The following is an 87,125-nucleotide window of genomic DNA, read 5'->3' on the forward strand; positions in this document are numbered from 1 at the left end:
CTCCGAAGGGGAGGTTCCAGGTGGCCAGGTCGAGTTCCCCGCCGGCCGGAGTGGTCACGGCCAGGTCTGCCGTGCTGATGCTCGGCGCTGCTCCGTCGGTGTTTCCGGCGGCGCAGCCGCTGAGGGCAACGGCCAGAACGCCGACGATAACGACTGTTCTTTTTTTCATGGTGATGCTCCTACTGATCAACAACGCTGTGGCGTGCAAGGGCTTTTATGAGAACCTAACTGACCAAAACGTTTTGGGCTAGCTTTTGTGCAAAACGTTTTGCTATCGGAAATATGACGGTAACGTGCAGGTATGAACTCGTTGCCGGAACGGAGGCGCGTCACCATCCACGATGTGGCGCGCGAAGCCGGGGTCTCGATCACCACGGTGTCGCACTCCCTCAACGGTAAGGGAGCCGTCGCCGCGGCCACCCGTCAGCGCGTTTTCGATGTCGCTGAACGCCTCGGTTACAGCGCGGACGCCATCGCCCGCGGGCTGCAAAGTAACCGGCTCGGGGTGCTCGGCCTGGTCATTCGACCGCTCGACACCCTCGACTCCTACCAGCCGGCCGGGGTCGACTACTTCGTACGTTTCGCCGGTGCCGCCGCGGTCGAAGCCCTCGACCGCGGGTTCGGGCTCATGCTCGTGCGCGACCCCACCACCAAAAACGTGCCCGGCATCGCCCTGGCCGTCGACGGCTTCATCATTTCCGACCCCCTCGGCAACGATCCCGTGATCGAGCTTTTACAGCGCAACGGAATTCCGCTCGTGACGGTCGGCCGGGACGTGGAGCGCGCCGACTTCACCGATTGGCTCGGCCTCGGCACCGACGCAGACACCCGCGCGGTGCTCAACCACCTCACCGAGCACGGCGCCCGGCGCGTCGCCCTCGTCGTCGGCACCGACACCAACGCCTGGAACGCCGACAGCGAGAGCACCTACCGGGCCTGGGCCGCCGAGCGCGGCCAGGCCGCTGCGGTCTACCAGCAGGACGAAACCGCCGGCGAACCCGGCGGGGAAGCGATCGCTGAGCGGATGCTCGCCGCGGCCGGCGACACGGCCGGCGAGCAGAGCCTGCCCGACGCGGTGTACTGCCTGACCGGGCGGCACGCGGCGGGTCTGCAGCGCCGGCTCCAGCGAGCCGGCTACGAGGTTCCGGCCGACGTCATGATCGTGGCCGGCTCCGATTCCGAGCAGACCCGCAACAGCACCCCGCCGATCACCTCGATCGACCTCACGCCCGAAATCACAGCGAAGGCCGCGGTCGATTTTCTGCTGCGACGCATCGACGGCGATACCCGCAGCAGTCCGCCGATGATCGAGAATGTGCTTAGACCCCGGCAGTCCACGAACCGCACGTCGGTCGCGTAGCCGCGGACTGGGCGCCAACCCGCAGTTGCCTGAGCATCCGCTGAACTAAGGCTGGCCTCCTCGCAGAGGGCGCGCAGGCCGGTCAGACTGAAGGACATGACTCTTACCCAGCTCCAGAAGGCCGAACTCCTGCTCTCGCTGCACGTGCCCGGCGAGCCCCTCATCGTCACCAACGTGTGGGATGCCATTACCGCCAAGATCGTGGCCGATGCGCCCGGCGTGAAGGCCCTCGCCACCGCGAGCCACTCCATCTCGAACGTGCGCGGCCTGCCAGACGGCGAAGGCCTCTCGCTCGACGAGGCCATCCTCGCCGCCACGATCATCGCCCGCGCCGTCGACCTGCCGGTCTCTGCCGACTTCGAGAAGGGCTACGCACCGGATGTTGCCGGCGTGACCCGCAACGCGCGTCGCCTGATCGAGGAATCCGGCATCGTCGGCATCAACATCGAGGACTCGGTCGGCGCCGACAAGGCTCCGCAGTTCGACATCGAGACCGCCGCCGCCCGCGTGGCCGCCGCGAGAGCCGGCGCCGAGCAGAGCGGCATTCCCGTCGTCATCAACGCCCGCGTCGACACCCTGGCCGGCGGCGGCGACTGGGACGAAGCCGTCGCCCGCGCCAACGCCTACCTCGGCGCCGGCGCTGACGTCATCTTCTTCCTCGGCCTGACCGACGAGGACAAGGTGGCCCGCGCGATCGAGCAGGTCAACGGCAAAATATCGGTGATCGGTGCGCCCGGACTCGTTCCGCTGAAGCGCCTCGCCGAACTCGGCATCAGCCGGGTCAGTTTCGGCCCGGGCACCCTCGGCCTCACCCTCGCAGCACTGCAGGCCGCGGCCACGAACCTCACCGCCCTCGGCGACTACCCGGCCGACCTCGGGTTCAAGTTCACCCTCTAAGCCGCCCAGACACCGAGGCCATCAGCATCCGTTTCTCAGCGGATGCGGGTGGCCTCATTGTGTTCGACGAGTTGCCAGGTCGCGCCCTCATCGGCGGAGACCCACCCCTCCCACTTGTAGCTGTCGGGGGTGATGGCGGTGAAATTCCAGCGGATCGGGCGGCCGTCCGTGCGGGTGCCCTCCTGCCGAACTCCATGCCGGTATGGGGTGGCCACAAGCTGGCAGTATTCGCCCAGCGCCGGGGCGAAGTAGCTCACGCGCCAGGCTCCGGCGAACGGGTCGTAGACGCGCACGGTAGTGGCGACGGTTTCAAATCCAGACGGATGTGTCGTGCTCGCAACGACTTCGACGTCTTGCACGGCCCGACCGTCGAGGATGAATTCGACCATCCAGACGAAGTCACGTTCGATCCACTCTCCGGTGGTCTCGTCGAGGCGGGTACCCTTGGCGGCCCAGGATCCGACCATCTGGCCGAAGCGGTGCATGCGCCCGGGATACTCCGGCGTGGGGCCGTGCGCGATCAGCGCCTCGTCGAATCGGGTGGGCATGGAGGTCATACTCCGATTTTACCCGACGCGAGGTTACGTTCGACGTATTACGTTTGCTCGGCCCGCGGGCATCCGCTGGTGTTGGAAGGCTGCGTCAGCGGTCGATGACCGTGCGGTGAAAGTTTTGGAACGAGCGCGACGCCGTCGGGCCGCGCTGGCCCTGGTAGCGGGAGCCGTATTCGCTCGAGCCGTAGGGCTTCTCGGCCGGGGAGCTGAGCTGAAAGAAGCACAGCTGGCCAATCTTCATTCCGGGCCAGAGCTTGATCGGCAGCGTCGCAACGTTGCTGAGCTCGAGCGTGACATGGCCCGAAAAGCCGGGGTCGATGAACCCGGCCGTGGAGTGGGTCAGCAGACCGAGACGTCCGAGCGAGCTCTTGCCCTCGAGCCGGGCGGCAATGTCATCTGGCAGGGTCACCTGCTCGTAGGTGGCGCCGAGCACGAATTCGCCCGGGTGCAGAATGAACGGCTCGTCGGGCTTGGTCTCGATCAGGCGGGTCAGCTCTGGCTGGTCCTCGGCCGGATCGATGTAGGCGTACTTGTGGTTGTCGAACAGCCGAAACAGGCGGTCGAGGCGCACATCAATGCTCGATGGCTGGATCATTGCGGGGTCGAGCGGCTCCAAACCGATTCGTCCAGCGTCGAGTTCAGCCTTGATATCGCGATCTGAGAGCAGCACGGTGCCAGCCTAGCCGCGCCGGGTTGATATGCTGGCACCGTTCCGATTGTTGTTCACTCACGGTCGGGCGCGCGGATGTAGTTCAATGGTAGAACTTCAGCTTCCCAAGCTGATAGCGCGGGTTCGATTCCCGTCATCCGCTCCCTATAAGCACCGTCACGTTCTCAGTGGACAACTTCGTGTGGTGCAACCGGACTGTGACCACCCAAAGTTGTCCAGTCAGCGACGAGGTTGGTCGGCACCCACGTCGTGCCGAAGGTACGCCCCGAGCGTCGTCACCAGGCCACCTCGCCGGCCCGAAAACGACAGGCCGGGCATGGGCGTTCGAGTACCCAGCTCCAGTCAGACGTGTCAGGAACGATAGGCATGGTTTCATGGTGATGCCCGCACTTCGCGGCGCTGCGGGCTCATCGTCAGGGTGCGCCCGCTAGCGTGGAATAAATCAAGGAGACAGATGACGGTACTCATTGCCGGATGCGGCGACCTCGGCACCGAGGTTGGCCTGCGGTTCGCGCTGCTGGGGCACACTGTGGTCGGGCTGCGGCGCAACGCACGCCTGCTCCCCCCAGAAATCACCGGCCAATCCATCGACCTGAGCGTCGAGAAGCCCGCCATCCCGCCAGACACCGAGTTCGTGGTCGTCGCGATCTCGGCCGTCAGCCCCACGGCCCTGGCGTATCGCGCCGCCTACCTAGATGGCCTGCGCAACCTGCTCGACGCGCTCGATGAGGCGCAGGTCACGCCGCGCCGCGTGCTGCTGGTCTCGTCGACGGCGGTCTACGACGTCAACGACGGCAGCCGGGTCGACGAGCAGACGCCGGCGAATCCGAGACCGGGCACCGATTCAATCGTGCTTGATGCCGAACGGATGCTCCACTCCAGACTCCCCGCCGCCACCGTTCTGCGCCTGGCCGGCATTTACGGCCCCGGCCGTGAACGCCTGATCGCTCAGGTACGCGCGGGTGCCGGGCTCTCCGCCCAGTCACGCCACACCAACCGCATCCACCGGGACGACGCAGCCGCCGCGATCGTTCACCTGCTGCTGCGTTCTGAGCAACCAGCGCCGCTCTATCTCGGCGTCGACAATGAGCCAGTGCGCAGTGACGAGGTGCTGACCTTTCTCGCCGCCGAGCTCGGCCTGCCCGAGCCGGCGCTGAACGAGTCGGCGCTGAACGAGTCGGACCAGCCGACGCGCACCCGCGAAAGCCAAAGGGGCGGCGACAAGCTACTGAGCAACCAGCTTCTACGCGATACCGGCTTCATCTTCAGCTACCCCACCTACCGGGAAGGCTACCGGGCCATGCTGGCCGGGCGCGGAATCCGCCACCCCTAACGGTGGCTCAGGCGGTCATACCCAGGCGGTCATACTCAGGCGGTCAAGCTGAGATCGGCATCCGATCCTACGGTCAACGCCATCGCGGAGAGCATGGCGCCCAGCCGTGCTTGGTCCTCCGGGCTCACGTCGCGCACGGAGTGAGCGATGAGCGCCTCGAAGTCGTCGTAGATTTTCTGCGTGATCTGCTCCGCCGCCGGTGTCAAGGTCAAGAGCAGACTGCGTCGATCGTGCGGGTGAGCCACCCGAACCAGCAGTTGCAAGGCCACGAGTCGATTCGAGATCGCGGTCACTGCACCGGTCGTCATTTCCATCGATTCCGCGAGCAATTTCGGGGTAATACTGCCCGTTTCCGCGACGCGGGCAATGGCGCGCAGCTCACTCCCGGTCAGACCGCTCTCGGTCGCGACCCGGTTTCGATTGCGATCCATGGCGCGCAGAAAAACTAAAGCGGATGCCGACAAGGCGTCCAGGGTGCGTCCGGAACTGTCCCGACCATACATGCGTTCTCCTGACCTCTGGTCTGTTGGTTTCGCCCAACTTCAGGCGCGCAAAATAGCCCGTGAGGGCATTCTGTTCTGTCAGTGTAGCGGCTAGATCAATTTGTAAGTTTCTTAACTATTAAATAGTTTACTGTTTGAAGTAAATCCCGTATATTGAAGCTCGCGCTGCCGAGCAGCGCGCCGCGCGGAGTCCGCGGTGGCAACGAAGCCCCCGCACGCTCCCACCCGGCAGCGCGCTCACGAACCTGTCACAACGAAATGGACCATGCAATGCAGAGCTACCGGTTGACGATCAATGACGACTGGTTTTACCTGTCGGCCGAGTACAACATTGCCGGCCTCAAGTCGGCCCTGTCCGCCGCAGTGCACAGCGGCGGAGGCTTCGTCGACGTCGTCAGCTCCATGCGGGCGCACGTCTCCCTGCTGATCACGGCCCACTCCATGGTCAAGATTGAAACGATCAATGCCGTCGACCTCCCCGATATCAACGACGCAACCCCGGTGACCGGCCCGCAGTACCTGGACGACGACTACTGGCTGGACTGAAGCCCGCAAGTCGAATCGTTGGCCGGAGGCTATTGACGGTGCATCGGCAGCTGGGTAAATTCACGCGAACGGCTTAGTCCGCGCCACATCCAGGCCAACCTGAAAGGCAGTTCTCATGAGTTTCCTCGGATTTCTCCTGCTCGGTCTCATCGCCGGAGCCATCGCGAAGGCGATCCTGCCCGGTCGCCAGGGCGGGGGCTGGCTTATCACCCTGCTGCTCGGGGTTGTCGGTGCCTTCCTCGGTGGCTGGCTCGGCGGGCTCCTGTTCAATGTCAGTCTGGAGGAGTTCTTCTCACTGACTACCTGGGCCCTCGCTATCGTCGGATCGCTGATCGTGCTGCTTATCTACGGCGCGGTCACTAACCGTCGCAAGGCCTGACCCGTCTCGGCACACAGCGCGTCACCCAATTCGGGTGGCGCGCTGTTTTTGCGCACCGATCCCCTTAAACGGGGAGATCAGGGCCACAATTAGTACCAATCCGAAGCGGATGGAGCTCCGAACAAATAGCAACCACGGGTTAGCCGTGAATCACCTAGGAGGCACCTGAAATGCGCACATCACCCAATCGCCTGATCGCCACCGTCTTCGGCGCGGTCTATGTTCTCGTCGGATTACTCGGCTTCGCCGTCACCGGCAGTGTCGGCTTCATCGCCACCGAGGGCGGATTACTTCTCGGCATCTTCGAGGTCAACCCGCTGCACAACATCGCGCACCTCTTGATCGGAGCGGCCCTGCTCATCGCCGGACTCTCCAACGCCATGGCAGCCAAGGCCACCAACAGCACGATCGGTGCCGTGTACCTGCTCCTCGGAATCGTCGGATTCTTCATCGCGAGCACCTCGCTGAACATCCTGGCGCTCAACACCGCCGACCACTTCCTGCACCTCGCCAGCGCCATCGTGCTTCTCGGTGTCGGCCTCACCGCAGACAAAACGGTTCACAGCAAAGCCAACGCCTAACACCGCACCGCTTCACTCCATCCCTTCGCGCACCAAGTCAATAGGAGCATCATGTCCCCGGTCGTTCGCACCTGGCTCGGCTTCGCCGCTTTCGGCGCCGCCCTGATCCATCTGGCCGTGGGTGTGACCGCTCCATTGCCCCTGTCGGTTCTGCTGGTCGGGTTCGGCATTGCCGAACTCGGCTGGGGAATCGCCACCCTCGCTGCTGGCCGGGTGCTGGTGCCCCGGATCATCGTGGGCGCGGCGCTCATCCCGGTCGTCATCTGGGGTACCACCGCCGTGCTCGGCAGTGGCCTCGGGGTGACCAGTGGCCAAACCGGCCTGCCGCTCTACCCGATGTCCGTCGCTTCACTCTTCAACGTATTCCTGGCCGCTACGGTAGCCATCGCACTGCGCCGCTCACCGACCGGGCCCCCTACGCCCGCGACCCCCAGCAGTGAAACGCGACGTGTTTCCGCAGCAGGCGCTGCCACACCCAGCGGCTGGCGTTTTCTTACCGGTCTCGTCGTCGGAGGCTTTCTGCTCTCGGCGCTCACCACCCCGGCCCTCGCCGCCACGGAGGTCGGCTCCCATGCCGTGCCCCATGGTTCACCCGGAGTGACCGAACCGACCATCCCCGACTCCGGCGGCCACGGAGCACACTAGAGTCCCTCGCAGAGCCCACCAGCGCACGACAGCACGGGTCAGGCGGGCAGCCCGGTTTCGGGGTCGGTTGGCTCCTGGCCCGACGTGTCAAGCCCCGCCAGGTTAGCCACCGGCGGCACCACCTCGATGTTCATGAACCGTTTGACGTTCTCGTCGACGATTATGTCGCTCGGTCGCAGTGGCCTGGTCAGGTACAGGCCATTGAGGCTGGTCAGCCGGCTCAGCGCAACGTACGTCTGACCGGGGCTGAATACCCGTGCTCCCAGGTCGACAATCGCCCGCTCGTAGGTCGCACCCTGCGACTTGTGAATGGTGACCGCCCAGGCCAACCGCAGCGGAAATTGCGTGAATTCCGCCACGACATCCCGGCTCAGCTTCTTGGTCGCGGCGTTGTAGGTGTACTTGTACTTCTCCCACACCGTCGGCTCAACCTCGTGCACGTCACCGTCGATGTCGACGAACACCGTCGAGTTGACCTTGGTGACCGTGCCGATACTGCCATTCACCCAGCGCGGCCCGCCATCGAGCGGGGAGTCGTTGCGCAAAAACATCACCTGTGCTCCCACCTTGAGCTCGAGCACCTCGTCGGCCGGAAACTGCTTGCCGCCGAAATCCCCGGTGATATCGGCCTTCGCGGTGAGCGATTTGCCCGACAGCTTCTTCAAAGCGGATGCGTTGATGCGGTTTACCGCATCATTGCGCGTCGCGAGGGTGATCACGCCCTCACTCGGCGGGGTTCGCATCCCCGCACCGTTGAGCGCACCACCGATCTCGGCGGTGACCTGGCCATGGCGCACGGCATTGAGCATGAGCTTGAAATCGTTGTCCCGCTGGCGGTGAATCTCGGTGAGCTCGAAGATGCGCAGCTCGGCATCCCGCCAGACCTTGGCGTCGAAGAACCACATCGACCGATAGTGGTCGGCGAAATAGGCGCGCTCGTCGGGGCCGCCGGGCACCGGGGCCAGCTGGTACGGGTCGCCGAACAGCACGATCTGCACCCCGCCGAACACCTCGAACGGGCGTTGGCGGGCCTGCCGCAAACTGCGGTCGATCGCGTCCATCAGGTCGGCGTTGACCATCGAGACTTCGTCGATCACGAGGGTGTCGATGGTATTGAGGAGCTTGCGCACCTGGTCGTTCTGGTCGATCGGGCTGTCGGCGATGACTCCGATCGGCAGGCGAAAGAGCGAGTGAATAGTCTGGCCACCCACGTTGAGCGCAGCGACACCGGTGGGTGCCGCAATCACGATCTGCTTGCTGGTGTTCCAGGACAGATGGTTCAGCAGCGTCGATTTACCCGTTCCGGCCCGACCGGTGACGAACACGTTCTGCTTGGTTCCCTCGATTGCCGCGAAGACCAGCGCCTGTTCACGGCTGAGCGGAATCTCGGACACGGCACACTTTCTCTGGCAGGCTCATGCTGCGCGGGGGACATACCACTGTAACGTCCCGTGGGCCCACAGCGAGCACTGGATCGGGCACTGGCCGCAGGTCCGACCCGCCCCCCGTACAATATTTATGTGACCACCCCGGCCGAAAACCAGCGGGCGAGCGGGCGCCGCGGCAGAATGCTCCGGGCCGTCCTCGCCCTCGTGGTGGTCGCTGCCCTCCTCGCGGCCGGTCTCGTGGGAACCATCACCGCCCTCAATCGCACGGTGTACAGCGCCGGCGGATTTGTGGAACAGTACCTCGACGCCCTCGCCCGCGGCGATACCGTCGGAGCCCTCGCGCTCGGTGGGGTCATGCCTTCGGCTGCGGAACTGACCGCGGCGCAACTGACCGTCGAATTGCCGGAGACGCTGCTGCGCGCATCCGTTTTGAGCGGTCTGAGCGATATCGAGTTGAAGAGTGACACGCCCAGCAATGCGGCCGGCGATGACACGCACCGGGTCGTCTTCGACTTTGATTTAAACGGCACAGCATCGAGCATGGCATTCACGGTCGAGCGGGCCGGAACCTTCGCCGGCGTCTTCAACGCCTGGACGTTTGCCGTCAGCCCGCTTGCTGTGCTGCAGGTGTCGGTGCTGCACGAACGCACCTTCACGGTCAACGGCCTCACGCTCGATACCCGCGCCCACGCGGCAGCGGATGCGCCAGCCACCTTCTCTTCCGGCGCCGCGTACCTCGCCTTCGCCCCGAACCGCTACACCATTGAACACTCCTCAGCCATGCTGACCGCGGAGAAGACGAGCGTGCGCGTGACGGCATCCGGGGCCACCGCGGTCGAGATCGACGCCCTGCCTAACAAAAAGATGATTGCGCAGGTGCAGTCAGAACTGAACAAGTTCCTCGACGGCTGTGCCACCCAGACCGTGCTGCAACCGACCAGCTGTCCGTGGGGTATCACGATCGATGACCGCATCGAGGGCGCCCCGGCCTGGTCGATCACCGGTTACCCCGCGGTTGAACTCACCGCCGGCGAGCGGTCCTTCGAGATGGTGGCGACGGCCGGACAGGCCCACATCGTGGTCGAGGTGCAATCCCTGTTCGACGGCGACATCAGTACCCGCGACGAAGACGTGCCGTTCACCATGGGGCTCAGCGTCATCGTGCAGCCCAGCGGCGCCCTGGCCATCCAGCTGCACTAGCCGCGCGGACTTTGCGCGTCGCGCTCGGTGATCCGGGCCAGGTTGGTATTGTAGGCGATCAGCTCGGCGTCTTCGTTGCGATCGGCCTTGCGATCCAGCCTTCTCGTGACCTTGGTGTCGTCGCGGCTCCACTGAATCGCCACGACAACGGCCAGCACAAAGGTCGGCAGCTCGCCAATACCCCAGGCGACGCCGCCGCCCATCTGCTGGTCGGCGATGGCGGAGAGACCCCAGGTGCGGCCCATCGCGCCGTACCAGTCGGCCAGGAGTAGCCCGGTGCCGCTCATCAGGGCGAGGCCGAAGAAGGCGTGGAAAGCCATCGTCACCAGCAGCAGCAGCAGTCGGAAGGCATGCGGCAGGCGGTACGGCACCGGGTCGATGCCGATCAGGGATTGCACGAACAGGTAGCCGGTGATCAGGAAGTGCACGATCATCCATTGGTGGCCGATGTGGTCGGTCGTCGCCCAGCTGAAAATGGACGTGTAGTAGAACACCCAGAGTGAGACGCCGAAGAGTAGGGCAGCGACGATCGGGTTGGCGACGATGCCGGCGAAGCGCGAGTGCACGGCGGTGAGAATCCATTCGCGCGCCCCACGGCTGCCGTCGTGGCGCTTGGCGATGGCGCGAGCTGCCAGCGTCACCGGGGCTCCCGGAACGAGCATCAGGGGCACGAGCATAGTCAGCAACATGTGCATGAGCATGTGGGTGGAGAACAGGTACTTCTCGTACACGTTCACTCCACCGTTGGTGATGTAGAACAGGGTGAGGATGCCCAGAACCCAGAGCACGCTGCGATAGATCGGCCAGGAGTCGCCGCGGCGGTGCAGCCGCCAGACGCCGGCTAGGTAGAAGAAGATGCCGAAAGCGCAGAACAGAATCCAGGCGAGGTCGAAGCTCCACTCGGTGAAATAGCGGGAGAAGGTCAGCTCCGGCGGCAGGAGTTCGCCGGTGAGAATCTGGGCCGGTGTCGACTGCGGAATCTCGGTGGCGACAACCTGTTCGACCGGTGTCGCCGTGCGAGCGAGGGCGGCGGCTACGCCCGAGGCGAGCCCCATGAAACCGAGTTCGGTCACCACGAGCCACCAGAACCAGCGACCGTGCGTCGAGTCGGTCCGCTGCATCCGCTTGATGAAGAACCGGCGTTGCAGAATGCCGAAGCCGCCGAGGGCGACGAGAGCGGCGACCTTCACGAGCACAAGCAAGCCGTACGGGCTGAACAGGTTGTCCCAGCTGCCGATGCGCAGTTCGGCGCTGACATAGCCGGAGGCGGCCACCACGACGAAGGAAACCAGGGCGAGGGAGGAATAGCGTGCAATCACCGAGCGGATGCGTTCGCCGTCGAGCTGGGTGCGCAGCACGATAATGGTCAGCAGGCCGCCGAGCCAGATCGCCGCGAAGACAAGGTGCAGGCCGAGGGCGGTGATCGCGGCGTTGTGGCCGGCAGCGCCCGCCGAGTGGCCCTGCTGGGCCATGGGTAGCAGCGAGAGCAGCGCCAGCACGGTGACGAAGATCAGGGCGGTCTGGTTGCGCACGGCGAAGCAGAGCACGGTCACGCCGGCGGCGATCAGCGTGGTCGCGAGCCAGGCCTGGCCGAGGTCGATCTGGCTGAAGAACTGTCCGACCGTGGCGCTGAACTGATCGCTGAAGCCGAAGGGAACGTTGGTGACCTGGAGAAAGGTCAGAAAGCCGGTGACAGCGGATGCGACGGCGAACAGTGCGGCCGAGGCTGCGGCGAAGTCGAGGGCGGTGCCGAACTCGCGTTCCCGGGGGCTGAGGGCGAAAAGCGTGAGCACGAGGGCACCGATCGTTCCGGCCGCGCTGATGTTGACAATGACCTTGGCGAGGGGAAGTCCCCAACGCACCACCGGCCCGGGGTCGGCCAGCAGTTGGGCCGAAGCTCCGCCGCCATAGGCGAGGGCAACAAGGGTGGACAATACAGCGACCAGCAGCAGGGCTGCCGGTCCGAGAACGCGGACGAGACGGGGCACCCGGCCAGCTTATTCGCCCAGCCCTGGGCATCCGTCTCGCCTGAGGCCGGTGCCCGGTGCCGGCGCGCGCCGAGCCGAGCGTTTTGGCCCGTTTGCGGGCCTTTTTCGAGGAGAAATTCACGTCTCGACTCGGCCCTAGATCGACATCGGATGCCCGGGGACGCCAAAGGGGGCGCCGACCGTGGTCGACGCCCCCTTTCAGTACTGAAAGCTACTTCGCGGCAGCCTTGAGCTTGCTTCCGGCGGTCAGCTTGACGCGGTGGCCGGCAGCGATGGCGATTTCTGCACCGGTCTGCGGGTTGCGGCCGGTGCGAGCAGCGGTTGCGGTGCGCTCGACGCCCAACCATCCCGGGATGGTGACCTTGCCGTCAGCGGCAACGGTCTCGGCCAGGGCTGCAAAGAATGCATTCAGAACGCCGTCAACGGCGGCCTGGCTCTGTCCGGAGTCAGCGGCAACCTTGGCAACGAGCTCGGTCTTGTTCAGCGACTTGTCAGCCATTGAGTGTCCTCCTCGGACCTTCGTCTGTATAAACAGCGATATTCGTAATACGGATGCTCCTCGAGAGAGAAACCCCGCTGGTCGGTTCGACCGAGTTGAAATCTAGCATTGATCCGCCAAAATCCCCGGATTTACGGCGATTTTCGACCATTTCAGGGCAGTTTCACCCGCTCAGGCACCCGATTTCGCTCTCCGCGAAAAGGTCGTGAACAACAAAACGGGATGTCGACCGAAGTCGACATCCCGTTTTGATGTTTCAGAAGCCGGCGAAACCGGCTACCAACTGCTTACCAGCGCAGGAGTTACCAGCTGGACTTGGTGATGCCGGGCAGCTCGCCGCGGTGCGCCATGTCGCGAAAACGAACACGCGAGATGCCGAACTTGGAGAGGTGGCCACGGGGACGACCGTCAACGGCGTCACGGTTGCGCAGGCGCACCGGGCTCGCGTTGCGCGGCAGCTTCTGCAGGCCCTTGCGAGCGGCTTCACGCGACTCGTCGGTGCCGGCAGGGTCAACCAGGGCCTTCTTGAGCTCAAGGCGCTTGACGGCGTAACGCTCGACGATGACCTTGCGCTGGTTGTTCTTGGCAATCATGCTCTTCTTCGCCATGTTTAGCGCTCCTCACGGAAGTCAACGTGCTTACGGATGACCGGGTCGTACTTCTTGAGTACCAGACGGTCGGGGTCGTTACGGCGGTTCTTCTTGGTCACATAGGTGTAACCGGTTCCAGCCGTGGAACGAAGCTTGATGATCGGACGTACGTCATGAGCCTTAGCCATTAGATCTTCACCCCACGAGCGAGAACGTCCTTGACGACGCTCTCGATACCACGAGCATCAATAACCTTGATGCCCTTTGCGGACAAGGTCAACGTGACCTTGCGACGAAGCGACGGCACGTAGTACGTCTTCTTCTGAACGTTCGGGTCGAAACGACGCTTGGTGCGTCGGTGCGAGTGCGAAATATTGTGTCCGAAGCCGGGAACAGCTCCAGTCACCTGGCATACAGATGCCATGGTTTCCTCCATTACCGAAGAGCGAATGCTCTTCCCAAGATCCCTTGTCGACGGGCAGAACCACATCGGCCCGGAGCTAACTCAAGGCCGGGGGAGAATCGCCCGCAATGTACGCACACAGGCGTAGCAGCTCTCAACGCTACTAGATCCGCGCGCCTCCCGCAAACTCTCCTGGCCGCGAGAGCGGGTGAACGGTTACTTCAGCGAGCACGAAGCAACCGTTCACCCGCTTTCGCGCAACTTGTTAAGCGGATGCTGCGGCTGCTGCTTGACTCGTCGCCGTGGCAGTGCAGGCGGCGCAGAGACCGAAAACGTCCACGACGTGGGCGGCGGCGGTGAAACCATTCTTGGCGGCGACGTCTTTCGCCCAGGTTTCCACGGCATCCGCTTCGATCTCGACCGTGAGCCCGCAATTGCGGCAGATCAGGTGGTGGTGATGATCATTGGTGCTGCACGCGCGATACAGGCTTTCGCCCTCCGGTGACTGCAGGGAGTCGGCGTCACCCTTGACCGCGAGGTCGGCGAGGGCGCGGTAGACCGTGGCGAGGCCGATTGGGGATCCGGTCGCGTGCAGGGCGGAGTGCAGCGCCTGGGCGCTGACGAAGCCGTCGTTAGCATCGAGGGCGCCTCGAACGGCCTCACGTTGCCAGGTGTTTCGCTTCATGACTTCAACCGTAGCGATGTTCGCGCGGGCTGGCGCGCATCTGTTTCTTGGGGCACCCGCGCGGTACCGACCAATCGCCGAGCGACCAGGGCGAGCAGAAAGAACGCCGCCGCGGTGAGGGCGATGCTGGGGCCGGCGGCCACATCGAGCGAGCGAGAGAGCAGCACGCCGATCACGCCGGACACCGCGCCGAGCACGGGGGCAATCACGAACATCTGCGAGGTCGTGCGCGAGACCAGGCGGGCCGCGGCGGCGGGGGCGGCGATCAGGGCGATGGCGAGGATTGCTCCGACGGCCGGCATCGCGGTCACGACCGTGGCCGTGATGAGCACCAGGGTCAGCAATTCGATCGGCCATTCTCGATAGCCCGCTGCGCGAAAACCGTTCACGTCGAAGGTCGAAAACATGATCTGCTTGCCCAAAACCACGATGGTCAGCACTGCGAATGCCAGCACGATGGTGACGAGGGTCACATCTCTGGTGGTCACCGTGAGAATCGAGCCGACCAGATAGGAGTCGACCTTGACCGGCAACGAGGGATTGAGTCCCTGCAGCAGAACACCGAGCGCGAATCCGGCGGTGAGCAGAATGCCCGATGCGACCTGATTTCCCTGTCGCTTGACGCGTCCGATCATGGTCATGATCCCCACAATGAGCACGCTAGCCACTGCGGCGCCGAGCGGGATGCTCACGCCCAGGATCGCGGCGCCGACCGCTCCCGGAAAGGTCGCGTGGGTGAGGGCTTGGGCGAAGAAGGTGCGCTGGCGCAGTACCACGAGGGTCCCGACGAGGCCACTGAGCGCGCCGATCAGCAGCGCGGCGAGGAGCGCCTGCTCGAAGTAGCCCATCAGCGCAGCACCGCGCCCGCCGTGCGACGAGGGCCGCCGATCCGGTCGATCCCGAGCCGAGCGACCAGGGCCAGCACGTAGCCGCCGACGAGTACGAGCACGACGGTGGCGCCGCTCGGCAGGTCGACACCGCGGTTCACCGAGGCTTCGTAGCCGAGCGCGAGGCCCAGCCAGGCGGCCAGAATCGCGAAACTGGCGGCGACCAGAAAGAGCAGCCAGAGGCGACGGGTCACCAGACGAGCGACCGCGCCCGGCACGATCAGCACGGCAAGCACGAGCAGGTTGCCGACCGCGCTACTGGCGGCCACCACGACCAGGGCGATGGCGACGTTGAGCAGAATGTCGAGGACGAGCGGGCGGTATCCGGCCGCAGCGGTGCCCTCGAGGTCAAAGGCGCGAAAGACCTGCTCCTTGAGCGTGAACCCCACGATAATCAGCGCAATCAGGCAGACCACGACGGTCTGATTGACCTCGGCCGTACTGACGGTCAACAGACGCCCGAACAGCAGCGCGTCGAGCTGGCCGACGTAATTTGTTTCCCGTGAAACCACGATGATTCCCACGCTGAACATGGCCGTGAAGACGATCGCGATCGCGGCGTCCGAGGTCACCGCGCGTTTGACGATCACCGTGAGCACGACGGCGGCGATGAGGGCCGCCACCAGTGCTCCGACAAAGAGTCCGTCACGACCACCCCAGACGAATCCGATCGCCACCCCGGGGAAGACGGCGTGGGTGAGTCCGTCGCTGATGAATTCGAGTCCGCGCAAGTTGACGAGTACGCCGACGAGGCCGGCGACGAGGCTCAGCACGACGAGCACGAGCAACGCCCGAGCCATGAATGGCAGGTCGAACGCGGTGATCAGCACGGTATTCATTACCGGCGTGACGGCATCCACTCAGTGCCCCCCGTGGCCGGGAACCACGATGGTGTGCTCGTCCATTTCGACGCCGACCGAGCCGAACGCCTGCTGCACGTTAGCGAGGGTCAGCACCGTATCGCGCGGCCCGAACGCCACCTGGGCGCCGTTGAGCAGCAGCACGCTTTCGCACACGGCGCGGGCCAGGTCGAGGTCGTGGGTGGATACCAGCACGGCGACCCCCTGCAGCTTGAGCCGCTTTACCGTTTCGATGAGGGCATCGCGGTTCACCTGGTCGAGTCCGTTGAAGGGCTCATCGAGCAGAAGCAAACGCGGGGCGGATGCGACGGCTCGCGCCAGCAGACCGCGCTGCTGTTGCCCGCCCGACAGCTCCCCGAACCGAGTCTTGGCTCGATTACTGAGTCCGACGGTCTCCAGCGCCTCGGCGACAGCCTGCCGATCAGCCTTGGCCGGCATGCGCCACCAGCCGAGCGAGCGGTAGCGGCCCATCATGACGACTTGCTCGAGCGAGACCGGAAAGTGTGGGTCGAGCTGGTCGGTCTGGGGTACGTAGCCAATGTAGCCGGCGGGGGCTGGCCACTGGCCGATCACCTCGACCGTGCCGTCCGTGCGGGTGATGAGTCCGAGAATGCCCTTGAGCAGGGTGGACTTGCCCGAGCCGTTCGGGCCGATCAGGGCAACGGCCTGACCCGGCAACACGGTGAAATCAATGCCGGTGAGCGCAGGCTCTGCGCCGTAGGCAAACGACGCTGCCGCCACTCGAAGAGCGGCGGCAGCGTCCGATGTTGGTGTTTCTTGAGAAGTGTTCTCGATCACGTGTTAACTATTGCAGTTCGGCGGGCAAAGCAGAGGGTGTGACGCCCCACGATTCGAGCATCAGCGTTGAATTGTGCAGCTGCGCCTTGATGTAGGTGTCGCCGGCGCTACCGTCGGGGCCGAGCGAGTCGACGTAGAGGGCGTCGTCACCGGAGTAGACGGTGACGCCGGCTTCGGTGGCGATCGTCTCGGCGGTTTTCGGACTGAGTGACGCCTCGGAGAACACGGCCGTCACACCGGTGGCCGTGATCGCCGCGACCAGTGAATCGATCTCGGCGGCGCTCGGCTCGGCGTTGTCGTCGAAGCTCGGAATCACCGATCCGACGTAGTCGATGTGGTAGGCCGCGGTGAAGTAGCCGAGGGCGTCATGGTTGCTCACGAGCAGGCGGTCGCTTTCCGGCACGGTCTCCACGTTGGTGCGGATCCAGTCGTCGAGCGCACTGAGCTGGGCGGAATACGCTGCGGCGTTGGCCTCAAAGTCCGCGGCGTTATCGCTGTCGGCAGCCACGAGGCCGTCGGTGATCGTCTGCACGATGGTCTCGGCGTTGTGCACGTCGGTCCAGATGTGTGGGTCTCCACCGTCGTGGGCGTCTTCGGCCTCGCCGGCGTGGGCATCCGCTTCTTCGTCAGCGTGGTCATCCTCCTCGGCGACTTCTTCGGAGTGATCTTCGCCGGCCCCAACCTCGGAGATGGTGATGCCCTCGTCGGCGTCGATCGTGACACCGTCGAAGCCCGACGCGGCGATGGCGTCGTCGAGCCACTCCTCGAGTCCGACACCGTTGATGACGAGCACGTCGGCGGCGCCGAGCGCGGTCAGGTCGGCCGCGGACGGGTCATAGCTATGGGCGCTCTGGTTGGGCTGGATCAACTGCGTGAGGTCGACGCCGCTGGCGTCACCGATCACATTGCGGGCGAAGTCGGCGACCTGGGTGGTCGTGGCGACGACCTTGAGTCCAGCGTCCGCGCTGTCGGCGCTGGCGGTCGTGCCGGCCGAGCACCCCGAAAGGGCGAGTGCGGCGGACGCAAGGAGTGCGGGAACGGCGAAATATCTCTTGTGCATGCTTCGAGATTAGCGCTGTTGATAATGATTGTCAAAACCATTAACCGTGTGCGCACACACCCGCTGACCGCGCTACTGGTCGGTGATGAGGTCGGGCGCAGGCACGCCCGCGGGCCGCACCGGCAGCTGCGACCCCGTGCCGCAGCGTGTCGGCCCCGTACAGTCTGCGAGCACCGACCGCCGTCATCCTGCCCTCCTCGCCTGCTTCACCAGAGGTCTATCACGATTGGGGCGCCACAACTGAGGACATTTCGAGAAGACTGGGCCAAATTTGACCGTGAGTTCTGACGAAAATCTCCACAGTTGCGTACGACGTTCTATTCCAGCAAGAGTGCCGGTTCTTCCATGATGCTCGCGACGTCGGCGAGAAAACGGCTCGCGACGTCGCCATCGACGACCCGGTGGTCGAAGCTCGCACCGATCGTGGTCACGTACCGCACCCGTACCTCGCCATCGACGACCCACGGCTTCTGCTTGATCGTGCCGAGGGCCACGATTCCCGCCTCCGGGGAGTTGAGAATGGGGGTGCCGGTGTCCATGCCGAACACGCCGATATTGGTGATCGTGATCGTGCCGTTGCTCATCTCGGCCGGGCTGGTCTTGCCGTCGCGCGCGGTCATGGTGAGCTTCTCGAGCGCCGCAGCGAGTTCGAGCAGGCTCATATCCTGCGCTTCCTTGATGTTGGGCACGATCAGCCCGCGCGGGGTCGCCGCGGCAATGCCGAGGTTGACGTAGTGCCGCACGATGATTTCCTCATCGGTGAAGGTGGAGTTCACCGTTGGATTGCGGCGCACCGCCCAGATCATGGCCTTGGCCATGATCAGCAACGGCGAGACGCGAATGCCGGCGAAGTCGGTCGAGGCCTTGAGTCGCTTGACGAATTCCATCGTGCGGGTGGCATCCACGTCGACGAACAGGCTCACATGCGGTGCGGTGAAAGCGCTCTTCACCATGGCCTGGGCGATGGCTTTGCGAACGCCCTTCACCGGAATGTGCTCGTCGCGATCGACCGGCCATTCCGGCGTCTGGATGTTGCGGAACACACTGGCCTGGGTCGCCCCGCGCAGCACGTCTTCCCGGGTCACGTCACCCACCGGGCCGGTCGCTTCGACGAGGGCGAGGTCGACGCCGAGGTCTTTGGCGAGCTTACGAATCGGCGGCTTGGCCATGACCGGGCCGACGGATGCCGCGCGCCGGGTCGGTTCCAGCGGCTCGGCCCGCGGGCGCACCGCGGGTTCGGGCGCCAGCGTCTCGTGGGCGACACTCGAGCCGCTGTGCCGACGCCGCCGGGTGGGCATCGTCGCCGCAGCGCCGCGGCCGACGAGAAGCGGTTCGGGCGCCTCATCGCTAATGCTGCTGCTGGTGTCCGTTGTGAGCGTGGTCGTGTCGGCGCTGTCAGTGTCGGACGTCTGCGCAGCGGATGCACCGGCATTCGCTGCCAAACCGGCCGCCGGCCGGTCTGCACTCGCGTCGGTGTTCGGCCCGCTATCGGAATGTATCGTGATGATCAACGTACCCACGTCGACCGTCGTGCCCGCCGCGACCAGAATTTCACCGACGACGCCCACGAACGGAGACGGCAGCTCGACCAGGGATTTGGCCGTTTCGATCTCGACCAGCACCTGGTTGATCGTCACGGTATCGCCGGGGGCGACCTTCCATTCCACGATTTCGGCCTCAGTCAGGCCTTCGCCGACATCGGGGAGGGTGAATTTCGACACGCTCATAAGGTGCCTTTCTTGAAGTTCATCAGTGCTAATTAGTAAGCGAGAGCGCGGTCCACGGCTTCGAGCACCCGGTCGGGACTCGGCAGAAAGTGCGTCTCGACCGCCGCCGGCGGGAAGGGGGTGTCGAAGCCGGAGACGCGCAGCACGGGCGCTTCGAGCGTATAGAACGCCCGCTCGGCGACCGTGGCGGCGATCTCGCTGCCGACACTGACAAAGCCGGGGGCTTCCTGGGTGACCACGAGGTGACCGGTCTTCTGCACGGAGTTCAGAATCGGTCCGTAATCGATCGGGGAGATCGAGCGCAGGTCGATCACCTCCAGGCTGATGCCCTCGGCTGCGGCCAATTCGGCGGCCTGCAGCAGCACGCTCACCATGGCGCCGTGGCCGACGACGGTCACGTCGGTCCCGGCCCGCACCACGCGGCTGGCGTGCAGCGGCGTTCCGCTCTGCTCGAACCGCACCTCGCCCTTGGGCCAGTAGCGGCTCTTCGGCTCGAAGAAAATGACCGGATCGTCACTCGCGATAGCTTCCTGCATCATCCAGTAGGCATCGTGCGGGTTCGACGGGCTCACCACGCGCAGGCCGGGGGTGTGCGCGAAGTACGCCTCCGGGCTTTCCTGGTGGTGCTCGATCGAGCCGATGTGTCCACCGTAGGGAATGCGAATCACGACGGGCATGATCAGGCCGCCCTCGTGGCGGTTGCGCATACGCGCCAGCTGGCTGGTGATCTGGTCGAACCCGGGAAAGACGAATCCGTCGAACTGGATCTCACAGACCGGACGAAACCCGCGCATGGCCAGGCCGATGGCCGTGCCGATGATTCCGGACTCGGCGAGCGGGGTATCGAGCACGCGCTTGTCGCCGAATTCAGCGATCAGCCCCTCGGTGACCCGAAAGACGCCGCCGAGCGGGCCGATGTCCTCGCCCATCAGCAGCACCTTGGGATCGTCCAGCATCGCCCGGCGCAGCCCGGCGTTCAGGGCCTTCGTCATCGGCAGTGAAGCGGATGCCACACTCGTGTCAATTACAGCGGTCATCAGTTCTTACCCTCGTCGAAAGACGCTTCGTAGCGTTCCAGCCAGGCCTTCTGCTCGGCCACGAGCGGATGCGGTTCGGCATACACGTTGTCAAAGATCACCGATTGCTCCGGGCCGGTGATCTCCAGCGCCCGCTTGCGGGTGTCGGCAGCGAAGTCGGCCGCTTCTTCATCGACGGCGTCGAGGAACTCCTGCTCGATCCCCCGGCCCTGCAGATAGCTGCGAAAGCGCACGATCGGGTCGCGGGCCACCCAGTAGGCAAGTTCGTCCGGATCGCGGTACTTGGTGGGGTCGTCGGCGGTGGTGTGCGCGCCGACCCGGTAGGTGAGTGCCTCGATCAGTGACGGGCCGTGGCCGGCGCGGGCGTCATCCATCGACTTCGCGGTGACGGCGAAGCTCGCGAGCACATCGTTGCCGTCGATCTGGGTGCCGGGCATGCCGAAGCCACCGGCGCGCAGGTAGAGCGGAGTGCGCGACTGCCGGGCGACGGGTACCGAGATGGCCCAGTGGTTGTTCTGCAGAAAAAACACCTGCGGGGTCTGGTAGCTGGCCGCGAAGACCAGCGCCTCGTTGGCGTCGCCCTGCGAGGAGGCACCGTCGCCGTAGTAGACGATGACAGCCTGGTCGGTCTCCGGGTTGCCGGTCGCGGTCGACCCATCCAGTTGCATGCCCATGGCATAGCCGGTGGAATGCAGCGTCTGCGAGGCCAGCACGAGGGTATAGAGGTGAAAGTTTCCGTGTTCTTCCGGCACCCAGCCGCCGAGGGTCACGCCGCGCAGCATCCGCAGAATATCAACGACGTCGAGGCCGCGGATCATGCCGACGACGTGCTCGCGGTAGGAGGGAAAGACGTGGTCCTGGGGCCTTGTGGCGTAGGCCGACCCGACCTGGGCGGCCTCCTGGCCGTGGCTCGGAACCCAGAGGGCAAGCTGGCCCTGGCGCTGTAGGTTGGCCGCTTCGGTATCGAACTTTCGCACCACGACCATGTCACGGTAGAAGCGGCGGTGGTCCGCCTCACTGAGGCGATCGAGGTAGGGCAGAAATTCCTCGGCGGCGGCATTGGGTTCGAACGTGCCGTTCGGGGAGATCATGCGTACGCAGGTCTCGGCCCCATCGAGGCCGAAGGCTGCTGACGTGGGCGCTGCTGTCATGGGCACAGTCGCATCGTTTCGGGTGGCTGACACCGTACTAACCTATCTTTCGTGCCGGGTGACCGGCGGGAAGGGCGTCGACAAGATCCGCGCTCATTAATAGGAGTGTCGCCACAGCCTGCTCCTCACCGATCGACACCCGAATGCCCTCCGGCACGAAGGGGCGCACGATAAGGCCGGCCTCACCGAGAGCCTCGGCCACGCTCGCGGTTTCGGCACCCGTGGGCAGCCAAAGAAAGTTGCCCTGCGGCTGGGGAATGTTCCAGCCCTGCTGGGTGAGTGCCGTCCAGGTTGCATCGCGACGCGCAGCAATGGTTCGAACCCGGTCAAGCAGTTCCTTTTCGGCGTCGAGCGAGGCGATCGCTGCCGCGGCTGCTGGCGCGGTGACCGAGAGCGGGATGGCGGTCGCGCGGGCGGCGTTCAGAATATCCACCGGCCCGAGGGCATAGCCGATGCGCAGTCCGGCCAGGCCGTAAGCCTTGGAGAAGGTGCGCAGCACGACCAGATTCGGGTAGCGGGCCAGGAGCGGCGGGCCGGTCACGGCATCCGCTTCGGTGACGAACTCGATATATGCCTCATCGAGAATGACCAGCAGATCGGTCGGGACAACGGCCATGAAGGCCTCGAATTCGTCCTTGGTGACGATGGTGCCGGTGGGGTTGTTGGGCGAGCAGACGATGACGACCCGGGTCGCCTCGCCGATCGCGGCGGCCATTTCGGGTAGATCATGACCGTGATCGGCGCGGTTGGGCACGCGCACGCTGGTCGCACCCGCGACGGTGACGAGCGAGGGGTAGGCCTCGAACGACCGCCAGGAGTAGAGCACTTCATCGCCAGGGCCGGCGGCAGCGAGAATCAGCTGGGCCAGCAGGGCCACCGAACCCGAACCGACGTGCACCTGATCGACATCGATGCTGTACTTGGCAGCGAGGCGTTCGCACAGGGCCAGCGCCGAGGCATCCGGGTAGCGATTGAACGCCGTTTCGGCGGCGACCGCCGCCACGACCCCCGGTAGCGGGTCAAAGGGGTTCTCGTTGCTGGAGAGCTTGAAGTCACTGGCGTCAGCCGGTTTGCCCTGCTTATAGGCCGGGAGTGCGATGATCTCCGGGCGCAGGCGGACGGAGGGTCGGTCGGAGAGGCTCACTCGTGGAGTCTACGCCCGCATATATTCGCAATGGCGAATGAATGATTGCCCGCCTTTCGACCGCGCGGCCCGGGCGCCGCACCCGACGGCGCTTCCCGGTGAGATAGTAGGGACATGGCCAGATTCTTGATCAAGTTGATCGTCAACGCGGTGGCCCTGTGGCTCACCGCCCTGCTCGTCACCGGTGTGCACGTCATTCCGTACGCACCCGACTCGGGTGCGAGCGTAATCACCTACCTGCTCATCGCGCTCATCTTCGGGTTCGTGAACACCGTCGTCGGCGGCGTCGTGCGGGTCGTCGCATTTCCGCTGTACATTCTCACGCTCGGACTGTTCGCGCTCATCGTCAACGGCCTGCTGCTGCTACTCGTCGCCTGGTTCTCCGGTTTTCTGGGTTTTGGCCTCGTTGTCGATGGCTTCTGGTGGGGCGTGGTCGGTGCCCTGGTACTCGGAATCATCTCCTGGCTGCTCGGTCTGATCGTGCGCCCGGTCACCGACCGCAACTGAGCCGCGCCGTCACTTCGGCGCTGGCCCGGCCGGCAAGCGGATGCCGCGCCACAAGACGGCCTCGCCCTCCGCGCTCCCGACAATGCCGGTCACCGTGTCCTGAAAATTTTGCAGGTTCTCTTCTGGGGAGGCGTCGATGAGTTGCGCCGTCTCGCGGTAGCGATCAAGGTGGTGGGCCGGCACGTTCTCCCCAACCGGAGGTTCGGTCGTCGCGAAGACCTCGCGACGCACGGTGAGGCGATCCTCCGAGTCGATCAGGCATGACCCACCAAGAGCCGTCACCACGTCATCGCTGTGCTCAACGGTGAGCGTCGCGACACCGGACGGCACCGGAACACACGTTTCCGGCGCCCCAAAAGTGGCCACCGCCTGCACGTTGAACGCCTCAGAGGCAGCTACCTGCGTGGCGACGATGCCACCCTGCGAATGACCGGCCACGACTACTGGATCACCGGGTTCAATGCCGGCGGCCTGCATCGCCTCCATCACCGCCCGAAAGGACCCCGCGTTTTCCTCGGCAATCGCAGACACGTTCGAGGCGAGGTCGAAGGGCTCGTTCGTGGCGACCGGATCCCAGTCGACCGTCCCACCGATGTACACGGCCCAGGACGTTTGCTCGCCGTCACCATATTTCTCGATGCGAATCTGCGCCCCGCCCTTGGCGGCTTTGGGAATTCGCGCGGCCACGTCACTCACCCCGGTGGGTGGCTTCAATTTTGCCAAAACACGGACCCGCCGCACCCTCACCGCACCTTCCCGCAACAGCCCGCCACTTCGCGCTACGGCGAGCACGGCGACAGCGGTGCTCGAGATGCCCGTCACACCCAGGCCGGTGTCTCCGAGAATCAGGTCAACTCCAAGAGGCACTCCCAGCGCGCCCAGAGCGACGTCATCGAGCGAAGAGACGAGCAGCTTGGCCATCAGGACCGTTTGCGGGTCCGTGATAACCCGTTGGTCGAGAACAAACCCGTATCCCGTCTCGCGCTTCACGAGCCCCGCCATCGCCCAGACGACCAATCCCAGAGCAGGCAGAGAGGTTGCCATTACTCCCAGGACCAGTGGAGTGGCTCCGAGCAGGAGCATCAGCCTGATAATCGTCCCGACATCATGCCCCACTTTCGCGCTCCCCAGTACGGCCAGTTGCAGGGCGCTGCGCTCAGCCCAGCCGTACCGTTCCGCGGCAGCCACCAGGGACTCGGCCAGGTCGCCGCTGCGCTGCTCCAGTTCGCCGAGCGTCCCACTGGCCCAAAGCAGGGGTATCCCGGCGTCCCCCGGCGTCCATTTCATGGCCCCGCCGGCGGAGTCGAGTTGCCGGATACTGTCCACCCTGACGCGAAAGTCCTCGGCCTGGGCTTGGGCATACCGCAGCATCTCGGCCTCGGCCAGTACGACATCCGTTGACACGATTGTGGTTCCGCCCACGGACACTGTCAGTTCGCTTCCACCCACACCAACGTCGTACTCGCTCATTGCTCCGACTCCAGCTGCCAAATGTTCTGCCTTAACTGGTCCTGCGCTTCGTCCAGAAAGTTCACGACCAGGCCCAGGTCGTGAACAATCTCTGCGACCCGCTGGCGGTAGGCACGCTTCGCGGCCGACTGCCAGAATTCGCTCTCGTCCCCCCGGCGTAACCGTCCCTGTAAATCCACGACATCGGCGGTGAGGGCCTGCACCCGCAGCCGTTGAGCGCGAAACACGGAAAGCTGATCGGTGCTCCCCGATGCGATGAGTCCAGCCAGATCATCCATGGCACCTCCCCGACAGGACCGATCGTCGCAGAATCGCCGGCCACCGGGCCTCCCCGCGACGATTCTGTAAACAGACTCCGGATACTGGGCATGTGCAGGAGCCGAATCTGCTCCACAATGGGACACATGTCTTTCGCGTCACTCACCCCCGACGAGTCGACGCCATTCCGCATCATTTTCGTCTGCACCGGCAACATCTGCCGATCGCCCATGGCCGAGGTCGTGCTGCGTGATCTGATCACGAAGCTCGGCCTGGGGCGACTGATCGCGACCAGCTCGGCCGGCACCGGAGACTGGCATGTGGGTGAGCAGGCCGACGGTCGCACGATTACCGCGCTGGCCAAGCGGGGTTATGACGGCAGCCACCACCGGGCTCGCCAATTCGATCCGCTCTGGTTCGCCGACCACGACCTGGTCGTCGTACTCGACCGCGGCCAGGAGCGCATCCTGCGGAACTGGGCGCTGGCTGATCGCGATCGCGCCAAGGTGCGCCTGCTGCTGAGTTTTGACGCCGAGCAGGCCGCCCTGTGCGACGTGCCAGACCCCTACTATTCCGACGATGCGTTGTTTGACTCGGTATTGGGCATGATTGAGAGTGCCAACCACGCACTTTTGAAACAACTTGCACCCGCAATTCGACAGGGAGTCCAATGAGTCACCTACCCGTACAGGTTCTAAGCCCGCTTGACGGCCGCTACCGATCCGCCGTTTCCGATCTGGGCGAGTACCTGTCCGAGGCCGGCCTCAACCGCGCCCGGGTGCGCGTGGAGGTCGAGTGGCTGATCACCCTCACCGACCGCAGCCTGTTCGGCTCGGCCCCGCTGACCGCCGAGCAGAAGCTCGACCTGCGAGCCCTGGTGACGAATTTCGGGCAGGCCGAGATCGATGAGCTGGCCGAGCTCGAGGCAACCACCCGGCACGACGTGAAGGCTGTCGAATACCTCGTCCGTCGCCGCCTCGGCACGCTCGGCCTCGCCCACATCAGCGAGCTCACCCACTTCGCGGCGACCAGCGAGGACATTAACAACCTCTCCTACGCCCTCACCGTGCGTGATGCGGTGCAGACGGTCTGGCTGCCCAAGCTTCGCCTGGTCATCGACGCGCTGCGCAGCCGTGCTCTCGAATTTCGAGCGGATGCGATGCTGGCCCGCACCCACGGGCAGCCCGCGACGCCGACCACCATGGGCAAGGAACTCGCCGTGTTCGTCTATCGACTCGAGCGCATCGTGGCCCAGATCGACGCCGGCGACTACCTCGGCAAGTTCAGCGGCGCCACCGGCACCTTCGCCGCCCACGTCGCCGCCGAACCGTCGGTGGACTGGCCCGCCGTCTCCCGCGAGTTCGTCGAGGGCCTCGGCCTCGGCTGGAACCCGCTCACCACTCAGATCGAGTCGCACGACTGGCAGGCCGAGCTGTACTCCCGCGCCTCCCACGCCAATCGCATCCTGCACAACCTGGCCACGGATATCTGGACCTACATCTCGATCGGCTACTTCCGCCAGATTCCGCAGGCCGGAGCCACCGGATCCTCCACCATGCCGCACAAGATCAACCCGATCCGGTTCGAGAACGCAGAGGCCAACCTCGAATTGTCGTGCGCCATTCTCGACTCGCTCGCCGCGACGCTGGTGACCAGCCGGCTGCAGCGCGACCTCACCGATTCCACCACCCAGCGCAACATCGGCGTCGGTTTCGGGCACTCGCTGCTCGCCCTCGACAACATTCTGCGCGGACTCGGCGAGATCGACATCGACCGCGCCCTGCTCGAGCGCGACCTCGACTCCAACTGGGAGATTCTCGGTGAAGCGATCCAGACCGTGATTCGCGCCGAGGTCTCGGCCGGACGATCCTCGATCGAAGACCCCTACGCCCTGCTCAAGGAGCTGACCCGCGGCAAGCGCATCACCAGCATTGATCTGGCCGCCTTTGTCTCAGCCCTCGATATCGGCCCGGCCGCGAAGACTCGCCTGCTCCACCTCACCCCGGCCGGCTATGTCGGCCTCGCCGACTCCCTGATCGACTTTCTGCGCTAGGAAGTCCTGATCGGTCAAACGGCGCACGTTGCGGATTGCTCCGGACGTGCGCCGTTTCATCACCGACCGGGGTAGACGATGACCTTCATCTGGCCGGGCTGGCGACCGGCATTGAGGGCCTGCTCAGCGTCGGCAAGCGCAAAGGTGCTCGTGACCAGCACATCGAGGTCGACGGCGCCGCTCTCGACCAGCTGAATGCCGAGCGGCCAGGTGTTGGTGTAGCGAAAGACGCCGCTCAGCCAGATCTCCCGGTTCTGAATCCAGGAGACGGGCAATTCGACGGTGTCGTTGCCCATCCCGACGAGGATGGCCCGGCCACCCGGTCGCACCGCCAGAATTCCGGCCTGCACCGCCGCCGCAACTCCGGAGGCGTCGATGAACGCATCCACTTCCAGGCCTTCGACCGAGTCGACCCTGGGGTCGAGGGCGATGGTGGCCCCGTGCTCGAGGGCGAAGGCGCGACGGTCATCCGCGATATCCGTGATGTAAATTTTTGTGGCACCGAACGCGCGTGCAGTCTGCGCCAGGATGACGCCGATCGGGCCGGCGCCAGCTATGAGCACCGAGCTTCCCGGGAGAATGTCGGCGCGTTTGCAGGCCCAGATCCCGACCGAGAGTGGTTCGATCAGCGCGGCGGCCTCGTCGGAGATGCTGTCCGGAATTGCATAAGCAAAGTCCGTTTGAATCGCCACGTACTCGCAGAACGCCCCGTCGATCGGCGGCGTCGCAAAAAACTCGATGTCGGGACAGAGGTTGTAACGGCCGGCCTTGCATTGCTCGCAGCTGCGGCACGGCCGCTGCGGTTCGACGGCCACACGCTGCCCGATGCGAGCGGGGTCGACCCCCGAGCCGACCGCGGTGATGCGTCCGGACAACTCATGACCGAGAATAAGCGGATGCTCGACCACATACGGCCCAATTCGGCCGTGCTGGTAGTAATGCACATCGCTCCCGCAAACACCGACCGCGGCAACCTGCACAAGAACTTGGTCGTGTTCGAGGTCGGGAACGGGCACCGTGTCGACGGTGACCTCTCCGGCGGCGCGCAGCAAGGAGGCTTTCATCATGGTCACTGGGGGTTTTTTCGGTAAGAGTGTCGTGGCTGAGGCATCCGTCATGAGCGGTCCTCGATGGACAGGTACGACATGACGGTAGCGTGCGCGCCCTTCTCAAGGAGCGAATCCAACGCCGCCAGGTAGGCGGCGGCGAATCGCTCGTTGTCGGCGAGATTTCCGAACAGTTTCTCATTACGCACGAAGGCGAGCCGGTCGCTCCGCTGAGTCTGCGCGATGGCCACAAGCTCGGCACTCAGGGGGTCGACGACCGTGATCGGCTCGCCCTGTTCGTCGATGCCTTCGGCATACCGCGCCCAACTGGCGACGATAGCGGCCGAGCACTCGATCTCGCCACCGCTGGCGAGCTGATCGTGAATGACCGGCACGAGCCATTTGGGGATACGGTCGGATGACTCGGCGCAGAGCCGGGCGAGAGTGTCGCGCACCTCGGGGTTGGAGAACCGCGCGATCAGCGTGGCCTTGTAGTCGTCGAGGTCGATTCCGGGCACCGGTTTGAGCGTGGGTGTGCCCTCTCGGTCCATGTAGCGTTGGACGAATCTGCGGAGGGCGTCATCGGCCATGGCCTCGTGGGCATAGCGGTGGCCGCTGAGATAGCCGAAGTAGCACAGGGCCTGATGGCTGGCGTTGAGCAGCCGCAGCTTCATGTACTCGTAGGGCGTGACGTCCTCGACCAGCTGCACACCAGCCTGCTCGAGCGGCGGACGACCGAGACCGAAGTCGTCTTCTACGACCCACTGAAAGAACGGTTCGCAGACCACGGGCCAGCCGTCGTGCAGCCCGGTGAGGGCAGCAGCTTCGATGATGTCGTCGGCCGAGGTGACGGGGGTGATGCGGTCGACCATCGCGTTGGGAAAGTGCACGTTGTGCAACATCCACTCGCCGAACTCGGCGTCCTTCTGCACAGCGAAGGCCGAGAACATGCGTTTCGCCATGTCGCCATTGCCCTGAATATTGTCACAGGACTGCACCGTGAATGGCTCGAGCCCGCGTTCGCGTCGGCGACGGAGGGCCTCTGTGACATAGCCGAAGACGGTCATCGGCACGGCCCCGTCGACCAGGTCCGCGATGACTCCAGGGTGGGTCTGGTCGAATTCGCCGGTCACCCGGTCGAAGTTGTAGCCGCCCTCCGTGATCGTGAGCGACACGATACGGATAGCAGGGCTCGCCATTTTCTCGAGCACGGCCTCCGGATCGTCGGGCGCGAACAGGTACTCGACCATGCTGCCGATGATCGACGACTCGCGGTGGCCGTCCGGGTGTTTGAGGGTGACCGTGTAGAGGCAGTCCTGCTGGTCGAGCACTTCCTTCATTCTGCGGTCGCCCTCGAGCAGTCCGACCCCGCAAATCGCCCAGTCCTGGGCGAGGCCGGCGTTCATGAGCTCATCGAGGGCGACGGCCTGGTGGGCGCGGTGAAAGCCGCCGACACCGAAGTGCATGATTCCAGCAGTGAGGGTCGAGCGGTCGTAGCTGGGCCGGGCGACACCGGACTTGAGGTTGCCGAGTGTCGCCGTGCACAGTGTGGGCTGCGTCATCTACTTCACCGCTCCCATGGCGAGTCCGCGTACGAGCTGCTTTTGGGCAACCCAGCCGGCGATGATGACTGGAAGTACGGCGATGGTTGACGCGGCGGAGAGCACCGCAAGGAACTGGCCACGACCGTCGACAAAGCTCGCCAGAAACGGCGGCGTCGTGCGAGCGATCGAGGTCGTGAGCAGCGTGGCGAGAAAGTACTCATTCCAGGCGAAGATGAAGCAGATCAGCGCGACGGCCGCGATGCCGGGCAGCAGAATCGGCAACACCACCCGGATCAGTTCGGTGCGCAGGTTTGCCCCGTCGATCTGGGCGGCTTCGACGATCTCGCGCGGAACCTCGTTGAAGAACGACCGCATCATCCACACAGCGATCGGAAGGTTCATCGCCGCGTAGAGCAGGCCGATGGCGGTGATGTTGTCGAGGGCGCCGAGGGCCTTGAGAATGAAGAACACCGGCAGGATCGACGCCGCAGCCGGCAGGAAGCGCGTGGAGATGAAGAAGAACAACACGTCCTGCACGCGCTTGATCGGGCGGATGCTGAGCCCATAGGCCGCGGGGATGGCGAGGAGCAGCACGATCGCCGTCGACGAGATGCTCGCGGTGAGGGAGTTGAGCAGGTAGGTTCCCATGCCGCGGTCGAAGACGAGCTGGTACTGGTCGAAACTCAACGCGGTGAAGAGGGTCGGCGGGATAGAGGCCGCTGCGCCCTCGGTCTTGAAACTGGTGAAGACCATCCAGGCGATCGGAAAGAAGAACATCAGCACCAGAACCCACGTCATTGTCGTGATCAGGGTGCCCTTGAGTGTGCGCATCAGCGTTCACTTCCGTTCATGAATACTTTGAAAAGGGTGCGGAGAGCGATGGTGGCGACGGCGATCGTGACGATGACCGTGACGACCCCGAAGGCGGCGGCCTGCCCGACGTCGAGTCCGATAAACGCCCGCTCATAGAGCAGATAGGAGAGGGTCTTGGTGCCGCCCGTTCCTTTGGTCATGATCGCGATCGGGTCGAAGGCCTGCAGCAACATGATCGACCCGAGCAGGGTAGCGATTTCAATGTACTGGCGCAGGTGTGGCAGCGTCATCCACTGGAAGGTGCGGAACGGACCGGCACCGTCGACGGACGCGGCCTCGAGCACTTCCCGGCTCTGGCTCTGCAGCCCGGCGAGCAAGATGAGCATCATGAACGGCGTGTACTGCCAGGTCAGCATCATGATGATGGTGAGCGCCGGAAAGTCGGTGTTCCAGGCGATCGAGGGCAGACCGATGAAGTTGAGTCCAACGTTGACCATGCCGACGTTGACGTCGAGCATCGACCACTTCCAGATGAGCGCCGCGGCGGCCGGCATCACCAGGAACGGCGTGATCATGAGGGTGCGTGCGAGGCCCTGACCCATGAACTTGCGGTCGAGCAACACGGCAAAGAACAAACCGAAAACCAGCGACAGCACCACGGACGAGCCCGTAATGACGACGGTTGCCATCAGTGAAGGGAAGAAGTCGGGGCCGGTGAAGACGACCGCGTAGTTCTGAAAGCCGGCGAACGCGATCTCGGCCGGGCGAAGTTGATTCCAGTTCAGGAACGAGAAGTAGATCGTGACCAGAAACGGAATTTGGGTCAGTACGATCGAAAAGAAGAGTGCCGGCAACACGAGTGCCCGTGACGCGCGAGCCTTCTTGCGCAGGGAGAGTGCGGCGGCGTGCGATCTTTTTGCCGAGGGCTGTGCCGGCGCCGGAGGCGGGGCTGTCGTCAGGGTTGTCATTGCTTCTTCCTCATCGTTTCGGTGCCGTCGGGGGCCGTTCGACCGACCCCCGACAGCACGTACCTGGTGCCGTGCTACTTCTGCTTGTCGCCCGCGGTCTGGGCGATGACCTGGCCCTTATCCAGGGCCTCCTCCACGGTGGTCCGTCCGGCGATGGCATCAGCCACCAGCTGGGCGACCTGGTTTCCCACGTCCTGGAATTCTGGAATCGTCACGTACTGGATTCCGACCCACGGCTGCGGGTTGAGTCCTGGCTGCTCCGGATTGACCGCATTCATGACGTCGAGCGTGATCGGGGCGAAGGCGGCAGCGGCTTCCTTGTATTCGGGGATCGAGTAGGTCGACGTGCGCGCTCCCGGGGGAACCCGGGTCCAGCCGAGGGTCGTTCCGACCAGCTGCTGGTACTCCTTGCTCGTGGCCCACTTGACGAAGGTGGTCGCGGCTTCGGCGTTCTTCGTGGTCTTGGGAACAGCGAGGTTCCAGGACCAGAGCCAGCCCGATTCTTCTGTCTTGTAGACGGGAGCGTGGGTGTAGCCCATTTTGCCGGCAACGGCCGAAGTCTCGGGGTCCTCGAGGATCGACGCGGCTACCGATGCGTCGTACCACATGGCGACCTTGCCGGACTGGAGCTGGTTGAGGCACTCGGTGAAGCTGTTCGACACGGGGTCGGGCTCGCCAGCCGCCGCGAGCAGGTCGACGTAGAAGTTCACGCCCTCGACGAACTCGGGCGAGTTCACCTGCGCGTTCCAGTCTTCGTCGTACCACGCGCCACCGAAGGTCTGCACGACGGTGGTCAGCGGTGCGAACAGGTCGCCCCAACCGGGCTTGCCGCGCAGGCAGATGCCCGCAACGTCCGGTGTGTTGAGCGCTTTGGCTGCCGTCGCGACTTCCTGCCAGGTGGGGTGGTCGCTGATCGTGATTCCGGCCGCGTCGGTCATTTCCTTGTTGTACATCAGGATCGACGATTCACCGTAGAAGGGAACGGCATACTGCTTGCCGTCGACGGTGAGTGCGGTGCGTACCGCCGGCAGGGTGTCGTCGACGTCGTAGGTGGGATCGTCGGCGAGGGCCGAGGTGAGGTCGGTGAGCCAGCCCTGGGCGCCCCACTGCGGTACCTCGTAGGCCCCGACCGTGACGATGTCGTACTGGCCGGCCCCGGAGGCCACGTCGGCGGTGACGGCGGCCCGCAAGTCGCCCTCTTCCATCTGCACGAAGTTGATGTTGATGCCGGGGTTGTCCTCTTCGAACGTTCCCTTGAGCTGTTCCATGTCCTTCATCTGCGGGTTGTTCACCGTGGCGAGGGTGAGGGTGACGTCTCCCGACGCCGCTCCGCCCCCGCCGGCACCGGTACAGCCCGTGAGCGCGAAGGCGGTCACGATGAGCCCCGCCCCCAGCGTGATCGCACGTTTCTTTCCAAGCATTGGAACTCCTTTGTCGTCGTTGCTCTTGCTGTGTGCGGGGGCGGGTGGGTAGAAATCCACCGCTCCGTCCGGAGCGTTCCCGCCGTCATCCGATTCTTGAAGTTACCCGCATTCGCTCGCGCCCTCCTAGTCCGCGCAGAGTACGATTCTGATACTTTCTTTCCAACGGATGCTGCGGCTACCCTGTATGAAAGGCATCCGCTTGACTGGTCGGATCGGAGTTGTGATGAAAGCGTTACCCACGGACGAAACGCGACCCGTCGCCATGGCGGCCCGGTTCCTCGAACGACCCGCGACGCGCGAGGTGATCCGACACCTGCCGAGCGAATCTTTTCGCTGGCTGGAGCACGATTACCCGAGCGAAATCGCGCGCTGGAACTACCACCCCGAGTACGAACTACACCTGATTCGGCACGGCACGGGCAGCTACATCATTGGCGACCAGGTCGGCCCGTTTGGGCCCGGTCAGGTGGCGCTCATCGGGCCGGGGGTTCCGCACGATTGGATGAGCGACCTGCAGACCGACGAGGTGGTCTACAACCGCGACGTCGTGCTGCAGTTCACCGGCGAATGGTTCGAAAGGTGCGCGAGCACGTTGCCCGAACTCAATCCGGTGCGGGCGCTCCTGGAGTCCTCGGGCCGGGGCATTATCTTCACCGGGTCGACGGCAGCGCGTGCGGCCGCCGAGCTCGAACTCATTGGAACCGCGCAGGGCGCCCGCAAGGTCTCGCACGTGTTCGCCGTGCTGGCGACCCTCGCGGAAGCACCGGTCGACGAGAAGGCCTTTGTCGCCCGGGAGTGGTTCTCCACGGCCGGGCAGGGCGACGGCAGACTCGCCGTCGAAGCTGGGCTGGCCTACATCTTCGACAACCTGTCAACCCGCATTCGCATGTCCGACGCCGCCCGGCTGGCCCACATGTCGGAGCCGACGTTTTCAAAGTACTTCAAGACGTCGAGCGGGCTGACCTTCAGCGCCATGGTGAAGAAGTTGCGCATCGCGAATGCCTGCCGATTGCTGGCCCAGACCGACGACCCGATCGCCTCGGTGTCTCTCGGAGTTGGCTATTCCAACCTGGCCAACTTCAATCGACAGTTCCACACCGAGGTGGGAATGACTCCGAGCCGCTATCGGCGACTGGATGCCACTGAACGCCCGACAGGACAGACCCCCAGTCTCGACCTCAAGACCCGGCGACCACCGTCGGTGCTCGAGTCCGCGGCGGGCATCCCGGTCTAGGACTGTTTGGCTGGGCGTGCCTCGTTACGCGCCAGCGCGCGGTCAGTGGCCGTTCTGCTCATCAAGGTCGGTCTGCTCCGACGCGTTCGGCTTCATGCCGAGCACGAGCATCGCAATCACCACGAGAGCCACGATGAAGGTCACGCCGAAAGCGATCGCCGAAAGTATCAGGTCGCGGGTGGTCAATAGAATCGTGCCGGCGATGAACAGGCCCATCAGGCCGGAAATACCGAGCAGTTCGGCTGGTTTCAGCCGATCGGACCGGCTCGGCTGGTGCGCGGGATTGGGCATACCGGGAGTCTTCTTGGCCATTTTTTTTCTGGGGACGCGTTTTGATGTCACAGGGAATCCGAATCGTTGGGGACGGGAACGCCGCGGCGCTGCCGCGGGGAATCCCACTTGAGGGAGAGCCCGGCAATGGGCAGGAAAACTGCGAGAAAGACCAGGTAGGCCCCGAACAGCCCGACCGACACGACGGGGTTGGGCGGAAGCAGGAGGAACAGCAGCGCGAGGATGGCGGTACCGATGCCGGTGAACAGCCAGTCCTTCGCGGGTAGTGCTCGCTTGCGCACGCGAATACCTGCGTAGATCTCCAGGAACCCCGTGACGGCTCCCCAGACGCTCACCACGAACAGGAAAAACCCGTGCCCGCCGGCGTGAAAGGCGAGGGCCACTCCGCCGGCGACCATGCTCACGATGCCATTGATCAGGAACAGGCTGCGGTCGGTAGCGACGGTCAGGGTGCGGGGTCCCGACAGAATGAGCCAGAGTCCGCTCGCGAGGGCGAATACGCCGAACATGATCACACCGAACTCGGCGGAGTGATCGCCATTGAAGGTAATGATCGCGGCCGGAATCAACGCGATCAGGGCGCGCCCGAAGGGCACGCGCCAGTACCCGGGACCGACGTTTGATGGCGCCTGGACTTTCGCCACGCACGACCTCTTTCGTTGCACAATTTTGTCCCCCTCAGTCTACGCGGCGAGGTGGCCGCGGGGCTGCGAGCGTGCTGCGTGCGGGGGTGCGTGGGGGAGGCTACCCGCCGGCGACCATGTCGGCGAACCGGGAGTAGTGGCCGTGGAAGGCGACCGTGACGGTACGGGTGGGGCCGTTACGGTGTTTGGCCACGATGAGGTCGGCCTCGCCGGCTCGCGGGTTGTCTTTCTCGTACGCGCTCTCGCGGTGCAGCAGGATGACCATGTCGGCGTCCTGCTCGAGCGAACCCGATTCTCGAAGGTCGGAGATGGCCGGCATCTTGTCGGCGCGCTGCTCCGGACCACGGTTGAGCTGGGACAGCGCGATCACGGGAACCTGCAGTTCTTTGGCGAGCAGCTTGAGCGCGCGCGAGAATTCACTGACCTCCTGCTGACGTGATTCGACCTTCTTACCGCTCGTCATGAGCTGCAGGTAGTCAATGATGACCATCTTGAGCCCCACCCGTTGCTTGAGACGGCGACACTTGGCCCGAATCTCGACCAGGGTCATGTTCGGGCTGTCGTCAATGTACAGCGGCGCATCGTTGATGCGACCACGGGTGGACGCGATCGTGGTCCAGTCGCGGGCCTCGACAGTTCCCTTGCGCATGCTCTGCAGGGGAACGGATGCCTCGGCTGCGAGCAGACGCATTGCAATTTCACTGCGCCCCATTTCAAGGGAGAAGAAGATGCTGGGCATGTTGTTGTGGATCGAAGCCGAGCGCGCGAAGTCGAGCGCGAGGGTGGACTTTCCCAGTGCCGGACGGGCCGCGACGATGATGAGCTGGCCGCCGTGGAATCCATTGGTGAGTTCGTCGAGGTCAGCGAAGCCGGTTGGTACGCCGCTCATCTGGCCGTCTTTGAGCTTGGCCGCCTCGATTTCCTCGATGGCGGCGGTCACGGCATCCGTCAGTGGAACGTAGTCTTCGGTTTCGGTGCCGCCGGTGACCGAGTAGATTTCGGCCTGGGCGGTGTTGACGAGGTCGAGCACCTCGCCCTCGCCGGCGTAGCCCATTTGGGCAATGCGGGTACCAGCCTCGACCAGGCGGCGCAGCAGGGCACGCTCAGCCACGATCGTGGAGTAGAAGCCGGCATTGGCCGCCGTGGGCACGAGGCTTGTGAGGGTGTGCAGGTAGTCGGCACCACCGGCCCGCGACAGCTCTCCGAGTTTGGTGAGCTCGTCGGTGACCGTGATGACGTCGGTGGGCTCACCCTGCGCGTAGAGCGAGAGAATGGCATCGAAGATGATCTCGTGCTTGGGAATGTAGAAGTCCCCGCCGCGCACGGTCTCGACGACATCGGCAACGGCGTCTTTACTGAGCATCATGCCACCGAGGGCGCTCTGCTCGGCCAGCAGGTCGTGTGGCAGGGCACGCTCCGACTTCCAGGCTTCAGCGGGCCGCTCACCTCGATTTTGGTCGACTGCGCCGCCGCGGGCTGACGAAGCGTACTCGTTTGACGCTGGCTGGTTGGCCAGGCCCAGGTGAGCGATCGACACTCGGTACCTCTTTCTTCGTGCACTTCGGAGAATCCGTGTGCTTTCAGGTGTATCAGGACCCACCGACACGGACCACGATGCACCAGCTGGAGCTGGAAACCGGCACTGCATCACCCTAGGTAGGTAGCAGCGCCCCCACAAACCCCCTTGTGGATAACTCTGTGGATAATCTGCGCGAAACGCCGTACGGATTGTGCAGAACCTGTGCACTCAGTTGTGGATAAATAGTTGACCTGAGGCGCATAAATAGCTCTGATCAGGAACTTCGTTGATTATTAAGGCTGTGAATAAAGTAGCCTCAACCAACCGTTGAACCTTGACGAGACGAATGCTCACCTGTGCACAAAAGTGTTGCGTCTACCCCGACAAAATGGCTCTTAACGCCACATAGCGGAGGGTTCCTTTCGGAACCCTCCGCTATGGGAGAGGCAAACGTGCCGGTAACTCGCGGAACCGGCCGTGACCTTACTTGGCTGCGACGACCACCAGGGTGATCGTGGCGCTGAGCTCGTCGCGAAGACGAACCGTTGCCGTGTGCTCACCGGTCAGCTTGATCGCGGTGAGTTCAATCTTGCGCTTGTCGACCGCGCCGAGACCGGCGGCTGCAACGGCGTTAGCCACATCCGTGGTCTTGACCGAACCGAACAGACGTCCGCCGGCGCCGGCCTTGACGACCAGGGTGACCTTGGTGTTCTCAAGCTTGACCTTGAGCGCCTCGGCCTCTTCGAAGGTGGCGTGCTCGCGCGCTGCGCGGGCTGCCTTGATCTGCTCGATCTGCTTCTCGCCACCGCGGGTCCACGCCACAGCGAAGCCCTTGGGAACGAGGTAGTTACGAGCAAACCCGTTCTTGACGTCTACGACGTCGCCGGGTGCACCGAGGCCGGAGACCTCATGCGTCAGAATCAATTTCGACATTTGGTTTCCTTACCGGCCTGAGCCTGCGTAGGGCAGCAAAGCCATTTCGCGGGCGTTCTTGACGGCACGGGCGATGAGGCGCTGTTCCTGAACGGAAACGCCTGTAATGCGGCGGGCGCGGATCTTTCCGCGCTCGGAGATGAACTTGCGCAGGGTGGGGACATCTTTGTAATCAATGACACCAACCCGAATCGACTTCGCGGGAGCGGCGTTCTTGCCACCCTTTGCTCCGCGAAGGGGCTTGCGGCGGTCGCCGCTCGACTTTCCAGCCATGATTTCCTTACTTTCTAAAAAAAGACGTTAGCTCCGCGCGAGGCGAGGCTTAGAAGGGGGTCTCGTCGCTGAAGTTGCCTGGGCTGTTCCAAACGTCCCCACCGGAGGCTGCGGGCGACGCAGTCTTGGCGGGTGCGCTGGGAGCCCACGGCTCATCATTGCCCTGGCCACCGGCAGCGGGAGCGCTGCTACGGGGGCCGGACGACTGCGCGCGTGTGAGGGAAGCGGTGGCGTAGCGCAGCGAAGGACCAATTTCGTCGATCTCGAGCTCCATGCTCGTGCGCTTTTCACCTTCCTTCGTCTCATACGAACGCTGCTTGAGACGACCGGAAGCGATGACACGCGAACCCTTGGTCAGTGAACCTGCCACGTGCTCGGCGAATTCACGCCAAACGCTCGCACGCAGGAACAGCGCGTCGCCATCTTTCCACTCGTTGGCCGCACGATCGAACGTACGCGGAGTGGAAGCGATGGTGAAGTTGGCAACCGCCAGCCCGTTCTGCGTGTAACGCAGTTCCGGATCGCTGGTGAGGTTGCCCACCACGGTGATTACGGTCTCGCCAGCCATGGGCTACTTGTCGCTTGCCTTGTCGGCAGCAGCGGCCGGAGCCGGAGCGGCCTTGGCAGCAGCAGGCTTAGCGCCAGCAACCTTCGCGGCCGGAACCGCGGTGGAGGCGGCAGCAACTGGAGCAGCAGCGGCCGGAGCCTCTGCCACAACGGCCTCGGCAACGACCGGCGCGGTATCAACCTTCGGGGCAGCGGCAACCTTGGCGGCCGGTGCTGCGGCAGCTGCAGCAGCAGCGTCAGCCTTGGCAGCGATGACCTTCGGGTTGGCAGCCTTGCGGGCAGCCTTCTCGGCGGCCAGCTTGCTCGCGACGACGACCTGGGCGATGCCCTCTTCGGCGCGGAGCACCTTGGTGCGCATGACGGCCTCGGACAGCTTCAGCTGGCGGTCGAGCTCGACCGTGGCTGAGGCGTTCGCGGTGAAGTCGACAACGGCGTAAATGCCTTCGGTCTTCTTGTTGATCTCGTAAGCGAGACGACGACGACCCCAGACATCAACCTTGTCAATGGTTCCGCCATCGTTGCGAACAACGTTGAGGAACTTGTCAAGGCTGGGAGCTACGGTGCGCTCATCGATCTCGGGATCGAGGATAACCATAAGTTCGTACTGATGCATGACTAACCCACCTCCTTCGGACTAAAACGGCTGCAGACTTTCTGCAACAGGAGGGTTGTGCATGTGCTGCCGGCGCTGGTCCGGGGAATCCGGCACGCAGGCAACCTGCCCAGACTACCGGATGTGGGCAGCTTTTGCCACTGCGCTCCTACCGGTTCCGCCCTGCCCACCACTCCTGCAGCCGGCGGGTGGCTTCCGCGTCGCCCAGCGGACCGTCGTCGAGTCGCTGTTCGAGCAGATACCGGTAGGCCTCGCCGACCTCACGCCCCGGCTTCAGTCCGAGCACGGCCATGATCTGCTCGCCGTCGAGGTCGGGGCGCACGGCACCGAGCTCTTCCTTCTCGTTGAGCTCGGCAATGCGGTGTTCCAGGTCGTCGTACGCGAAGCCGAGCCGGTCGGCCTTGCGCCGATTGCGTGTCGTCACGTCGGCCCTGGTCAGAATATGCAACCGCTCCAGCTGGTCACCGGCATCGCGAACATAGCGGCGAACGGCGGAGTCGGTCCAGGCGCCCTCGGTATACCCGAAGAACCGGAGGTGCAGCTCGATTAGCCGGGACACCGCGTTGATCGTTTCATTGTCGAAGCGCAGGGCGCGCAGCCGCTTCTTGGCCAGCTTCGACCCGACCACGTCGTGGTGGTAGAAGCTGACGACCCCGCCCGGTTCAAGTTTGCGGGTGGCCGGCTTGCCAATGTCGTGCAGCAAAGCTGCGAGCCGCACGATCAGGTCGGGTGCCTCCAGGTTGCCGCGGGATTTCTCGTAACCCATCGCCTGCTCGAGTACCGTCAGCGTGTGCTGATAGACGTCTTTATGGTGGTGGTGTTCGTCGATCTCCAACTGCAGGCCGGGAATCTCCGGCAGCACGATCTCGGCCAGTCCCGATTCCATCAGCACCTCGATGCCGGCGCGCGGGTCCGCTGATACGAGCATCTTCGAGAGCTCGTCGCCGATGCGCTCGGCCGACACGATACGGATGCTGTCGCACATCTTTTCCATCGCGAGTGCCGTGTCCAGATCCAGCGTGAAACCCAGCTGGCCGGTGAATCGGGCCGCGCGCAGCATCCGTAATGGATCGTCTCCGAAGGAGACCTCCGGGGTGCTCGGGGTGCGCAGGCGCCCGGCCAGCAGGTCGTCGATGCCACCGGACGGGTCGACCAGGGTCAGCTGCGGCAGGCGCAGCGCCATGGCATTGACCGTGAAGTCCCGGCGGAGCAGGTCGGGTTCGAGGCTCGTACCGAAGACCACGTCGGGTTTGCGGGTGGTCCCGTCGTAGCTGTCGGCGCGATAGGTGGTGATTTCCACGGTTTCACCGGCCAAGCTCGCTCCGATCGTGCCGTAGGCCCGACCGATGTCCCACTGTGCCTCGGAGAGTGGTTTGACGAGCGCGAGAATCTGATCCGGCGTCGCATCCGTCGTGAAGTCCAAATCATGCACTGGCCGATCGAGGAACGCATCTCGCACCGGACCGCCGACCAGGGCCAGCTCATGGCCGGCCGCCGCAAATGCGTTCGCCAGACGGGAAACCGTGGGAGAGGCAGCCAGGTCGCCCAGTCGTGCGAGGGCTGCCGCGACGCTCTGCATATGCCCATATTAGTTGCCAGCGCGCGGCGCGAAGACGCGGTGCAGGTGGCTTCCGGCTGGCACGCCGTAGAATCCCCCTATGGTGGCCGAGTCAGATTCCGCGCATCGGCCCGCGCTCCCGGCTGCCGCACGCACTGCCGTGCGCCCGGCCCAGCGCACCCGCAGAGCAGGGCGCTTGCGGCCGACGGCGGGGTTACTGGTGGGCATCCTCACCCTGGCCGCGCTGATTCTGACGCCAGTCAATGGGCTCTCTGCAGCCCAGGCCCAGGCTCCACGGACGGCGGTCGAAACCGCCACGACCGCCGCCGATTCGGTCGGGATCACCATATCCGGCACGAATTCCTCCGAGCTGTCGCCCGGCCAGGATCTGCTCCTGACGGTTGCCGTGCAGAACAATACCGATGCGGCGATTCCGATCGGCCGGGTCGATGTGTACCTCGCCGACCTCGCCCTCACGACCCGAGCGGCCCTCGAGTCCTGGCTCCGCCCGGACGCTGACGCCAATTCGGGCGATCAAATGCTGAGCGTGCCGACTACGCAAGCTATTCCGGCCGGGGCGAACACGAATCTGTCGATCACCGTTCCCGCTGCCTCCCTCGGCTTGACCGACCAGAACGCCTGGGGGGCGCGCGGTGTCGCGGCCATTCTCACGGTCGATGATGTCGTTCGCTCCGAGGGCCGGGGAACTTTTGTCTGGTCACCGGGCAGCGCCACCACCCCGGTCAGGCTGGCGTCGATCATGCCGATCACGACCCCGGAGAGCGCGACCGGCCTGATTACCGCCAAGGCGCTCGAGTCCTATACGAGTTCGGTCGGCCTGCTCTCACGCCAGCTCGATTCCGTGATCGACCTGCCAACGATGGCTATCGCCATCGACCCGCAGATCATCGCGTCCATTCGAGTTCTGGGCAGCAAAGCTCCCGCGTCCGCGGTGGCCTGGCTCGATCGCCTTGCCACGGCCAGCAACGACATTTTCCCGCTGGGCTACGCCGACGCCGATATCTCCCTGCAGGCCCAGGCCGGTGCGTCCACCCTGCGCGCACCGACGTCCTTCGCGCAGGCCATCGATCCGAGTTTGTTCGTTGTCCCCTCGAACACTCCCGTTCCCGACACGACCAGCGACGTGCCGAGCGTCACCTCCCGCACATCCATTCAGACCACGCCGTCACCGACTCCGACGCCCGGCCCGACGGTGACGCCGGGCGAGACGGTCATTCCTACAACCAGTGACCTACTGGCCTGGAACTACACCAGCACGACGATCGGCTGGCCCAGCGCAGGCCAGGTCGCCAGCACCGACCTCGACGTGTTCGCCGCGAGTGGGCTGACCACCACCATCCTCTCCAGTGGAAATGTGGAGCAGTCCGACGTCTTCACCCCGAACACCGCGGTTACCCTCCCCACCGGGCTCGGCCTGGTCAGCGACAGCGCGCTGTCCTCGGCCATTCGTGCTGCCGCCGATGCCACGACCGACCATGACTGGCGGGTCAGCATGTCGGAAGCCGCCTCGCTGCTGGCAATCGTTTCGGCCGAGAACCCGAACTCGGCGCGCACGCTGCTGGCCACGTTTGATCGCAGCAGTCCGACCCCCGCCAACCGGGTCGGGCAAACCATGGCCGCCATGGCCGGTCTTTCCTGGGCGGATGCCGTCTCCCTTCAGGCGGCGCAGGAGTCCACTCCGGCCTCCACCGTGACGTTCCAGGACAAGGCAATCGACTCCGGCAGGGTCACGCTGGCCCGTTCCCTGCTCGACCGTGAGGGCGCGGTCGCTGACTTTGCCACGATCCTGGCCGATCCGATCGTGGTGACCGCCCCCCAGCGCCTCGACCTGCTGGCACTACTGGATACCTCGTGGAACGTGCAGTCCTCGGCCTGGGCTGACCATGTCGCGGCCAGTCTGGCGTCATCCTTCGACCTCATGCATGCCGTCACCGTGACCACGCGCGGGCCGATCATCGTCGTCGGTAGCCAGGTCGACCTCCGCATCACCCTCAACAACGCCCTGGAACAGGCCGTGACCGTGCGCACCGAGGTCGTACCGTCGAATGGGCGCCTCGTTGTGGGCGACACACTCGAGACGACTATCCAGCCCAACTCCGCGCAGGCGGTGTCCGTGCCGTTGAGTGCTGCGGTCGGAAACGGTGACGTCGTTCTTCGGGTCACCCTGTTCACCCTGAACGGCACCCCCCTCGGCCAGCCCGCTCCCATCGACGTCACCGTGCGCGCCGACTGGGAAGGCGTCGGCGCGAGCATTTTTGCGATCCTGGTCGTGGGTTTCTTCGGATTCGGTATTTGGCGCAATATCATCAGCCGTCGCCGGGAACACTCCGCCGAGGCATCCGCTGGTGAAAATGCGGCGGGGCAGCTGACGGTGACCCCCGATGTCTGACACCCCGACCAGCACGGGCGGCAGCATCGGCCGGGCCAGCGCCTTCCTGGCCTCCGGCACGATCGTGTCGCGCCTTCTCGGCTTCGTCAAGCTCATCGTGCTGGCCGGCATGATCGGCCAGCTCGGCGATAGCGCCGATGCGTTCGCGCTGGCCAATCAGCTGCCCAACACCGTCTACGTCATCGTCGCCGGCGGAATCCTCACGGCTGTTCTGGTGCCGCAGATCGTGCGTGCCAGCCAGCACCGCGACGGCGGTACGGCCTACATCAACAAGCTCCTCACCCTTGCCCTGTCGATTCTCGCGGTGACGACGATCCTCGGCACGCTGTTCGCGCCGGCCATCACCGGATTCATTGGCATTAACCTGCCGGCCGACCAAAAGAACCTCGCCATCGCCTTCGCCTACTGGTGCCTGCCGCAAATGTTTTTTTATGGCCTGTACACGTTGCTCGGCGAGGTGCTCAACGCGCGCAGAATGTTCGGACCGTTCACCTGGGTTCCGGTGCTCAACAACGTCGTGGCGATCGCGGGCCTGTTGGTGTTCGGCGCCATGTACGGTGCCGATGCCGCCGGCAACCGAGCGGCCGGTGAATTCACCCCGGCCATGATCGCGGTCCTGGCCGGCAGCGCCACCCTCGGCGTGATCGTGCAGGCCGTGGTGTTGTTCTACTTCTGGAAGCGCATCGGCCTTCGCTATCGCCCCGACTTTCACTTTCGCGGCGTCGGCCTCGGAGCCGCCGGCAAAATGGCCACCTGGACCTTCGGCATGCTGCTGCTGACCACCATCGCCGGGATCGTCGAGACGCAGGTCGTTTCGCTCGCCACCGGTGAGGCGTCCATTGCGGTGCTCGCCACCGCCTGGCTCATCTTCATGTTGCCGCACTCGGTGATCACCGTCTCCGTCGCCACCGCCTATTTCACCCGCATGAGCGAGCATGCTGCGCTGGAAAAGTTCGATCTGGTCAGAACGGATGCGTCCTCCGCGATCCGAGGCACCACCCTGATCATCGTGCTCGCGACGGCCGTGATCGCCGTGTGCGCGTATCCGTTCGCCGCGGTATTCGTGGCACCGTTCGAACAGGTCCAGGGCATCGGAAACGTCATCATCGCCTTCATTCTCGGACTGATCGCATTCTGCATCCTGTTTGTGCTGCAGCGCACCTTCTACGCCCTCGGGGACACCCGTACGCCGTTCTTCTTCACTCTGTTCCAGGTGGTGCTGATTGTGCTCGGGGTCGCGGGCTGCGCGGGGCTGCCGGTGGAGTGGATCGCGGTCGGGATCGCCCTGGTCATCACCGTGTCCGGCGTGCTCCAGTGCCTGCTGGCCGCCGTACTGCTGCGGCGCCGCCTGGGCGGCATCGACGGCCGACGCATCGTGCGCAGCCTGGTGAAGTACCTCGCCGCGGCGATCATTCCGGTCGGCCTGGGAATCACACTGTTGTTCATTCTCGGCGGAAACGTCGAGGACGGTTTTGCCGTCGCGTCCCGACTGACCGCCATCCTCTCCATGCTCCTCATCGGGCTCGTCATGGCCGCGGCGTACTTCGGCCTGCTCCTGGTCATGCGCAGCGCCGAGCTGACGGCCTTTCTCGCGCCCCTGCAGCGACGCCTGGGCCGGTAAGGCCTTCGGTCCGGACACACGGCTCAGCGCTCCCGTGAGCGCCTCAGGATAGTCTTCCGCCAGCTGAACACCGCCTCCCAAGCTGGGAGGGCGTGGAATAGCATCCGATTAGGATGTGTTGTATCGAAATGTGAGGCGGGATATCGCCCGTCTCGCCCCCCCACTGCAAGGAGCGTGCGCGTGCGTCAGATCATCATCATCGGTTCAGGACCGGCCGGTTATACCGCGGCGATCTATGCTGCCAGAGCCAACCTCAAACCGCTTCTGATCGCCAGCTCCGTTGAGGCCGGCGGCGAATTGATGAACACGACCGATGTTGAAAACTTCCCGGGTTTCCCGGAGGGCGTGCAGGGCCCCGATTTGATGACCAAGATGCAGGAACAGGCCGAACGGTTCGGCACCGAGGTCGTCTACGACGACGTCGAGTCGGTCGACCTGTCCGGCCCGATCAAGACGGTCACCCTCGGCAATGGCGATGTTGAACAGGCGCTCACGGTCATTTTCGCTACCGGTTCCGCCTACCGCAAGCTCGGCCTCAGCGACGAAGAGCGTCTGTCCGGCCGCGGCGTCTCCTGGTGTGCCACCTGCGACGGCTTCTTCTTCAAGGGCAAGGAAATCGCCGTCATCGGCGGCGGCGACTCGGCCATGGAAGAAGCAACGTTCCTGACCCGGTTCGCCTCCAAGGTGCACGTCATCCACCGCAAGGGCGAGTTGCGCGCCTCCAAGATCATGCAGGAGCGTGCCTTCGCCAACGACAAGATCGAGTTCATCTGGAACTCCGAAGTCGTCGGCATCACGGGTGCAGAGGCCGTCGATGGCCTGACCCTGCGCGATACCGTCTCCGGTACCGAGACCAGCCTCCCGGTCGGCGGCGTGTTCGTGGCGATCGGCAACGACCCGCGCACCCACCTCGTGCACAAGCAGCTTGACCTCACCCCCGAGGGCACCATCGCCGTCGCAGGCCGGTCGTCACTGACCAGCCAGCCGGGCGTGTTCGCGGCCGGTGATGTCATCGACTCCAGCTACCGGCAGGCCATCACCGCAGCCGGCTCCGGCTGCGCGGCCGCTCTCGATGCCGAGCACTACCTCAGCACACTTTCCCAGAACCTGCTGGCCTCGGCCAGCGAACCCGAGCTCGTTTAATTTACCCAAGAAGGAGATACACATGACTGCACGCGCTGTAACAGAGGCCAACTTCGACCAGGAAGTCATTAACAACGAGAAGACCGTGCTGGTGGACTTCTGGGCCGAGTGGTGTGGCCCCTGCCGCGCCGTCAGCCCGATCCTCGACCAGATCGCGGCCGAGAACTCGGACAAGATCGACATCGTCAAGCTCAACGTCGACGAGCACCCGGCCCTGGCCGCCAAGTACCAGATCACCTCCATCCCCGCGATGAAGGTCTTCCAGAAGGGCGAGGTGGTCAAGACCGTCATCGGCGCCAAGCCGAAGCCACAGCTGGAGAAGGACCTGGCCGATTACCTGGTCTAACTGATCCATTGCACTACCCGACCCGCCCGGTTTCGACCGGGCGGGTTTTTTTGTGCCCGGTGCCACCCCATACGATGAAGTGAACAGCAGAACGGATGTGACGTGACAAATCAGGGTTCCACTGACGTCAGCGCTGTGCAGTCAAGGACTGTACAGGCCGGAAACAACCTCGACCCGTGGTACCACCACTACGCCGAACGAGCCGCGGGCCTGAAGGCCTCCGAAGTCCGCGCTCTCTTCGCCGTGGCCTCCCGCCCCGAAGTGGTGTCGTTGGCCGGCGGCATGCCGTACGTTGCGGCACTGCCCGAGGACCTCGTCATCAACGCCATGGACCGGGTCATGCGCGAGAAGGGTGCCACAGCCTTACAATATGGCTCTGGTCAGGGAATTCCCTTACTGCGCGAGCAGATTCTCGACGTCATGGCGCTCGAAGGAATCAAGGCCAACGCCGATGATATCGTCGTGACAACCGGCTCCCAGCACGCCCTCGAACTGGTCAGCAAACTATTTCTCGACCCCGGCGATGTCGTCATCTCCGAGGGCCCGAGCTACGTCACCGCCATGGTGATCTTCAAGTCTTACCAGGCCGAGGTCGACCACGTTCCGATGGACGAAAACGGCCTCATCCCGGCCGCGCTGATCGAACACATCGCTGCCCTCAAGGCTGCCGGGCGCACGATCAAGTTTTTGTACACGATCCCAAGCTTTCACAACCCGGCCGGAGTCACCCTCAGCTGGGAACGCCGTCTGGAAATTCTCGAGATCTGTCGGTCGAACAACATCCTGGTCCTCGAGGACAATCCATACGGCCTGCTCTATTTCGACAAACCAGCCCCGGATGCGATCCGCTCGCTCGAGCGCGACGGCGTCGTCTACCTGGGTACCTTCTCGAAAACCCTCGCCCCGGGCTTCCGGGTCGGCTGGGCGCTCGCCCCACACGCGATCCGCGAGAAACTCGTGCTCGCCAACGAAGCCGCCGTGCTCTCTCCCAGCTCGTTCACGCAGATGGTCATCTCGGAATACCTCTCCACGGCCGATTGGAAGGGACAGATCAACACCTTCCGCGGCGTGTACCACGAGCGCAAGAACGCCATGCTCTCGGCGCTCGACGAGTACCTTCCCGACCTCACCTGGACCGACCCCACCGGCGGCTTCTACGTCTGGGTCACCCTGCCCGAACAGCTCGATTCGAAAGCCATGCTGCCCCGCGCGGTGAAGGAACTCGTGGCCTACACGCCCGGAACAGCCTTCTACGGCAACGGTGATGGTCGCCAGAACATGCGGCTTGCCTTCTGTTATCCCACGCCGGACAACATTCGGGTGGGTATCCGTCGTCTCGCCACGGTGATTCGCGGCGAACTCGACCTGCTCGACACTTTCGCCGGAACGGGCGCGCTCGGCGCAGCACCCGACCGGCCCGGAGCCAGGAATCAGCGCTTCGCTGGCCCGCCGGCCAATATCTCCTAAATTCGCCACCTTACCCGTATTCACCTAGGAAAAGTCCTGATCATGAGCGAATTCATCCCCCTGAACATCACCATCCTGGCCGGTGGCATCTCGCACGAGCGCGACGTTTCGCTCCGCTCGGGCCGGAGGGTAGCGGATGCCCTCACCGACGAAGGTCACACGGTGACGGTGCTCGACCCCGGTGCCAACCTGCTCACGACCCTCACCGAACAAGCTCCCGACCTCATCTGGCCTACCCTGCATGGCGCCACCGGCGAGGATGGCGCCCTGCTCTCCCTGCTCGAAACAACCGGGATCCCTTTTCTCGGCTCCCGCGGCCCGGCCGCAGCCCTCGCCTGGAACAAGACCACCGCCAAAGAACTCGTGCTGCGCGCCGGCTTTGCCACTCCCCCGGCCATAGCGCTCTCGACCGAGACCTTTCGGGATCTCGGCGCCACGAGCGTTCTCGAGCATCTGGTCAGCGCGATCGGCCTGCCCCTGGTCGTGAAACCAGCACAGGGCGGCTCCTCGCAGGGCGTCACGATCGTGCGCACGCCCGCAGATCTGCCCCGCGCCATGGTCGACGCGTACACCTACGCCGATACCGCCCTGGTCGAGGCATACGTGGACGGCACCGAGGTCACCGTGGCTGTGATCGAGTCCGGCGACGGCCCCACCGCACTGCCCATCGTGGAAATCGTGCCCGTCGACGGCGTTTACAGCTTTGAGGCACGCTACAACGCAGGCGAAACGGACTTCTATACCCCCGCTCGCCTCGCCGACGCGGTCTCGGCAGCCGTCTCCGACACCGCAGTGGCAATTCACACCCTGCTCGGCCTGCGCCACCTGAGCCGAGTCGACCTCATCGTCGACGCAGCGGGCACCCCCTGGTTCCTCGAGGCCAATGTTTTCCCCGGTCTGACCGAGACATCTCTGGTGCCCCAAGCCATCGAGGCCGCCAAGCAGACCCTTGGCGCCACCTACTCGACCCTGGCCACCCACGCCCGGGCCTCCCAATAACCTCTCTCTTTTGGGTTTCACGTGAAACATCGCGGCAGCACCTTCCCCAGATCATTTAGCTGAGGGCGATGGCGGTCTCGGAAGGCTCGACCGACGGGTTGGGCATTCGTGTACCTTCAGTCTGCCCAGCCTGCGGGACCAAGGCCACGCTCCCGTGCAACCACCGTTGATCGAGCTTACCGAGATCGCCAGGCAGCAGCCTGACCGCACCTACCGAATTCCGGGACACACACCCACGCGACACGAGCGGCATCGGGCATGTTTCACGTGAAACTCCATTGACCACCTTGGCGCAGGTTCAGTCACCGAAAGTGCAGTCGGAATCAGGTCATGCGCGGGGTGCGAGTCTTCGGTGTTTGCGGCAAGTCACCGCACGCTTTTCGCGAAGACTCCCCGCAGGGGCTGAATGTTTCAGCTGAGGAGCTCGTTAACCTACACCCCAGACCAGAACGACTTTCATCGCAAAATACCTTTGCACAGGCAGTACGTGGCGTGGCGTGGCGTGGCAGTGTTTCACGTGAAACACCCCAACGGGATTCCCGCAAACACCTCGCGCGGTGGCGATGGCGGCAAAACCGACCAACGGAATGGGTACGTTTCACGTGAAACGTAGGCACGAGCTAGCTGGCGCTGAAGCCAGGCTCTCCCAAAACGGTCAGAATGCGATTTAGATCACCGATTGTCGCGAAATCTACTGTGATCTGGCCTTTTCGTGCGCCCAGATTGATCTTGACCCGGGTGTCGAGACGATCTCCGAGGTGTTCGGCGATCTCATCGAGGTGTCCCTGGCGCCGTCCAGGCAACGCCTTCACAACAACTTTCTTGGGACCAGCGGACGCTGCTGCCTCCGCCGCACGAACCGAAAGGTCCTCTTCGACAATCTTGTCGGCCAGGCGCAGCATGCCGGCCGGGTCCCCGACCGACAGAATGGCGCGAGCGTGACCCGCCGATAGCACCCCCGCTGCGACACGCAACTGAACCGGTTCCGGTAGTTTGAGCAGTCGCAAAGTGTTGGTGATCTGCGGACGCGAGCGCCCGATCCGGCTCGCCAGTTCTTCCTGGGTAATGCCAAAATCCGCGAGCAACTGCTGATAAGCGGATGCTTCCTCGAGCGGATTCAGCTGCGCACGGTGCAGGTTCTCCAGGAGTGCGTCGCGCAGCATGTCCACGTCGGCAGTGTCGCGAACGACGGCCGGGATAATGTCCAGCCCAACTTCCTTGGTGGCGCGCAACCGGCGCTCACCCATGACGAGTTCATACTTGCCGGGCTCGTCGGGCAACGGGCGCACCACAATGGGCTGCAGCACCCCGACTTCGCGAATACTGTGCACGAGTTCGGCGAGGTCATCCTCATCGAATATGGTGCGCGGCTGGGCCCGGTTCGGAACGATATCCTGCGGGTTGAGGTGCGCGAGGCGCGCTCCAGGCACGGGAACCAGCGCGGGGGAGGCATCCGCTTCAACGGTCACGGCGCGGGGAAAGAAGACGTCGACCGGGCGCGGAGCCGAAGCGTCATCCTGCACCGGAATGAGTGCACCAATACCGCGGCCAAGCCCGGTTCTCTTTGCCATCAGTATTGCTCTCTCTTGTGGGGCTTTTCGTTCGATTGGGGCTGATCTGCGGTTCTCGGTGCCCCCCGATGGGCCATTTCTGCTGCTGCTTCGAGATAGGAGAGCGATCCTGCCGAGTTCAGGTCGTAGCTGACGACGCTCTGACCGTAGCTCGGGGCCTCAGAAACCCGCACAGAGCGCGGAATTGCCGTATTAAGGACCTCTTTGGGGAAGTGATCGCGCACTTCCTTGGCTACCTGGGTCGCCAGATTGGTACGGCTGTCGTACATGGTCAGGAGAATCGTCGACACGACCAGATCCGGGTTGAGGTGTTTCTCGATCAGCTGGATGTTTTTGAGCAGCTGGCTCAGCCCCTCGAGCGCGTAGTACTCACACTGAATGGGAATGAGCACTTCTCGCGCCGCGACAAACGCATTGATCGTCAGCAGTCCCAGGGACGGCGGGCAGTCAATGAAGACATAGTCGTACGGCTCGGTCATTTCGGCGAGGTAGAGGTCGAGAGCACGACGCAGGCGCTGTTCGCGCGCAACCAGGGAGACCAGTTCAATCTCGGCACCGGCCAGGTGAATCGTGGCCGGAACGCAGAACAGAGCACCGAATTCGGGGCTCTTCTGCACGACCTCGATCATGGGCATGTCGTTAATGATGACGTCGTAAACGCTGGGCGTTTCGGCTCGGTGCTCAACACCAAGGGCGGTTGAAGCATTTCCCTGCGGGTCGAGATCGATGACCAACACCCGGGCTCCCTGACGCGCGAGGGCCGCGGCAAGGTTGACAGCGGTCGTGGTCTTGCCAACCCCGCCCTTCTGATTGGAGATGGTCAGGACCCGGGTTTTCTCGGGCTTGGGCAGTTCGCCGGCAGCAATGACCTGGCGCCGGCGGGTCAGCTCAGCAATTTCGCGGGCGAGTGGCGGTGCAGCGTCGATCCCGGCCGCCTTGGCAGCGCGCTGATCTTCAGCAGGATGTTTCACGTGAAACCTTTACGTTCGACGGTTGATGAGCCACCCGAAAGGGACCCCCGAACACCAATTCTTTCGGCATTCGGGACTAGTCCACTGTAGCCCGGATGACCCGGGTTACCTCCGGCAGCACGCCAGCACCGAGGGTAATGACCTCGACATCGCGCAGGCCGTACTTGCGAATGGCCTTCGCTGCGGCCTCAATTTCGCGCTGGGCGCCCTCGCCCTTCATGAGGATGAGCTCCCCGCCTGAGCGAACCAGGGGAGCGGTCAATGGGATCAGCTTACCGAGAGCGCTCACGGCTCGTGCCGTGACCTGGTCAAGCGGATGCTTCAGGCGCGCTTCCTCCGCGCGCGCACGCACTACAGTGACATTCTTCAAGCCGAGCACCGCCACCTGGTCGTTCAGCCAGGCGACTCGCCGTTCCATCGGTTCGATCAGAACGAAGTTCACGTCGGGGCGAGCGATGGCCAGAACGAGGCCGGGGAGGCCGGACCCGGAGCCCACGTCGCCCACGAGGCCGGGGCGCAGCAAGGGTGCTACGATCGCGCAATTAAGAATGTGACGCGACCACAACCGGGGGAGTTCCAGCGGGCCGATCAAGCCCAAGATTTCGCCCTGATCAGCCAAATTACCCGTAAAGGCTCGGATCAGGTCGAGTTGGGCTCCGAACAATTTCGCAGCCTCCGCCGGTTCCTTCTCGAGTTCAAAGAGCTCAGGATCGGAAGTTGCCGGTGTGAGGGGTTCGGGCACGCGCGGTCCCGGTGTGGCTGACTCCGACATAACGGCCGGAAACTACGCTGCGGTAATGACGGTATGGCGATCGCGGCCCTCGCCGGACGACTCGGATCGGTATCCGCTCGCCGACACGATGTCGTGCACGAGTTTGCGCTCGTAAGAGGACATGGCCGGCAGGTCGGCCTCGGTCGCGCCGGCTTCGATGCGGGCAATGGCACGGGCAACGAGCGCCGCCAGCTCAGCTTCACGAGCCTCGCGAGATCCGCCGATGTCGAGAATGAGACGGGAGAATGATCCCGTCTTGTTCTGCACCGCGAGGCGGGTCAGCTCCTGCAGCGCGTTGACTGTTTCTGGCTTGGACAACACCCGCAGGTTGTCCGCGTCGGATGCCTTGACCGAGAGGTAGGCCCGACCATTCCGAGCATCAATGTCGATGTCTCCATCGAGGTCGCAGATATCAAGGAATTCCTCGATATAGTCCGCAGCGATGTCGCCCTCACGTTCGAGTTGATCGGTCGTGAGGGGAGTCTCGATGCTCGCGACGGAACCCGTTTCTGGAACGTCGAGGGACGGATCCGTTGCAGCAATACCACTGGGGAGCGCCGCGCTGTCGCCTTCGACAGCAGCGTACGCCGTGATATCGACCTCAGCGCTGTTGACCTCGGTCAGGTCGATCTTTTCCGTCACGGTGATCTCCACTACTTTTTCGGGCCGGTTTGCTTCTTAGCGCGGGCCTTGCCGACCGGCTGCTGACGCTGTACCGGCTTGGCAGGCTCCTCAACCACAATGATGTCACCATCGGTCGCGATGAGCTTGCCCTTGCGGGCCATGCGCTCTTCGCGAGCCTTGGCGGCCTCACTGCCGGGCGTCGGCATGTTTCGGATCACCAGGAACTGCTGAATCATGGTCCAGAAGTTGGAGGTGAGCCAGTAGAACATGACGCCGAGCGGGAACGCGACACCGGAGAAGGCGAAGACGAGAGGGAGCAGGTAGAGCATGATGCGCTGCTGCTTGAACATGGGGCTCGCCTTGGTTTCCGGCGACATGTTCTTGGAGACGATCTGCAGCTGGGTGATGAACTGCGACGCGGTCATCAGCACGACCATGGTGGCCGCGATGATCATGACGGTGCCGTTGAAGGGGTCACCCGCCGTCCACAGCGACCACTGGGAGGCGAATGTGTCGTGCAGGGGTGCATTTCCAAAGAGAGTGGCATTGCCGAAGCTCTCGGCGAGGCTCTGATTGAGCGGTCCAACGCCGGCCTTGGCACGCTGGGCGTCGTTGAGCACCGAGAACAGTGCGAAGAAGATTGGCATCTGCAGCAACAGCGGCAGGCAGGAGCTCAGCGGGTTGGTACCCGTCTTCTTGTACATGGCCATGGTCTCGCGGGACATTGCCTCACGCGAGAACTGGTCCTTCTTGCCCTTGTACTTGTCCTGGATCTTCTTCAGTTGTGGGGCGACCTCGAGCATCTTGCGCTGGCTCTTGATCTGCCGCACGAAAATGGGGATGAGGGCGGCACGCACCACCAGAACGAGGCCGACGATGGACAGCACCCACGTGAAACCGTCGTCGTAGCCCAGTCCCGCGATTCCGATCTGGGAAAACAGCCAGTGGAAGGCTACGAGCAGCAGCTCGACCACCCATTTCAGAGGCCAGAGGATCGTACCTATGAGGTCCATACTGTGGGTTAGCCCTTTCCGTGGCTGGGTGCAACGACAAAACCGAACGACGTCAAACGAAAGCGACGCGTGCTTTTGAGAGGTACATCATCGATGCCGCCTCCAGACCACGGATGACAATGGCCCAGTCTCCGTGCAGCGAGGACGCTTCCCCACGCTAGTCCGTGTTCCTGAACGGCCCCCAGTGCGTAGGCCGAGCAAGACGGGTAAAACCGGCACACATCCCCGTAGAGGGGAGAAATCACGGCGCGATACACGCGAAGAATCAGCACACCCACATTGCGCGGAAGCAGAATAATCGTCGCGAGTACGGGGTTCATCGGCCCGGGCTGCTTTTTCGCATTGGGACGGGGCGAGACAGGGAACGTTGAACCTCGTCGTGCAGCGTCTGCCACGCGGCATCGCGCGCCGTCGGCAAAGCGCGGATGACGACATCCGTTCCCGGCGTCACCGCGGGGAGCAGCTCGAACGTGACCGCCTTGAGGCGGCGGCGAACGAGATTGCGCCTCACGGCGTCACCCACATTCTTAGCAACGATGAATCCGAAGCGAACCGGGTCGACAGCATCCGTTTGAGCGGATCCGGGTCGAGCGTCACTTTTGCGTATGTACAAAACGGTGTGCGCACCAACGATCCGCACACCGCGCCGAACGACGCCCTGGTAATCACTGCCGCTCGTGATGCGATTTACGTGAGCGAGCACGAGAACCTGGCGACCACGAGAACTTACGCGGAGAGTTCGGTGCGACCCTTGCGACGGCGAGCACCGAGAATGGCGCGGCCCGCACGGGTGCGCATGCGCAGGCGGAAGCCGTGCACCTTGGCGCGACGGCGGTTGTTCGGCTGGAAGGTTCTCTTGCTCATAGTTCAATCTCCACGTATTTGAATCACCGCTGGCCAATTTCCCCTCGGCCAGAACAGCGGCGCGCACAGAAGTTGGAAGCCCGCGGGATGGGGTCAACTGATTAAAACTACGGCCTCGGTAACGTCTGGTCAAACTCAGCGCCCGAATCGAGTGATTCTCCACAATAATGACACCAACGCAGAAACCGAACGGTCGGGCGCAGGAACTGCAAAATTAGCCTCCACGACCGGGATTGACTACCGTAAAGACAAGTTATCCACAGGCTGGTGCTCTAAACCTGAGAATTCGACCGGTTTTATACACAAGCGGTGGATAACTTTGATCCAGTCCTGACGAACGTACCGGTACCACCCGAACGAAGGCGCGCCGGCCGTCACAGTTGAACAGAGTTATCCCGAACCACACAGATTGTAGGAACCATGGCAGACGTTGAAGCGCCGATAGCCGAAACCTGGCGGTCCGTTCTGACCTCCCTGGAGTCCGACGCCACGATTACGCCCATGCTCTACGGCTTTCTCAGTCTGGTCGAGCCGAAAGGTATCGCCGCTGGCACCTTCTATCTTGAGGTACCCAACGAGTTCACGGCCAGCATGCTCAATCAGCGGATGCGGGTTCCCCTGCTCACCGCAATGGGTCAGCTCGACGAGGCCACCGCGGTGTCGACGTTCTACGTCGTCGTGAATCCCGAACTCGAGCAGGAGTCGTTGCGCCCGGTTCAGCAGACAATGACCCCGCCCGACGTTATTACGCCGGCACCGCCGCAATCGGTCTTCGAGAGTGCCGCGCCAGCGGGGCCGCACGAGACGCGACTCAACCCCAAATACAGTTTTGACAACTTCGTCATCGGGCAATCCAACCGCTTCGCTCACGCGGCCGCTGTTGCGGTGGCCGAAGCGCCGGCCAAGGCCTACAACCCGCTCTTCATCTACGGATCGTCCGGGCTGGGCAAGACCCACCTTTTGCACGCGATCGGTCACTACGCCATGAGCCTGTATCCGGGCATCCGGGTACGTTATGTCAGTTCCGAAGAGTTCACCAACGATTTCATCAATTCCATCGCCAACAACCGTGGCTCAGCTTTTCAGGCTCGGTACCGCAATATCGACATTTTGATGATTGACGACATCCAATTTCTGCAGAACAAGGCGGAGACCCAGGAAGCCTTCTTCCATACTTTCAACACCCTGCACGACCACAACAAGCAGGTGGTCATCACGAGTGACCTGCCGCCGAAACACCTCACCGGTTTTGAAGACCGAATGCGCAGCCGCTTCGAGTGGGGTTTGATAACGGATGTCCAGGCTCCCGACCTCGAGACCCGCATCGCCATTCTGCGCAAAAAGGCCCAGAGCGAGAAGCTGCAGGTGCCCCACGACATTCTGGAGTTCATGGCGTCGAAGGTTTCGTCCAACATTCGCGAACTGGAGGGAACACTGATTCGGGTCACTGCCTTCGCAAGTCTGAACAAGACTCCGGTCGATATGGACCTCGTTCAAACGGTGTTGAAGGACCTCATTACATTGGACGAAGACAACGTCATTGCTCCGGTCGACATCATCACCAACACGGCTAATTATTTCAAGCTCTCGGTCGATGACCTGTACGGGTCGAGTCGCTCGCAGGCCATCGCCACGGCCCGCCAAATCGCCATGTATCTGTGTCGTGAGCTCACGAATCTGTCGCTGCCCAAGATTGGGCAGCTGTTCGGCAATCGGGACCATACGACAGTGATGTACGCCAATAAGAAGATCAGTGAGCTCATGAAGGAGCGACGGTCGATTTACAATCAGGTCACTGAACTGACCAATCGCATCAAGCAGGATCACCGGTACAAGTAAGCGCCAACGGTAAAATTTTCAGCCCCTCACGGCAAGCTCAACTGAGTTTGACCCGGAGGGGCTGAATTTTTTTTAGTTTTCACACCTGTGGATAACCCTGTGGAATTAACTCACACAACCGGTCGTCGCCTGTAGAAACTCGGGGCTTCCCTGTAGAAACTTGTAATTACCAAGAGTTGCGCTTGCGCAAACGAATGACAAACTTCCACAGGTCGCCCACAAGTTACAAACGTGTAGTTCTCAGTGCCTCAGCCGTTTTCACAGAGTTATCCACAGTTTCCACAACGGTTAAGAAGATTAACAAAAATTCTTTAACCAGATCTAGCCGACAACCTTGACTGCCGAAGCCACCGATGGGCCCCGGTACCGAACCGGACGGTGAAGCCAGCTAGCATTGAGGCCCACCCATCCGCTTTCGCAACGCTAAGGAATGACATCGTGAGATTTCAGGCAAATCGGGATGTCTTCAGCGAAGCAGTTTCCTTCGCCGTAAAACTTCTACCCCAGCGAACGACCCTGCCAATCCTCAGCGGTGTGCTCATCGAAGCCACAGCAACGGGCCTGATCCTCTCGTCCTTCGACTACGAAGTCTCCGCCCAGACCGAGATCATCGCCGAAGTTGAAGAAACCGGCAAAATACTCGTCTCCGGACGTCTTCTGGCCGAAATCGCCAGCCGCCTGCCCAACGCGCCAGTACGTTTTTCCACGGAAAATTCCCGGATCAAGGTCAGTTGTGGTTCGGCGAGCTTCACCCTGCTGTCTATGCCGGTTGAGGAATACCCCAGCATTCCGCAGGTGAGCACCCAGTCCGGTCTGGTGCCCGCCGAAGAATTTGCCGCCGCAGTAGCCCAGGTGGCCGTCGCCGCTTCCCGTGATGATGTCACGCCCGTCATCACGGGCGTGCAGCTGGAAATAACCGAAAACAGCCTGAGCCTCGTTGCCACCGACCGTTACCGTGTGGCCGTTCGCGAAATCGACTGGGACCACGGAAGCAACACCACCGAGGGAACGATTACTGCCCTGGTGCCGGCGCGAACCCTGCAGGAAGTCGGCAAGACCTTCGGCCACAGCGGAACCATTTCGGTGTCGATAACCAACAATGACGACCGCGAACTGATCGCCTTCACCGCCAACAAGAAAACCGTCACATCACTGCTGATCAAAGGCAACTTTCCTCCGGTGCGTCGGTTGTTCCCCGAAACGGTCGACAACTACGCGGTCATGAACACAGCCGACCTGATCGAGGCAACGCGTCGCGTGCAGCTCGTGCTTGAGCGTGAAGCAGCCCTGCGTTTCACCTTCGCCGCTGACGGAGTCACCCTGGAAGCGGTCGGTTCAGAACAGGCCCAGGCCTCGGAGACCATCGACGCGATTCTCTCCGGTACCGAGACGATCGTGTCGCTCAAGCCGCAGTTCCTCCTCGACGGACTCAGCGCAGTGCACTCGGAATTCGTGCGCATCTCATTCACGAAGACGGAAAACCCGAATAAGCCCGGTCCCGTTCTGATTACCAGCCAGACGTCGCGCGAGCAGGCCGGAGCGGACAGCTACAAGTATCTGCTCCAGCCCAACCTGCTGCTGCGTTAACGACGGTGCGGGTCACCCACCTTTCGCTCACCGACTTTCGCAACTACGCGACGGCCGAGGTGTCATTCAACGCCGGGCCTAACCTCATCGTCGGACGCAATGGTCAGGGAAAAACGAACCTGGTCGAAGCCCTCGGTTTTCTCAGTACGCTCGGCTCGCATCGGGTCTCGACCGATAAGGCCATGATTCGGGCCGGGCAGGACGCCGGAATCATTCGGGCGCGACTCGAGTACAACGGTCGTGACATCTTGGCCGAGGTACAGCTCAACCGCACCGGACAAAATCGAGCGCAGGTCAATCGCTCGGTGATCAAGACCCGTGACCTGCCCCGCTATTTCTCCAGTGTCGTGTTCGCCCCGGAGGACCTGGCGCTCGTGCGCGGAGATCCCTCTGGTCGGCGTAAGTTTCTCGATCAACTTTTGGTGCTGCGGACCCCGCGGCTGGCCGCGGTTCTCAGCGATTACGACCGCGTGCTCAAGCAGCGCAATACCCTGCTCAAGTCGGCGCGCTCTTCCGGTCTCCGCGGAAATCAGCTGTCCACCCTCGATATCTGGGACGAACGACTCGTCGAGTTCGGATCAGAAATTATCGACGAGCGGGCCAAACTCGTGCATCTGCTCGGAGATCCTTTGCGCGCGGCCTATCGGGCCGTTGTGAATGAAGACCATGGGCCTTCCTTGGTGGCAAATTTGAGCATTCTTGGCGCCGATGAAGACGTCGACGGGGTTGCGCTCGGCGGCAGCGGCTCGGCGGCCGGACCGGGTTCGGTGGAATCCTCCACCACTGAGATCTTTCGTACCGCCATGGTGGGACTACGCAAACGTGAACTCGAACGCGGTATAACCCTCGCTGGCCCGCACCGGGATGACCTCGTCTTCATGCTCAACGAGCTGCCGGCCAAGGGCTACGCGAGTCATGGGGAATCGTGGTCTTTCGCGCTGTCGCTGAAATTGGCATCCGCTCAGCTATTACGCCAGGATTCAGCGAGCGGGGATCCAGTGCTGATTCTCGACGACGTATTCGCAGAACTGGATTTGGACCGCCGAGCCCGACTGGCCGCGGCGATCGGGTCTTTTGAGCAGGTTCTGATCACGGCCGCCGTACTGGAAGACGTTCCCCAGTCGCTGGTGGCGCACACCATCCACATTCACGCCGGCGCGGTCATCGATGGCTGACCAGAATGTTCCACGTGAAACGCCAGAGGGCAGTGATTCACTGGAATCCAATGCCAGTGAAGCCAGCCAGGTTTACCTACGATTCAAGAGTATCTTCGGCGATCCGAACGCACGCCGTACCCGCGGACGCAAGCGCATCGCCCCGGCCGCCGGCTCGAGTGTGCCCTTTGGAATTGGACGCGATCCGCGTGGCCTCGGCGACACCATCAACTCGCTCACCATGCAACTCGGCTGGAATTCACCACTGGCTCAATCGGAACTGCTTGCTTCCTGGATACTGCTGGCCGGTGAAGAAACCGCCAACCATTCCACACCGGCGGGCATCGATGACGGCGTACTCACGGTTCACTGCGAGTCGACTGCCTGGGCGACACAGCTACGTCTGATGCGGAACGTCATCATGGAACACATCGCGACCCGCTACCCAGATGCCGGCATCCAATCGATTCGTTTCCAGGGGCCCAACGCCCCATCCTGGAAAAAGGGTCCCAGATCAATTCCAGGGCGTGGTCCACGCGATACCTACGGGTGATCCAGCAAATAAGGTCACCCCCTTGAACAAAAGGCGTCAAACGGCGATTGTGGCCGCTTGGTCTCGCCTCATTTGGTAGACTGAATGGTCGCCCGTGCGATGGTCAGGAGCCTATTTTCAGATGACAGTTGAACCGACGCCCGAACGCACGTCCCCAGATATATCCCCAATAGTGGCGGAGCGGGAGCCGGAGCACGAATACGGTGCAGACGATATCCAGGTCCTCGAGGGGCTGGAAGCCGTTCGAAAGCGGCCCGGCATGTATATCGGATCCACCGGACCGCGCGGACTGCACCACCTGGTCTACGAGATCGTTGACAACTCCGTCGACGAAGCCCTGGCGGGGCACTGCGACACGATTGATATTCGCATTCTGGCCGACGGCGCTATTCGCGTCGAAGACAACGGTCGCGGAATCCCCGTCGACATTCACAAGGCAGAGGGCCGTTCGACCGTTGAGGTCGTCCTGACGGTGCTGCACGCCGGTGGAAAGTTCGGCGGCGGCGGGTATTCCGTTTCCGGTGGACTGCACGGAGTCGGTAGCTCCGTGGTGAACGCCCTGTCGAGCCGCCTCGAGGTCGAGGTTCGTCGCCAGGGATTCATTTGGCGCCAGAGTTTCGCCAACGGTGTCCCCAACGCTCCCCTGGAACGGGGCGAAGCGAACGACGAAACCGGCACCACCATTACCTTCTGGCCGAGCGCTGAGACCTTCGAGACGATCGATTTCGATTACGAAACGTTGCGCGCTCGTTTTCAGCAGATGGGTTTTTTGAACAAGGGCCTGCGTCTCACCCTCACCGACGAGCGTGAAGCCCACCGCACTGACGACGGCACGGTCGTCACTAACACCTTCAAGTACGATCAGGGACTCGTCGACTACGTCGAGTACCTCAACCGTGCAAAAAAGGCTGACCTCGTCAACGAAGAGATCATCTCGTTCGAGTGGGAAGACCACGAACGCAAGATGGCGCTGGAAGTGGCCATGCAATGGACCACGGCCTACACCGAGAGCGTGCACACCTACGCGAATACGATCAACACCCACGAGGGCGGCACCCACGAAGAGGGTTTCCGCGCCGCGCTGACCACACTCGTGAACAAGTACGCCCGCGAAAAGGGCATCCTGAAAGACAAGGATGACAACCTCACCGGCGATGACGTGCGTGAAGGACTGACCGCGGTTGTGTCGATCAAGCTCGCCGAACCGCAGTTCGAAGGCCAGACCAAGACCAAACTCGGCAACACCGAGGCGAAGTCGTTCGTACAAAAGGTCGCCAACGATCAGCTCACCGACTGGTTCAACCGCAACCCGAACCCGGCCCGCGAAATTATTCGTAAGTCCTTGCAGGCATCGAACGCTCGTATGGCGGCCCGCAAAGCTCGGGAAACCGCCCGTCGCAAGGGACTGCTCGAGGGCGGCGGCATGCCGGGCAAGCTCAAGGATTGCCAGAGCAAGGACCCCTCCTTGTCCGAGATCTTCATCGTCGAGGGCGACTCGGCCGGCGGCTCCGCCGTTCAGGGGCGCAACCCGGAGTTTCAGGCGATCTTGCCTCTGCGCGGCAAGATCCTCAACGTCGAAAAGGCTCGCCTCGACCGTGCCCTCGGTAACGCAGAGGTTCAGGCCATGATCACGGCCTTCGGTGCTGGGATGGGCGAAGAATTCAACCCGGACAAGGTTCGGTACCACAAGATCGTGTTAATGGCCGACGCCGATGTCGACGGCCAGCACATCACGACCCTGCTGCTGACACTGCTGTTCCGATACATGCGTCCGCTGATCGACCTCGGCTACGTCTATCTGGCCCAGCCGCCGCTGTACCGGCTCAAGTGGGCCAATTCGCCGCACGAATACGTGTACTCCGATGCCGAGCGCGACGCCCTCCTCGCCGATGGCGCGGCCTCGGGCAAGCGGATCCCGAAGGACAACGGCATTCAGCGCTACAAGGGCCTCGGCGAGATGGACTACAAGGAGCTGTGGGAAACCACGATGGCCCCCGAATCCCGCACCCTGCTGCAGGTCACCCTGGATGACGCGGCATCCGCCGACGAAATATTCTCCACCCTGATGGGTGAAGACGTCGAATCCCGACGCAACTTCATCCAGAAAAACGCGAAGGACGTGCGTTTCCTTGACATCTGATGACACCACGAGCAACTCCGACTCGAATACGCCCGAAGTAGTGACCCCTGAACTTAGTGCAGCGAACGCGGCTGCGGCTGCGGCCCACCTCGTGCAGCACGGCAAGATCGACCAGGTCGACCTGCAGCTGGAAATGCAGCGCTCCTACCTCGACTACGCGATGAGCGTCATCGTCGGGCGTGCGCTGCCTGACGTGCGCGACGGTATGAAGCCGGTGCACCGTCGCGTGATCTACGCCATGTTCGACGGCGGCTACCGCCCGGACAAGGCGTTCTCCAAGTGCGCGCGCGTCGTCGGTGACGTGATGGGACAGTTCCACCCGCACGGTGACTCGTCGATCTACGACGCGCTCGTGCGTCTGGTTCAGCCGTGGAGTCTGCGGTATCCGCTCGCCCTCGGCCAGGGAAACTTCGGTTCCCCCGGCAATGACGGCGCAGCAGCCCCGCGGTACACCGAAACCAAGATGGCGCCGCTCGCCCTCGAAATGGTGCGGGACATCGACGAAGACACCGTCGATTTTCAGGACAACTACGATGGCCGCACGCTCGAGCCGACCGTGCTGCCGGCCCGCTTTCCGAACCTGCTGGTCAACGGCTCGGTCGGAATCGCCGTCGGTATGGCCACCAACATTCCGCCGCACAACCTGCGCGAGGTAGCCGCCGGCGCCCAGTGGTACCTGGACAACCCCGACGCCACCCGCGACGAGCTGCTCGAAGCGCTGATTTCGCGCATCAAGGGACCTGATTTTCCTACCGGCGCTCAAATTCTGGGCACCAAGGGTATTCAGGACGCCTACCGCACCGGGCGTGGTTCGATCACGATGCGTGCCGTGGTCAGCATCGAAGAGTTGCAGGGTCGCACCTGCCTCGTAATTACCGAGCTGCCCTACCAGGTGAACCCCGACAACCTCGCGATCAAGATCGCCGATCTGGTCAAGGACGCCAAAGTAGCCGGCATCGCGGACATTCGGGATGAGACGTCTGGTCGCACCGGCCAGCGCCTCGTCATCGTGCTCAAGCGCGACGCCGTCGCGAAGGTTGTGCTGAACAACCTTTACAAGCACACTCAGCTGCAGGAGAATTTCGGCGCCAATATGCTGGCCATCGTCGACGGTGTGCCGCGCACGCTCGCCCTCGACGGTTTCATCTCGGCCTGGGTCGCGCACCAGATCGAGGTCATCGTTCGGCGCACCCAATTCCGCTTGAACAAGGCCGAAGCGGATGCCCACATTCTGCGCGGCTATCTCAAGGCGCTGGACGCTCTCGATGAGGTTATCGCTCTCATTCGTCGATCGAATACGGTCGACGACGCTCGCGAAGGCCTGATGGCTCTGCTCGACGTGGACAAGCTTCAGGCCGACGCGATTCTCACCATGCAATTGCGCCGCCTGGCAGCCCTCGAGCGCCAGAAGATTATCGACCAGGCCGCCGAACTCGAAGTGCAGATCGCCGAATTCAAGTCGATCTTGGCCAGCCCCGAGCGTCAGCGCACGATCATCAGCGAAGAACTCGCCGAGATCACCGCGAAGTTCGGTGACGACCGCCGCACCGAAATCATGTTCGGTTTCGACGGCGATATGTCGATCGAGGATCTCATCCCCGAAGAGGAGATGGTGGTCACCGTCACCCGCGGCGGCTACATCAAGCGCACCCGGAGCGATAACTACCGTAACCAGCACCGAGGCGGCAAGGGCGTCAAGGGCGCCCAGCTGCGCGCCGACGACGTGGTCGAACACTTCTTCGTGACCACGACACACCACTGGCTGTTGTTCTTCACCAACACCGGTCGGGTCTACCGGGCCAAGGCCTACGAGGCCCAGGAATCCGGTCGCGATGCCAAGGGCCAGCACGTTGCCAACCTGCTCGCGCTGCAGCCGGGCGAGGAAATCGCACAGATTCTCGACATTCGTGACTACGGGGTTGCCCAATATCTAACCCTCGCCACCCGCGATGGACTGATCAAGAAGACCGCGCTTAGTGAATACGACACCAACCGCACTGGCGGCATCATCGCGATCAAGCTGCGTGAGGGCGACGAACTCGTCTCTGCCCTACTGGTCGAAGATGATTCCGACCTGCTGCTGGTATCTCGCAAGGGCATGTCGATTCGCTTCACCGCCACCGACGACGCGCTGCGCCCGATGGGCCGCAGCACGTCCGGCGTGATCGGAATGCACTTCCGCGGTGAGGATACGCTGCTGGACGCATCCGTTATCAATGATGACGGCTACGTCTTCGTCGTCACCGAGGGTGGCTACGCCAAGCGCACCGCGGCAGACCAGTATCGGCTGCAGAATCGTGGCGGCCTGGGCATTAAGGTGGCCAAGCTCAACGACGATCGCGGCGATCTGGTCGGCTCGTTGATCGTCAATCCCGAGGACGAGGTCCTTGTGGTACTTGCCAGTGGCAAGGTGGTACGCTCTGACGTCGCCGAGGTTCCGGCCAAGGGCCGGGACACCATGGGTGTTGTTTTCGCAAAGTTTGCGAATGAAGACAGAATCATTTCCATCGCGAAAAACATTGAACGTAATCTGGTCGCCACGGATGAAAACACCGATGAAACCACCGACGAAGAAGATGTGACGGATGCCGACCTACCAGCTGGTGCGGTCGACAACAGTGCTGCAGACGGCGCTGTTCCTCACGCGGATTCAGGGAAAGTAGAGACACCGAATGAGTAGCGTCGCCGAAAAGCTCGCCAAGAAGTCCACTCGTAAGACCACAAGCAAGCAGGTTCGACTCAAACTGGTCTACGTCGACTTCTGGTCGAGCGTGAAACTGTCGTTCCTGGTGGCGGTGTGCCTGGCGATCGTCACCATCGTCGCTACCTTCCTCACCTACACCGTGCTCGTGCAGACCGAGGTGCTGACCAGTGTCGACGAGCTGTACGCCACCGTGGCGGGAGAATCGGCCGACCTGGCCGCCATTCTCTCGATCGGCAACGTTATGGGCTTCGCGGTCGTTGTGGCCGTGCTGAACCTGGTCGTGATCACCGCGCTCGGCGCCATCTATGCCGTTCTGTACAACCTGAGCGTCAAAATTACCGGCGGTCTGCTCGTCGGCTTCACCAACAACTAAGCTGCAGTCAAGGCTTTGTAGGCACGATCGAGGGCTGTTTCTCCGCGGAAACAGCCCTCACGCCCGAATTTGGGTAAATCCGCCGCACCGCGGCGTGACTCGATTTCAGGTTCCGGCCAGATTCCGATAGTCTTCAATCTGCCCAACAGGGGGATATAGCTCAGTTGGTTAGAGCGCTTCACTGATAATGAAGAGGTCCCAGGTTCAAATCCCGGTATCCCCACGCAGCACCAGATTCATCAGTTCTCACTCGCTATAAACGGGGTGAGAAAGCGGGGCCATAGCTCAATTGGTAGAGCGCCTGCTTTGCAAGCAGGAGGTCCGGGGTTCGATTCCCCGTGGCTCCACAATTCAAGGCTCGTCTTCGGACGGGCCTTTTCTTGTACGTCCGGGGATTTTTCCGTACCAGCGCTGGGCATTCACTGAGACGGCGTCGCGGCGGTCACTGCGGGCCGCTACGGCCGTTAATGCGGCAGGGCCCGCATCCACTGGATGCGGGCCCTGCAAGCGGGTGGTGCTGCGGCGCTAGTCTTCCTGCGACGTGGCCGGTTCAGCCTCGTCATCGGCGACCCAGAGCTCGTCGTCGGCGCGGAACGTCTGCCAGACGGCGTAGGCGACGCCTGCAGCGGCGACGACGGCCAGACCGAGAGCGAAGTACGTTCCCGCCCCCATGCCCTTAGGTTCAACCACGACGGGCTTCTGTAAGCGGATGCGGCCTAGCGCGGCCCGCACGCGGGCGTCGCGCGCGACGTCGCCGACCGACAAGACCGTGCCGATGGCGGTACCGATGCCGGGAAGGACATCGTTCACCACGCGGCGTCGAACGCCGTCGGCGGCTTCCTGGGTGGCGTTCACGCCCGGGCGAACGTAGTGGTCATAGCTCTCGCGAACGCGCGGAGCGACTTCTTCGCGGGCGAGGATGCCGGCCTGGTGACCGGCCTGGCGAGCAAGCACGTTAGCGCGCTCCAATACCTCTTGTTGGTGGCTCCATAGTTCGTCTGCGCTTTTGCGCAGCCGAGTGAGTTCCTTGCGGCGCTTGCGTGACAGGCTCATCTGGACCCTCCATCGATGTCGTGTGTGGCGAATGTGTGTCTATCTTGCCACTGAGTGCCCATCTTGCCACTGAAACCTTGGCGCGCAATCGATGTCTTGCCAGCGAATGCACTGGGAACGCACCGGAAGCACACGGGGTCGAGCAGGGTGGGTGACTGTTGCTGTGCAAGAATCGGTGTATGTCTAAGCACACCGCTGTCGCCACCCTGAACACCACACTCGGACCGATCAAGGTCAATCTCTTCGGCAATCACGCGCCGAAGACGGTCAAGAACTTCGTCGGCCTCGCGACCGGCGAGATCGAGTGGAAGCACCCCGCCACGGGCGTTGCCTCCACCACGCCGCTCTACGACGGCACCGTTTTTCACCGCATTATCAAGGACTTCATGATCCAGGCCGGCGACCCGCTCGGCCAGGGCACCGGCGGTCCCGGCTACCAGTTCGACGATGAAATCAGCCCCGACCTCGACTTCACCCAGCCCTACGTGCTCGCCATGGCGAACGCGGGAATCCAGGGTGGTCACGGAACCAACGGCTCGCAGTTCTTCATCACTGTCGTGCCGACCACCTGGCTCCAGGGCAAGCACACCATCTTCGGTGCCGTTGAAGACGAGGACAGCCGCGCAATCGTCGCGAAGCTCGCCACCGTCGCCACCGATGGACGCGACCGCCCGCTGGAAGACGTCATCATCCAGAGCGTCTCCGTCGAATCCGTCTAACCCGTATTTCAGACCAAAATGAGTGATCTGCCGGCCTCGGCGGCGAATTTTTGCTACCGCCATCCGGGGCGGCAGAGCTTCATTCTGTGTCAGCGCTGCGGGCGCACCATCTGCGCCGAGTGCCAGACGCAGGCTGCCGTGGGCGTTATCTGCCCCGAATGCATGAAACTGCAGCGCAAGAACGCACCCCGCATCAAACCCGCCGTGCTTACCCGGCTGACCGGGAGCGGTCAGCCCACGGTGACCTACGCGCTTATCGCGATTACCGTCTTCGTCTTCATCCTGCAATGGATCCCCGGCCTCGGGATCACGCAACGATTCGCCTACGCGCCAGCCCTCACCCTCATTGAGCCGTGGCGAATGCTGACCAGTGTTTTTCTGCACTCGCAAGGTGGCCTGCCGTTTCACGTGCTGCTCAACATGTACGTGCTCTGGATCTTCGGTCCGATGCTCGAGGGGATGCTCGGCCGTGGTCGCTTCCTGGCGCTGTATCTGATCAGCGGTTTCGCCGGGTCGATCGGTGTTCTGGTGCTGGCTGTTCCCTACACCTACGTCGTCGGGGCATCAGGGGCCCTGTTTGGGCTCATGGGTGCCTTCCTGGTCATTCAGCGTGGTCTTGGCGGAAATTCGAAGCAGCTGCTGGTTCTGCTCGGCATCAACGTGGTCGTGAGCTTCATTCCGGGGATCGCCTGGCAGGCTCACTTCGGCGGCATAATCGGGGGTGCACTCATCGGGTTCGTTCTCATGCGTACCCGGCGGCCGGCACAAAAGGGGCTGCAGATCGTCTTGATCGCGGGCGTCGCCGCTCTCCTCGTGGTGATTGGAGTCCTCAAAATTGTGAGCCTGCTCGCCCCGATCAGCTGACCACCCGGTGCACCGGGAAGTTATCCACAGGTCTATCCACATGGGGATAATTACACCGGTGTCATTACCCGAACTGCTGGATTCTGGCAGCCGGGCAGCATCCGCTCAATGACCGTTGCGTGGGCGGTTCGTGACTCGGCGGTGCGGCCGAACTAGCGCCAGCGCGTGGTCATCAGAAAGCCGATGAATGCGATTCCGAAGCCGACCAGAATATTCATGGCGCCGAGACCCGCGATGGGAAGCTGGCTGCCACTGACGTAAAACACGATGATCCAGGCCAGGCCGAGCAGCATAAAGCCGAACATGACCGGCTTGAACCAGACGGCGTTGGGCGCGTCCTCGTTCGAGCGGGCAACTTCGGTGCGGGCGGGCTTGGTGCGAGAATTCTTACGTGCCATGCTGCGATCCTAGCGTCTCCGCCTGTTTTCGTGGCTTTGACGCGGGGGTCGCGCACAACTCTGGTCAGTAGAATCGTAATATGTGTCCACAGGCAGACGATCGCACCGCGCCGGTGCCCGATGGGTCGGAGTCGCCCGGCGCTGGCACCAAAGGTCGGTACCGCTCAAGTACAGCCCCGTCCGTCAAGGTCACACTCCTGGGCGTGCTCGGTGAACTGCTGATCACGGCCAGTGCACTCGTGCTGCTGTTTCTGGGCTGGCAGCTGTGGTGGAATGACATGATCATGGCCAATTCGCAGTCCTCGGCTGCGAGTGAGATCAGCCAGGATTGGATCGCCCAGGACACCTCGACGACGCTTCCCGAGGCGACGGCTGATCCGGCGGAACCGGACGCAGCCCGCGTAGCGGTGGACTACGGCGAGCCCGTCGTTGCCGCTGCACCCGGCAATGCCATGGCGTTCGCGGTTTTGTATGTGCCTCGTTTCGGTGCCGACTACCACCGCAGCATTGCCGAAGGCACCGGCCATGACGTCTTGAACAGCAACCGTTTGGGCATCGGACATTACGCTGGCACTCAGATGCCCGGCGAAGTCGGAAACTTCGCGATTGCCGCGCACCGCAGCGCCTTCGGCGGTGGCATGCACCTGATCAACGAGCTGCAACTCGGCGACGCCATCTACGTGCAGACGGCCGACGGCTATTACACCTACCGGTACCGCGATACCGAGTACGTGGCACCGTCGCAGGTGCAGGTATTGGCATCCGTTCCCAACTATCCGGACGGAACCCCGGTCGACCGCATCATCACGCTCACCAGTTGCAATCCGCTGTACTCCACCGCAGAACGTATCATCGCCTACGGCGTGCTTGAGTCGTGGCAGCCACTTTCGGCCGGCGCTCCCGCCGAGCTCGCACCGATCATCGCCGCTCAGGGCTAGGAGGTTCTTATGTACGCAGCACTGTGGCGTGTTCTACCCGGACCGATCTGGGTGCGCATCATTTTGGTCCTGATTCTGCTGGTGGCTGTACTGGCCGTGCTGGCCACCTGGGTGTATCCGTGGATCGATGGAATTCTGAGCAACGAGGAAGCGACGGTAGACGGCCCATGACCCGAATTCTGGTTATCGATAATTATGACAGCTTTGTCTATACCCTCAATGGGTATCTGATGGAGCTCGGCGCGGAGACCGACGTTGTGCGCAACGATTCCTTCGAGCAGACCGATGCAGCCGCTCGGATTGCCGACTACGACGGCGTGCTCGTTTCGCCGGGCCCCGGGAAGCCCTCAGACGCCGGTGTGTCCATCGCTGTCGTCGAGGCCGCGCTGGCGGCCAACCTGCCCCTGTTCGGCGTCTGCCTCGGCCATCAGGCTATCGCCGAGGCCTTCGGGGCCACGGTGACCAATGCTGAAGAACTCATGCATGGCAAAACCTCGCTCATCACGCATGACGGCAGCGATTTCTATGAGGGTGTGCCGCAACCGTTCACGGCAACGCGGTACCATTCCCTCGCCGTCGTTGCGTCGACCGTGCCGAGTGACCTGATCGTCACGTCGCGCACGCCGGGCGGGGTCATTATGGGATTGCGGCACCTAACCGCCCCTATTTTGGGCGTGCAGTTTCACCCGGAGTCGGTCCTGACCGAGGGCGGCTACCGGATGCTGGGCAACTGGCTCGCCCTGGCCGGCCTGTCGTCTGCCCAGGAGACCGCGAAGGGCCTGCACCCGCTGTTGCGCCTGAGCTAACTTCGCGTTGGGCTGTGGGTGGGAACCGGGCCCGGTGCAGACAGGGCGGTGCGGCTAGGAGCGGGCGCAGTAGGTCAGCTCGATCTCGGAGCGCTGCGGGACGTCTCCGGGGGCCAGTGATTGGGCTTTGATCGGGGAGCCGGACTCCTGGTCACAGGTGTAATCAGGCTTGGAACTCGGCGTGAGTCCGTCGGCGGTGACCAGATCGATCGCGGCGACCAGAGACTGGCCGGTGAGGTCTCCGAGGGTGACCAGGCCGCTCGACACGACGTAGTTGATGGTATCGCCGGCGAATTCGGAGGACGCCGCGGGCGGATCGGTGCGCAGAACGATATCGGCCGCCACGGTCGGGGAGTTCTCGGTGGTGACCGACCCGGAAACGAAACCGAGCGCTTCGATCGCGGCCTGGGCATCCGTTATGGGCTGATTGGTGACATCGGGAACCGCGACGGGCACCGGACCGGTAGAGACGAAGACCTTGATCACGTCGGAGGGATTGACGATGGTATCGGCCGGAGGATCCGTGCGAATAACCTGGTCGGCCGGCACTGTCGTGCTCGACTCTTCGGCACGCGTGGCCGCCAGGTCGAGGTCGAGGAGAGTATTTTGGGCGTCGTCATAGGTTTGCCCGGTGAGTGCGGGAATCTGGCGCGAACTGTCGGGCAGTTCCACCGAAGGCTGCAGATTGGCCACCCAGATCATGACCGCGACGACGATGACCACGACGCAGACGATTCCGGCCCAGACCCAGATCACCGGGGGGCGACGCTGGGTGCGCACCATCGTCTGGTCTTCGGACAACTGTTTGAGGGCCAGCGCCGAACCGGTGATCGCCGTGGGCGCAGCCCCGAACAGGCCGGCACCAACCTCGTCGCCGGCCCGGTGAACGGGAATCTGGCCGGATCCTGCGGTCTCGACATCATTGCGAAACTCGACGGCGCTTTGATAGCGGGCGAAGCGGTCCTTGGCCAGGGCATGCAGCACGACCGAGTCCAGGGCCGGCGACACCTTGGGATTGAGCGCTGAGGGTTTCGCCGGCAGTTCGCTGACGTGTTGGTAGGCGACGGCCACGGGCGTGTCACCGCGGAACGGCGGCCGCCCGGTGAGCATCTCGAACAGCACCACGCCCGTGGAATACAGATCGGTGCGCGCATCGACGGACTCACCCTTGGCCTGCTCCGGCGAGAAATAGGCGGCGGTGCCGAGGATGGCGGTGGTCTGCGCGACGGTCGTGGCCGAGTCGGAGATGGCACGGGCGATGCCGAAATCCATCACCTTGACCTGTCCGGACTTGGTGATCATGATGTTGCCGGGCTTGATGTCGCGGTGCACCACACCGGCGCGATGCGAGTATTCCAGCGCGGTCAGAACCCCATCGATGATGCGTACGGCCTCGGTCGCCTCGATCGGGCCCTCACGAATGATGTCCTTGAGCAGCCGCCCGTCGACGTGTTCCATGACGATGAACGGAACCTGGGAATCGTGTCCGGCATCGTCGGTGACGGTCTCCTCGCCGGCATCGAACACCCGCACGATGGTCGGGTGGGCCATGCGAGCTGCGGCCTGGGCCTCTTGCCGAAACCGGGTTCGAAAGGCCGGGTCGGAGGCCAGACTCGACTTGAGTAGCTTGATGGCCACCGTGCGACCGAGCCGGGAATCGGTGCCTATATGTACGTCGGACATGCCGCCACGGCCGAGGAGTGCCCCGACACGATAGCGGCCCGCGATCAAACGGCCAGAGTCAGGCACGAGCGCACTCCCCCACAATAAAACGGATGCCCGGGTTAGGCACAGTGAGCGCTACTTTACCGCACGGCATTGGGGAATTACTCCCCGACAGCGGGGTCGCCAGTTACGCTCACGTCTGCCGTTGGGGAAAACTCAGAGCTGACCTGGCCACAGAAATAGCGGAACTTGACCTTGAAATTCTCTGTTCCGGCGGTGATCGTGGCCGTCGTCGTTTCAGCGGTGGTGGGGTTGGCTGAGGTGATGATGGCGGCACCGCCCTCCGTTGCGATCTCATAGCCAGCCAAAGTCTGGCCGGCCGGGCAGGTCTGGGCATTCCAGTTCACCGTGACAGTGCCCGCGGCAGCGACGGGCGAAGGCGTCGCCGTCGGGGCTGACGTCGGTGTGCTCGGCGTGGGGAACGCGCCGTAGACAGTCAGGGTCACGGTCGTCCCGGCCGGAACCGGCCCCCGGGGATTGACTCCGTACACCGTGTCAACTTCTGCCTCAGACCCGGCCGCATTTCCGGGTTGGACGTCAGCGACGAATCCCATCTCAACGAGCAGGGCGGCGGCATCGGCGCTGGGCTTACCCACGAAATCTTCCGGATTGACCGACGTGTTCGCATTGGTGGGCGACGGCGTCGGCGTTGGCGACGGGGTCGCCGATGGCGTAGCCGACGGGGTTGATGAGGGTGGCGCTGACGTGGTCGGGACCGGTGCCGGGGTCTCGTTGTTCTGCGTGAACAGGGCGATGAGAGTTCCGGTGAGCACGATCACCAGCAGCGCGACCAGGGCGATCAGCGGCCAGGTCCACGGACTGCGCTTCTTCTTCTCCGCTTCGGCAGCGGCCGCGGAGGCCCGCGTGATGGGCGCGCCGGTGGCGGGCAGAACGGTCGTGGCCTGGTCGGACCCGGCACCGGGCATGAGCATGGTGGCGCTCGTGGCCGAGAGGCCGCCCAGAACGGACGGCACGGCAACCGCGGCTGCAGCGACGTCACCGCGACGCAAAGCGGATGCCGCGCGCGCCAGATGGGCAGCAGACGCCGGCCGGTCGGCCGGGTTCTTGGCCAGGCAGGCGAAGACCAGATTGCGAACCGGCTCGGACACCGTCACCGGCAGGTCGGGCGCAATCTCGTTGATCTGAGCCATGGCAATCGCGACCTGCGACTCGCCCGTGAACGGACGACGTCCGGCCAGCGACTCGTACGCGACGATGCCGATCGAGTAGATGTCGGTGGTCGGCGATGCGGGGTGGCCGCTCGCCTGTTCCGGTGAGAGGTACTGCACGGTGCCCATAACCTGGCCGGTCGCGGTGAGCGGAACCTGGTCGGCGATGCGGGCGATGCCGAAGTCGGTGATCTTGACCCGGCCCTCCGGCGTGATGAGCAGGTTTCCGGGCTTGATGTCGCGGTGCACGAGACCGGCGGCGTGGGCGGCGTGCAGCGCGGTCGAGGTCTGCGCGACAATGTCGAGCACCTTGTCGGTCGGCAGAACGTGCTCGCGCTCGAGAATGGTTGACAGAGCTTCGCCGGGCACTAGTTCCATGACCAGGAAGGCGCTGCCGTCTTCTTCGCCGTAGTCGAAGACATTCGCGATGCCTTCGTGGTTGACCAGGGCCGCGTGGCGGGCCTCAGCGCGAAAGCGCTCGAGGAAACCGGGGTCGCCGAGATACTCGTCCTTCAAAATCTTGATGGCGACGCTGCGACCGATTACGAGGTCGGTGGACTTCCACACCTCCCCCATGCCGCCAATCGCAATGCGCGACTGCAGCTCGTATCGTCCCCCGAAGGTGAGGCCTGCTGTGGGTCTCATTTGTTAAGCACCGCCTCTAGTACTTTCTGTGCGACAGGTGCGGCAAGTTTGTTGCCGAACCCGGTTTGTCCTTCTCCTCCGCCGTCCTCGATCAGAACGGTGATGGCAAATTGTGGGTCGTCCGCCGGTGCGAAACCGGTGAACCAGAGTGTGAACGGATCGGTTGACCCGTTCTGCGCCGTGCCGGTTTTCCCCGCCACTTCGACCCCGTCTATTCTTGCATTGCTCGCGGCGCCATCCTGAACGCCGTTGATCATCATCGCTGTCAGTGTTGCGGCTGTTTTTTCGCTCATCACCCGCCCAAGTTCTGCCGGTTTGAAGGTTTGGATGGCGCTGAGATTGGGTGCGAGGATCTCCTGCACCAGGTTGGGCTGCATCACGACCCCCCCGTTGGCGATGGCGCCGCTGACCAGGGCCATTTGCAGCGGGTTCGCCCGCACGTCGTACTGACCGAAGGCTGACTGCGCGGTCTGCGGATCGTCGAGCCCGTCGGGGTACACGCTCTCGGTCACGCGCAGGGGAATGCTGAAGCTGCTGTTGAAGCCGAACTTCTCGGCGGTCTCCCGAATGGCCGTGTCGCCGAGCGCGACGCCCAATTCGGCGAACGGGATATTGCAGGACAAGCGCAGTGCTGTGGCGAGGGTGACCGTCTCACCGGCACCGCAGGTTGACCCGCTGGAGTTTTCAATCTTGCTCGTGGTGCCCGGCGCGGTGTACACGGCCGGGTTCGGAAAGGTGCTCTCCGGCGTGTAGTCGCCCGATTCCAGGGCGGCCGTCGTCACGACGAGTTTGAAGATCGACCCGGGCGGGTTGAGCGAATTGATCGCCCGGTTGATCAGCGGGTCGTTCTCGTCGGCCAGCAGGGCCTCGTAGCTCGCGGTGACCTCGGCGTTGTTGTGCACGGTGAGTAGGTTCGGGTTGAAACTCGGCTTGGAGACCATCGCCAGGATGCGGCCGGTCGTCGGTTCGGTCACGACGACCGATCCGGTGTAGTCGCCGAGGGCGTCCCAGGCTGCCTGCTGGGCCACCGGATCGATGGTGACCTCCACGGCGGCGCCCTTCGGGTCCTGGCCGGTGACGAGGGCGCTGATCTTGTCGAAGAACTGTGAGTTGGACGTTCCGGTCATCTCGGCATTGAGGGCGAACTCCAGCCCGGTCGGTTCGCCGTTGATCGGAATGTATCCGGTGATCGGCGCATACAACTCGGGGTTGGTATAGGTGCGGAGAAATTTGTAGTCATCGTCGGCCGGCATGGACTGGGCGATCGGGTCGCCGGCGACGAGGATGGCGCCGCGCTCGACCTGGTAGCTGTCGTACAGCGTGCGGGTGTTGCGCGGGTCGGCCGACAGATTGTCGGCCTGAAAGGCCTGCACGATCGACGTGGAGCTGAGCAGGGCGATGAACATCAGCATCACGACGATGCTGACGCGCTTGAGTTCGCGGTTCACTAGACCACCAGCCTGGGTTGATTGCGCACTGTGTCGGAGAGCCGCAGCAACAGGGCCACGATAATCCAGTTGGCCACGAGCGAGGAGCCGCCGGCGGCCAGGAACGGCGTGGTCAGGCCGGTGAGGGGAATCACCCGGGTGACGCCGCCGATGACGATGAAGCACTGCAGCGCCACAACGAAGGCAAGGCCGACGGCGAGAAGCTTGCCGAAATCATCCTGACCGGCGAAGCCGATGCGGAATCCGCGGGCCACGAATAGAAGGTACAGGGCGAGGATGGCGAAGATTCCGGCGAGCCCGAGCTCCTCGCCGAGGCTCGCAATGATGTAGTCACTCTGCGGTACCGGGGTCAGTTCGGGCCGTCCCTGGCCCCAGCCAGTGCCGAGCAGGCCGCCCTTGGCGAGGCCGAACAGGCCTTGCACGAGCTGAAAGCTGCCGCCCTCGGCTTCATAGACTTTGGGGTTGAGCGCATCGAGCCAGTTGGTGAACCGGCCGTTGACGTAGTTCAGGGTCTGGCTGGCCAGCAGGGCACCGCCGAGGAACAGGCCCATGCCCATGATGACCCAGCTCGCCCGCCCGGTCGCGAGGTAGAGCATGACGAGGAACAGACCGAAGTAGAGCAGCGCGGTTCCGAGGTCGCGCTGGAAGATGATGACCGACATCGACAGGGCCCACACCACGAGAATCGGACCAAGGTCGCGCAAGCGCGGAAAGCGCGCGCCCAGAAACTTCTTACCGACCATGGAGAGACTGTCGCGGTTGCGCACGAGGTAGCCGGCAAAGAACACGGCGAGGGCGATCTTGGCGATCTCACCCGGCTGGAACGTGCCGAAACTGCCAAAGCCGATCCAGACCCGAGCGCCGCTGATTTCTTTACCCAGGCCGGGCACGAGCGGCAGAAAGAGCAACACCACACCGACGAGACCGAAAATGTAGGTGTAACGAAACAGCACCCGGTGATTGCGGATCACGAGCAGCACGACGATCGCGCTGAAAATGGCCAGGGCGCTCCACACCGTCTGGCGCACGGCGGCGCTCGCCCAGCCGCTGTCCTGGTCGGCGATGTCAATGCGGTAGATCATGGCGATGCCGATGCCATTGAGCACCGTGGCGATCGGCAAAATGAAGGGATCGGCGTCGCGAGCGACAAATCGCAGCACCACGTGCAGGCTGATGACCAGAACCGACAGGCCGGTGCCGAGCAGCACCAGGGTCGGGTCGAGATCGCCGAGAGCGCCAAGCTGCACGAGCACGACCGCGCTCGCGTTGATGAAGCAGGCGATCAGCAGCAGGAACAGTTCGAGGTTGCGCAGTTTCTGCGGCAGGTGCAGACGACGCACCGGCTCGGTTCCCTGACGCGCTTGCAGAGCGGATGCTTTACTCAACGACCGCACCCTTCAGCCGTTCGACGATGGCCTGCGCATCCGCGAGGGAGCCGGCACTGATGGTCTGCTCGACCTGCTGGCGGTCGTAGACGCGCAAATCGGACAGGTTGATGTCGGTGGCCTCGTACACACTGGACAGCTTGATCGGGCCGATGTCCTGCTGGACGCCCTGGTAGATCGCGACGGTCGAACCCTCGGAGCCGACGAAATAGCGGGTTTGGGTCCACTGGTAGCTCAGGATGCTGGTGCCGACGATCGCGAGTACGAGCAGAATAACGCCGAACAGCCAGGTGGCCTTGCGGCGGCGCGCGCGGCGGGCATCCTCTTCGATCAGTTCGGAGAGGTAGTCCTGGGAATCGGGCTCGAAGTGCGTCTCGCGTACCGGGTGCAGCCGCAGGGCCGGGATGCGCAGTGCACGGTTGCGTCCGGGTTCCTCACCGAAGGCGAGCGGATTGGCCGCTGAGCCGACGACGACGGGACTGTCTGTGCGCGTGCTGCCGTCGCCCGCGCCAATGTCGACGATGACGACGGTGACGTTGTCGGGGGCGCCGCCGTCGAGGCTTTCCTTCACGAGCAGGTCGGCGACATCCTGCGCGTTGGCGCCACTGGCCAGGGCGGAGGCTATGCCGGTGTGTGAGACGACACCGGTGAGGCCATCGGAGCACAGCAGCCAGCGGTCGCCGGCGATCGTGGCCAGGATCGACGTGTCGATTTCGGGGCTCGCCTCGACGTCACCGAGCACACGCATGAGCACGGAGCGGCGTGGATGCACCATGGCTTCGGCCTCGGTGATGCGACCGCTGTCAACCAACCGCTGCACGAAGGTGTGGTCGATGGTGATCTGGGAGAGTTCGTTGTCGCGCAGCAGATAGATGCGCGAGTCGCCGATGTGGGCGATCGCGACCTCGTTCTCGAGCACCACGATGGCGCTGACGGTCGTGCCCATGCCGGTGAGTTCGGCATGCTCGAACACGGTTTCGGCCAGCTGGGCGTTGGCGCCGATCAGGGCGGCCTGCAGGGCGAATTCGGCGTCCTGGGCACTCGCATAGGGCTTGTCGGCCTCGATAATGCGTTTCGTGGCGATCGACGACGCGACGTCTCCGCCGGCGTGGCCGCCCATGCCGTCGGCGACCACGAACAGGGTGCGTCCGGCGTAACCGGAGTCCTGGTTATTGGAGCGAACCTTGCCGACGTGGGACGTGGCTGCGCTGTGACTTACCGTCGCCATGACTTACCGCCGAAGCTCGAAGCTGGTGGCGCCGATCTTCACGGTGGCGTTCAGGGGAATTTTGGTCGGCACGGTGACGCGGGTGCCGGCCAGGAAGGTGCCATTGGTGGAATCGAGGTCTTGCAGCATCCACTCGTCATGCCAGAGCATGAGTCGGGCGTGGTGGGTTGAGGTGTAATCATCGCGGATGACCAGGCTCGAGTCGGCCGAGCGGCCGATCGTGATGGTTTCGGTGCTGAGCGGAAACTCGGTGCCGGACTTCGGGCCGCTCGTGATGACGAGGCGCGTGGTGTTCTGGGCGGTGGCGAGTGCACCGTCGGCGGCCGGGCTGGCCCGCGCGATCGGGGCTGGTTCTGGGGTTGGTGCGGGGGTTGGTGAGGGGGCTGCAACGGGAGCAGCGGCGGCGGGGAAGGCTCCGGCGGGGGCCGGCGCGGCGGCATCCGTTTTCAGGCGGCGTACGCGCTGGCCGAACAGGTCACTGCGCAGCGCGTAGACGATGCCGAAAATGAACATCCAGAGCATGAGAAGGAAGCCGATGCGCAGCACCAGCAGGGTCAGTTCGCTCACGTTCATGCGTTCGGCCCCCAGAATCCGCCCATGTCGTGGCGTTCGGTGGCGGGGTCGGTCGGTGCGGCCGCGCGCGGAGTCTCGTTGGAGGCCTGCGCGAGCACGCGGAAGACGATGCGGGTGCGGCCGATGGTGACGATCGAATCGGGTTCGAGGATGGCCTGGCTGACCGGGGCACCGTTGAGCTGGGAACCGTTGGTGGAGCCGAGGTCGCGCACCTGGGCGCGGGCGCCGTCCCAGATAATCTCCACGTGACGGCGGGAGGTGCCGGTGTCGTCGATGGTGATGTCGGCGTCGGAGCCGCGACCGATCACGGTGCGGGCCTTGACCAGCGGATGCCGGGTGCCGTTGATGTCGAGCACCGGGGTCCAGGCGACACTGGTCGCGACCGTGCTGGAGTCGATCTGCACCAGACCCTCGCTGAGGCTGCCGTCGTCTTGCAGGGTGATCACAATGCCGCCGGTGAACTGGTAGCGCTGCTCGGTGCCGTGTCTTTGCAACAGGGCGGTGAGCTCATCGATAAGGGTCACGCCGAGCGCGCTCATGCGGGCGTAATCGGTGTGGGACATGCGCACGGTGAACCGATTGGGCGCGAGAATGCGATCCCGCGCGACAACCGCGGCTTTGGTGTCGAGCTCACGACGCAGCGCGGAGGTAATTTCCACCGGCTGCAAGCCCGATCGAAAGGTCTTGGCGAACGCTCCGTTGACGGCGCGCTCCAATCCCTTTTCAAAGTTATCCAGTATGCCCACAGGTCTCCCGATCCGGTCCGTTTGGCTATGAGCATGTTACTTGTCTCGGGTGACAACCCGCCTTGGAGGCGCAAACGGCACGAACAGTCATACTACCTGCGGAGGGTGCTGGACCGAATTCGACGCCCATTATGGGCATTCCTTTGGACTTTTTTGGAGCGGATACGGTGCGCGCGGGTGTGCGGATGCGGGCGTGCGGATGCGGTGGGGCTGGGCGGGCGGATCTGGTGGGTGCAGTCGAGCGGCGGCATCCGTTGGGAGTGCGCCCGATGTGAGCGCTTGCTCCGGTCATTACCGTAGCGGCCACCGATATCGGGCGCGATCACGCTCAATCTGGCCCCGACGGCCCGGGCGGCGCGCCGTCGAATGGCGCTGACCCCCCTCACAGTGTTAGCATTCCTAAGTTCGCGCGAGTGGCGGAATTGGCAGACGCGCTGGCTTCAGGTGCCAGTGTTCGAAAGGACGTAGGGGTTCAAGTCCCCTCTCGCGCACTGTGGGTGTTTCAGGAAATTGAATTGTCGTTTTCATGAAATCCAAGCGAACAGGCCGGTTGAGTAGAAATACTCGGCCGGCCTTCGTTTTTTAACGGTGTTGGCGGGGCCGATCTGGCCGGTTGAGGCGGTAGTTGACCCTTTAAATGGGAAACGGCCTGCGGGTGGGCAGGCTGACGCTTTCGGTGCGCGGGTGGTTGGTGCTGGAGTGGGTTGTGGCCGTTGTTACTGCGGTGGTGCCAGGGCCGGTAGGGCGCTGTGGGCGCTGAGTGGTGTTCCGGTGGCTTCTTTGCGGCGGTGTTCGCGGGAAAGCTTCTCGCTGAGGTCGAGTTCGGCGGCCTTTGACCGACGATGTCATCGTCGAATCCGCACAGCATCGACAGCTCAGCGACCTGCTCGTCTTCGAGACGGAGCGGCCGCAGCGCGTGCGGGAGAGTCCGGGCGGCTTCGGCGATGATCGCCGCGTCACGGGCATCGGTCTTGGCCTCGCCTGCGTGCAGGTCAGCACGGCATGCTCCCGGACAACCGTTACGGCCGCTTCAACAACTCCGGCTTGGTTGCCTGGGTTGTGGCGACGGGCATCGGGGTCTTGATGTTGCAGCTGGGGACGATCAATCCTGACCTCGCTGGAGTCGGGGCGACCTGGGGTCCGATCCTCACGGCGCTGTCCGCTGCCGGCCTCTACGCTTTCCTGTGGAGAAGCTCCAACGGCAAGACTGCGTTGCTGGCTGGGAACAAAACCTCCGTTACGGCCTGAGAACCTGACGAGGTACGGGCGAGGGTGCGCTCCGGTGAATCCTCGCTTTTCAGTTCTCCGCGAGGTCAATGAGCCGAAGGGCGAACAGGCTTGTGGCCTGACCGTCAACGGTGCTCAGATCCAGCCGTAGCAAAGACTCGATTTTTCGAAGACGGTAGTTGAGTGAATTCCGGTGTATAAACAGCGCCGCGCAGGTCTTGGACGGATGAGCGTCATGAGCCAGGAACATCTCCAGAGTTTTCACGAGCTGGCCCGAGCGGTTGGTGTCGTGTTCCAGCAGCGGGGCTAGGAATTTTCTGGCCGACTCACGGGCACCACGTCCTGCCGTTGCCATGACCACCGCGCCCAGGCCCAGCTCTGGTGCCAGCTGGGGGCGGTCGATGCGGTGCAGAAGCTGGAGTGAATGCACCACGGACAGCCGGAGCTCAAACAAGCTCGGCGTGGGGCTCTTCAGGACCAGAGGTTGTCGGCTTTGAATGCTCAGCAGCCTACCGACCGCGCCCTCGACGTCATCCCGGGGTATCTGGCCAAAAGCGATCAGTCTTTCGCCGAGCTCTGTCACTCGAACGGTGTGAAAGACCTCGTGCAATGCAACGCGTAATTGCCAGGATGTGGAGGCGAATTCACCGCTCATGTCGGCGACCAGCAGGCTCGTTTCTGCGTGGGGATCGAGCCCGGCGGCCTGGAAGGCCTTGCGGACATCCCGGTGTGTGGATTCCTCCCAGGATTCACACGCGGTAACCAGATCTTTGATCTCCTGGTGCCGGCTCGCGTCGACCATGACGGAACGGTTGAGTTGCAAGGCAATGATGGATGCGACCGGTCCCAGCAGTGACGACAACGGCTTGTCATTGTCAGTCTCTCGAACGGCGAGGTGGCAGGGATTGTTGAGTCCCATCGGCAAGGGGATGCTGAGGACGCCGGCACGGGGCTTCTTGCTGATGCCCGGGGTCCAGGTGACTGCTGCCGGGTACTGGGCTATAACCGAGCCATAGGCGTCGTAGACCGCGATCGGGGATTGAATGACGTCGAAGACGGCAACGAGAAGCGTAACCACTTCGGCATCTTGATTGGCCAGGCGCGCGCACTCGTCGGCAAGAGACCACCCCTGGTTCACCACGGCTAGCCGCTCCGCCTGCATGAAGCTCTCCACGAACCGGTCAACCTGGAGCGGTGGCACCATGGAGGGCACCTCCAGGAGGGGGACGTCTCGCCTGGCGCAGGCAAGTACCAGTCCCGGTGGCAGGGTCTGGTGTGCCATTCCGGTTGAGAATACGATCGCGGACACGGGGACCGCGGCCAGTCGCTCCACGAAGGCGTCCCATGTTCGTTCGTCCACAAAGTTCATGCCGATTCCGCTGGTCAGGAGCACGGAGTGCGGGTCGAGGAACGGCGTCGGATCCATGAGTTCAGTGGGCGCACAGCCGCTTAACTCGACGGACAGCCGCCCCTCCGACGAGGGTGTTTGCAATCGCAGCTGAAGGGAACCTTCCAGTAAAAGGTCAACGACACGCATCTCAGACCACATTTCATAGGCATCTGCACAAATTTTTCCCCAAGCTTAGGGCACATGCCTACTGGGTTGGATTGCTGCCACAACGTAACGTGGAAACATGGCCGCCGCGAATCCCCAAATAGAAATTCTTATTAACTCCGACATGGGGGAAGCCTTCGGGCTGCACAGTTTCGGAAACGACGAAGCGCTCATGCCGCTGATCGACGTGGCAAACGTTGCCTGTGGTTTTCATTCCGGAGAACCCGAGACCATGGACGCGACCGTCGCGCTCGCGAAAGACCACGGCGTGCGGGTCGGCGCGCACCCAGGCCTGCCGGACCTCGTCGGCTTCGGTCGACGAGAGATGAAGGTGACTCCGGCGGAGGTGGAATCGATGATTCGCTACCAGGTAGGGGCACTCATCGGGTTCCTGAACAAGTACTCCATGCCGCTCAATCACATCAAGCCGCACGGTTCGCTCTATGGCATGCTCTCCCGGGATGAAGACCTGATGCTGGGGGCGGTCAAAGTGGCCAAAACATACGGGGTTCCGGTCTTCGGTATCGCCGGCAGTGCGCACCAGATAGTTGCGGAGCGAGAGGGCGTTGAATTCATCGGCGAACTCTATGTGGACCTCAATTACAACGCCGAGGGCGGCCTGATCATTCTGCGCCGCCCTGAGCTCACCGATCCGGCAGCGGCATCCGCGCGTGTGCGCCGTGTCCTCGAAGAAGGTGTCGTCCTCGCGGACGACGGTACTGAACTCAACATTGCTTTCGGCTCAATCTGCGTTCACTCCGACACGCCTAATTCGCCCGACGTGGCCCGGGCAGTTCGTCAGACTCTCGCCGCCTGATCCGATTAATTCTGCCTGTCACGATCCCCAACGAAAGAGAGCGCATCCGCGTGGACATCATTTCCCCACTTCCCGGCATTTTTTACCGTAAACCCGGCCCGGGCAAAGAGCCCTACGTCACCGAGGGTGACAGCATTTCGATCGGTCAGACAATCGGTCTGGTTGAGATCATGAAGCAGTTCAGTGAGGTTCGCGCAGAAGCCGCCGGCATTCTGGTCAAGTTCCAAGTCGAGGATTTCGGGATCGTCAATCCCGGCGATGTGATCGCCGTCACCTCCTGAACGTCGATACTCCCTGAACGCCGTCACCACAGCCCACGTACTTTCGTGCACAGCCCGACAACTGGACTCCTCAATGAAGAAACTTCTGGTAGCAAATCGCGGTGAAATCGCCGTGCGCATCATTCGAACCGCCCGCGAAATGGGGATCATTACAGTCGCGGTCGTAAGCGAGGCGGACAAATCGTCTTACGCGGCGGATCTCGCCGATGAGGCGATTGTCATCGGTCCGCCCCCAGCTGGACTGAGCTACTTGAATCACGACGCTGTCTTGAAAGCCGCTGCGCACAGTGGAGCCGACGCGGTGCATCCTGGTTACGGATTCCTCTCGGAAAACGCAGAATTCGCCCGCAAGGTCATTGCCGCGGGGTTGATTTGGGTGGGGCCTTCTCCCGAGTCCATCGAGCTGATGGGAGACAAGTCCCGCGCTCGCCGGGCCGCAATCGACGCGGGTGTGCCGACCCTGCCTGGAACGGAAAGCGCGTTACAAGACGGTGATGACCGTGTCGCGATCGCGGCACTCATCGGCTATCCCCTCGTAGTGAAAGCGTCTGCCGGCGGCGGAGGTCGCGGAATCCGCCTCGTTGTGGACCCCGAGGAGCTGAATGCCACAGTCGATATCGCCCAGGCTGAGGCGCTCGCGGCTTTCGACTCGTCTGACGTGTACTTCGAGAAGTTCGTCACCCGGGCGCGGCACGTGGAGGTGCAGATTCTGGGTGACGGCGAAAATTTTGTGCATCTGGGCGATCGGGACTGTTCAATGCAGCGCCGCCAGCAGAAAATTCTCGAAGAGGCTCCCGCGCCGGGAATCCCCGATGACGTGCGCACGCGGATGCGAAATTCCTCGCTGGAGCTGGCACGCAAGGCAGCCTATGTCGGTGTCGGAACGATCGAGTTTCTGTACGACCCCGAGACGCACACGGCAGCGTTCATTGAGATGAATACCCGTATCCAGGTGGAACACACCATCACCGAGGCCATCACTGGAATCGACCTCGTTCGCGAGCAGTTGCGCATCGCCTCCGGCGAAAGGCTCGGACTTCTACAAAGTGACGTGACCTTCACCGGACACGCCCTGGAATTCCGCATCAACGCCGAGGACCCCGACAACAACTTCATGCCAAGCCCTGGTGTGATCCAAGCCCTGAACTTGCCCGGGGGCGTCGGCGTGCGCAATGATTTCGGCTTCATCGCCGGAAAAACCGTTGCCCCGTTCTACGACTCTCTCTTGGGCAAAATTATTGTCTGGGGTCCCACCCGTGAAATCGCTGTCGCCCGGGCAGAGCGTGCTTTGGACGAAACGGACATCGTTGGTGTCAAAACGACAGTGGGATTGTTGCGCCGTCTGGTCTCCCTCAATGATTTCGCCGAGGTCAAGCATCACACCACCTACATCGAAACCGCTGTCGACCTCATCGGAGTTGCCAAATGACACTATCGGCCGAATCCCGGTACACGTGGGGTGGCGATGAGTTCCTATTCGTGGAAATCGCCGAAGGCATGTCCCTTGAGGCGAACTTCATTTCCAACAGCATCTCAAACGCGCTGGAACTGAAACAGCTCGACGGAATCGTGGACATCTGCCCGGCAAATGCATCGTTGCTCATCAGGTTCAATCCGGACGAGCTGGCTTCCGGCGACCTGGAGCGAACAGTTCGAGAGCTGGAGCAGGAGGTGCGCGGCGCAGTCAGCCAGGTGCTGGAAACACGCATCATCGAGATTCCTGTGTGGTACAACGACCCCTACACAAACGAAACCGGGGCGCGGTTTCGGGAGGGGTACCACCAGCGGCCCGAAGGCAACGACCTCGACTACGCGGCCGAGGTGAATGGGCTGGCCGATGCCGAAGAGTTCATCCAGAGGCACCACGAGTCCCCGTGGCTGGTGTCGATGGTCGGCTTCGTCGCGGGGCTGCCGTTCCTCTACCAGCTCGTCGACCGGGAACAGCAGTTGGAAGTGCCCAAGTACTTAAGCCCGCGAACGGACACCCCGGCGCTCACCCTCGGTTACGGTGGCTGCTTCAGCTGCATTTACTCCGTTCGCGGTGCCGGCGGATATCAGATGTTCGGCGTGGCTGCCGCCCCGATTTTTGACCCCTCGCAGCGCCTGGATGATTTCAAAGACTTCATGATCTTTTTCAAGCCCGGGGACATCGTGAAATTCAAGCCGGTGGATGAAGCCGAATATCGGCGCATCCAGGCCGACGTTGACGCTGGCACGTTCACCTACCGGCAGTCGCCGATCCTGTTCGATGTGGGCGCGGCGCTCGCTGACCCTGATGGTTACAAGGTGTCACTCCTGGAGGTGCTCAATGGCATTTGAAATTCTCGAACCGGGCCTGTCGACGACGGTGCAGGACCAGGGACGGATCGGCTACTACCGCTTCGGCATTCCCCAAGGTGGGTCGATGGACCAGTACTCTGCCACCCTCGGAAACCGCCTGGTCGGCAATACCCCCGCCGAGGCAGTGCTCGAATGCACCTATATCGGTCCGAAGATTGTCACGACAGAAGCTGCCGTCGTGGCCGTCACGGGCGCTCCGGTGGACGTTTTCGTGAACGGTGCCGCGGTGCCGCAGTACGAACGTTTCACCCTCGCCGCTGGTGATGAGTTGCGGTTCGGCGTCATCAAGGGCGGCACGAAGTACTTCATCGCAGTCCACGGGGGCATTGACGTGCCCGAGGTGCTCGGTTCCCGGTCCACCTACCCCATCGGAGCGATCGGCGGAATGAACGGCCGCGCACTCGCCGCCGGCGACAGGGTTCCGGTGGGCGCCGAAAAAGACAACGGCCTGCCGCTTCTACTGAGCATTGCCGAGGGCGACCGTCCTGTTTTTTCAAGGGATGTTCGGGTGCGCGTCATGCTCGGACTCTACGACCACAACCTGTCCAAGAGTGGCCTCAAGAGTTTTCTGAACAGCGAGTGGACCCTGACCCCAGTCGCAGACCGTATGGGCCTCCGGTACGCGGGCCCGGGCGTCGAGTGGAAAGAGCGGGAGCAGCCGTTCGGTGCAGGCCAGGACCCGTCAAATATCGTTGACGCGGGTTACGCCGTGGGCTCCATTCAGATCCCCGGTGGCACGCAACCGATCATCCTGCACCGGGATGCCGTGTCTGGCGGTGGCTACGCCATGGTGGCCACGGTCATTTCCGCAGACATGGACCTCGTTGCCCGGTGTGCACCGGGCGCCAAGACCCACTTTGATGCCGTCACCATGGAGCAGGCGCTTCAGGCACGCAGTGAGTCAGCGGCGAGGGACGCCCGGATCTGGTCCTGACCTGCCTGAGTCCGCCCCGTGTGAACCCGAGATTCCCTGCCCGAAAAAAGGAAAATTATGCCGCTCGTAACCGTGAAGGTATTTGAAGACCGATTAACCGATGAGGCTTTCTCTGCCAGTCTCACCTCGGCTGTCACGGAGGCTGTCGTGGCCGTGTGCGGGGAGTCCTCGCGGGAGAACACCTGGGTTGTGGTCGAGGGCGTCCCCCGGAGCCAGTGGTCGTTCGGCGGAAACCTCAAACTCCTGTAGGCACACGGAATGCGATCATGCCGGGCTACAGTGAGCCCGGCGCCAGATCGTAGGTCACCCAGCTGGTCGCAGCCGCAGCGGAGTCGGAGAGCGTGCGGGCAGTAGCGTTGTCCGCCGCGGTTATCCAGCGCACAACGGAGTTGCTGTCCTGGTCTGCCAGGCGTGAGAGCTCGGCTAGCAGCGACCGGGCCACGCCCTGGCCGCGAACGTCGGCAGCAGTAAACAAGTCGTCCAGGAAGAGCCCGGTCGTGCCCGATGACGGCCGCGAGAAGCGACGATAGTGGGCGAGGCCGACAACGCGGTCGTCGATGCATGCGACGAAGGCCTTGACCTCGTGGGACGGATCGAGAATCCAGCTCCAGACGCGGTCAATGACAGCATCATCTGGTTGGAGCCGGTAGAACTCCCGATAATGCCCGTACAGTTCGGCCCACCGGGCATGGTCTTGCGGCTCAATCGCTCGAGCAGTGACCTCTGTAGCTGGAACCATGACTTCAGCCCAGATGCGTGGACCTTGATAGTCGGCAGGTGCCCACTGGAAGGATTCTGTCCTTAGGTTGGGATGTCCCTAATGCCGACCTGAAAGTGCCCAGTCACAGCAAGGCGTTCCGGATTACCTGAAAGACCCACTGCGGGTGTTTCAGGAAATTGAAGTCTCGTTTTCATGAAATCCAAGCGAACAGGCCGGTTGAGTAGAAATACTTGACCGGCCTTCGATATTTAACGATGTGATCGGGCCGGTCTGGAGCTTCTGCGGCGGCGGAGCGTTAAACGCAAAAATACCTGCGGTGGGCAGGCTAAAGGTTTCGGCGTGCAGTGGGAGTCGTGCTGGAGTCGAGGCCGCGGGGGCCAGCGCGGGGGTGCCAGGGCCGGTAGTGAGGTGTGTGCGCTCAACGGTGTTCCGGTGGCTTCTTTGCGGCGGCGTTCGCGGGAAAGCTGATGGACGAGGTCGAGTTCGGCGGCCTTCACGAAGAAGTCGTAGGTCTTTCGCAGGTTCGAGGACACGGCGGCGAGTGTCGCGGCGAGGTAGTTAAAGGCGAAGCCGCGGCCGGAGCGTTTGCTGACGTTGGCGAGGTCTTCGAAGTTTCGCGGCGAAGAAGGCGCTGACTTTTCCCAGGAACTCGATCTCCCGTTTCAGCTCAGCATTGTCGGACTGGAGGGTGTCAGATGGTCTGTGTAAGGGGTTGCGGATCTATTTGAAGGAGTGACACTAATGGTCATGACAGAACGAACTGAGAAGCTGAAAGCACCGAAGTCCCCGGCCCAGCGTGCGG

General features: G+C 63.2%; 88 protein-coding genes, 4 tRNA genes and 3 pseudogenes (1 of these 95 cut by a window edge). 41 read left to right on the forward strand and 54 right to left on the reverse strand.

What is annotated here, in order from left to right:
* Positions 1-169 carry the beginning of an ABC transporter substrate-binding protein gene (locus E3T46_RS02785; RefSeq protein ID WP_134577372.1) on the reverse strand. 1,460 nt of this gene lie to the left of the window's left edge, so the window shows 169 of its 1,629 coding nt (coding positions 1-169); it begins with the start codon at positions 167-169; the stop codon falls past the left edge of the window.
* Between the two features lie 132 nt (positions 170-301).
* On the opposite strand from E3T46_RS02785, the gene E3T46_RS02790 reads away from it, so the two are divergent.
* Together E3T46_RS02790 and E3T46_RS02795 are read left to right on the forward strand one after the other, a co-directional pair.
* On the forward strand, positions 302-1,360 hold the full coding sequence (locus E3T46_RS02790; protein ID WP_134577373.1) for a LacI family DNA-binding transcriptional regulator: 1,059 nt from the start codon (positions 302-304) through the stop codon (positions 1,358-1,360).
* 96 nt (positions 1,361-1,456) lie between these two features.
* The gene (locus E3T46_RS02795) at positions 1,457-2,257 is read left to right on the forward strand and encodes an isocitrate lyase/phosphoenolpyruvate mutase family protein (RefSeq protein ID WP_134577374.1); all 801 of its coding nucleotides are present in this window, start codon (positions 1,457-1,459) and stop codon (positions 2,255-2,257) included.
* Positions 2,258-2,292: 35 nt separating this feature from the next.
* Here the strand turns inward: E3T46_RS02795 and E3T46_RS02800 are convergent, their stop codons facing one another.
* Positions 2,293-2,814 (reverse strand): hypothetical protein, encoded by a 522-nt coding sequence (locus E3T46_RS02800; RefSeq protein WP_092447970.1) that lies wholly within the window; start codon positions 2,812-2,814, stop codon positions 2,293-2,295.
* 85 nt (positions 2,815-2,899) lie between these two features.
* A complete protein-coding gene (gene dcd, locus E3T46_RS02805; protein WP_104132984.1) occupies positions 2,900-3,481 on the reverse strand; it encodes a dCTP deaminase in 582 nt (193 codons plus the stop codon).
* Positions 3,482-3,552: 71 nt separating this feature from the next.
* Between dcd and E3T46_RS02810 the strand changes: the two genes are divergently transcribed.
* A tRNA-Gly gene (locus E3T46_RS02810) sits at positions 3,553-3,623 on the forward strand.
* Between the two features lie 312 nt (positions 3,624-3,935).
* Positions 3,936-4,814 (forward strand): NAD-dependent epimerase/dehydratase family protein, encoded by an 879-nt coding sequence (locus E3T46_RS02815; protein WP_134577375.1) that lies wholly within the window; start codon positions 3,936-3,938, stop codon positions 4,812-4,814.
* 35 nt (positions 4,815-4,849) lie between these two features.
* On the opposite strand, the gene E3T46_RS02820 is transcribed toward E3T46_RS02815, so the two are convergent.
* Positions 4,850-5,317, reverse strand: coding sequence for a MarR family transcriptional regulator (locus tag E3T46_RS02820; RefSeq protein WP_134577376.1), 468 nt, complete (start codon positions 5,315-5,317; stop codon positions 4,850-4,852).
* Between the two features lie 270 nt (positions 5,318-5,587).
* Between E3T46_RS02820 and E3T46_RS02825 the strand changes: the two genes are divergently transcribed.
* The 4 genes from E3T46_RS02825 to E3T46_RS02840 all read left to right on the forward strand — a co-directional run bounded on the left by E3T46_RS02825 (position 5,588) and on the right by E3T46_RS02840 (position 7,468).
* Positions 5,588-5,863, forward strand: coding sequence for a hypothetical protein (locus tag E3T46_RS02825; protein WP_134577377.1), 276 nt, complete (start codon positions 5,588-5,590; stop codon positions 5,861-5,863).
* Positions 5,864-5,978: 115 nt separating this feature from the next.
* Positions 5,979-6,242, forward strand: coding sequence for a GlsB/YeaQ/YmgE family stress response membrane protein (locus E3T46_RS02830; protein WP_134577378.1), 264 nt, complete (start codon positions 5,979-5,981; stop codon positions 6,240-6,242).
* A 170-nt stretch (positions 6,243-6,412) separates the two neighbouring features.
* Positions 6,413-6,823, forward strand: a complete 411-nt coding sequence (locus tag E3T46_RS02835; protein WP_134443422.1) for a DUF4383 domain-containing protein — start codon at positions 6,413-6,415, stop codon at positions 6,821-6,823.
* Between the two features lie 51 nt (positions 6,824-6,874).
* Positions 6,875-7,468 carry a hypothetical protein gene (locus tag E3T46_RS02840; protein WP_134577379.1) on the forward strand — a complete coding sequence of 198 codons (594 nt, stop codon included), beginning with the start codon at positions 6,875-6,877 and terminating at the stop codon, positions 7,466-7,468.
* Positions 7,469-7,506: 38 nt separating this feature from the next.
* Here E3T46_RS02840 and E3T46_RS02845 read toward each other — a convergent pair whose 3' ends face one another.
* Complete coding sequence (locus E3T46_RS02845; protein ID WP_134577380.1) at positions 7,507-8,862, reverse strand: AAA family ATPase; 1,356 nt, start codon at positions 8,860-8,862, stop codon at positions 7,507-7,509.
* Positions 8,863-8,988: 126 nt separating this feature from the next.
* On the opposite strand from E3T46_RS02845, the gene E3T46_RS02850 reads away from it, so the two are divergent.
* Positions 8,989-10,056, forward strand: coding sequence for a hypothetical protein (locus E3T46_RS02850; protein ID WP_134577381.1), 1,068 nt, complete (start codon positions 8,989-8,991; stop codon positions 10,054-10,056).
* On the opposite strand, the gene E3T46_RS02855 is transcribed toward E3T46_RS02850, so the two are convergent.
* From E3T46_RS02855 to E3T46_RS02920, 14 genes are all read right to left on the reverse strand, one after another.
* On the reverse strand, positions 10,053-12,044 hold the full coding sequence (locus tag E3T46_RS02855; protein ID WP_134577382.1) for a cytochrome c oxidase assembly protein: 1,992 nt from the start codon (positions 12,042-12,044) through the stop codon (positions 10,053-10,055). The two genes, E3T46_RS02850 and E3T46_RS02855, sit on opposite strands and share 4 nt — an antisense overlap.
* 211 nt (positions 12,045-12,255) lie before the next feature.
* Complete coding sequence (locus tag E3T46_RS02860) at positions 12,256-12,543, reverse strand: HU family DNA-binding protein (protein WP_134577383.1); 288 nt, start codon at positions 12,541-12,543, stop codon at positions 12,256-12,258.
* Between the two features lie 302 nt (positions 12,544-12,845).
* Positions 12,846-13,151 (reverse strand): 30S ribosomal protein S14, encoded by a 306-nt coding sequence (gene rpsN, locus E3T46_RS02865; RefSeq protein WP_092110538.1) that lies wholly within the window; start codon positions 13,149-13,151, stop codon positions 12,846-12,848.
* Positions 13,152-13,153: 2 nt separating this feature from the next.
* Complete coding sequence (gene rpmG / locus E3T46_RS02870; protein ID WP_035880539.1) at positions 13,154-13,321, reverse strand: 50S ribosomal protein L33; 168 nt, start codon at positions 13,319-13,321, stop codon at positions 13,154-13,156.
* Entirely contained in the window at positions 13,321-13,557 is a 237-nt protein-coding gene (gene rpmB, locus E3T46_RS02875) for a 50S ribosomal protein L28 (protein ID WP_035835252.1), read from the reverse strand. The genes rpmG and rpmB overlap by 1 nt, the downstream gene beginning before the upstream one ends.
* Positions 13,558-13,801: 244 nt before the next feature.
* On the reverse strand, positions 13,802-14,221 hold the full coding sequence (locus E3T46_RS02880) for a transcriptional repressor (protein WP_134443427.1): 420 nt from the start codon (positions 14,219-14,221) through the stop codon (positions 13,802-13,804).
* Positions 14,218-15,069 carry a metal ABC transporter permease gene (locus E3T46_RS02885; protein WP_134577384.1) on the reverse strand — a complete coding sequence of 284 codons (852 nt, stop codon included), beginning with the start codon at positions 15,067-15,069 and terminating at the stop codon, positions 14,218-14,220. The genes E3T46_RS02880 and E3T46_RS02885 overlap by 4 nt, the downstream gene beginning before the upstream one ends.
* The gene (locus E3T46_RS02890) at positions 15,069-15,968 is read right to left on the reverse strand and encodes a metal ABC transporter permease (protein WP_241980417.1); all 900 of its coding nucleotides are present in this window, start codon (positions 15,966-15,968) and stop codon (positions 15,069-15,071) included. Before E3T46_RS02890 ends, E3T46_RS02885 begins: the two co-directional genes overlap by 1 nt.
* Positions 15,969-16,766, reverse strand: coding sequence for a metal ABC transporter ATP-binding protein (locus E3T46_RS02895; RefSeq protein ID WP_241980418.1), 798 nt, complete (start codon positions 16,764-16,766; stop codon positions 15,969-15,971).
* A gap of 7 nt (positions 16,767-16,773) precedes the next feature.
* Entirely contained in the window at positions 16,774-17,826 is a 1,053-nt protein-coding gene (locus tag E3T46_RS02900) for a metal ABC transporter substrate-binding protein (protein ID WP_134577385.1), read from the reverse strand.
* A 317-nt stretch (positions 17,827-18,143) separates the two neighbouring features.
* Complete coding sequence (locus E3T46_RS02905; protein ID WP_134577386.1) at positions 18,144-19,553, reverse strand: dihydrolipoamide acetyltransferase family protein; 1,410 nt, start codon at positions 19,551-19,553, stop codon at positions 18,144-18,146.
* Positions 19,554-19,585: 32 nt separating this feature from the next.
* Complete coding sequence (locus E3T46_RS02910) at positions 19,586-20,590, reverse strand: alpha-ketoacid dehydrogenase subunit beta (protein ID WP_134443432.1); 1,005 nt, start codon at positions 20,588-20,590, stop codon at positions 19,586-19,588.
* Complete coding sequence (locus tag E3T46_RS02915; RefSeq protein WP_134577387.1) at positions 20,590-21,741, reverse strand: thiamine pyrophosphate-dependent dehydrogenase E1 component subunit alpha; 1,152 nt, start codon at positions 21,739-21,741, stop codon at positions 20,590-20,592. Before E3T46_RS02915 ends, E3T46_RS02910 begins: the two co-directional genes overlap by 1 nt.
* Positions 21,742-21,778: 37 nt before the next feature.
* Positions 21,779-22,885, reverse strand: coding sequence for a histidinol-phosphate transaminase (locus E3T46_RS02920; protein ID WP_134577388.1), 1,107 nt, complete (start codon positions 22,883-22,885; stop codon positions 21,779-21,781).
* A gap of 114 nt (positions 22,886-22,999) precedes the next feature.
* On the opposite strand from E3T46_RS02920, the gene E3T46_RS02925 reads away from it, so the two are divergent.
* The gene (locus E3T46_RS02925; protein WP_134471830.1) at positions 23,000-23,392 is read left to right on the forward strand and encodes a phage holin family protein; all 393 of its coding nucleotides are present in this window, start codon (positions 23,000-23,002) and stop codon (positions 23,390-23,392) included.
* Between the two features lie 9 nt (positions 23,393-23,401).
* On the opposite strand, the gene E3T46_RS02930 is transcribed toward E3T46_RS02925, so the two are convergent.
* Positions 23,402-24,862 (reverse strand): alpha/beta hydrolase, encoded by a 1,461-nt coding sequence (locus E3T46_RS02930; RefSeq protein ID WP_134577389.1) that lies wholly within the window; start codon positions 24,860-24,862, stop codon positions 23,402-23,404.
* The gene (locus E3T46_RS02935) at positions 24,859-25,140 is read right to left on the reverse strand and encodes a hypothetical protein (protein ID WP_134577390.1); all 282 of its coding nucleotides are present in this window, start codon (positions 25,138-25,140) and stop codon (positions 24,859-24,861) included. Before E3T46_RS02935 ends, E3T46_RS02930 begins: the two co-directional genes overlap by 4 nt.
* Positions 25,141-25,266: 126 nt before the next feature.
* On the opposite strand from E3T46_RS02935, the gene E3T46_RS02940 reads away from it, so the two are divergent.
* Together E3T46_RS02940 and purB are read left to right on the forward strand one after the other, a co-directional pair.
* Entirely contained in the window at positions 25,267-25,794 is a 528-nt protein-coding gene (locus tag E3T46_RS02940) for a low molecular weight protein-tyrosine-phosphatase (protein ID WP_092448187.1), read from the forward strand.
* Entirely contained in the window at positions 25,791-27,173 is a 1,383-nt protein-coding gene (gene purB, locus E3T46_RS02945; RefSeq protein WP_134577391.1) for an adenylosuccinate lyase, read from the forward strand. The genes E3T46_RS02940 and purB overlap by 4 nt, the downstream gene beginning before the upstream one ends.
* Before the next feature lie 59 nt (positions 27,174-27,232).
* Here purB and E3T46_RS02950 read toward each other — a convergent pair whose 3' ends face one another.
* From E3T46_RS02950 to E3T46_RS02970, 5 genes are all read right to left on the reverse strand, one after another.
* Positions 27,233-28,240, reverse strand: coding sequence for an NAD(P)-dependent alcohol dehydrogenase (locus E3T46_RS02950; RefSeq protein ID WP_241980428.1), 1,008 nt, complete (start codon positions 28,238-28,240; stop codon positions 27,233-27,235).
* Between the two features lie 47 nt (positions 28,241-28,287).
* On the reverse strand, positions 28,288-29,781 hold the full coding sequence (locus E3T46_RS02955) for a mannitol dehydrogenase family protein (RefSeq protein ID WP_134471824.1): 1,494 nt from the start codon (positions 29,779-29,781) through the stop codon (positions 28,288-28,290).
* Positions 29,782-30,594, reverse strand: a complete 813-nt coding sequence (locus E3T46_RS02960) for a carbohydrate ABC transporter permease (protein WP_134443440.1) — start codon at positions 30,592-30,594, stop codon at positions 29,782-29,784. It lies immediately after the preceding gene.
* Positions 30,594-31,544: a sugar ABC transporter permease gene (locus E3T46_RS02965; RefSeq protein ID WP_134477789.1), complete on the reverse strand. Its 951-nt coding sequence runs from the start codon at positions 31,542-31,544 to the stop codon at positions 30,594-30,596. Before E3T46_RS02965 ends, E3T46_RS02960 begins: the two co-directional genes overlap by 1 nt.
* A gap of 74 nt (positions 31,545-31,618) precedes the next feature.
* The gene (locus tag E3T46_RS02970) at positions 31,619-32,965 is read right to left on the reverse strand and encodes a sugar ABC transporter substrate-binding protein (RefSeq protein WP_134443442.1); all 1,347 of its coding nucleotides are present in this window, start codon (positions 32,963-32,965) and stop codon (positions 31,619-31,621) included.
* 226 nt (positions 32,966-33,191) lie between these two features.
* Between E3T46_RS02970 and E3T46_RS02975 the strand changes: the two genes are divergently transcribed.
* A complete protein-coding gene (locus tag E3T46_RS02975) occupies positions 33,192-34,202 on the forward strand; it encodes an AraC family transcriptional regulator (protein ID WP_241980419.1) in 1,011 nt (336 codons plus the stop codon).
* Between the two features lie 42 nt (positions 34,203-34,244).
* Here E3T46_RS02975 and E3T46_RS02980 read toward each other — a convergent pair whose 3' ends face one another.
* The 8 genes and pseudogenes from E3T46_RS02980 to E3T46_RS03015 form a co-directional block, all read right to left on the reverse strand.
* Positions 34,245-34,493: a hypothetical protein gene (locus tag E3T46_RS02980; RefSeq protein ID WP_134577393.1), complete on the reverse strand. Its 249-nt coding sequence runs from the start codon at positions 34,491-34,493 to the stop codon at positions 34,245-34,247.
* A 47-nt stretch (positions 34,494-34,540) separates the two neighbouring features.
* Positions 34,541-35,137 (reverse strand): hypothetical protein, encoded by a 597-nt coding sequence (locus tag E3T46_RS02985; RefSeq protein ID WP_134577394.1) that lies wholly within the window; start codon positions 35,135-35,137, stop codon positions 34,541-34,543.
* 100 nt (positions 35,138-35,237) lie between these two features.
* Positions 35,238-36,542, reverse strand: a pseudogene (gene dnaB, locus E3T46_RS02990) (replicative DNA helicase); the annotation flags it as partial.
* Between the two features lie 597 nt (positions 36,543-37,139).
* Complete coding sequence (rplI, locus tag E3T46_RS02995; RefSeq protein WP_134577395.1) at positions 37,140-37,589, reverse strand: 50S ribosomal protein L9; 450 nt, start codon at positions 37,587-37,589, stop codon at positions 37,140-37,142.
* 9 nt (positions 37,590-37,598) lie between these two features.
* Positions 37,599-37,862, reverse strand: a complete 264-nt coding sequence (rpsR, locus tag E3T46_RS03000) for a 30S ribosomal protein S18 (RefSeq protein ID WP_035835236.1) — start codon at positions 37,860-37,862, stop codon at positions 37,599-37,601.
* A gap of 49 nt (positions 37,863-37,911) precedes the next feature.
* On the reverse strand, positions 37,912-38,430 hold the full coding sequence (locus E3T46_RS03005) for a single-stranded DNA-binding protein (RefSeq protein ID WP_092448003.1): 519 nt from the start codon (positions 38,428-38,430) through the stop codon (positions 37,912-37,914).
* 264 nt (positions 38,431-38,694) lie between these two features.
* Positions 38,695-39,042: pseudogene (gene rpsF / locus E3T46_RS18330) on the reverse strand (30S ribosomal protein S6); the annotation flags it as partial.
* Positions 39,043-39,190: 148 nt separating this feature from the next.
* The gene (locus E3T46_RS03015; RefSeq protein ID WP_134577396.1) at positions 39,191-40,621 is read right to left on the reverse strand and encodes a CCA tRNA nucleotidyltransferase; all 1,431 of its coding nucleotides are present in this window, start codon (positions 40,619-40,621) and stop codon (positions 39,191-39,193) included.
* Between the two features lie 79 nt (positions 40,622-40,700).
* Here E3T46_RS03015 and E3T46_RS03020 point away from each other — a divergent pair, with 79 nt between their 5' ends.
* The 6 genes from E3T46_RS03020 to E3T46_RS03045 all read left to right on the forward strand — a co-directional run bounded on the left by E3T46_RS03020 (position 40,701) and on the right by E3T46_RS03045 (position 48,586).
* Positions 40,701-43,010, forward strand: a complete 2,310-nt coding sequence (locus E3T46_RS03020) for a DUF6049 family protein (protein WP_134577397.1) — start codon at positions 40,701-40,703, stop codon at positions 43,008-43,010.
* Positions 43,003-44,631: a lipid II flippase MurJ gene (locus E3T46_RS03025; RefSeq protein WP_134577398.1), complete on the forward strand. Its 1,629-nt coding sequence runs from the start codon at positions 43,003-43,005 to the stop codon at positions 44,629-44,631. Before E3T46_RS03020 ends, E3T46_RS03025 begins: the two co-directional genes overlap by 8 nt.
* 180 nt (positions 44,632-44,811) lie before the next feature.
* Positions 44,812-45,774, forward strand: coding sequence for a thioredoxin-disulfide reductase (trxB, locus tag E3T46_RS03030; protein WP_092448008.1), 963 nt, complete (start codon positions 44,812-44,814; stop codon positions 45,772-45,774).
* Positions 45,775-45,796: 22 nt separating this feature from the next.
* The gene (gene trxA, locus E3T46_RS03035) at positions 45,797-46,120 is read left to right on the forward strand and encodes a thioredoxin (RefSeq protein WP_092448009.1); all 324 of its coding nucleotides are present in this window, start codon (positions 45,797-45,799) and stop codon (positions 46,118-46,120) included.
* A 102-nt stretch (positions 46,121-46,222) separates the two neighbouring features.
* Complete coding sequence (locus tag E3T46_RS03040) at positions 46,223-47,587, forward strand: PLP-dependent aminotransferase family protein (protein ID WP_241980420.1); 1,365 nt, start codon at positions 46,223-46,225, stop codon at positions 47,585-47,587.
* A 42-nt stretch (positions 47,588-47,629) separates the two neighbouring features.
* Positions 47,630-48,586 (forward strand): D-alanine--D-alanine ligase, encoded by a 957-nt coding sequence (locus tag E3T46_RS03045; protein ID WP_134577399.1) that lies wholly within the window; start codon positions 47,630-47,632, stop codon positions 48,584-48,586.
* 620 nt (positions 48,587-49,206) lie between these two features.
* Here the strand turns inward: E3T46_RS03045 and E3T46_RS03050 are convergent.
* The 8 genes from E3T46_RS03050 to rpmH all read right to left on the reverse strand — a co-directional run bounded on the left by E3T46_RS03050 (position 49,207) and on the right by rpmH (position 54,401).
* Positions 49,207-50,157, reverse strand: coding sequence for a ParB/RepB/Spo0J family partition protein (locus E3T46_RS03050; RefSeq protein ID WP_166789470.1), 951 nt, complete (start codon positions 50,155-50,157; stop codon positions 49,207-49,209).
* Complete coding sequence (locus tag E3T46_RS03055) at positions 50,157-51,128, reverse strand: ParA family protein (RefSeq protein ID WP_174845371.1); 972 nt, start codon at positions 51,126-51,128, stop codon at positions 50,157-50,159. The genes E3T46_RS03050 and E3T46_RS03055 overlap by 1 nt, the downstream gene beginning before the upstream one ends.
* Positions 51,129-51,204: 76 nt before the next feature.
* Positions 51,205-51,870 (reverse strand): 16S rRNA (guanine(527)-N(7))-methyltransferase RsmG, encoded by a 666-nt coding sequence (gene rsmG / locus E3T46_RS03060; RefSeq protein ID WP_241980421.1) that lies wholly within the window; start codon positions 51,868-51,870, stop codon positions 51,205-51,207.
* A 42-nt stretch (positions 51,871-51,912) separates the two neighbouring features.
* The gene (locus E3T46_RS03065; RefSeq protein WP_233195422.1) at positions 51,913-52,389 is read right to left on the reverse strand and encodes a R3H domain-containing nucleic acid-binding protein; all 477 of its coding nucleotides are present in this window, start codon (positions 52,387-52,389) and stop codon (positions 51,913-51,915) included.
* A gap of 164 nt (positions 52,390-52,553) precedes the next feature.
* Positions 52,554-53,537 carry a membrane protein insertase YidC gene (yidC, locus tag E3T46_RS03070; RefSeq protein WP_134577401.1) on the reverse strand — a complete coding sequence of 328 codons (984 nt, stop codon included), beginning with the start codon at positions 53,535-53,537 and terminating at the stop codon, positions 52,554-52,556.
* Positions 53,538-53,545: 8 nt separating this feature from the next.
* Positions 53,546-53,857: a membrane protein insertion efficiency factor YidD gene (gene yidD / locus E3T46_RS03075; RefSeq protein ID WP_134577402.1), complete on the reverse strand. Its 312-nt coding sequence runs from the start codon at positions 53,855-53,857 to the stop codon at positions 53,546-53,548.
* Positions 53,854-54,240 (reverse strand): ribonuclease P protein component, encoded by a 387-nt coding sequence (rnpA, locus tag E3T46_RS03080; RefSeq protein WP_134577403.1) that lies wholly within the window; start codon positions 54,238-54,240, stop codon positions 53,854-53,856. The genes yidD and rnpA overlap by 4 nt, the downstream gene beginning before the upstream one ends.
* A 23-nt stretch (positions 54,241-54,263) precedes the next feature.
* Positions 54,264-54,401 (reverse strand): 50S ribosomal protein L34, encoded by a 138-nt coding sequence (rpmH, locus tag E3T46_RS03085; protein ID WP_010204566.1) that lies wholly within the window; start codon positions 54,399-54,401, stop codon positions 54,264-54,266.
* Positions 54,402-54,821: 420 nt separating this feature from the next.
* Here rpmH and dnaA point away from each other — a divergent pair, with 420 nt between their 5' ends.
* The 9 genes from dnaA (at position 54,822) to E3T46_RS03130 (ending at position 65,098) form a co-directional block, all read left to right on the forward strand.
* Positions 54,822-56,240, forward strand: a complete 1,419-nt coding sequence (gene dnaA, locus E3T46_RS03090) for a chromosomal replication initiator protein DnaA (RefSeq protein ID WP_092448016.1) — start codon at positions 54,822-54,824, stop codon at positions 56,238-56,240.
* Between the two features lie 438 nt (positions 56,241-56,678).
* Positions 56,679-57,827: a DNA polymerase III subunit beta gene (gene dnaN, locus E3T46_RS03095; protein ID WP_134577404.1), complete on the forward strand. Its 1,149-nt coding sequence runs from the start codon at positions 56,679-56,681 to the stop codon at positions 57,825-57,827.
* Positions 57,828-57,832: 5 nt separating this feature from the next.
* Complete coding sequence (gene recF / locus E3T46_RS03100; protein WP_134577405.1) at positions 57,833-59,002, forward strand: DNA replication/repair protein RecF; 1,170 nt, start codon at positions 57,833-57,835, stop codon at positions 59,000-59,002.
* Positions 58,995-59,534 (forward strand): DciA family protein, encoded by a 540-nt coding sequence (locus E3T46_RS03105; protein WP_134577406.1) that lies wholly within the window; start codon positions 58,995-58,997, stop codon positions 59,532-59,534. The genes recF and E3T46_RS03105 overlap by 8 nt, the downstream gene beginning before the upstream one ends.
* A gap of 121 nt (positions 59,535-59,655) precedes the next feature.
* Positions 59,656-61,674 (forward strand): DNA topoisomerase (ATP-hydrolyzing) subunit B, encoded by a 2,019-nt coding sequence (gene gyrB / locus E3T46_RS03110; RefSeq protein ID WP_134577407.1) that lies wholly within the window; start codon positions 59,656-59,658, stop codon positions 61,672-61,674.
* 91 nt (positions 61,675-61,765) lie between these two features.
* Positions 61,766-64,354 (forward strand): DNA gyrase subunit A, encoded by a 2,589-nt coding sequence (gyrA, locus tag E3T46_RS03115; RefSeq protein ID WP_241980430.1) that lies wholly within the window; start codon positions 61,766-61,768, stop codon positions 64,352-64,354.
* A complete protein-coding gene (locus E3T46_RS03120; RefSeq protein WP_092448022.1) occupies positions 64,347-64,751 on the forward strand; it encodes a DUF3566 domain-containing protein in 405 nt (134 codons plus the stop codon). Before gyrA ends, E3T46_RS03120 begins: the two co-directional genes overlap by 8 nt.
* Before the next feature lie 149 nt (positions 64,752-64,900).
* A tRNA-Ile gene (locus E3T46_RS03125) sits at positions 64,901-64,974 on the forward strand.
* Positions 64,975-65,025: 51 nt separating this feature from the next.
* Positions 65,026-65,098, forward strand: a tRNA-Ala gene (locus tag E3T46_RS03130).
* 178 nt (positions 65,099-65,276) lie between these two features.
* Here E3T46_RS03130 and E3T46_RS03135 read toward each other — a convergent pair.
* A complete protein-coding gene (locus E3T46_RS03135; RefSeq protein WP_134577409.1) occupies positions 65,277-65,804 on the reverse strand; it encodes a hypothetical protein in 528 nt (175 codons plus the stop codon).
* A 179-nt stretch (positions 65,805-65,983) separates the two neighbouring features.
* Here E3T46_RS03135 and E3T46_RS03140 point away from each other — a divergent pair, with 179 nt between their 5' ends.
* Together E3T46_RS03140 and E3T46_RS03145 are read left to right on the forward strand one after the other, a co-directional pair.
* Positions 65,984-66,523: a peptidylprolyl isomerase gene (locus E3T46_RS03140; RefSeq protein WP_092448024.1), complete on the forward strand. Its 540-nt coding sequence runs from the start codon at positions 65,984-65,986 to the stop codon at positions 66,521-66,523.
* Positions 66,524-66,685: 162 nt separating this feature from the next.
* Positions 66,686-67,387, forward strand: coding sequence for a rhomboid family intramembrane serine protease (locus E3T46_RS03145; RefSeq protein WP_347232601.1), 702 nt, complete (start codon positions 66,686-66,688; stop codon positions 67,385-67,387).
* 152 nt (positions 67,388-67,539) lie between these two features.
* Here the strand turns inward: E3T46_RS03145 and E3T46_RS03150 are convergent, their stop codons facing one another.
* Positions 67,540-67,785, reverse strand: coding sequence for a cell division protein CrgA (locus E3T46_RS03150; RefSeq protein ID WP_092448026.1), 246 nt, complete (start codon positions 67,783-67,785; stop codon positions 67,540-67,542).
* A gap of 80 nt (positions 67,786-67,865) precedes the next feature.
* Here E3T46_RS03150 and E3T46_RS03155 point away from each other — a divergent pair, with 80 nt between their 5' ends.
* The 3 genes from E3T46_RS03155 to E3T46_RS03160 are packed head-to-tail and all read left to right on the forward strand — an operon-like array spanning position 67,866 to position 69,529.
* Positions 67,866-68,723, forward strand: a complete 858-nt coding sequence (locus E3T46_RS03155; RefSeq protein WP_134577411.1) for a class E sortase — start codon at positions 67,866-67,868, stop codon at positions 68,721-68,723.
* Between the two features lie 9 nt (positions 68,724-68,732).
* Positions 68,733-68,894, forward strand: a complete 162-nt coding sequence (locus E3T46_RS17735) for a hypothetical protein (protein ID WP_166790154.1) — start codon at positions 68,733-68,735, stop codon at positions 68,892-68,894.
* A complete protein-coding gene (locus E3T46_RS03160) occupies positions 68,891-69,529 on the forward strand; it encodes a gamma-glutamyl-gamma-aminobutyrate hydrolase family protein (RefSeq protein WP_134443462.1) in 639 nt (212 codons plus the stop codon). The genes E3T46_RS17735 and E3T46_RS03160 overlap by 4 nt, the downstream gene beginning before the upstream one ends.
* Positions 69,530-69,583: 54 nt before the next feature.
* On the opposite strand, the gene pknB is transcribed toward E3T46_RS03160, so the two are convergent.
* The 7 genes from pknB to E3T46_RS03195 form a co-directional block, all read right to left on the reverse strand.
* Positions 69,584-71,278 carry a Stk1 family PASTA domain-containing Ser/Thr kinase gene (gene pknB / locus E3T46_RS03165; protein WP_134577412.1) on the reverse strand — a complete coding sequence of 565 codons (1,695 nt, stop codon included), beginning with the start codon at positions 71,276-71,278 and terminating at the stop codon, positions 69,584-69,586.
* 77 nt (positions 71,279-71,355) lie between these two features.
* Positions 71,356-73,068 (reverse strand): protein kinase, encoded by a 1,713-nt coding sequence (locus E3T46_RS03170; protein WP_134577413.1) that lies wholly within the window; start codon positions 73,066-73,068, stop codon positions 71,356-71,358.
* Complete coding sequence (locus tag E3T46_RS03175) at positions 73,065-74,516, reverse strand: penicillin-binding transpeptidase domain-containing protein (protein ID WP_134443465.1); 1,452 nt, start codon at positions 74,514-74,516, stop codon at positions 73,065-73,067. The genes E3T46_RS03170 and E3T46_RS03175 overlap by 4 nt, the downstream gene beginning before the upstream one ends.
* On the reverse strand, positions 74,516-75,901 hold the full coding sequence (locus tag E3T46_RS03180) for an FtsW/RodA/SpoVE family cell cycle protein (protein WP_233195407.1): 1,386 nt from the start codon (positions 75,899-75,901) through the stop codon (positions 74,516-74,518). Before E3T46_RS03180 ends, E3T46_RS03175 begins: the two co-directional genes overlap by 1 nt.
* Positions 75,894-77,129, reverse strand: coding sequence for a protein phosphatase 2C domain-containing protein (locus E3T46_RS03185; RefSeq protein WP_134577414.1), 1,236 nt, complete (start codon positions 77,127-77,129; stop codon positions 75,894-75,896). Before E3T46_RS03185 ends, E3T46_RS03180 begins: the two co-directional genes overlap by 8 nt.
* A gap of 3 nt (positions 77,130-77,132) precedes the next feature.
* Positions 77,133-77,696 (reverse strand): FHA domain-containing protein, encoded by a 564-nt coding sequence (locus E3T46_RS03190; RefSeq protein ID WP_166790156.1) that lies wholly within the window; start codon positions 77,694-77,696, stop codon positions 77,133-77,135.
* Positions 77,697-77,698: 2 nt separating this feature from the next.
* Positions 77,699-78,448, reverse strand: coding sequence for a DUF3662 and FHA domain-containing protein (locus E3T46_RS03195; RefSeq protein ID WP_134577416.1), 750 nt, complete (start codon positions 78,446-78,448; stop codon positions 77,699-77,701).
* A 407-nt stretch (positions 78,449-78,855) separates the two neighbouring features.
* Between E3T46_RS03195 and E3T46_RS03200 the strand changes: the two genes are divergently transcribed.
* Positions 78,856-78,939, forward strand: a tRNA-Leu gene (locus tag E3T46_RS03200).
* Between the two features lie 341 nt (positions 78,940-79,280).
* Here the strand turns inward: E3T46_RS03200 and E3T46_RS03205 are convergent.
* Positions 79,281-79,460, reverse strand: a pseudogene (locus E3T46_RS03205) (transposase); the annotation flags it as partial.
* Here E3T46_RS03205 and E3T46_RS03210 point away from each other — a divergent pair.
* Entirely contained in the window at positions 79,451-79,696 is a 246-nt protein-coding gene (locus E3T46_RS03210; RefSeq protein WP_134577417.1) for a hypothetical protein, read from the forward strand. The pseudogene E3T46_RS03205 and the gene E3T46_RS03210 sit on opposite strands and share 10 nt — an antisense overlap.
* 49 nt (positions 79,697-79,745) lie before the next feature.
* Here the strand turns inward: E3T46_RS03210 and E3T46_RS03215 are convergent, their stop codons facing one another.
* The gene (locus tag E3T46_RS03215) at positions 79,746-81,224 is read right to left on the reverse strand and encodes a helix-turn-helix domain-containing protein (RefSeq protein WP_134577418.1); all 1,479 of its coding nucleotides are present in this window, start codon (positions 81,222-81,224) and stop codon (positions 79,746-79,748) included.
* Positions 81,225-81,309: 85 nt separating this feature from the next.
* Between E3T46_RS03215 and pxpA the strand changes: the two genes are divergently transcribed.
* From pxpA to E3T46_RS03245, 6 genes are all read left to right on the forward strand, one after another.
* On the forward strand, positions 81,310-82,047 hold the full coding sequence (gene pxpA / locus E3T46_RS03220; RefSeq protein WP_134577419.1) for a 5-oxoprolinase subunit PxpA: 738 nt from the start codon (positions 81,310-81,312) through the stop codon (positions 82,045-82,047).
* A 50-nt stretch (positions 82,048-82,097) separates the two neighbouring features.
* Positions 82,098-82,328 (forward strand): acetyl-CoA carboxylase, encoded by a 231-nt coding sequence (locus E3T46_RS03225; protein ID WP_241980423.1) that lies wholly within the window; start codon positions 82,098-82,100, stop codon positions 82,326-82,328.
* 73 nt (positions 82,329-82,401) lie between these two features.
* On the forward strand, positions 82,402-83,757 hold the full coding sequence (locus E3T46_RS03230) for an acetyl-CoA carboxylase biotin carboxylase subunit (RefSeq protein WP_134577421.1): 1,356 nt from the start codon (positions 82,402-82,404) through the stop codon (positions 83,755-83,757).
* Positions 83,754-84,647: a carboxyltransferase domain-containing protein gene (locus E3T46_RS03235; RefSeq protein ID WP_134577422.1), complete on the forward strand. Its 894-nt coding sequence runs from the start codon at positions 83,754-83,756 to the stop codon at positions 84,645-84,647. Before E3T46_RS03230 ends, E3T46_RS03235 begins: the two co-directional genes overlap by 4 nt.
* On the forward strand, positions 84,637-85,602 hold the full coding sequence (locus E3T46_RS03240) for a biotin-dependent carboxyltransferase family protein (RefSeq protein ID WP_134577423.1): 966 nt from the start codon (positions 84,637-84,639) through the stop codon (positions 85,600-85,602). Before E3T46_RS03235 ends, E3T46_RS03240 begins: the two co-directional genes overlap by 11 nt.
* 57 nt (positions 85,603-85,659) lie before the next feature.
* The gene (locus E3T46_RS03245) at positions 85,660-85,851 is read left to right on the forward strand and encodes a tautomerase family protein (RefSeq protein ID WP_134577424.1); all 192 of its coding nucleotides are present in this window, start codon (positions 85,660-85,662) and stop codon (positions 85,849-85,851) included.
* A 25-nt stretch (positions 85,852-85,876) separates the two neighbouring features.
* Here the strand turns inward: E3T46_RS03245 and E3T46_RS03250 are convergent, their stop codons facing one another.
* Positions 85,877-86,341 carry a GNAT family N-acetyltransferase gene (locus tag E3T46_RS03250; protein WP_134577425.1) on the reverse strand — a complete coding sequence of 155 codons (465 nt, stop codon included), beginning with the start codon at positions 86,339-86,341 and terminating at the stop codon, positions 85,877-85,879.
* Positions 86,342-87,125: the final 784 nt, after the last annotated feature.

The organism is Cryobacterium sp. Hh11 (assembly GCF_004404045.1).
Taxonomy (GTDB): Bacteria; Actinomycetota; Actinomycetes; order Actinomycetales; family Microbacteriaceae; genus Cryobacterium; species Cryobacterium levicorallinum.

Coding starts and splice junctions, on each gene's coding strand:
- E3T46_RS02790 (WP_134577373.1), top strand. CDS start 302: ATGAACTCGTTGCCGGAACGGAGGCGCGTCACCATCCACGATGTGGCG.
- E3T46_RS02795 (WP_134577374.1), top strand. CDS start 1,457: ATGACTCTTACCCAGCTCCAGAAGGCCGAACTCCTGCTCTCGCTGCAC.
- E3T46_RS02800 (WP_092447970.1), bottom strand. CDS start 2,814: ATGACCTCCATGCCCACCCGATTCGACGAGGCGCTGATCGCGCACGGC.
- E3T46_RS02815 (WP_134577375.1), top strand. CDS start 3,936: ATGACGGTACTCATTGCCGGATGCGGCGACCTCGGCACCGAGGTTGGC.
- E3T46_RS02820 (WP_134577376.1), bottom strand. CDS start 5,317: ATGTATGGTCGGGACAGTTCCGGACGCACCCTGGACGCCTTGTCGGCA.
- E3T46_RS02825 (WP_134577377.1), top strand. CDS start 5,588: ATGCAGAGCTACCGGTTGACGATCAATGACGACTGGTTTTACCTGTCG.
- E3T46_RS02830 (WP_134577378.1), top strand. CDS start 5,979: ATGAGTTTCCTCGGATTTCTCCTGCTCGGTCTCATCGCCGGAGCCATC.
- E3T46_RS02835 (WP_134443422.1), top strand. CDS start 6,413: ATGCGCACATCACCCAATCGCCTGATCGCCACCGTCTTCGGCGCGGTC.
- E3T46_RS02840 (WP_134577379.1), top strand. CDS start 6,875: ATGTCCCCGGTCGTTCGCACCTGGCTCGGCTTCGCCGCTTTCGGCGCC.
- E3T46_RS02860 (WP_134577383.1), bottom strand. CDS start 12,543: ATGGCTGACAAGTCGCTGAACAAGACCGAGCTCGTTGCCAAGGTTGCC.
- rpsN (WP_092110538.1), bottom strand. CDS start 13,151: ATGGCGAAGAAGAGCATGATTGCCAAGAACAACCAGCGCAAGGTCATC.
- rpmG (WP_035880539.1), bottom strand. CDS start 13,321: ATGGCTAAGGCTCATGACGTACGTCCGATCATCAAGCTTCGTTCCACG.
- rpmB (WP_035835252.1), bottom strand. CDS start 13,557: ATGGCATCTGTATGCCAGGTGACTGGAGCTGTTCCCGGCTTCGGACAC.
- E3T46_RS02880 (WP_134443427.1), bottom strand. CDS start 14,221: ATGAAGCGAAACACCTGGCAACGTGAGGCCGTTCGAGGCGCCCTCGAT.
- E3T46_RS02885 (WP_134577384.1), bottom strand. CDS start 15,069: ATGGGCTACTTCGAGCAGGCGCTCCTCGCCGCGCTGCTGATCGGCGCG.
- E3T46_RS02900 (WP_134577385.1), bottom strand. CDS start 17,826: ATGCACAAGAGATATTTCGCCGTTCCCGCACTCCTTGCGTCCGCCGCA.
- E3T46_RS02905 (WP_134577386.1), bottom strand. CDS start 19,553: ATGAGCGTGTCGAAATTCACCCTCCCCGATGTCGGCGAAGGCCTGACT.
- E3T46_RS02910 (WP_134443432.1), bottom strand. CDS start 20,590: ATGACCGCTGTAATTGACACGAGTGTGGCATCCGCTTCACTGCCGATG.
- E3T46_RS02915 (WP_134577387.1), bottom strand. CDS start 21,741: ATGACAGCAGCGCCCACGTCAGCAGCCTTCGGCCTCGATGGGGCCGAG.
- E3T46_RS02925 (WP_134471830.1), top strand. CDS start 23,000: ATGGCCAGATTCTTGATCAAGTTGATCGTCAACGCGGTGGCCCTGTGG.
- E3T46_RS02930 (WP_134577389.1), bottom strand. CDS start 24,862: ATGAGCGAGTACGACGTTGGTGTGGGTGGAAGCGAACTGACAGTGTCC.
- E3T46_RS02935 (WP_134577390.1), bottom strand. CDS start 25,140: ATGGATGATCTGGCTGGACTCATCGCATCGGGGAGCACCGATCAGCTT.
- E3T46_RS02940 (WP_092448187.1), top strand. CDS start 25,267: ATGTCTTTCGCGTCACTCACCCCCGACGAGTCGACGCCATTCCGCATC.
- purB (WP_134577391.1), top strand. CDS start 25,791: ATGAGTCACCTACCCGTACAGGTTCTAAGCCCGCTTGACGGCCGCTAC.
- E3T46_RS02950 (WP_241980428.1), bottom strand. CDS start 28,240: ATGATGAAAGCCTCCTTGCTGCGCGCCGCCGGAGAGGTCACCGTCGAC.
- E3T46_RS02955 (WP_134471824.1), bottom strand. CDS start 29,781: ATGACGCAGCCCACACTGTGCACGGCGACACTCGGCAACCTCAAGTCC.
- E3T46_RS02960 (WP_134443440.1), bottom strand. CDS start 30,594: ATGCGCACACTCAAGGGCACCCTGATCACGACAATGACGTGGGTTCTG.
- E3T46_RS02965 (WP_134477789.1), bottom strand. CDS start 31,544: ATGACAACCCTGACGACAGCCCCGCCTCCGGCGCCGGCACAGCCCTCG.
- E3T46_RS02970 (WP_134443442.1), bottom strand. CDS start 32,965: ATGCTTGGAAAGAAACGTGCGATCACGCTGGGGGCGGGGCTCATCGTG.
- E3T46_RS02975 (WP_241980419.1), top strand. CDS start 33,192: ATGAAAGCGTTACCCACGGACGAAACGCGACCCGTCGCCATGGCGGCC.
- E3T46_RS02980 (WP_134577393.1), bottom strand. CDS start 34,493: ATGCCCAATCCCGCGCACCAGCCGAGCCGGTCCGATCGGCTGAAACCA.
- rplI (WP_134577395.1), bottom strand. CDS start 37,589: ATGTCGAAATTGATTCTGACGCATGAGGTCTCCGGCCTCGGTGCACCC.
- rpsR (WP_035835236.1), bottom strand. CDS start 37,862: ATGGCTGGAAAGTCGAGCGGCGACCGCCGCAAGCCCCTTCGCGGAGCA.
- E3T46_RS03005 (WP_092448003.1), bottom strand. CDS start 38,430: ATGGCTGGCGAGACCGTAATCACCGTGGTGGGCAACCTCACCAGCGAT.
- E3T46_RS03015 (WP_134577396.1), bottom strand. CDS start 40,621: ATGCAGAGCGTCGCGGCAGCCCTCGCACGACTGGGCGACCTGGCTGCC.
- E3T46_RS03020 (WP_134577397.1), top strand. CDS start 40,701: ATGGTGGCCGAGTCAGATTCCGCGCATCGGCCCGCGCTCCCGGCTGCC.
- E3T46_RS03025 (WP_134577398.1), top strand. CDS start 43,003: ATGTCTGACACCCCGACCAGCACGGGCGGCAGCATCGGCCGGGCCAGC.
- trxA (WP_092448009.1), top strand. CDS start 45,797: ATGACTGCACGCGCTGTAACAGAGGCCAACTTCGACCAGGAAGTCATT.
- E3T46_RS03045 (WP_134577399.1), top strand. CDS start 47,630: ATGAGCGAATTCATCCCCCTGAACATCACCATCCTGGCCGGTGGCATC.
- E3T46_RS03050 (WP_166789470.1), bottom strand. CDS start 50,157: ATGGCAAAGAGAACCGGGCTTGGCCGCGGTATTGGTGCACTCATTCCG.
- yidC (WP_134577401.1), bottom strand. CDS start 53,537: ATGGACCTCATAGGTACGATCCTCTGGCCTCTGAAATGGGTGGTCGAG.
- yidD (WP_134577402.1), bottom strand. CDS start 53,857: ATGAACCCCGTACTCGCGACGATTATTCTGCTTCCGCGCAATGTGGGT.
- rpmH (WP_010204566.1), bottom strand. CDS start 54,401: ATGAGCAAGAGAACCTTCCAGCCGAACAACCGCCGTCGCGCCAAGGTG.
- dnaA (WP_092448016.1), top strand. CDS start 54,822: ATGGCAGACGTTGAAGCGCCGATAGCCGAAACCTGGCGGTCCGTTCTG.
- E3T46_RS03105 (WP_134577406.1), top strand. CDS start 58,995: ATGGCTGACCAGAATGTTCCACGTGAAACGCCAGAGGGCAGTGATTCA.
- gyrB (WP_134577407.1), top strand. CDS start 59,656: ATGACAGTTGAACCGACGCCCGAACGCACGTCCCCAGATATATCCCCA.
- E3T46_RS03120 (WP_092448022.1), top strand. CDS start 64,347: ATGAGTAGCGTCGCCGAAAAGCTCGCCAAGAAGTCCACTCGTAAGACC.
- E3T46_RS03135 (WP_134577409.1), bottom strand. CDS start 65,804: ATGAGCCTGTCACGCAAGCGCCGCAAGGAACTCACTCGGCTGCGCAAA.
- E3T46_RS03140 (WP_092448024.1), top strand. CDS start 65,984: ATGTCTAAGCACACCGCTGTCGCCACCCTGAACACCACACTCGGACCG.
- E3T46_RS03145 (WP_347232601.1), top strand. CDS start 66,686: ATGAAACTGCAGCGCAAGAACGCACCCCGCATCAAACCCGCCGTGCTT.
- E3T46_RS03150 (WP_092448026.1), bottom strand. CDS start 67,785: ATGGCACGTAAGAATTCTCGCACCAAGCCCGCCCGCACCGAAGTTGCC.
- E3T46_RS03155 (WP_134577411.1), top strand. CDS start 67,866: ATGTGTCCACAGGCAGACGATCGCACCGCGCCGGTGCCCGATGGGTCG.
- E3T46_RS17735 (WP_166790154.1), top strand. CDS start 68,733: ATGTACGCAGCACTGTGGCGTGTTCTACCCGGACCGATCTGGGTGCGC.
- E3T46_RS03160 (WP_134443462.1), top strand. CDS start 68,891: ATGACCCGAATTCTGGTTATCGATAATTATGACAGCTTTGTCTATACC.
- E3T46_RS03170 (WP_134577413.1), bottom strand. CDS start 73,068: ATGAGACCCACAGCAGGCCTCACCTTCGGGGGACGATACGAGCTGCAG.
- E3T46_RS03185 (WP_134577414.1), bottom strand. CDS start 77,129: ATGGCGACGGTAAGTCACAGCGCAGCCACGTCCCACGTCGGCAAGGTT.
- E3T46_RS03210 (WP_134577417.1), top strand. CDS start 79,451: ATGCTCCCGGACAACCGTTACGGCCGCTTCAACAACTCCGGCTTGGTT.
- E3T46_RS03215 (WP_134577418.1), bottom strand. CDS start 81,224: ATGTGGTCTGAGATGCGTGTCGTTGACCTTTTACTGGAAGGTTCCCTT.
- pxpA (WP_134577419.1), top strand. CDS start 81,310: ATGGCCGCCGCGAATCCCCAAATAGAAATTCTTATTAACTCCGACATG.
- E3T46_RS03230 (WP_134577421.1), top strand. CDS start 82,402: ATGAAGAAACTTCTGGTAGCAAATCGCGGTGAAATCGCCGTGCGCATC.
- E3T46_RS03235 (WP_134577422.1), top strand. CDS start 83,754: ATGACACTATCGGCCGAATCCCGGTACACGTGGGGTGGCGATGAGTTC.
- E3T46_RS03240 (WP_134577423.1), top strand. CDS start 84,637: ATGGCATTTGAAATTCTCGAACCGGGCCTGTCGACGACGGTGCAGGAC.
- E3T46_RS03245 (WP_134577424.1), top strand. CDS start 85,660: ATGCCGCTCGTAACCGTGAAGGTATTTGAAGACCGATTAACCGATGAG.
- E3T46_RS03250 (WP_134577425.1), bottom strand. CDS start 86,341: ATGGTTCCAGCTACAGAGGTCACTGCTCGAGCGATTGAGCCGCAAGAC.